This is a genomic window from Chryseobacterium sp. AG844 (assembly GCF_003182335.1).
Lineage (GTDB): Bacteria > Bacteroidota > Bacteroidia > Flavobacteriales > Weeksellaceae > Chryseobacterium > Chryseobacterium cupriresistens.
Genome location: NZ_QGTV01000001.1, coordinates 173,015 through 288,357 on the forward strand (window position 1 = coordinate 173,015; position 115,343 = coordinate 288,357).

86 protein-coding genes and 1 tRNA gene (2 of these 87 running past the window's edge) are annotated in these 115,343 nt (G+C 36.1%); 42 read left to right on the forward strand and 45 right to left on the reverse strand.

What is annotated here, in order from left to right; translation table 11 throughout:
• The 8 genes from aroC to DEU40_RS00780 all read left to right on the forward strand — a co-directional run.
• A protein-coding gene (gene aroC, locus DEU40_RS00745) for a chorismate synthase (RefSeq protein ID WP_110008079.1) crosses the window boundary here: on the forward strand, window positions 1–246 show its final stretch. It extends 825 nt beyond the left edge of the window; 246 of the gene's 1,071 nt are visible here — the last part of the coding sequence; its start codon lies off the left edge, out of view; the stop codon is at window positions 244–246.
• 17 nt (window positions 247–263) lie between these two features.
• The gene (locus tag DEU40_RS00750) at window positions 264–827 is read left to right on the forward strand and encodes a thioredoxin family protein (RefSeq protein WP_110008080.1); all 564 of its coding nucleotides are present in this window, start codon (window positions 264–266) and stop codon (window positions 825–827) included.
• Window positions 828–836: 9 nt separating this feature from the next.
• Window positions 837–1,376 carry a TlpA family protein disulfide reductase gene (locus tag DEU40_RS00755; RefSeq protein ID WP_110008081.1) on the forward strand — a complete coding sequence of 180 codons (540 nt, stop codon included), beginning with the start codon at window positions 837–839 and terminating at the stop codon, window positions 1,374–1,376.
• A gap of 82 nt (window positions 1,377–1,458) precedes the next feature.
• The gene (locus DEU40_RS00760; RefSeq protein WP_110008082.1) at window positions 1,459–1,800 is read left to right on the forward strand and encodes a YkvA family protein; all 342 of its coding nucleotides are present in this window, start codon (window positions 1,459–1,461) and stop codon (window positions 1,798–1,800) included.
• Between the two features lie 225 nt (window positions 1,801–2,025).
• Window positions 2,026–4,653: a hypothetical protein gene (locus DEU40_RS00765; protein ID WP_110008083.1), complete on the forward strand. Its 2,628-nt coding sequence runs from the start codon at window positions 2,026–2,028 to the stop codon at window positions 4,651–4,653.
• Between the two features lie 4 nt (window positions 4,654–4,657).
• Entirely contained in the window at window positions 4,658–5,533 is an 876-nt protein-coding gene (locus DEU40_RS00770; RefSeq protein WP_110008084.1) for a hypothetical protein, read from the forward strand.
• 219 nt (window positions 5,534–5,752) lie between these two features.
• Window positions 5,753–7,132 (forward strand): orotidine-5'-phosphate decarboxylase, encoded by a 1,380-nt coding sequence (gene pyrF / locus DEU40_RS00775; protein ID WP_110008085.1) that lies wholly within the window; start codon window positions 5,753–5,755, stop codon window positions 7,130–7,132.
• A 53-nt stretch (window positions 7,133–7,185) separates the two neighbouring features.
• Window positions 7,186–10,008: an aminopeptidase gene (locus DEU40_RS00780; protein WP_228406417.1), complete on the forward strand. Its 2,823-nt coding sequence runs from the start codon at window positions 7,186–7,188 to the stop codon at window positions 10,006–10,008.
• Window positions 10,009–10,071: 63 nt separating this feature from the next.
• Here the strand turns inward: DEU40_RS00780 and DEU40_RS00785 are convergent, their stop codons facing one another.
• Both DEU40_RS00785 and DEU40_RS00790 read right to left on the reverse strand, forming a co-directional pair.
• On the reverse strand, window positions 10,072–10,881 hold the full coding sequence (locus tag DEU40_RS00785; RefSeq protein WP_110008313.1) for a T9SS type A sorting domain-containing protein: 810 nt from the start codon (window positions 10,879–10,881) through the stop codon (window positions 10,072–10,074).
• A gap of 153 nt (window positions 10,882–11,034) precedes the next feature.
• Window positions 11,035–11,808 carry a T9SS type A sorting domain-containing protein gene (locus tag DEU40_RS00790; protein ID WP_110008087.1) on the reverse strand — a complete coding sequence of 258 codons (774 nt, stop codon included), beginning with the start codon at window positions 11,806–11,808 and terminating at the stop codon, window positions 11,035–11,037.
• 154 nt (window positions 11,809–11,962) lie between these two features.
• On the opposite strand from DEU40_RS00790, the gene DEU40_RS00795 reads away from it, so the two are divergent.
• A complete protein-coding gene (locus DEU40_RS00795) occupies window positions 11,963–15,190 on the forward strand; it encodes a hypothetical protein (protein WP_110008088.1) in 3,228 nt (1,075 codons plus the stop codon).
• A 146-nt stretch (window positions 15,191–15,336) separates the two neighbouring features.
• Window positions 15,337–16,332: a tRNA dihydrouridine synthase DusB gene (dusB, locus tag DEU40_RS00800; RefSeq protein ID WP_110008089.1), complete on the forward strand. Its 996-nt coding sequence runs from the start codon at window positions 15,337–15,339 to the stop codon at window positions 16,330–16,332.
• 52 nt (window positions 16,333–16,384) lie between these two features.
• Here the strand turns inward: dusB and deoC are convergent, their stop codons facing one another.
• The 5 genes from deoC to DEU40_RS00825 all read right to left on the reverse strand — a co-directional run bounded on the left by deoC (window position 16,385) and on the right by DEU40_RS00825 (window position 20,876).
• Window positions 16,385–17,128, reverse strand: coding sequence for a deoxyribose-phosphate aldolase (deoC, locus tag DEU40_RS00805; protein WP_110008090.1), 744 nt, complete (start codon window positions 17,126–17,128; stop codon window positions 16,385–16,387).
• 4 nt (window positions 17,129–17,132) lie between these two features.
• Complete coding sequence (locus DEU40_RS00810) at window positions 17,133–17,603, reverse strand: Lrp/AsnC ligand binding domain-containing protein (RefSeq protein ID WP_002976659.1); 471 nt, start codon at window positions 17,601–17,603, stop codon at window positions 17,133–17,135.
• A gap of 27 nt (window positions 17,604–17,630) precedes the next feature.
• Window positions 17,631–18,566 (reverse strand): endonuclease/exonuclease/phosphatase family protein, encoded by a 936-nt coding sequence (locus DEU40_RS00815; protein WP_110008091.1) that lies wholly within the window; start codon window positions 18,564–18,566, stop codon window positions 17,631–17,633.
• A 379-nt stretch (window positions 18,567–18,945) separates the two neighbouring features.
• Window positions 18,946–19,617, reverse strand: a complete 672-nt coding sequence (gene trmD / locus DEU40_RS00820; RefSeq protein WP_110008092.1) for a tRNA (guanosine(37)-N1)-methyltransferase TrmD — start codon at window positions 19,615–19,617, stop codon at window positions 18,946–18,948.
• Window positions 19,614–20,876, reverse strand: a complete 1,263-nt coding sequence (locus DEU40_RS00825; protein ID WP_110008093.1) for an NAD(P)/FAD-dependent oxidoreductase — start codon at window positions 20,874–20,876, stop codon at window positions 19,614–19,616. The genes trmD and DEU40_RS00825 overlap by 4 nt, the downstream gene beginning before the upstream one ends.
• Before the next feature lie 66 nt (window positions 20,877–20,942).
• Here DEU40_RS00825 and DEU40_RS00830 point away from each other — a divergent pair, with 66 nt between their 5' ends.
• Entirely contained in the window at window positions 20,943–21,806 is an 864-nt protein-coding gene (locus DEU40_RS00830; protein WP_110008094.1) for a glycoside hydrolase family 25 protein, read from the forward strand.
• 67 nt (window positions 21,807–21,873) lie between these two features.
• Here the strand turns inward: DEU40_RS00830 and DEU40_RS00835 are convergent, their stop codons facing one another.
• Window positions 21,874–22,731, reverse strand: a complete 858-nt coding sequence (locus tag DEU40_RS00835; RefSeq protein ID WP_110008095.1) for a carboxypeptidase-like regulatory domain-containing protein — start codon at window positions 22,729–22,731, stop codon at window positions 21,874–21,876.
• A gap of 121 nt (window positions 22,732–22,852) precedes the next feature.
• Entirely contained in the window at window positions 22,853–23,365 is a 513-nt protein-coding gene (locus tag DEU40_RS00840; protein ID WP_110008314.1) for a 5' nucleotidase, NT5C type, read from the reverse strand.
• A 216-nt stretch (window positions 23,366–23,581) separates the two neighbouring features.
• Between DEU40_RS00840 and DEU40_RS00845 the strand changes: the two genes are divergently transcribed.
• Window positions 23,582–25,474 carry an ABC-F family ATP-binding cassette domain-containing protein gene (locus DEU40_RS00845; protein ID WP_110008096.1) on the forward strand — a complete coding sequence of 631 codons (1,893 nt, stop codon included), beginning with the start codon at window positions 23,582–23,584 and terminating at the stop codon, window positions 25,472–25,474.
• Between the two features lie 166 nt (window positions 25,475–25,640).
• Here the strand turns inward: DEU40_RS00845 and DEU40_RS00850 are convergent, their stop codons facing one another.
• Window positions 25,641–26,696, reverse strand: coding sequence for a Gfo/Idh/MocA family oxidoreductase (locus DEU40_RS00850; RefSeq protein ID WP_110008315.1), 1,056 nt, complete (start codon window positions 26,694–26,696; stop codon window positions 25,641–25,643).
• A 181-nt stretch (window positions 26,697–26,877) separates the two neighbouring features.
• Between DEU40_RS00850 and DEU40_RS00855 the strand changes: the two genes are divergently transcribed.
• From DEU40_RS00855 to DEU40_RS00865, 3 genes are all read left to right on the forward strand, one after another.
• On the forward strand, window positions 26,878–29,163 hold the full coding sequence (locus DEU40_RS00855) for a TonB-dependent siderophore receptor (protein WP_110008097.1): 2,286 nt from the start codon (window positions 26,878–26,880) through the stop codon (window positions 29,161–29,163).
• 94 nt (window positions 29,164–29,257) lie between these two features.
• Window positions 29,258–29,773: a hypothetical protein gene (locus DEU40_RS00860; protein ID WP_110008098.1), complete on the forward strand. Its 516-nt coding sequence runs from the start codon at window positions 29,258–29,260 to the stop codon at window positions 29,771–29,773.
• A gap of 262 nt (window positions 29,774–30,035) precedes the next feature.
• A complete protein-coding gene (locus tag DEU40_RS00865; RefSeq protein ID WP_047435061.1) occupies window positions 30,036–30,626 on the forward strand; it encodes an outer membrane beta-barrel protein in 591 nt (196 codons plus the stop codon).
• Between the two features lie 97 nt (window positions 30,627–30,723).
• Here DEU40_RS00865 and DEU40_RS00870 read toward each other — a convergent pair whose 3' ends face one another.
• Window positions 30,724–31,359, reverse strand: coding sequence for a peroxiredoxin (locus DEU40_RS00870; RefSeq protein WP_110008099.1), 636 nt, complete (start codon window positions 31,357–31,359; stop codon window positions 30,724–30,726).
• Window positions 31,360–31,453: 94 nt separating this feature from the next.
• Here DEU40_RS00870 and DEU40_RS00875 point away from each other — a divergent pair, with 94 nt between their 5' ends.
• A complete protein-coding gene (locus tag DEU40_RS00875) occupies window positions 31,454–32,341 on the forward strand; it encodes a mechanosensitive ion channel family protein (RefSeq protein WP_110008100.1) in 888 nt (295 codons plus the stop codon).
• 215 nt (window positions 32,342–32,556) lie between these two features.
• Here the strand turns inward: DEU40_RS00875 and sucC are convergent, their stop codons facing one another.
• The 5 genes from sucC to DEU40_RS00895 form a co-directional block, all read right to left on the reverse strand.
• Complete coding sequence (gene sucC, locus DEU40_RS00880; protein ID WP_062676270.1) at window positions 32,557–33,747, reverse strand: ADP-forming succinate--CoA ligase subunit beta; 1,191 nt, start codon at window positions 33,745–33,747, stop codon at window positions 32,557–32,559.
• A gap of 208 nt (window positions 33,748–33,955) precedes the next feature.
• On the reverse strand, window positions 33,956–34,342 hold the full coding sequence (locus DEU40_RS00885) for a DUF423 domain-containing protein (protein WP_110008101.1): 387 nt from the start codon (window positions 34,340–34,342) through the stop codon (window positions 33,956–33,958).
• A gap of 1 nt (window position 34,343) precedes the next feature.
• Window positions 34,344–35,432 (reverse strand): hypothetical protein, encoded by a 1,089-nt coding sequence (locus DEU40_RS00890; RefSeq protein WP_110008102.1) that lies wholly within the window; start codon window positions 35,430–35,432, stop codon window positions 34,344–34,346.
• A complete protein-coding gene (locus DEU40_RS22260; RefSeq protein ID WP_181397917.1) occupies window positions 35,432–35,599 on the reverse strand; it encodes a hypothetical protein in 168 nt (55 codons plus the stop codon). The genes DEU40_RS00890 and DEU40_RS22260 overlap by 1 nt, the downstream gene beginning before the upstream one ends.
• Window positions 35,599–36,927, reverse strand: coding sequence for a hydroxymethylglutaryl-CoA reductase, degradative (locus tag DEU40_RS00895; protein ID WP_110008103.1), 1,329 nt, complete (start codon window positions 36,925–36,927; stop codon window positions 35,599–35,601). The genes DEU40_RS22260 and DEU40_RS00895 overlap by 1 nt, the downstream gene beginning before the upstream one ends.
• A gap of 156 nt (window positions 36,928–37,083) precedes the next feature.
• Between DEU40_RS00895 and DEU40_RS00900 the strand changes: the two genes are divergently transcribed.
• The gene (locus DEU40_RS00900; protein WP_110008104.1) at window positions 37,084–38,343 is read left to right on the forward strand and encodes a putative DNA modification/repair radical SAM protein; all 1,260 of its coding nucleotides are present in this window, start codon (window positions 37,084–37,086) and stop codon (window positions 38,341–38,343) included.
• A 151-nt stretch (window positions 38,344–38,494) separates the two neighbouring features.
• Window positions 38,495–39,253 (forward strand): TIGR03915 family putative DNA repair protein, encoded by a 759-nt coding sequence (locus tag DEU40_RS00905; RefSeq protein ID WP_110008105.1) that lies wholly within the window; start codon window positions 38,495–38,497, stop codon window positions 39,251–39,253.
• Between the two features lie 322 nt (window positions 39,254–39,575).
• Here the strand turns inward: DEU40_RS00905 and DEU40_RS00910 are convergent, their stop codons facing one another.
• Window positions 39,576–40,376, reverse strand: coding sequence for a DNA alkylation repair protein (locus tag DEU40_RS00910; RefSeq protein WP_110008106.1), 801 nt, complete (start codon window positions 40,374–40,376; stop codon window positions 39,576–39,578).
• Between the two features lie 94 nt (window positions 40,377–40,470).
• On the opposite strand from DEU40_RS00910, the gene DEU40_RS00915 reads away from it, so the two are divergent.
• The 4 genes from DEU40_RS00915 (at window position 40,471) to gap (ending at window position 43,869) form a co-directional block, all read left to right on the forward strand.
• Window positions 40,471–40,821 carry a winged helix-turn-helix transcriptional regulator gene (locus DEU40_RS00915; RefSeq protein ID WP_110008107.1) on the forward strand — a complete coding sequence of 117 codons (351 nt, stop codon included), beginning with the start codon at window positions 40,471–40,473 and terminating at the stop codon, window positions 40,819–40,821.
• A gap of 62 nt (window positions 40,822–40,883) precedes the next feature.
• Window positions 40,884–41,762 carry a DUF4846 domain-containing protein gene (locus DEU40_RS00920; protein ID WP_110008108.1) on the forward strand — a complete coding sequence of 293 codons (879 nt, stop codon included), beginning with the start codon at window positions 40,884–40,886 and terminating at the stop codon, window positions 41,760–41,762.
• An 83-nt stretch (window positions 41,763–41,845) separates the two neighbouring features.
• The gene (gene pfkA / locus DEU40_RS00925) at window positions 41,846–42,832 is read left to right on the forward strand and encodes a 6-phosphofructokinase (protein WP_110008109.1); all 987 of its coding nucleotides are present in this window, start codon (window positions 41,846–41,848) and stop codon (window positions 42,830–42,832) included.
• A 32-nt stretch (window positions 42,833–42,864) separates the two neighbouring features.
• Window positions 42,865–43,869, forward strand: a complete 1,005-nt coding sequence (gene gap, locus DEU40_RS00930; RefSeq protein WP_110008110.1) for a type I glyceraldehyde-3-phosphate dehydrogenase — start codon at window positions 42,865–42,867, stop codon at window positions 43,867–43,869.
• Window positions 43,870–43,990: 121 nt separating this feature from the next.
• Here the strand turns inward: gap and DEU40_RS00935 are convergent, their stop codons facing one another.
• Window positions 43,991–45,400: a hypothetical protein gene (locus DEU40_RS00935; RefSeq protein WP_110008111.1), complete on the reverse strand. Its 1,410-nt coding sequence runs from the start codon at window positions 45,398–45,400 to the stop codon at window positions 43,991–43,993.
• A gap of 248 nt (window positions 45,401–45,648) precedes the next feature.
• Here DEU40_RS00935 and DEU40_RS00940 point away from each other — a divergent pair, with 248 nt between their 5' ends.
• Both DEU40_RS00940 and recA read left to right on the forward strand, forming a co-directional pair.
• Window positions 45,649–46,833: an oxygenase MpaB family protein gene (locus DEU40_RS00940; RefSeq protein WP_110008112.1), complete on the forward strand. Its 1,185-nt coding sequence runs from the start codon at window positions 45,649–45,651 to the stop codon at window positions 46,831–46,833.
• A gap of 474 nt (window positions 46,834–47,307) precedes the next feature.
• Window positions 47,308–48,309 carry a recombinase RecA gene (recA, locus tag DEU40_RS00945; protein ID WP_062676286.1) on the forward strand — a complete coding sequence of 334 codons (1,002 nt, stop codon included), beginning with the start codon at window positions 47,308–47,310 and terminating at the stop codon, window positions 48,307–48,309.
• A 268-nt stretch (window positions 48,310–48,577) separates the two neighbouring features.
• Here recA and DEU40_RS00950 read toward each other — a convergent pair whose 3' ends face one another.
• The gene (locus tag DEU40_RS00950; protein ID WP_110008113.1) at window positions 48,578–50,011 is read right to left on the reverse strand and encodes a hypothetical protein; all 1,434 of its coding nucleotides are present in this window, start codon (window positions 50,009–50,011) and stop codon (window positions 48,578–48,580) included.
• 141 nt (window positions 50,012–50,152) lie between these two features.
• Window positions 50,153–53,047, reverse strand: coding sequence for an alpha/beta hydrolase family protein (locus DEU40_RS00955; RefSeq protein ID WP_110008114.1), 2,895 nt, complete (start codon window positions 53,045–53,047; stop codon window positions 50,153–50,155).
• 151 nt (window positions 53,048–53,198) lie between these two features.
• On the opposite strand from DEU40_RS00955, the gene htpG reads away from it, so the two are divergent.
• Together htpG and DEU40_RS00965 are read left to right on the forward strand one after the other, a co-directional pair.
• Window positions 53,199–55,091, forward strand: coding sequence for a molecular chaperone HtpG (gene htpG, locus DEU40_RS00960; protein ID WP_110008115.1), 1,893 nt, complete (start codon window positions 53,199–53,201; stop codon window positions 55,089–55,091).
• 300 nt (window positions 55,092–55,391) lie between these two features.
• Window positions 55,392–55,778, forward strand: a complete 387-nt coding sequence (locus tag DEU40_RS00965) for a helix-turn-helix transcriptional regulator (protein ID WP_110008116.1) — start codon at window positions 55,392–55,394, stop codon at window positions 55,776–55,778.
• An 89-nt stretch (window positions 55,779–55,867) separates the two neighbouring features.
• On the opposite strand, the gene DEU40_RS00970 is transcribed toward DEU40_RS00965, so the two are convergent.
• Window positions 55,868–56,164, reverse strand: coding sequence for an MGMT family protein (locus tag DEU40_RS00970; RefSeq protein ID WP_110008117.1), 297 nt, complete (start codon window positions 56,162–56,164; stop codon window positions 55,868–55,870).
• Between the two features lie 89 nt (window positions 56,165–56,253).
• Between DEU40_RS00970 and DEU40_RS22265 the strand changes: the two genes are divergently transcribed.
• The gene (locus DEU40_RS22265; protein ID WP_165791608.1) at window positions 56,254–56,400 is read left to right on the forward strand and encodes a hypothetical protein; all 147 of its coding nucleotides are present in this window, start codon (window positions 56,254–56,256) and stop codon (window positions 56,398–56,400) included.
• A gap of 474 nt (window positions 56,401–56,874) precedes the next feature.
• Here the strand turns inward: DEU40_RS22265 and DEU40_RS00980 are convergent, their stop codons facing one another.
• From DEU40_RS00980 to DEU40_RS01000, 5 genes are all read right to left on the reverse strand, one after another.
• Window positions 56,875–57,849: a deoxyhypusine synthase family protein gene (locus DEU40_RS00980; RefSeq protein ID WP_002976594.1), complete on the reverse strand. Its 975-nt coding sequence runs from the start codon at window positions 57,847–57,849 to the stop codon at window positions 56,875–56,877.
• Window positions 57,850–58,267: 418 nt separating this feature from the next.
• A complete protein-coding gene (locus tag DEU40_RS00985) occupies window positions 58,268–58,648 on the reverse strand; it encodes a GreA/GreB family elongation factor (RefSeq protein WP_110008119.1) in 381 nt (126 codons plus the stop codon).
• Between the two features lie 292 nt (window positions 58,649–58,940).
• The gene (locus tag DEU40_RS00990) at window positions 58,941–59,582 is read right to left on the reverse strand and encodes a porin family protein (RefSeq protein ID WP_137905680.1); all 642 of its coding nucleotides are present in this window, start codon (window positions 59,580–59,582) and stop codon (window positions 58,941–58,943) included.
• A 48-nt stretch (window positions 59,583–59,630) separates the two neighbouring features.
• The gene (arfB, locus tag DEU40_RS00995; protein WP_110008121.1) at window positions 59,631–60,023 is read right to left on the reverse strand and encodes an alternative ribosome rescue aminoacyl-tRNA hydrolase ArfB; all 393 of its coding nucleotides are present in this window, start codon (window positions 60,021–60,023) and stop codon (window positions 59,631–59,633) included.
• A gap of 29 nt (window positions 60,024–60,052) precedes the next feature.
• A complete protein-coding gene (locus DEU40_RS01000) occupies window positions 60,053–61,081 on the reverse strand; it encodes an AMP-binding protein (RefSeq protein ID WP_110008122.1) in 1,029 nt (342 codons plus the stop codon).
• A 100-nt stretch (window positions 61,082–61,181) separates the two neighbouring features.
• On the opposite strand from DEU40_RS01000, the gene DEU40_RS01005 reads away from it, so the two are divergent.
• Window positions 61,182–61,252: transfer RNA gene (locus DEU40_RS01005), tRNA-Gln, on the forward strand.
• A 216-nt stretch (window positions 61,253–61,468) separates the two neighbouring features.
• On the opposite strand, the gene DEU40_RS01010 is transcribed toward DEU40_RS01005, so the two are convergent.
• The 7 genes from DEU40_RS01010 to DEU40_RS01040 all read right to left on the reverse strand — a co-directional run bounded on the left by DEU40_RS01010 (window position 61,469) and on the right by DEU40_RS01040 (window position 73,512).
• On the reverse strand, window positions 61,469–61,783 hold the full coding sequence (locus DEU40_RS01010; protein ID WP_110008123.1) for a hypothetical protein: 315 nt from the start codon (window positions 61,781–61,783) through the stop codon (window positions 61,469–61,471).
• A gap of 10 nt (window positions 61,784–61,793) precedes the next feature.
• The gene (locus DEU40_RS01015; protein WP_110008316.1) at window positions 61,794–68,429 is read right to left on the reverse strand and encodes an RHS repeat-associated core domain-containing protein; all 6,636 of its coding nucleotides are present in this window, start codon (window positions 68,427–68,429) and stop codon (window positions 61,794–61,796) included.
• 213 nt (window positions 68,430–68,642) lie between these two features.
• A complete protein-coding gene (locus tag DEU40_RS01020) occupies window positions 68,643–69,128 on the reverse strand; it encodes a hypothetical protein (RefSeq protein ID WP_110008124.1) in 486 nt (161 codons plus the stop codon).
• Window positions 69,129–69,132: 4 nt separating this feature from the next.
• The gene (locus tag DEU40_RS22270) at window positions 69,133–70,119 is read right to left on the reverse strand and encodes a hypothetical protein (protein WP_181397918.1); all 987 of its coding nucleotides are present in this window, start codon (window positions 70,117–70,119) and stop codon (window positions 69,133–69,135) included.
• Between the two features lie 497 nt (window positions 70,120–70,616).
• Window positions 70,617–71,249, reverse strand: a complete 633-nt coding sequence (locus DEU40_RS01030; protein WP_110008125.1) for an HdeD family acid-resistance protein — start codon at window positions 71,247–71,249, stop codon at window positions 70,617–70,619.
• Window positions 71,250–71,517: 268 nt separating this feature from the next.
• A complete protein-coding gene (locus tag DEU40_RS01035; protein ID WP_110008126.1) occupies window positions 71,518–72,936 on the reverse strand; it encodes an amino acid permease in 1,419 nt (472 codons plus the stop codon).
• Between the two features lie 282 nt (window positions 72,937–73,218).
• A complete protein-coding gene (locus DEU40_RS01040) occupies window positions 73,219–73,512 on the reverse strand; it encodes a helix-turn-helix domain-containing protein (protein ID WP_110008127.1) in 294 nt (97 codons plus the stop codon).
• A 183-nt stretch (window positions 73,513–73,695) separates the two neighbouring features.
• Between DEU40_RS01040 and ccoN the strand changes: the two genes are divergently transcribed.
• From ccoN to DEU40_RS01065, 5 genes are all read left to right on the forward strand, one after another.
• Window positions 73,696–75,975, forward strand: a complete 2,280-nt coding sequence (gene ccoN, locus DEU40_RS01045; RefSeq protein ID WP_110008317.1) for a cytochrome-c oxidase, cbb3-type subunit I — start codon at window positions 73,696–73,698, stop codon at window positions 75,973–75,975.
• A 19-nt stretch (window positions 75,976–75,994) separates the two neighbouring features.
• On the forward strand, window positions 75,995–76,882 hold the full coding sequence (locus tag DEU40_RS01050; RefSeq protein WP_110008128.1) for a cbb3-type cytochrome c oxidase N-terminal domain-containing protein: 888 nt from the start codon (window positions 75,995–75,997) through the stop codon (window positions 76,880–76,882).
• Window positions 76,883–77,172: 290 nt separating this feature from the next.
• Window positions 77,173–82,200 (forward strand): translocation/assembly module TamB domain-containing protein, encoded by a 5,028-nt coding sequence (locus DEU40_RS01055; protein WP_110008129.1) that lies wholly within the window; start codon window positions 77,173–77,175, stop codon window positions 82,198–82,200.
• A complete protein-coding gene (locus DEU40_RS01060; protein ID WP_110008130.1) occupies window positions 82,200–84,527 on the forward strand; it encodes a BamA/TamA family outer membrane protein in 2,328 nt (775 codons plus the stop codon). Before DEU40_RS01055 ends, DEU40_RS01060 begins: the two co-directional genes overlap by 1 nt.
• Window position 84,528: 1 nt before the next feature.
• Window positions 84,529–85,470: a YihY/virulence factor BrkB family protein gene (locus DEU40_RS01065; protein WP_110008131.1), complete on the forward strand. Its 942-nt coding sequence runs from the start codon at window positions 84,529–84,531 to the stop codon at window positions 85,468–85,470.
• 125 nt (window positions 85,471–85,595) lie between these two features.
• On the opposite strand, the gene argS is transcribed toward DEU40_RS01065, so the two are convergent.
• The 5 genes from argS to DEU40_RS01090 form a co-directional block, all read right to left on the reverse strand.
• Entirely contained in the window at window positions 85,596–87,356 is a 1,761-nt protein-coding gene (gene argS, locus DEU40_RS01070) for an arginine--tRNA ligase (RefSeq protein ID WP_110008132.1), read from the reverse strand.
• A gap of 131 nt (window positions 87,357–87,487) precedes the next feature.
• A complete protein-coding gene (locus DEU40_RS01075; protein WP_110008133.1) occupies window positions 87,488–88,912 on the reverse strand; it encodes a SusD/RagB family nutrient-binding outer membrane lipoprotein in 1,425 nt (474 codons plus the stop codon).
• Between the two features lie 12 nt (window positions 88,913–88,924).
• Window positions 88,925–91,924 carry a SusC/RagA family TonB-linked outer membrane protein gene (locus DEU40_RS01080; protein ID WP_110008134.1) on the reverse strand — a complete coding sequence of 1,000 codons (3,000 nt, stop codon included), beginning with the start codon at window positions 91,922–91,924 and terminating at the stop codon, window positions 88,925–88,927.
• Window positions 91,925–92,213: 289 nt separating this feature from the next.
• Entirely contained in the window at window positions 92,214–93,644 is a 1,431-nt protein-coding gene (locus tag DEU40_RS01085; protein WP_110008135.1) for a SusD/RagB family nutrient-binding outer membrane lipoprotein, read from the reverse strand.
• Window positions 93,645–93,661: 17 nt separating this feature from the next.
• A complete protein-coding gene (locus DEU40_RS01090; RefSeq protein ID WP_110008136.1) occupies window positions 93,662–96,709 on the reverse strand; it encodes a SusC/RagA family TonB-linked outer membrane protein in 3,048 nt (1,015 codons plus the stop codon).
• Window positions 96,710–97,198: 489 nt separating this feature from the next.
• Between DEU40_RS01090 and DEU40_RS01095 the strand changes: the two genes are divergently transcribed.
• Entirely contained in the window at window positions 97,199–97,783 is a 585-nt protein-coding gene (locus tag DEU40_RS01095) for a ribonuclease HII (protein ID WP_110008137.1), read from the forward strand.
• A gap of 131 nt (window positions 97,784–97,914) precedes the next feature.
• On the opposite strand, the gene yidC is transcribed toward DEU40_RS01095, so the two are convergent.
• The 3 genes from yidC to DEU40_RS01110 form a co-directional block, all read right to left on the reverse strand.
• Window positions 97,915–99,714, reverse strand: coding sequence for a membrane protein insertase YidC (yidC, locus tag DEU40_RS01100; protein ID WP_110008138.1), 1,800 nt, complete (start codon window positions 99,712–99,714; stop codon window positions 97,915–97,917).
• 178 nt (window positions 99,715–99,892) lie between these two features.
• Window positions 99,893–101,500 (reverse strand): CTP synthase, encoded by a 1,608-nt coding sequence (locus tag DEU40_RS01105; protein WP_110008139.1) that lies wholly within the window; start codon window positions 101,498–101,500, stop codon window positions 99,893–99,895.
• A gap of 225 nt (window positions 101,501–101,725) precedes the next feature.
• Entirely contained in the window at window positions 101,726–102,295 is a 570-nt protein-coding gene (locus tag DEU40_RS01110; RefSeq protein WP_110008140.1) for a YceI family protein, read from the reverse strand.
• 140 nt (window positions 102,296–102,435) lie between these two features.
• Here DEU40_RS01110 and radA point away from each other — a divergent pair, with 140 nt between their 5' ends.
• Together radA and DEU40_RS01120 are read left to right on the forward strand one after the other, a co-directional pair.
• On the forward strand, window positions 102,436–103,785 hold the full coding sequence (gene radA, locus DEU40_RS01115; RefSeq protein ID WP_110008141.1) for a DNA repair protein RadA: 1,350 nt from the start codon (window positions 102,436–102,438) through the stop codon (window positions 103,783–103,785).
• Between the two features lie 211 nt (window positions 103,786–103,996).
• Entirely contained in the window at window positions 103,997–104,590 is a 594-nt protein-coding gene (locus DEU40_RS01120) for an ACP phosphodiesterase (protein ID WP_110008142.1), read from the forward strand.
• Between the two features lie 220 nt (window positions 104,591–104,810).
• Here the strand turns inward: DEU40_RS01120 and DEU40_RS01125 are convergent, their stop codons facing one another.
• Both DEU40_RS01125 and DEU40_RS01130 read right to left on the reverse strand, forming a co-directional pair.
• Window positions 104,811–105,326 (reverse strand): DUF6702 family protein, encoded by a 516-nt coding sequence (locus DEU40_RS01125; RefSeq protein WP_110008143.1) that lies wholly within the window; start codon window positions 105,324–105,326, stop codon window positions 104,811–104,813.
• Between the two features lie 77 nt (window positions 105,327–105,403).
• A complete protein-coding gene (locus DEU40_RS01130; protein WP_110008144.1) occupies window positions 105,404–108,622 on the reverse strand; it encodes a S8/S53 family peptidase in 3,219 nt (1,072 codons plus the stop codon).
• Between the two features lie 151 nt (window positions 108,623–108,773).
• Here DEU40_RS01130 and DEU40_RS01135 point away from each other — a divergent pair, with 151 nt between their 5' ends.
• The 4 genes from DEU40_RS01135 to DEU40_RS22750 all read left to right on the forward strand — a co-directional run bounded on the left by DEU40_RS01135 (window position 108,774) and on the right by DEU40_RS22750 (window position 112,613).
• Window positions 108,774–109,352 (forward strand): HupE/UreJ family protein, encoded by a 579-nt coding sequence (locus DEU40_RS01135; protein WP_110008145.1) that lies wholly within the window; start codon window positions 108,774–108,776, stop codon window positions 109,350–109,352.
• A 67-nt stretch (window positions 109,353–109,419) separates the two neighbouring features.
• Window positions 109,420–111,807, forward strand: a complete 2,388-nt coding sequence (locus DEU40_RS01140; RefSeq protein WP_110008146.1) for a M1 family metallopeptidase — start codon at window positions 109,420–109,422, stop codon at window positions 111,805–111,807.
• Window positions 111,808–112,091: 284 nt separating this feature from the next.
• Complete coding sequence (locus DEU40_RS22275; RefSeq protein ID WP_167348788.1) at window positions 112,092–112,229, forward strand: hypothetical protein; 138 nt, start codon at window positions 112,092–112,094, stop codon at window positions 112,227–112,229.
• 249 nt (window positions 112,230–112,478) lie between these two features.
• Complete coding sequence (locus DEU40_RS22750) at window positions 112,479–112,613, forward strand: hypothetical protein (protein ID WP_262484577.1); 135 nt, start codon at window positions 112,479–112,481, stop codon at window positions 112,611–112,613.
• Between the two features lie 55 nt (window positions 112,614–112,668).
• Here DEU40_RS22750 and DEU40_RS01145 read toward each other — a convergent pair whose 3' ends face one another.
• Complete coding sequence (locus DEU40_RS01145) at window positions 112,669–113,367, reverse strand: LytR/AlgR family response regulator transcription factor (protein ID WP_110008147.1); 699 nt, start codon at window positions 113,365–113,367, stop codon at window positions 112,669–112,671.
• Complete coding sequence (locus DEU40_RS01150) at window positions 113,360–114,328, reverse strand: sensor histidine kinase (protein ID WP_228406418.1); 969 nt, start codon at window positions 114,326–114,328, stop codon at window positions 113,360–113,362. The genes DEU40_RS01145 and DEU40_RS01150 overlap by 8 nt, the downstream gene beginning before the upstream one ends.
• Window positions 114,329–114,624: 296 nt before the next feature.
• Here DEU40_RS01150 and DEU40_RS01155 point away from each other — a divergent pair, with 296 nt between their 5' ends.
• Entirely contained in the window at window positions 114,625–115,317 is a 693-nt protein-coding gene (locus DEU40_RS01155) for a DUF2490 domain-containing protein (RefSeq protein WP_110008148.1), read from the forward strand.
• Window positions 115,318–115,341: 24 nt separating this feature from the next.
• A protein-coding gene (locus DEU40_RS01160; protein ID WP_110008149.1) for a CitMHS family transporter crosses the window boundary here: on the forward strand, window positions 115,342–115,343 show a 2-nt sliver of it. Its footprint extends 1,285 nt past the window's final position; only 2 of the gene's 1,287 nt are visible here; only part of the start codon is in view: it crosses the right edge, with 2 bases visible at window positions 115,342–115,343; the stop codon falls past the right edge of the window.

The window sequence follows — 115,343 nt, forward strand, 5'->3', positions numbered from 1 at the left end:
GGTATTCAGGGTGGAATTTCCAATGGAATGGACATCTATTTCCGCGTAGCTTTCAAACCTGTAGCTACTATTCTGAGACCTCAGGACAGTATTGATAAAGACGGAAATCCAGTCATTGTAGAAGGAAAAGGACGCCACGATCCTTGTGTCGTTCCAAGAGCCGTTCCTGTAGTGGAAAGTCTGGCTGCGTTTGTACTGGCAGATCTGTTTTTGATCAACAAAACAAGAAACATCAATAATTTTTAACATAAATATTTTTGGTAATGAAAAATTACTGGGATAAAGGAATTTCGTTTGAAGAATATCTTCAGATTGCAAAAGAAAGATTAGAAAATCCTGCCAACCAACAGGAAGCTGACTATAAACAATATTACGAGCTGGGTCTTCAGAGAATGGACCGAACGGTAAAAAAGTACGTTCCGGATGAGGATCAGCTGAAAGAACTTGCTGCCAAAAACTTTGACGGAAAAATTCTGATTATTTCCGAAGCATGGTGTGGAGACGCAAGTGCAACAGTACCTGCTCTTTTCAGATTTTTTGAAGGACATAATGAAGTAAGAGTTTTTCTGAGAGACAATGATAAAAGCTTAATCAACCAATTTTTAACGAACGGTACGGAATCCATTCCGAAAGTCCTTATCCTTGACAAAGACCTGAATGTAAAAAATTCATGGGGGCCACGTCCCAAATATGGATATGAGCTTCTGATGAAATATAAAGCTGATCCTGAAGCGTATCCAAAAGATACTTTCTACAATGATCTGCAGATATATTATGCCAAAAACAGAGGTAAAGATGCTGTTCAGGAAATTTTAGGCCTGCTATAAAAAAGTGATATGAAAAAAAATGTCATTTATCTTGTAATTATTGCCATCATAGGTGTGGTTGCCTTCGTACCCGGAATAAGAAACTCTCTGAAAGATGCATTCTTTCCTGTAGCCACTATTGAAAATGCTGTTCACATCAGTGAAGAGGATTATGATATAGAACTTAAAGGCATTAATGCACCAAGCACCAATCTTAAGAATTTTAAAGATAAAGGGGTTTTTCTGAACTTCTGGGGAACATGGTGCCCACCTTGCAGAAAAGAATGGCCTTCTATTCAGAAACTTTATGATACAAGAAAAGATCATGTTGATTTTGTTTTAATTGCCATGAATGATAAAGAAGAGGATGTAAGGAAGTTTTTGAAAGAAAACAACTATACTGTTCCGGTATATATTGCTCAAAGTCCTATTTCTGAGAAAATTCTTCCAAAGGTATTTCCTACCACTTTCCTACTGGATAAAAACGGAAGAATCCTTATTAAAGAGGATGCTACAAAAGACTGGAACACAGAGACTGTGCATCAGTTCATTGACAATATTATCAAATAATATTTTAACTAAATTTTATAATTTGTTGGTACAGGATTTGCGAATTTTATAGCGTTGAAAAATTTATTAATCCAAACACAAAATGAAATATTCAAAATTAAATCTTGCAAAAGAAGCCATCAATCATAAGGGCTTTATCAAAAAGATCCCTGATATTTTCAGAATGGTTAAAATGTGGAGAAAAGGTATTTATCCAATGAAATCCATAGACATTATTCTTCCTTTACTGGGGATTTTATATGTACTCTCTCCTATTGACCTCCTTCCTGAATTTGTTATACCAGTTCTTGGAGTTATGGATGACCTGGCAGTATTGTCACTTACCATTCCTAAGCTCATCAAAGAGGTTGACAAATTTTTATTGTGGGAAGCCCAGCAGAAATATAGCGGTACCCAAGTCATTGATGCTGAAATTGTAAAATAACAGTTTATTATATTTTTAACACCATCCCGGCCAATCCGGGATGTTTTTTTATATCACTATACGAAGATTTTTTTTACTTTTGTTTTTGAACAAACACAAGAACAAAATGAAAAAGAATGTAACCCTGTATGAGGATATAATCCTTCATCCTCTCCTACAATTTAATCTGAAAAGTAATCCTGTCTCTATGGCTTTCAGCTGAAAGCTATTTAAATTCTATAAGCCATGACAGGGAATATTGCCGGGGATCAGAATCCTCGGGTTGGAACAGTGTGTTCCTACGAAATAAAGCCTTCAGGACTTTCATTTGTACTGAATGGAGACTATGAATGGTATCTTTATAAGAAACAGAAAAACGGAAGCTGGAAAGACATCACCGGAAAGCCAAAGACCGGTGAAAAGGTAACATACAACTTTGGGGAAATAGCGCTGGGAGTAGAATTTCAAATAAAAGTCTATGAGATTAAAAAAGGGCTTTTACCTGGTTTTCCCGTTACCAAGGAACTTGCTGGCAGCCTTACAATAGTTCCTATCAGCAACAAGGTTCCAAAGATTGATAAAGTAGTACTCTTCAACAGAGGAGCAAAAGATTTCAATACAGCCAGCTACCGTGATACTCTTATTGCGCAGGCTCACTGCATCGCGATGTTTAATAAAGAAATTGAATTTCACCTTTGGGAAGATGACGCTTCTGGAAAAGGACACGATGCCAGTATTAACCAAAACAACCGTCACACACGCAGCTACAAGGCTCGCGTCAATGAAAAAGGAATTGCGGAAGTATCTATTCATTTAATATCTGATGAAAAAATCCTTCGTCAGATGGCCAATCAGTTTCTAATGCAAGGAGACAGAAATGAAGGCACTAATCATGAGTATTATGTTACGGCTACTTACTCCAGGAAAATTCAGGGAGCCAGCCAGGTGAATGTAGAGGTAGCCAACCCTGATTATAAAGGGCAGCCTCAAAATCAACCCAAACCCAAGCCGCAACCTGAGAAACACACACCAAAATTCCCGGCCGGACAAGGAGGTGGTCCCAAACAACCGGATCCTAAAGGCAATATTATAGAAGCTGTTTTCATAGATGACACAGGAAAAGAGCTTTCCAAAGTAGGTGTAGGAGATAAAGTAAGGGTAAGAATTCACACCAAGAATATGGTGGGAAAACACATCCAATATGTTATCTGGAAATATGATTCCACATCCACTCATGATGTTTATAGAAGTGCAATGATTAAAATACCCGCAGATATTTGTGACACTTCAGGATTTGTCATTACCAAAGATATTTTTGAAAAAGGAACAGGCTCTGCTACCGGCGGTCCGGATTACTATACCCAAAACTATTTTATAGAAATTATCTCCAAGGATCTTTCTGCAGAATCTCAGAAATTTGGGGTAAATTCGGAAGGACTGATGGAAATGGAGAAGGTGAAGAGTGTGGTGGGGGTGCAGAAGCAGCCAGAACCTAATAATTCAAAAGACAAAAAATGTCCGCGATGTAAAAAGCTTACAGAAGATGAATTGAAGAGAGTATTTCCAGCAGCCGATTCAAAGTTAATTACTGAAATTGTTAAATCGTTTAATGAATATTGCGTTAAATTTAATATAAATACCTGTACCCTAAAAGCACACTTTTTTGCTCAAGCTAAACAAGAAAGTTCTGATTCTTTATTACCCGCTATAAATGGTGAAAGTATGAACTATTCTGTAAATGGATTGTTAAACACAGGACTAAAAAACGTATCTTCCAAATACAAATTTGGAACTAAAACAGGACTAGAAATGGCTAAAGACCTGGGAAGAAAAGAAGGAGAAAGTACATTATCTTTAGACAGACAAATTAAAATTGCTAATTTTATTTATGGTTTGAACCCTAAAGCTAAAGATTTAGGAAATAAGGCTCCAGCAGACAATAAAAACTTAGAAGAAGCAAATAATGAGGGATGGAGATATAGAGGGAGAGGTATGTTGCAAATCACGGGAAAACATAATTATACTGAAATAGAAAATCATGTAAATTCTGTTCTTGGTAAAAATATTCTAGATATTAAAGCAGGTAGAAAATATGATTCTAAATTTACACCGACAGAAGCTTTACTATCTGGGCTTGGGGATTGGAGCTTTCATAAAATGTACATACCTGCTAAAATAGGAGTTACAAAAGAAGTTTGTTTAGAGGTTATAAAACTTATTAATAGTGCAACTAAATCTAAGACAAAAAGAATAGCTTATTTAATTGGAGGAAACTGGTACCCAGATGATGATACGACAAAAAAAGCTCACACAATTAAGAAGGAAGATTCAATGAAGGTCATATTTCGAGTAGATGACTGCTTATTAAATAAAGAAACAGAGCCTCTTAATACTACTGCAGCAAAAATTGTAATAAAATTTGGCGAAAATGCCGACAAGTCTGCAGTTAGCGAAAAGTCATTAAATATTCTAAGAGAAGTCGGAGAAAAAACTAAAAATTATCTCATAACCATTACTAGTACTGCAAGAGACCCATATAATCAAGCAAGAGTAATGTATGATAATATCGTAAAAAAAGGAATGAAAGAACAAAGAAATATTTATAAAGCTTCAGGACAAAAAGTACTAGACATATATGACAATGCTAAAGCCAAAGGAAAAAATAAGCAGGAAATAATCAAAGAAATGGAAGCAAAAATAAAAGAGCTTGGCCCCAAGACCGTATCAAAACACTGTGAAGATCCGAAAGTGACAAATGTATTAGATATAACTCAAGCTATGAGTCATCCAAAAGATTTTAAAAACGAGATTGCTTCCAGAGTTGATAAAGTATTAGATGAGAACGGTTGTTATCACATTGAAATAAAACAATAATTTTATGAAAAATATATTTTTAATATTTTTTTTAGCAATATTTACTTGCTTTTTTTCTATTTCATGCAAAAAATACGAAAATATTGCTATTACAACTAAAGCTAAAGACACTTTATTTTTAAAGGAGAATACTATTTTATTTATAACTCCAAGCGAGAAAAAAACTGAAGAATTAAAAAAACAACATGGAGAAGATTTTTATACAATTGCAGATGATGCTAATTACTATTACTCAAATGCAACAGAATATTTAGATTCTTTAAAAATAAAATATGCAAATTATAATAAAAATGAGGTAATAGCTTTCAAAGAAGGCTTAAAAACAAAAATAATTACTCCACAAAAAAGCAGCTGGTATTCAATACTCTATAAAGATAAAAAAGCAAAAGTCGTTGACCTGATTAATTTTAAAAAAGAGTATAATATATTTTATAAATCTTCAATCGAAGAAAATAAAAGTTTAAAAATGTGGTATGGAACATATTTAAACTCTGATTCTGAAAGTCTTGATTCATATGAAACTATTATTCACAAAATAGGCTGGTACAAATTATCTATAAAAACAGATGAAATTACTTTTGAAAGTGATCGAAGAATGGAATCAGAATTTCCCACTGAATCTCCGGGGGGCCTTTATATTAATTATGTTTGTAATTATAAAATCGAAGGCGATACTATAAAACTTTTTGAAAAAAAAGATTCTACCCACAAAAAACCTTTTGAAATTGAAAATACAACAGTTAAACCTGTTTTATTATTATTTAAAAAAAATAACAAATTTTATGGTATATCTGAAGATATTACAGAATCAGAAAATCTCAATAATGCTGTGAGAGGCAAGGGAAAATCACCATATCTTTTTAAAAAATTTGATAAATAAATTATTAAGTATTATCTGATAAAAAAGGCAATAATCTTCTCTATGAGAGTAATATGATTATTAACAGTTTAATTTAAAAATAAAAAATATATTAACTTAATGATCAAAACAATCTAACACCATCCCGGTCAATCCGGGATGGTTTTTTGTTTACAAATGAGTGATAAATTTTTAAGCCTTATTTCAATTCCTTAAATTTGCAATATCTAATAAAAAATAATGGAAAGTAAAAAAGAATTCTTCTTAGAGTGTTACAAACTAGGCATCATCAAATTCGGCAGGTTTACCCTGAAAAGCGGTATTGAAAGTCCTTTTTATGTAGACCTGAGACCTTTGGCTTCAGATCCTAAAATTTTAAAAAATCTTGCTAATTATTTATTGGAAATGCTTCCGTTAGATAATTTTGATTTAATCTGTGGAGTTCCTTATGCTGCTCTTCCTATGGCTACAGCAATGTCTCTGGAAAGCTATATTCCATTAATTATTAAAAGAAAAGAAGCAAAAAGCTACGGTACCAAGAAGCTGATTGAAGGAATTTACCAGAAAGGACAAAACTGTCTTTTGGTAGAAGATGTGATCACTTCAGGAAAATCTTTGCTGGAAACCATTCCTGAAATAGAACAGGAAGATCTTAAAGTTTCAGACATTGTGGTGGTACTTGACAGAGAGCAGGGAGGAAAACAATTATTGGAAAGCAAAGGATACAGAGTACACACCCTTTTCAATATTTCGGAAGTATGCAATATTCTTCAGGAAACTGGTGAATTGTCAGATGAAGAAGTAAAAAGAATTCAGGACTTCCTTCAGGGAAATCATATTCAGTTTGAAGAGAAAACAAGATCTTCTTATGAACAGAAACTTCAGGTAACACAGCATTCCGTTTCAAAAAAATTACTGGAAACAGCTTTGGCAAAAAAATCAAACCTTATTGCCTCTGCAGATGTTACTACAACTCAGGAGCTGTTGGAACTTGCTGAAAAAGTAGGTCCGCATATTATTGCTTTAAAAACGCATATCGATATTATTTCTGATTTTGAATACGAAAAAACAATTACTCCTTTAAAAGCTATTGCTGCAAAACACCAGTTCTTACTGATGGAAGACAGAAAATTTGCTGATATCGGAAATACACAGGAACTTCAGTTCACAAGCGGAGTTTTCAAAATTACAGATTGGGCAGATTTTGTAACTTCTCAGGTAATCGGAGGTTTTGAATCATTAGACTGTTTCAAAAATGTAGGAGTGGTAGCCATTGTTGGAATGTCTTCCAAAGGAGCTCTGACAACTGCAAGCTATCGTGAGGAAGCTTTAAAAGTGGCTTTATCTCATCCTAATGTAATTGGTGGTGTATCTCAGAATAAAATTCCTGAGGATCTGCTATTGTTCACTCCTGGGGTAAACCTTGCAGATTCAGGAGATGGCAAAGGACAGCAGTACAACACACCGGAACATGTTTTCAAAACACTGCACACAGATTTTATCATCGTAGGAAGAGGAATCTACCAATCCAATGATCCTGAAGCATCTGCCATCACTTATAAAACAGAAGGATGGAATGCTTATATTAATTCTTTGGAAAAAAAAGCAATTCAAGGTTAAAATGCTATAAAGTATATCCAAAATAAGTTATATTTGAGCTTTATCACGAATATTTGAAAAAGATCAGCATTTGCCTTATTTTGTTATGGGGAGTTGTACAGGTTTCTGCACAGACAGACAGTATATACATTGAAACAAAACTGTCTCCTGACAAAAAAAACCTTGAGGTCCGCCAGGAAATTGTTTATTACAATCACTCCGGAAAAGACCTTCAAACCGTAAAACTCCTGAATTGGGTTGCCGCGTACAATAAACGGGGAACTTCTTTAGTCTACAGAAAACTGGAAGACCGGAATAATGATTTGCATTTTGCAAAAAAAGACCAATTGGGAAAACTTCTGGAACTGAACATTAAAAATTCTGAAAATGAAGCCCTTCCTGTCAATACCCTCTCAGATGAAAATCTTTTTATTCCTCTGAAAAATGTATTAAAACCCGGCGAAAGCGTCACTCTACAGTTGCAATACAGGATGCAGCTTCCCGATAAAACTTTTACGGGATACGGAACATCCGCTCAGAATACGGTATTAAAATATTTCTTTATTGTTCCGGATCATTTTGATCCGGACAATATTTCCAGAAGAAATTATCACGATATTGAGGAACAGGTAAGCTTTAATACTTTCTGGACCGTCAATTTTGATATCCCTGTGAACAGTTTTGTTGAAGGTAACCTTCCTCAGGTTCAGATGAACTCATTTAAGGGCTATCTCGATTCTGATCCTGAGTTTTTAATTTCTCCGACAGCATTTCAATCCATAAAAACCAATGTTGACGGAGAGGAAATCGAAATCAAATTTGGATATAATCTGAAACCGGATGAAAAACAAAATCTGGAGTTTTATCTTCCTTTACAATTAAAATTCATTAAAGAACGCATCGGGTACCTTCCGAAAAGTATTTTTATCTCAGATAAATTCAGAGCCAAAGAAGACTTTTTCGGGAATAATGATATTACTTTCTGGAAATTCAGATTCCGCCTGTTTACCGAGACCGAAAAAACCGATATGGATTATTTCGGGATCATTGCCAAGAAAATTCTTGACGAAGGCGTTATTGCAGATAAAGAAAAAGACCACTGGTTTAAAAATGGTTTAAAGTCTTATCTTGAAATTCAGTATCTCAAAAAATTCTACGCTGATACGAAACTTTTAGGGACACTTCCGGAGACCAGAATCTTTGGACTTAAACCATTAAAGTTATTCCACGCCTCCAAAGTAAAACTTCTGGACCGCTACGGACTTTCCTATCAGTATATTATGCTGCAGAACCTTGATCAGAAAATTGATGAACATTTCCCTGTTCTGAGTAATTTCAATGATATGGCCATCAGCAGCTTTGAAACAGGAAGCCTTTTCAACTACTCGGCAGACAAAATGGGATATGAACAATTCGATGGTATTCTAAAAAATTATATTGCTCAGAATTCCGGAAAAAAAATTAATCCTGAAGAATTTCTGTCATCTCTTTCTGAAAACAATACATCGACAGCCTACCTTTCCAACTTTTTCAAACAAAAGAACAGGGTTGATTTTAAATTGAAAAACATTAGAAAAGATAATGACTCTCTGCAAATAAAAATTGTAAAAAATACAGATATTTCTATTCCTGTAAAGCTGGAAACAGAAACCAGAGAAGGAGAAAAGAAAGCGTATTGGATAGACACGGAGGAAAATGAACGTACCACCAGCCTGTCGCTTCCTGCATCAGAGAATATTTATAAAACCACCTTAAACAGTGGCTATATTTTCCCTGAATCCAATTACAGAGACAACTTCCTGTATGCGAAAGGTTTATTTTCCAATGCAAAAAAAATTAAACTTAAATTAATAAAAGATATTCCCAACCCGGAATACAATGAGATTTACATCAGCCCAAGGGTGCGTTTCAACAATACATATGATAAATTTCTTCTGGGAGCCAATTTTAAAAATCAATCTTTCTTTGACCAGAAATTCCTGTATTCGGTGACTCCAACCTATAGTACCGGAACAGGGAAACTTACCGGTTCGGGAGCTGTCTCCTATTCTATTCTGCCTGCAGAAAGCATTATCAGAAGTCTTACATTCGGGGTTTCCGGTTCTTATTTTCATTATGATTATGATCTTGCCTACAGAAAGACCTCTATATCTTCTTCTATTAACTTCAGAAAAAACCCAAGAAGTACAGTAGGCAGAAGTCTGGGAGTTTCCTATAATTATTTTGAAAGGGATCTGAGTCCTAAGATGATTGCCAATAATGATTACAGTAAATATAACCTCTGGAGTATCGGGTATGGCTATAGTGACAGCCAGATGATTCATGAAAAAAGCTTCAGCCTGAGCACCCAGGGAATGGAAGATTTCAATAAAATAACGGCTGAAGGCTTTTACAGATGGGAATTCGCTCCCAAACAAAAGCTGAGCTTACGTTTATTTGCCGGGTATTTCTTAAGAAACAACACCAGAAATAACCTCTTCGACTACGGGATTTCCAGGGTTTCCAACTATTCATTCTCTTATACGCTTTTGGGAGAAAGTGCCAGCAGCGGTCTTCTTTCCCAGCAGTTTATATTAGCTGATGGTGGTTTTAAATCCTTTCTTCCGGGAACAGTGAATCAATGGATTACGTCTGCCAATGTAGATTCAAGCGTATGGAAAATATTCCACGTATATGCAGATGCCGGAGTTTATAAAAACAAAGATCTTCCCGCCAAATTCATCTGGGACACCGGGGTTAAAGTAAGAATCATCCCCGATTTTCTGGAAGTTTATTTTCCGATACAATCGTCTTTAGGATTTGAACCTTCATTCAAAGATTATGGGAAGCGTATCAGATACACTTTAATTCTTAATCTCGGATCCATTATTAATGCAGCGAGAAGAGGTTGGTATTAAGTAAGATTCTGAAAAATAAAAAATAAGGACAACCTGCTATCGGTTGTCCTTTCTTATTTAAAACTAATCTTTTATTATTTTCTGTGAGATCGGAATATTGTTAATGGTTCCCGTCACAATATAAGTTCCTTTTGGAAGCTCTGCAATATCAAGAGTTGAGGCCAGCTTAGTAGGTGATTTTTTAACGACCTGTCTGAATGTATCGTAAACTTTCACATCTTTCACCTCAGTTCCGAACACTACTTTACTGTCTTTTATGAATGGATTCTGTACAAAACCTGATTTCACACTTCCTTCAAGAGAAAAGTCTGCCATATTATCATTACTTCCTACTAAATTTCTTCTGATAGCCGTGGTTGTAGTGGGAGATGGAGCCGGCCCGTCTCCTTTAAACTGATCAGCATTGGATCCGTACCCTACAAAATCCAGAACATTGGATGCAGAAGGTCCTGTGACCTGCACTATATTTCCCGCTAATGCAACTTTTCCTGATACGTTGGAAATTTTTAATCCGGAAGATTTATTGGGAGTTCCGTCAAAATTTACGATTGTTGTTGCAATAAAATCCGGTGTTGGCAGATTTTCAACACCACCTTCAATCGCTGATTCCTGAATCAAATAGGTTTCTTCAGGTCCTAATGTCAAATCCGGAAGTGTATGATATTCTGTAAAAGCACCTATCGCCGGAGCATATTGAATACTTGCTCCCGTCAAAGAAACCAAAGTAGTTCCGATATTTTTAAGGACGATATAATTATTCTTCAATATAGCCCCTGAATTGGCACTCCCGCCATAGATCTCATTGATCACAATCTGAGCATTTGAAAAAGAAGCTAATAATGTAAGTCCGGCAAGAGTAAAGATTTTTTTCATCGTATTAATTTTAGAAATGGATTGATCATAAAACATCAAAAACAATACCACCAAATTAAAAAATATATAGGATACAAAAACTTAAAAATCAGCAAACAATCACAAAAACAGCCACTTCGTTGAAGCGGCTGTTTATATTTTATTAATAAAAGATTAGTCTTTAAGTACTTTCTGAGAAACCGGTCGATTGTTTACTGTACCTGTAACGATATAGTTTCCTTTTGCCAATTCAGCAACACTTACAGATTCGTTTTGTTTTACTGAAGTTTCTTTTACAAGTTGTCCGAACATATTGAACACTTTTACGTCTTTTACATCAGATCCGAAAACGATTTCGTTATTTTTAACAAAAGAGTTCTTTACAAAGTTGGCTGATTTTACATTTTTAGTATCAAGAACAGCAAGAGTTCCTGTGCTTACAATGATATCATCAATAAAGAATCTGTTATTGGCAGCTGCAGATCCTTCAAATGTAAGAGTTACAGCTCCGGTAGCGCCTGTAATATTTACGGTATAGTTAGAAAAAGCTCCTTTTACAATAGTTACGCTTGCCTGATCAAGAGTAGCACCTGTTGCAGATATATTTAAAGTACTTTTTTCACTAGCCCCATCCCATGCACCTGCTCTGAATGTTAACGTAGCTGATCCTGTTAAATTAAAAGTTGGAGTAGTAATTGACCCTTTTAGACTACTTGTACCTGCCTTAAGACATCCGTTTCCTTTATAAATTTTAGTAAAAGTCCAGTTTCCGCCAGTTGTATAAGAGCTGGATCCATCAGCAAATCCACTTGATGCAATGCCTCCACTCCAAGCACCATCATTTCCTCCTGTTCCTGTTACATCATCAAATGTAGCACTGAAGGCTGTTTGTGCAAAAATTCCACTTGCTAACATTACTGTAGCAAATAACGAATAAAGTTTTTTCATGATTTAAATTTTTTGTTATTAATAATTTTTTTCCGTAACAAAACTACATTCTAATTTTTTTTCAGGGACAATAAAGAGGTTAAGTTTTTGTTAATAATAGTTGACCTCTTAATGTTAACATTTTTTAATTATTTTTACGAATTATTTTTAAAAGTTGCGGAATTTTGTCATTCTATTCGTTTTGTTCTTCGTAGGCATATTTTCAGGAAATGCTCAGGTATTTTCATGGAAAAATCCCAACGTGCCTGAAGACAGCATCAAAAGAGACAGTATTCTTGCGGCAAAGCTGGAGCAGGACATCTTTGCAAAGGACACGCTGGATTTCATAAGAACGCACAATAAGATCATTATTGATGAAGCCGTACTGGCAAAAAATGATAAAAAGCGATTTTTAGGAGAGCTTAATTCAAAAGGATCTATTATCCGTGGGATTACTTTTGGTAACAACCAGGGACAGTCTGTACAAAGTTCCATGGATCTTCAGATCTCAGGGCGGTTATCCAAAGATGTTACTATTTTAGCAAGTATTTCAGATCATAACCTGCCGATTCAGGCTGATGGTTATACCCAGACTTTGGAGGAGTTTGACAAAATCTATATGCAGCTTAATATCAAGGATAAATCTATCCTCAGAGCAGGGCATCTTGACCTTGTGGAAGCTAAAAATTATTTTGCCAAATACCAGAGGAGAAGTATGGGACTTCAATTCCAGACAGAATTCGGGAAGGAAAACAAGACATTCCTAGATATCTCTGCAGGGGTTGCACGAAGTGAATTCCACAGAATCCGTTTTCAGGGGGTTGAAGGTAACCAGGGACCTTACCGTCTGACAGGTAAGAACGGTGAACAGTTTATTACACTGATCTCCGGTTCTGAACAGGTTTTTATTGATGGAATTCTGATGAAGCGTGGTGAAAACCAGGATTATATCATCAATTACAACACCGGTGAAGTTACCTTTACCAGTTTCCGTCCTATTTTTCAGCAGAATTTCATCACGATTTCTTATAACTATGCCAACAGGAACTATTCAAGGTATTTGTTTACGGGAAAGCTTGAGCATCAGAGAGAAAAATTCAAGGTGGGATTCAACTGGTTCATGGAAAATGACAATAAGAACGCACCTCTTTCTTTAAACCTTTCTAAAGAAGATGAGCAGATTCTGGCTGATGCCGGAAATAATCCTGACCTGATGTATGCCCCTTCAGGAGTTGTAACCGAATATGATGTCAATAAAATTTTATACAAATTAAGTCCCACAGGTAATTTCTATGAATATTCTAAGGATTCGAGTTTAACACTTTATCAGGTTTCTTTTACTTATTTCGGAGCTAATCAGGGAGACTATAAAATAGCACAGACCACCAACAACGGGCGTGTTTTTGAATATGTAGGTCCTAATGGCGGAGATTACAGAGCGATAAGAAAACTTCCTTCTCCCCAGAAATCACAGGTGTACTCTCTGAACTCTGAATATTTGCTGAATGAGGGAAAAATAGGTGCAGATATCTCTTTGAGTAACTATGATGTCAATTTATTTTCATCAAAAGATTCTGATCAGAACATCGGCTATGCATGGCGTATTTTTGGAAATAAGAGCTTTACAAAAAACACATGGAAAGGAACTCCAAGCTTTGAATATCAATATATAGACAGACAGTTTCATATTCTTGACCGTATCAATGATGTAGAATTCTCCAGAGATTTCAACCTTACCCAGGAATTCAATAAAAAGACCCAAAACAGATTTATCTTCAGCTTTTTAAACAAATGGAATAATAAATCTACGCTGAATTACCGCATCAATTATCTGAATGAACAGGATTCTTACAAAGGGATTAAAAACGACCTTGACTTCGGCTGGCTAACGGGAAAATTCTTTACTAAAGGTAACCTGTCTTATCTGAGCACCAATGCTACTCTTCAGGATACAAAATTCATCCGTGGCGGAGTTTCAACAGAGTTTACCGGTAAAAAAGGAAGCTGGGCCATTGGTGGAAGCATGGAACACAACGAGAAGAAGTACAACGATACCCAGCTTATGGATGTCACTAGTTTCAGCTGGAAAGAAATCTTTTTACAAAAGAAAATCGGTGACAGCACAAGAACCAAATTATTGGCAAAAGTATATATGAGGGATAACGACTCTGTACGTGATAACAGGCTTCAGAATATGAACAATATTCTGGGGATCATGGCTGAAAGTCAGATTATCAAAACCGAAAGAACCAGTTTAAATGCTCTAATTCATTACCGAAAATTCTTCTACGCAGGGGCGGAAGGTGAAGTAACCCGTAATAATGATTTCGTTGTCGGAAACATCTTATACAACCAGCAGCTATTCAGAAACGGGATGCGTCTTCAGGCTTTCTATGAGCTGGGGAACGGGCAGGAAGCACAGAGGGAATTCCAGTACATCAAAGTTACAGACGGACAAGGAGTTTATAAATGGACGGATTATAACGGAGACGGCGTTCAGCAGCTGGACGAATTTGAAATTGCGGAATATTCCGATCTTGCCCAATACATCCGTGTCTATACCAATTCTGTACGCTATATTCCTTCCAATAAAAATAAATTACAGTTGGCCTTATTTGTCAATCCGGCCATTGTTTTCAACTCTGAGAATGGATTTTTAAAACGTTGGAATTTTAATATTTCATTAAATTCTCAAAACTCTTTCTACAAAAAGGAAAAAGTACTTGTGCTGAACCCTTTTGAAAAGAACAGTGATCAGATCCTTAAAAATCAGAATATTCTGGCTTCCGTACAGTTTAATCCAACCGATAAATCAGGCTGGAACGGAAATTACCGGTTCATTACCAATGACAATCTTATCAATGCCAATTTCAGTAATGAAGAACGTGAGCAGACTTCTCATTTCCTGAACATAGGATATTGGTTCAATAAAGAATTCAGGGTGGATTGGGAAAACTCGGTTCATGATATCCAAAACTCTTCACAGTTATTTAAAACAAGAGATTATCGTCTGAATAATTTTGAAACCAAGCCTAAAGCAACTTATAAATTCACCGATGCTATTCAGGCTGAATTATCTTCTGCTTTCCGTCAGAAACAAAGATTGGATGGCGAAGAACTTCTTAAGGCTTTTGATGTTACAGGAACCATACAGTGGGAGCGAAGAAAAACGTCTATCCGTGGAAACTTCTCATTTATCAATAACGATTTTACAGGAAACAATTTCAGTATTGTAGGAAATCAGATGCTGGATGGGCTTAAACCCGGAAAAAACCAGGTGTGGAGTGTATTTATCCAGCAGGCTATCAACTCATTCATCCAGCTGAATCTTAATTACGAAGGAAGAAATTCCGGCGACCGTACCATTCATATCGGAAGTATGCAGGTAAAAGCAAGCTTCTAACAATGGAAGACTGGAAGTGGGTAGACAATCAACTCTTTCACCATTTTAATGCCTTTTTCTACGCTTCAGAATCTAAACAAAGCAATCATTTATGCTGATAGATAATATCATATTTATGAATGTTCAGAATTTCGTAAATTTGCACCATGATAAAAATAGGCAACATAGAACTGCCGGAATTTCCGCTTTTGCTGGCTCCGATGGAAGACGTAAGTGATCCTCCGTTCAGACGTTTGTGTAAAATGCATGGTGCAGATTTAATGTATTCGGAATTTATTTCTTCCGAAGGGTTGATTCGTGACGCTATCAAGAGCCGTAAAAAGCTGGATATTTTCGATTATGAAAGACCCGTTGGGATACAGATTTTTGGTGGAGACGAAGAAGCTATGGCCATGTCTGCAAGAATTGTTGAAACGGTAAATCCGGATCTGGTAGACATTAATTTCGGATGTCCGGTAAAAAAAGTTGTCTGCAAGGGAGCAGGTGCTGGTGTTTTGAAAGATATCGACCTTATGGTACGTCTTACAAAAGCTGTTGTAAGCTCTACTCATCTTCCAGTTACTGTAAAAACCCGTTTAGGATGGGACAGTACCAGCATTAATATTGATGAAGTAGCAGAACGCCTTCAGGAAACAGGAATTAAAGCGCTTACGATACATGCAAGAACCCGCGCTCAAATGTACAAGGGTGAAGCAGACTGGGAACATATTTCAAGGATTAAACAAAATCCAAATATTGAGATCCCGATTTTTGGAAATGGTGATATCGATTCTGCGGAAAAAGCATTAGAATATAAGCAAAAGTATGCCTGTGACGGTATTATGATCGGTCGTGCTGCTATTGGATATCCATGGATTTTTAATGAGATCAAGCATTTCTTTAAAACAGGAGAGCATTTACCTGAGCCAACCATTTCAGACCGTTTACTGGCTGTTCGCCAGCACGCAGAATGGAGTGCAGAATGGAAAGGAGAAAGATTAGGATTGGTTGAAATGAGACAACATTACAGCAACTATTTCCGAGGAATTCCTCATTTCAAGGAGTTCAGAAAAAAATTCCTGGAAGTTTTCACTATGGAAGAAATGGACAGCCTGATCAAAGAAACCCAACAGTTCTACGAAGAATATCAGGCACAGCTATAAAATAAAAACCATCAGCAAAACTGATGGTTTTTTTTATATTAAGAATCTGATATTAATATCCTTCTGATGAAGATTCGTTTTTAATTAATCCCAGAGCTGAAGAAGTTCCAATTCTTTTAACTCCCATTCTGATCATTTTCTCAGCATCTTCGGGAGTTCTTACTCCTCCTGCTGCTTTTACGGGAAGTTTTCCGGCGTTGCTCAGCATAATTGTTATTCCTTCAAAGGTTGCTCCGTTAGGCTTTCCTTCGGCAGTCTGATAAAATCCTGTTGATGACTTGACAAAAATTTTCGGCAACTCATTTTCAGAAAAATTCTCCTCTGCCCAGGTAGAAATCTTTTTAGTAAGATCGGCAATTTGTTCATCAGTTAATGCAGCAATTTCAATAATCCATTTTGCAATTTTATGATGCTCAAGAGATAATGTTGTACATTTTACAAATTCTTCTCTTACCAGTTCTATATCTCCCTGTAGATAAGCTGTATAATTAATAACAAAATCCAGTTCATCTGCTCCGTCATCTATTGCTTTTGAAGCTTCTGCAAGCTTTTCATCAATAGAATACGTTCCTTCGTGGAAACCTATTACAGTTCCTACTACAACATTTGAATTTCTTTCCTGAATATATTTCTTCACCTCCGATACATAATCCGGACGAATCATCACGGCAAAAATACCATTATCTATTGCTTCCTGAGCAAGTTCTTTATCTTTTTGAAGTGTTTCTTCGTGGGAAATACCTGATTGTTCTGGGGTTTTCAGGTAAGTTGAATCCAAATATTGGGCTATGTTCATGTTGTTATACTTTCAATTGTCTGTAAATACCTTGTTCCAAAGATATAAAAGTTTCTGTTCTGGTTACCCCCTTCAGCTTTTGGAGCTTACTAAGGATCTGCATTAAGTGATCATTGTCTTTACAAAGAACTTTCAGAAAAATAGTATAATTTCCTGTCGTATAGTGGGCTTCCACTACTTCGTTGATATCATGCAAAGACTTTACCACCTCAGGATAATGGCTTGGCTGATCTAAAAATACACCAATGTAGGAAATTACTTTGTATCCAATTTTCTTAGGATTAAGAAATGATATTGAATTTTCAATAACTCCTGCATGTTCGAGTTTTTTGATTCTTTGATGCACTGCAGTGGTGGAAATTCCGACATTTTTTGAAATGTGGGCTAAAGAAGTTTTAGCATTATCCATCAACATGTAGATGATTTCTTTGTCAATAGAATCTAAATGGTAGCTTGTGTTGCTCGAATTTTTCATTTTCTACTTTTTTATTATTTATGTTTTTTAATGTAAATTTTTAAATTTTACAAAAACCGGAAAGTGATCGCTATATCCTCCTAAATACCGCGTACCAGCATAAGTTCGGAAAGGCCGTCCTTCAAAATTTCTGGTTCTGCTGCGGATTTTTTCAGAATTAAAAATATGGGCATCCTGAAAAGCCAGCGTCTTATTATCAAGTAAAGATCTTGACATAATGATCTGATCATACAGCAATCCAGATTTATAATGAAAAGTAGAATAATTTCTTGTAGAAAACAATTGTTGAAAAGGGTTCATTAAAACCTTCTCACGGTCATTGTCATAGAGAATCTGTACTAAATTTTCATCATCCGGGTTTTCGTTAAAATCACCACACAAGATAACATGCTCTTTGTCAGCATTTACAATTTTCATAATCCGTTCCCGGACTTCATTCAATATAAAGGTTCTTTTTGGTTTATTGATATCTTTTTCGCGTTTAGAGGGAAGATGCGCGATAAAGACATTAATAATTTCCCCTTTATATCTGACTTTTGAAAAAAGTACGTCTCTGGTTGTGTCGTAATTTTCTGTGTTTTTATTTACTATTTCAAAAAAGAAAGTAATGGTTTCTGAATCGATTACCTCTACTTTATTTTTATCATATAACATGGCTACGTCCACTTTTCTTTCATCCATGGAATTATAATGTACAATTCCATATTCTGAATTAAAGGGTTCCATCTCCACAAGATCTTCCAAGACTTTCCTTCCGGAAACTTCAGATAATCCTATTAAAAATGGTAATACATCATTTTCCTCCTTCATCAGCTGAAATACGTGTGAGATTTTGAAAAGCTTGTTTCTATATCTCTTTTCATCCCAATTCCTTAATCCTGACCGGGTAGGATCTAATTTATGGACAGGTTTCGGATCGGGCAAAAATAAATTTTCAACATTATAAAAAGAGAACAGCTCCATCTACACTAATTTCTATACTTTTAATTTAATATGTCCTTTTTACTTTAAGATGTAAATTTATTATTTTTTTTCAAATTTTCGTGATTTACCTCCAAAACAGTAAATCAATTTCCAATAAAAAACAATTCAAATATAGTAAAAAATACTAACGAAATAAACCATTATAAATTAATTTTTTAATCATTCGACAGTTTCGATATATTAATCAAAATTGAGACAATATAAAAAATACGGAATAATCGGAATAAATGTTCAATTTAAAATCGCTATCATTAATATTTTTCACACTTTTTTAAATAACAACAAATATTATTCCATTTACCTATAATAAATGGAATAAAAGTGAAAGCAAGAATTATATTCGTTTGGCAATTCTTGTTTACAGTAAATCGGGACGTTTTTCTTTTGTGATTCTTACTGCTTCATCGTGACGCCATTCTTCAATCTTTCCGAAGTTCCCGCTCAACAGGATTTTGGGAACATCCAGACCTTTATAACTTTCTGGCCTTGTATAGATGGGCGGTGAAAGAAGATCATCCTGGAAGCTATCTGTTAAAGCGCTTTGCTCATCATTCAAAACTCCGGGAAGCAATCTGATAATTGAGTCTGCCAAAACACAAGCTGCGAGTTCTCCTCCTGTAAGGACGTAGTCTCCAATTGAAATTTCTTTTGTAATATGAAGGTCTCTTACTCTTTGGTCTATTCCTTTGTAGTGCCCACAGAGAAAGATCAGATTTTCTTTGATAGACAATGAATTGGCAATTTTCTGATTCAAAGTAACTCCATCCGGTGTCAGATAGATCACCTCATCATAGTTTCTTTGAGATTTAAGTTCTGAAATGCATTTATCCAGCGGCTCAACCATCATTACCATCCCTGCTCCGCCTCCATAAGGCTCATCATCAATTTGTCTGTGCTTATTGACTGCCCAGTCTCTTAAATGGTGAAAATGTACTTCTACCAGTCCTTTATCCATTGCTCTTTTCAAAATAGAAGTTTTGAAAGGACTTTCCATCAATTCCGGAAGTACGCTTATTATGTCAATTCTCATTGTAATGTTCCGTTTTTCTTAGTAGGTATAATAATTAATCTTAAAGAAGAATCTTTGTTGATATAGCTCCACATCCAGTTGAAGAATATGGCCAGCTTATTACGAACGCTCAAAATTAGCATTAAATGGAGAAACATCCAGAAATACCACGCCAGAAATCCCTGGAATTTTATAAACGGCAGATCAACAACTGCCCTGTGCTTCCCAATGGTCGCTAATGAGCCTTTGTCATCATATTCGTATTCTTTCCATTCTTCCTGACTTTTCTTTAAAAGATTTTTACCTAAATTTTTGGCCTGATTAATGGCTACGTTGGCTACCTGAGGATGTCCCTGCGGATACTTCGGTGTTTCCATATAGGCGATATCCCCGATAGCATAAATATTATCGTAACCCTGTATTTTATTATATCGATCTACAATATATCTGTTTCTTACTAATTTTTCTTCCGGAAACCCTCCTACTACATTTCCTGTAACTCCGGCAGCCCAGATCACATTATTGGATGGTATTTCTTTTCCGCTTCTGAGATGTACTTTGTCCCCATCATAATCTGTTACCACTTCCCCGCTCAAAAAAGTAACACCGAGATCTTTCAGGTATTTCTCAGATTTTTCCTGAGCTTCACTGCTCATGACAGCAAGGGGTTTTTCTGTGGAACTTACCAGAATAATCTTCAGATGGTCGAAATTCATGTAAGGGTAATCTCTTGGAAGGATGTCCTTTTTCATTTCAGCAAAAGCTCCAGCCAGTTCTACTCCGGTAGGCCCGCTTCCAACGATCACAATATTCCAGTTTCCGTCATCGCTCCTGCTTTTTTCAATAATCAGCTTTTCAAAGGTCATCAGAACATGATTCCTGATACTGATGGCTTCCTGGGTATTTTTCATTCCGAAAGCTCTTCCTTCCAGTTCTTTGTTCCCGAAAAAATTAGTTTTACAGCCCGTTGCGATGATGAGTTTATCATAAGTAAATTCTGCCTCGTCGGTAATGACTTTATGGTTGGCAGGATCTATTTCTTTCACCTCAGTCATACGGAACTGTGTGTTTCTGGATTGCTGAAAAATCTTTCTGAAGGGAAAAGAAATGTTGGAAGGTTCTATCCTTCCTGAGGCTACCTGATAAAAAAGCGGCTGAAACATATGGTGGTTCATCCGGTCAAGAACAATAACCTTTTTGTTCTTGTTATTCAATGTTTTTGCAAGCTGCAGCCCCGCAAATCCCCCTCCAATAATGATGATTTTTTCGCGTGTTTCCATAATACACAAATTTACTGATTTTATTTTAGCATTTCGCAGTGAAAAAAGTTAGTTTTGCAAAACTTTATGACACCAAAAAAGTACACCAAAAAAACTGCCAAACAAGTCCATAAATCGAGACGGAAGAAGTATTTTTTCCGGCGATGGGTCATACTGGCAATTTTAATAACGGCATTAGTAGGAACAGGACTTTACTTAAAGCAGTCCGTCAGTTATTACTATGCCTTGTACTTTAATAAATTTAAGCATAAAAAGCTTCATAACAGTGAAAAGGAGGCAGCAAGAATTCAGAGAATATTAGCCAGCAACCTTGATAAAACCTATGGTTTTGATGTTTCCCATTATCAGAACCGGGAAGATATCAGATGGGATAGCCTCAGCATCGGAAATAAAACGATTCCGCTGGAATTTGTCGTGATGCGTGCAACGATGGGAAACCGTAGTGCCGACAAGCATTTTGACGAATTTTGGGAAAGTGCCCAAAAACATGAGCTTATCCGTGGCGCTTATCATTTTTACAGAGCCGATGAAGATCCCGTGATCCAGGCCAATAATTTTTTAGACAACGTGAAACTTGAAAGCGGAGATCTTCCTCCGATTCTTGATATTGAAAAAATTCCAAAGCGTAAAACCAACAAAAAACTGGTTGAAGACCTGAAAGTATGGTGTAAAATTGTAGAAGAAGCCTATGGGGAAAAACCTATCATCTACACGTACTACCATTACTATAAAGATTTTCTGAAAGGCGAGTTTGAAGGCTACCCTTTATGGCTTGCCAATTACAACGATGTTCCCTCACCTTCTCCCGATGACGAGTGGGATTTCTGGCAGTTCACAGAAAACGGTATTGTTCACGGTATCAATGCAAAAGTGGATCTTGATATCTACAATGGCAGTTCATGGTCGTTAAAAAGACTGACGCTGGATTAGAAATGGAAGTGTATAGACCTGTTGATTGTTCAGCATGTCAGACACATCATGCATCATGCATCATACATTAATCATTTTCATTCGTATTATTGCTTCCGTTTTTATCCATTTTCACATCAATATTAATGGCTGGTGCGGCAATGGTCATTTTCTGCCAGTCACCATAAAACTCCCTTATAAATCCAGTTCTGAACAATGCAGCGCTGATTTTAATCCTGCCGTCAAAATCTTTTAAAAACTGTATGCCGATAAAAAATTTTCCCTGCACCCAGATATTACGGTCGCTTACATCCAGTGTATACGTTCCGTCTTTGATCATATCTTCAGTGAGCTTTACGGTAATCTCTTCTTCTAGGATATTTTTATCCGGGAAGCCATTTTTTTCACTGTAAATGCTATATCTCATTAAAACCGGCTCAGTAGAAACATAGCTGGCTATATTCAGATTGATATTTTTAAGCTTTGATCTTTTCTTTGCGTTGAATTCTAAAGCTGTTTCTCCAAGAAAACTCTTTTTGTCAAATTCCGGGTTAACAGAATAAATAACACTTTTTGTTTTGGTATTGACCCCCCAGTTCTTATCTACCAGCTTTTTAGGCTTAATTGTAATCTCTTTAATATTTTTAGTTTTCTCTGTTAAAAATATTTTTTGCTGGTCATACTTTTTAAAATCCTGTATTGTTTCCTGATAAAGATCGTATCCCGGGACTTCTATTTTTATTTTCTGCTGGGGATCTGTATTGGAAAGATCAATTGAAAATCTTCCTTTTTCATCTGAAATCGTGCCTGTCGATTTTTTCTCAATCCCAATTTTCACATAAGGAATAGGCTGATGTTCGTTTTTAGAAACAATAGTTCCGGAAACAACCTGCGCATGGAAGGCTGAGGCTGCCACAAGGAAGAATAAAGTAGAATATATTTTCATGTTAAAAGTTTGATGCAAACATATCTAATTTCAATATGCCGGCCTCCCAACATTTTATTAAATTTATTCTCCCTTTAGTTAAAGTTGTTTTAAATATTTCCTAATTCTAAATATTTCCGACTCAAAGGATATTCATAACCTCTTCCCAGGAATGAACTCTTTCATAGGTATCATTTTCTATCAGTTCATTATGAGGCTGGGTAAATATCAGTCTTTGTCCTGAAAAATGGTCCAGATTTTTAGGATAATCATCAATCATAACATCTCCGGACACTACTCTTTTACTTCCGCAAAGAACAATCTGTTCCCATGTGATAAAAGGAAAATGTTCTGCCAGCCAGTCATATTTTTCCCGTAGACTGTTCGGAAATTCCATTCCGGCAGATACAATATAGAGTTCATATTTATTATTAAGGTATTCTATGGCCTCACGGCTCCCTTTCATTACCGGTAAGGTTCTGAAAAAGCCTACTTCATTCACATGCTTTTTTCCGTTGGGAAAAGATTCTATTTCAGGCTTACCAGCCAAATCACTGATTTCAATTTCTCTTCCTGTATCCCTTTTTTCAAATTGCGCCAGCTGATGATAGACATCCGCCATTACTCCATCCATGTCGACGATAACTTTTTTCATTGTTTCCATCAGATTTTTGTATTATGTATTACTATTTACAATGTACATTTCATTGTGGTTGATCAAATTTACTGATTAGTTTTTTCAGATAAGGGGCACAGTTTATTAAAAAATTATAAATATTCATTTTTATAAAAGAGGTTCCGGGAAGTTTTAGGCTACATTTTCGTATTTTTGCGGTTCAATTGAAATTTAAAATCAAACTATTAATTCCCAATGAATTACGTTTCTGCAGAAAATCTTACCAAATCTTACGGCATCAAAGTTTTGTTTAAAAATATTTCTTTTCACATCAATGAAGGAGATAAAATAGCTATTGTTGCCAAAAACGGAAGTGGAAAATCTACACTTCTTAAAATACTAATGGGTAAGGAAATTGCAGACAGCGGAACTGCGATCATCAATAAAGATATCCAGGTGGTATTATTTGATCAGGAGATTGATTATGATCCTAAGCTGAGCATTGAAGAATTTATGATGACCCTGGATTCCGAGCCTATCCTGGCGCTTAAAAACTATCATCGATCACTGCATTCTACAGATAATGATTTTATCGAGAAAGCACTAGCGGATATGGAAGTTCATAAAGCCTGGGATCTGGAAAATGAAATGAAGCAGATTCTTTCCCAGCTTAAAATTACAGATCTTGAGGCTAAAATGGGAACCCTTTCCGGAGGACAGATCAAACGTGTCGCTTTGGCGAAGCTTTTAACTGAAACAAGAGCTGAGCACAGACATACCCTTCTTATCATGGACGAGCCTACCAACCACCTTGATGTGGATATGGTAGAATGGCTTGAAAATTATCTGAACAAAGCAAAAATTACTTTACTTCTGGTAACCCACGACCGATATTTCCTTGACAGTGTTTGTGATATCATATGGGAAATGGAGGATCAGAATCTGTATGTTCACAATGGTTCGTATGCAACTTACCTTGAGAACAAGATGATTCGTGAGGAGAATCTTAATGCTACGATTGATAAAGCGAATAACCTTTACAGAAAGGAACTGGAATGGATGAGAAGACAGCCAAAAGCCAGAACCACAAAATCAAAAAGCAGAATTGATGCTTTCTACGAAACGGAAAAAGTGGCCAAAACCGACACCAGAAAAGACGGGCTGGAGCTTGATTTTGAAATGAAACGTCTGGGAAATAAAATTCTTGAACTCAAACATATTGATAAAAGCTTTGGGCCAAAAGTTCTGTTAAAAGATTTCAGCTACCAGTTTCAACGTGGAGAAAAGGTGGGAATCATCGGAAAGAACGGAGCGGGAAAATCTACCCTGCTTAACATTATTCAAGGTTTTGAAAAAGCCGATAAAGGAGAAATTGAAACCGGAGAAACTATTTCTTTCGGTTACTTCTCGCAAAAAGGTCTTACCTATAAAGAGGATGAACGTGTGATTGATTTCATCAAAGAAATTGCAGAATTTTATCCTTTAGCGAATGGTAAAAGTTTATCCGCCTCACAGTTCTTAAGATTATTTTTATTTGACGATCAGACACAATATTCTCCTATTTCCAAACTTTCCGGAGGTGAAAAGAGAAGACTTCACCTAATGTATATTTTGTATCAGAATCCTAACTTCCTGATTTTTGATGAACCTACGAATGACTTAGATCTTCCCACGCTAACGGTTCTTGAAAACTTTCTTCAGCAATTCCAGGGATCTTTGATTATCGTTTCCCACGACAGGTATTTCATGGACAGAATTGTAGATCATGTTCTGGCTTTTGAAGGAAACGGAAAAATCAGAGATTTTGTAGGGAATTTCTCAGAATACAGAGAAGCCAGAAGCCGTGAAGAAGCGTTAGAAAAAAATGCTGTGGTAAAACCTGAGCCTGTAAAAGAAATTGTTTCTTCAACAGAAAGTAGCCAGTCTTCCAATTCTAAAAGAAAACTCACTTTTAAAGAACAAAGGGAGCTGGAAACGATTGAAAAAGAAATGCCTGAACTGGAGGAACAGCGTGCTAAAATTCTGGATAAGCTCAACAACGAAGCTGATTATGAAAAGATAGCCACTCTTTCTTCCGAGCTGGAAACTGTTTCAGAAAAACTGGAGAACCACGAAATGAGATGGCTGGAGCTTCAGGAGCTACTTTAAGAATTATGAGTTAAAAATTATGAATTATGAATGAGTCGGAGCGTTTGAGTGTTTTAGGGTTTGAGTGTAAATGAGTTGAAAACTTCTAATCACAACTACAATCAACCTGAAACTTTAAACCTTGAACCTGAAATTTTGAATTCATTCATAATTCATAACTCATCATTTATAATTTGATTATTCTTTCTTCTTTTGCACTTTCAAGAGAAGCATCAATGATTTTCATATTCTGAATAATTTCTTTTCCCGGAGATGGTAAGGCATATCCAAAAACGATGTGTTCATAAATCTGCTGGTAATAATCCATATAATTTCCGGCTTTGCTCGAGGTAAGAATTCGTTCTGTTTCGGAATGATCATTCAGTAAGTTTAAAATGCCGTCCGGCCCTTTCAGAGGCTGCGTCCATTCTTTACCATATTCAGGAACGGCCCCTGCTACCAGTTCATTTTCCTGATTATCGGTTCTTTCCTGTAGGAAAGTTCCTCTGTCTCCATGAATTGTATAAGCATAATGTCCTTCTTTGCTGAAAACAGATGATTTCAGTCTTACTCTCAGATTATCTTTATAGAATAAAAGAATTTCAAAATAATCGTTAGCGAATTCGGCTCCTTTCATAGAAAATACGTCAGCAAAAAGTTTTTCGGGGTACCCAAAGTACTGTACTGCCTGATCGACAAGATGTGCTCCCAGATCATGAAGTGATCCTGATCCCTGCTGATCCGGACTTTCTTTATGCTGCTTTCCACTGGCCGTGGTACGGAATCTGTCAAAACGTATTTCAACTTCTTTAATATTCCCTGTTTTCTTATCATTCAGAATTTTTTGAACCTGCAGAAAGTCACGGTCGAATCTTCGGTTTTGGTATACACTCAGAAACAAACCTTTTTCTTCAGCCAGTTGCACCAGTTCTTCTGCTTCAGAAACATTTACTGTAAAAGGTTTTTCCACAATAATATTTTTTCCCGCTTCCAGTGCTTTTTTGGCGTACTCATAATGGGTCTGAACCGGAGTATTGATGATCACCAATTCTACATCTGCCTGCTGAAGCATTTCTTCCACGGAATGATAGATTGTTGCCTCAGGATATTTCACCTTCGATTCTTCCTTGCTTCTTTCCACCACAGCAGAGATAAAAAATCCCGGATGCTCCTTTAAAAAGGGAGCATGGAACACTTTCCCACTCATTCCAAAGGCACAAAGCCCTGCTTTTACCAATTGCATATATAATTTTTTAACAAATATATTCATAAAAAATTCTCTATCCCTTAGTGTAAAGGAGCTATAGAAATAATCCATCTCATCAACTGTAAAAATATGATTTAAATCATAAAATTATTTTTATCTATTCTAAACAAATACTTACATTTGCGCCTTATTTAAAACTGTTCTACATAAAAATAAAATGAAAAAACAATTACTTTCTTTAGGTCTTCTATTCATCGCTGTTTCAGCGAGTTCTCAGATGAAAAATGCTGAAGTAGATACTATCAGAATTCAAACTATTGAGGATATCAACCTTCACAAAACGGGAAATCCTAACCAGGCTAGACCATTATCGACAAAGTCGAATCTGACGATAATGGAAACTCCCCAGCCCATTGCTATTGTTACCCACGAAATCATTGAGCAGCAGCAGGCAAAGCAACTGAGTGATGTTCTTCAGAATGTAAACGGATTATACATCACTTCATCCAGGGGAAATTCTCAGGATAGTTTTGGTGGACGTGGTTTCATTTTAGGAAATGATAATATTTTTAAAAATGGTTCAAGAGTAAACAGCGGTGTTTTCCCTGAAGTAAGTGGTCTGGAAAGAGTAGAAGTTTTAAAGGGCGCCAATGCCATGCTTTTTGGAAATACAGCAGCTGGTGGTGTTATCAATATGATTACAAAAAAGCCTAAATTCAATTTTGGTGGAAGTATCGGGTTAAACGGCGGAAGCTGGAATTCTTATAAACCAACAGTTGATATTTATGGTCCTTTATCTAAAAATATTGCTTTCAGAGTAAACGGAGCCTATGAGCATGCTGAAAGTTTCAGAGATGTTGTAGAATCAGAGAAATATTATTTCAATCCATCCTTCCTTTTCAATTTAAGCCCAAAATCACAATTGATTGTGGAAGCGGATTACCTTAAAACTAATTTCACTCCTGATTTCGGGCTTGGTTCTATTACGGAAAAAGACCAAAGCTATAGATTGAATGATACTGTTTCCAGAAACACTTTCTTCGGAACTGACTGGCAATATCAAAATGTACAGCAAGCTTCTACGAATGTAACTTTTAATCATCAGTTCAACGAAAGATGGTCTTTAAATGCGATTGCTTCTTACCAGAACTATACGAAAGATTATTTTTCTTCTGAAAGAGTACAATGGATATATGATACTAAAGATGCCACTGTAGATCCTAACAGATTGTCATGGAAAAGACCTTTTGGCAGAACTTACAACGAACAAAATTATACTTCAGCACAGGTAAACATCAATGGTGAATTCAATACAGGAAAAATCAGCCACAAAGTTTTAATTGGGGCAGATGCTGATTACAGCCAGGCAGATGCTTATGCTTATACTGTTGCGGCTCCAAGAAATCTTCTGTATCTAGATGATCCATCAACATGGGGAAGTATTGATATGCCGAATTCTACTCTTAGTACGAGAAACAGAATCAATACAAGAAGAATCGGGATCTATGCACAGGATTTTATCAGCTTAACAAAACAATTAAAAGTAATTGCAGGTTTAAGATGGTCTTATATAGAAAACATGCCTACGCTGACGACCCGCTTTACATTAAATGATAAAATTGAAGTCGCTAATTCGTCAACGTCTGACAATGCATTTTCTCCGAAAGTAGGTTTGGTATATGCTCCAAATGAAAACCTTTCAGTATTCGCAACTTATACGAATTCTTTTGCAGCCAATGCAGGGTATACTTCAGATCAATTTGGCACGGTAAATACCAATCAGCCTGTTACAGATGTTCAAAATCAATTAAATACTTTATCCAGACAAAGTATAAAACCTTCAACAGTTGATCAATATGAAATCGGTATTAAAAAGAATTTCTGGAACAATGCTTTAGCTGTTAACTTAACGGCTTACCAGATTATGTACAATAATTATTACCAAACCTACTGGTTTGCTTCTGCTTCAAACGGGGCACCGGTAAATTCCACAGACACCAATCTTAAAGAATTTGCAGGAAATATGAGAAGCCGTGGTGTGGAACTGGACATTACAGGAAATCCTACAGAAAACTTATCTATAATCGGAGGTTTTTCTTATAACAATTCGGTTTATACTGACACTCCTGAAAAAGGATATATTGAAAACCAAAGACTGGTAAGAACACCGGCTACAACAGCAAATGCTTCTGTTTTCTATAAATTTACAAACTACGTAAAAGGATTGAAAATCGGAGCTGGAATTTATTACATCGGGGATAGAATTGCCGGATGGAATGATACAAAATCTACAAACACAAGCAGAAATAACGTGAGCAGAATGTTTGATCTGAAAGATTATACGACTGTTTCCGTGTCAGTAGGCTACGAGTGGAAAAAATTCTCTATTCAAGGGAAAGTGGGCAACCTGTTTGATGTTGTAAACTACAATGTTCACGAGAATTATTCAGTGAATCCGATTACGCCTAGAAATTACTATTTCACATTGACATACAGACTCTAGAATTCTTTATATAATAATTATTTCACTAAAAGTGGAAATTGCATTTTTGCAGTTTCCACTTTTGAAATTTTAAACAAAAACAAAAAAATAAGATATGGATAAGATTAAAGACACAAGAAGTTTCATGAGAATTATGCACCGTTACCTGGGATATTTCCTTGCCGGAATTATGGCGGTATATTCGTTAAGTGGAATTCTTCTGGTGTACAGAGACACAGATTTCCTGAAAAGTGAAAAGAAATACGAAAAGAATATCGCAGCCAATCTTTCAGAAAAAGAGCTGAAAAAAGAGCTTAAGATGAAAGGCCTGGAAGTGGAAAAAACAGAAGGAAGTGTTCTTTATTTTAAACAGGGAAATTATGACAGTGCAACCGGAAAAGCCAAATATACCAAAAAGGAACTTCCTTTCGTATTGGACAAAATGGTTTCGCTTCACAAATCACAATCGAAAGATGCTATATCTCCTTTAAGCGTATTCTTCGGAGTTTCTCTTTTCTTTTTCGTCATCTCAAGTTTCTGGATGTTTAATCCCAAGACCAAAGCATTCAAACGTGGAATCAAATTTACAATTGCAGGTCTGATCATTTCGGTGATCCTGTTATTTATTTAAATTCCGAATGGGCAAAGAAAAATAAGTGTTTTATATAATTAATGATATATTATCTACTTTTATCATTTTTTTCTTAAAACAACCATTTTATTTTCTTTATTATCATAACATATAGAGCCGATAGGTTAAAAAAATAAACTATATCTCATTGAAAATCTTAACGTTTGTTTAGAAAAATTACGTAAAATTAAGAGTCTGGCACATTTATTGTTTTTTCTATAATTCGTGAATAATAAACATTTAATTATTAAAATAATAAATTATGAAAAAACTTATTTTAACAGGAATATTAGCCGTAGCAGGCTTAACAGCAACTGCCAACGCTCAGATTCAAAAAGGTAATTGGATGGTAGGAGGTAATCTTGTAGGGGCAAATTTTGGTTTAAATGAAGGAGCAGGATACAACTTTGCAATTCAGCCTAAAGGAGCCTATTTCATCGAAGATAATATCGCAGTTGGGGGATACGTAGATTTAGGTTTCAAAGGAGCTAAAGATGCACCCACTACTTTTACATATAATGTAGGAGCATTAGGACGTTACTATCTTAACCCGGGAGAGCAGGGAGTAAACAACTTACTACACCACGGAAGATGGTTCTTCGAAGGTAATGTAGGTGTTGGAGGAATGTCTATCTCTAAAGGAGGTTCTTCTTCCAACGGTCTTAACTTCGGATTCGGACCTGGTTATTCTTACTTCATCACTCCAAACATCGGATTGGAAGGTTTAGTGAAATATGATGCAAACGCAGGATTCGGAAGCGGTGGATACACTAACAAAATTACTTTTGGTTTAGGATTCCAGATTTATCTTCCAACGTCTAAAGCGAAACAAATCATCAACGACGTTAAGTAATCACTGAAATACTTATAAAAAAATGAAAGCGCCCCGGAATTTATTTCCGGGGCGCTTTTCGTACAAATTAAAACTAAACTATAAAAAATCAAATAAATCATGTATTAGGTTGAGGGGTGTATCTCAGATAGGGCTTTATTTCCGTTACCCCTTTCGGGAATATTTTCCGGGCATCTTCTGTAGAAATGGTTGGAGGTACAATAACATCTTCTCCAACTTCCCAATTCACAGGCGTAGCCACACGGTAATTGTCTACCAGCTGTAAAGAATCCAGCACTCTAAGGATCTCGTTAAAATTCCTTCCTGTAGAGGCCGGATAGGTAATAATCAGTCTTACTTTTTTGGAAGGATCAATAATCAGAAGAGAACGTACTGTTGCGGTAGCCAAAGCATTGGGATGAATAAAATCATACAGTTCTGAAACCTTTTTGTCTTTATCGGCAATAATAGGAAACTTTACATTGGTATTCTGAGTTTCATTAATATCTTTTACCCAATTTTGATGATCTTCTACCCCATCTACACTCAGGGCAATTACTTTTGTATCTCTGGCATCAAACTCAGACTGAAGTTTTGCCGTATATCCCAACTCCGTTGTGCATACCGGTGTATAATCTGCAGGATGCGAAAACAGAATTCCCCAGGAATCTCCCAGATAATTATAAAAATTGATATCGCCTACTGATGATTCTGCCTGAAAGTTGGGCGCTGTATCTCCTAGTTTGATTGACATAATGTTCTTTCTTTATAGTCTACAAATTTAGTAGACTTTTTGGAACTGGCAAATTTTTTGATGAAAATTTATATCTTTAATTAAAATTTTATTCATGGAGAAAACCGGACTCAGGTATGTAGATCTTGTTTACAAGGTATTGGAAAATTGGTATATCACCTTCGCTGAACTTACACCCAAGCTGATTGTTGGAATTTTAGTATTTACCTTTTTCCTGGTTACCAGCAAATATTTAAGCCAGGCAGCGGTAAAATTATTCCATAAATTTTTTCCTAAAAGTCGCAAAGAGAGTTCATTAGTCACCTTAATCAGTGTATTCAGATTTTTGATCATGCTGATGGGAACCTTTATTGCTCTTGAAATAATGGGTTTCAGCGGCTTTCTTTGGAAGTTTATCGGAAGCTTAGGAGTTGCGGGGGTTATTGCCGGGGTTGCTCTGAAAGATCTGGTATCCAGTATTTTCTCAGGAATGCTTATTGGAATTGACAAAGCTTACAAGGTAGGAGATTATATTACGATCGGAACCCACTCAGGAACAGTACAGGAAATCGGGTTTCTCACTACAAAAATTCTTACTGATGACGGAAAGAAAGCTTATATCCCTAATCAGGTTGTTTTCAATGCTCCGTTTTACAATATTACGGCCTCACCACAACGAAGGATTATTTTAAATTTTGAAATTCCGGCTGATGAAGATATTACCAAAGCACAGAAAGGAATTCTTGATGTGGTTAAAAATCTTGATAATGTAGATAAGCTGGACACTCTAGAAGTGATTTTTACAGATTTGAAGCAAGGTGCATTTAATCTTCAGGTAAAATTCTGGATAAAAGTGGGGGCTAATCTTGCGCAGGTAAGAAGCCAGGCTTATTTAGGGATTAAAGAACGCTTTGATACGGATAAAATTCAGCTGGTAACGCCAACGAGCATCAGCATTACAAGTGGAGAGACTAACTTGCCGGAAAGTCATCAGGATAAGTAAAATTATTCACAAAATAAAAGACCATTTCGAGTATTGAAATGGTCTTTTTTATGATGATTGATAGGGGATATTTAAACCTAACAGGTTTTAGAAACCTGTTAGGTTTACAGTAGTACATTTCCGCTGAAGTTATTACAAAACTGTGCCCTTCACGTTCCAACAAAAAAACCGTTCCAAAATTGGAACGGTTTTCTATTTTATTTAAAAATTTCAGCTTATGCTAAAACTTCTTTTACTTTGTTTGCAGCTTCTTCTAAAGTAATTGCAGAGTGTACCGGAAGACCAGACTCGTCAATTAATTTTTTAGCTTCTACAGCGTTAGTTCCCTGTAATCTTACGATCAATGGAACAGGAAGGCTACCCATAGCTTTGTAAGCATCTACAACACCCTGAGCAACTCTGTCACATCTTACGATACCTCCGAAGATGTTGATCAAAATAGCTTTTACGTTTGGATCTCTTAAGATGATTCCGAAAGCAGTCTGTACTCTCTGAGCATCTGCAGTACCACCTACGTCAAGGAAGTTTGCAGGGTTACCGCCAGATAATTTGATGATATCCATAGTTGCCATTGCAAGACCAGCTCCGTTTACCATACAAGCAACGTTACCATCCAGTTTTACGAAGTTAAGACCAGCTTCACCAGCTTCTACATCCATTGGATCTTCTTCTCTTGTATCTCTCAGTTCAGCTAAGTCTTTGTGACGGAACAATGAGTTGTCATCCAAAGTTACTTTAGCATCTACAGCGATAATCTTGTTATCAGAAGTTTTTAATACAGGGTTGATTTCGAAAAGAGATGCATCAATGCCTGTGTAAGCATTATAAAGAGAACCGATGAATTTTACAAATTCTTTGAAAGCATTTCCTTCAAGACCTAGGTTGAAAGCAATTTTTCTAGCCTGGAATCCCTGAAGACCTAAAGCAGGATCAATGATTTCTTTGTGGATCAAATGAGGAGTTACTTCAGCAACGTGCTCAATATCCATACCACCTTCAGTAGAATATACGATTGTATTTTTACCTTCAGCTCTGTCTAATAGAATAGAAACATAAAATTCTTTAGTTTCTGACTCACCTGGATAATATACATCCTCTGCAACCAAAACAGAATTTACTTTTTTACCTTCAGCAGAAGTTTGTGGAGTAATCAACTGCATTCCGATGATATTCTGAGCGTTTTCTTTAAGCTTATCCATGTTTGGAGAGAACTTTACACCACCACCTTTACCACGACCACCTGCGTGGATCTGAGCTTTTACTACCCACCCTTGAGCGCCAGTTTCAGCAGTTAGTTTTTCAGCAGCAGCTACAGCTTCATCTACGTTGTTTGCAACGAAACCACGTTGGATAGCTACTCCATACTTTGATAAAATCTCTTTTGATTGATACTCGTGAAGATTCATATTATTTTTATTATTTTATTTTAATATTTAAAGGTTGACAAATTTACTAAAAAGACACGGAAGTTCAAGTTTATTGACTTAAAAATTAAAGTCTGGCTGACTTGATTTTTAACATATCTTCCTGTTTTCCCTTATTCTTTCGCTAATTTCTCAGATTGAACAGGTTGAATGTTCGTATGAGCAGCCTTCTTCTGTTAATTTTTATTTCCTAAATTCTGTTTTTAGCAAAATATAAGATCAGCATTCCCCAGCTCAAGATCATCATCAGACCTCCAAGCGGAGTGATAGGGCCTAAGAATTTAAGATTCATTCCCAGATAATCCTGCATGCTTAAGAAATAGATACTTACTGAGAATAAAAATGTTCCTGCAATCATTAAAATGGAAGTCCATTTTTCAGCGGAAGTTTCAAATTTTAAGATATATCCGATGATCAGCAGGAAAAAAGCTGCATACATCTGGTATCTTACTCCTGTTTCAAAACTTTCCAGTCTTTCCACAGCTAATATTTTCTTTAAAGCGTGTGCTCCGAAAGCACCCAGGATTACAGAAACCATTCCGTAAACTGCTCCAAAAATTAATGTGATTGTTTTCATTTTATAACTCTTCTAATTCTAGGGTTAAATATTTTTTTGTTTTATCATCCTGCCAGGTTCCTGAAATTGTATTTCCTTTCATATCTGCTTCTACAAAAGCTCTTGGAATCCATTTGCCGACAGCTTCATCATAATGATCATTCTCAGTAATGGAAATATGATTTCCTTTCATTTTACCGTCCCATGGAATCAGCTTTTTATTTTTATCATACCAATACAATGCAGTAAAGGAGCTTGTATCATTTTCACTTTCTCCTTTATATAAGCGGCTGATAAAAACAGTGACAGGATATTTGCCATCTATTTTTCCTTTGTACAACTTATTTCTAAAACTGGTGGCACCTATTTTTTCAGAACCGGAAATTAAATTTCTTGCATAAGGGCTCCAATATTTTTCCAGTTCTTTGTAGGAAAACTCTATTTCGTGACTGTCGAGGTCATCCAGAGCTCTCATAGCATGGTTGGAGCATCTTCTGGCAACAAAAGTCAGTTTATCTTTTCCGAAAAAATATCTGATGTCTTCTAAAGTATGTTCTGTAAAACAGTCCTCATACATAGCGATCTGATCTTCAGTTTCCTCAGATGGTTTTTTTTCTGCTTTCAGTTTGACCAGAAAGTCAGCAATTCTTTTTTTTACTCTTCTCTGAATGATACTTTCAACCATTTTCACGGAATTAGGTTGAAATAAATCTTCAGCATTGATAAAATTTCCTGTTCTCAGATCAAAATTTTTCCAGATTAAAAACCCTTCGGCATAAGCGCCCGAAGCTTCACCATCAATGGCAATACTCAGAATATTCTCAGGAGTTTCAATTTTATCCCAACTATAAAAATAAAGATAGTTGGAATAGGAATTGGTTGCTGTAGAAGCCAGTTTAAAAGGATTTCCGCCAGATCCGGGAACATATTCCAGCTGATCCACCTGCAGAAATGTATTGATTTTATTTTCTACCCGTGGATTTTCAGGATAGGAAACAACCGGAAAAACGGTATCTTCAGTTTTAGGCTGCAGATTAGTGATTATCACTTTTTGCTGCTGCGAAAAACTTAATCCGGAAATCAGTAAGAAAAATACAATACCCTTTTTCACTATTTTGATTTTAAGTACATTAAAATGAACTTGGCAACCAGTGTAGAAATCCCCAGTATGATAAACATATTGGCGAATTTTTTAGAACTTCTGAAACCTTCATTGTTTGTTTTCTTCAGAAAGAATCCAAAAAGAAGGAATACGATAGGCAAAATGATCTGTAGCATTAGTTTCCTCTCATTCTGTTAAATTCATTGATCACCTCATGGTGGCTCACCGTCTTATCTTTAAAATACGTTACAAAGTGCTGTTTTTCTTCTTCAGTAGCGCCCAATTGGTTCAGAATATTCAATAAGTGCATCTTCATATGTCCTTTCTGGATTCCTGTGGTCACCAGAGAGCGTAAAGCCCCAAAGTTTTGTGCAAGTCCTGAAACTGCCAGGATGCTCATCAGCTCTTGTGCGGAAGGTTTCCCAAGAAGTGCCAGTGAGAATTTTACCAAAGGGTGAAGATTGGTAAGTCCTCCCACAACTCCAACAGAAATAGGAAGATCAATCCAGAATCTGAAAATTCCGTTATCTGTTGTACAGTGTGTTAAAGATCTGTATTGGCCATCTCTCGCAGCATAAGCATGTGCGCAGGCTTCCGTAGCTCTGAAATCATTTCCGGTAGCGATTACAACGGCATCTACTCCATTCATTACTCCTTTATTATGAGTAGTCGCACGGTAAGGTTCTATTTCTGCAATGGTAACGGCCTGCTTGAATTTAGAAGCAAATTCTTCCGGAGAAATTCCACTGTCATCTTTTAAATCTTCCATTTTACACGAAACCTCAGCTCTCACAATACAGTCAGGGGTAAAGTTGGAAAGAATATTCATCACAATCTGCAGTGAATTCTTTTCTTCCTGAGTAAAATCTTCGCTGGTAGCAACTTCCTGTCTCAAAGTCTTTCCGAACTGCTCAAGACATGAGTTGATAAAGTTCGCTCCCATTGAATCCACAGTATCAAAACTTGCTTTCAACTGGTAGTAATTCGGCATTTCTGCTGTTTTATCCACCAGGCTGATGTTTAAAATACCTCCGCCGCGTTTTCTCATATTCGTGGTGATATCTTCTGTGGCTTCAAATAATTTTTTCTTTAAACTGAAATTAAAGAAATGTAATAATTTGTGAGGTTCTACATTAAAAATAAAGTGGGTATGCCCCAGTTTTTCAGTATTGATAATCGTTGTTTTAAAACCTCCCTTATCGATCCAGAATTTGGCAGCTTTGGAAGCAGCCGCTACTACTGAACTTTCTTCAACTGCCATTGGAAGTGCCAACAGTTTTCCATCGATTAAAAAGTTCGGAGCAATTCCGTACGGCATATAGAAATTGGAGATGGTATTTTCAGAAAATTCTTCGTGAAGTTTCTGAAGATCTGCATCATCATTCCAGTATTGTTTTAATATATTTTGATATTCCTGGTTTCCTTCAAGATATTCGTTTACGAGCCATTCGATTTTCCCCTGCTTTGGAAGCTTGGAAAAACCTTCGATTGGTTTATGATTCATGATATAAACTTTAATGAGCCGTAAATATAATGATTTTGAGACTCTTTTTTGTGGATAACTTACATGAAAAAAGGTTGACTTTTATCAATTTTGGAACTAATTTTGAACAATATTAAATTACAATTCAGATACAAAACATATCAAATCATTTTAAATATGAATTTTGACCGTCTTAAAGAAAAGCTTGAAATCCTTGCTGATGCAGCGAAATATGATGTTTCCTGTTCATCAAGCGGAGGTACAAGAAAAAATAAAAAAGGAGCATTGGGAGATAGTTCTGCAAGCGGGATCTGTCATACCTATACAGAAGACGGAAGATGTGTTTCTCTGCTTAAGGTTCTGTTGACAAATCACTGTATTTATGATTGTGCTTACTGCGTTTCCAGAAGTTCCAATGATATCAAAAGAGCTGCTTTTACAGTAGAAGAAGTGGTAGACCTTACCATCAATTTTTACCGCAGGAATTATATTGAAGGGTTATTTCTAAGCTCAGGAATTTTTAAAAACGCAGATACCACAATGGAAAGACTGGTAAGAGTGGCCAAAAAGCTGCGCCTGGAAGAAAATTTTAACGGATATATTCATTTGAAATCTATTCCGGGAGCAAGTGATGATCTGATGCAGGAAGCTGCGTTGTATGCAGACCGTTTATCCGTTAATATTGAAATTCCTACGGAGAGTGGATTAAAATTATTGGCGCCTGAAAAAAACAGACAGGATATGATCAGCCCGATGCGGTATATTCAAAAAGGCATCATTCAATATAAAGATGAAAAGAAAATCCTTAAGAAGGTTCCGAAGTTTGCTCCGGCCGGACAGTCTACACAAATGATTGTGGGAGCAACCAATGAAAATGACTTACAGATCATAAAAGTGGCAGATCATTTTTATAAAAATTTTAATCTGAAAAGGGTGTATTATTCCGGATATGTTCCGGTTCTGGAAGATCAAAGACTGCCCTCTTTAACCACAGAAGTCCCTATGCTTAGGGAAAACCGACTGTATCAGTCGGACTGGCTGATGAGATTTTATGGTTTTAAAGCAGAAGAAATTTTAGATCCCAATGTTCCTTTTCTTGATCTGGAAATGGATCCGAAATTAAGCTGGGCATTACGGAATCTGGATCAGTTCCCGGTGAATCTCCAGACTGCCGAATACCGGATGATTTTAAGAATTCCCGGAATCGGAGTGAAAACAGCGCAGAAAATTGTGAGTGCAAGACGTTTTCAGATTTTAACGATGGATCATTTGAAAAAACTCGGAGCGGCTGTCAACCGGGCAAAATATTTCATCGATTTTAATGCTGGGAATGCCTACCTGAAATACTTAACGGATAAAAACTTCAGAAAGCTACTCATAGGCGGAAGCTCATCCAAATTTCATAACCAGTTTTCGCAACAGCTGACTTTGTTTTGATTTTAAACACAAATGACACCATATTTTCACAAATGGACACTAATTTATAATACAACACGACTGTCATTCTGACGAAGGAAGAATCTCTAGATTCTTCACTTCATTTTATTTCGTTCAGAATGACAAGCACACACAAATTTTAATTCAACACATGACAACTCTACTCTACGATGGAAGTTTTGACGGTCTTTTCACAGCAGTATTTGAAGTTTTCGAATATCGTTATAAAGATGTAGAAATTATAAGCAGGGAAAGGTTTCATCAGGAAAATATTTTTGCTGAGATTCACGAAGTCATTACCCAAACAGATAAATCTGAAAGGGTTTTGAATAAATTAGAACAGAATATTGGGAAACAGGGCGTTTACAAACTTTTAAAAGTTTTTTTATCGGAAGATCCGGAGCTGGAAAGCCTTATTTTATCTGCGATAAGACAGTCGGTGAAGAATCCAGAAAATAATATTCTTGAAAACTTTGCCGATAATGATGTTTTAAAAATTTCAAAAATCTGTAAATCAGTAGACCGGGAAAGACACAGAATGACGGCTTTTGTCCGGTTTGAAAAAATGCATGATGGTGTTTTTTTCTCTAAAATAGATCCCGACTTCAATGTTCTTCCTTTAATCAGAAAACATTTTCACGACCGATACCAGGATCAGAAATGGATGATCTACGATCTCCGGAGAAACTACGGACTTCTGTATGATCTGAACGATTGTGAGTTTTTCTATCCTGATGAAAAAATTATTCTCCATAATTATCAGCAGAAATTTCATGATGAGGAAAACAATTATCAGATACTCTGGCAGCGATATTTCACAAAAACCAATATTGTAGAAAGGAAAAATATGAAACTCCATATTCAGCATGTTCCCAAAAGATACTGGAAATATCTGACTGAAAAATGGTAGCCGGAATTCCATATTGTGGATAACTTTTTATTTCGACGATAAAAACTATGGTTTCAAATTATTTTTTGATCCATATTTTATAACCTGCTCATTTTATGGGAGATAAAATCCACATTAATGGAAAACTCATATTGTGGATAACTTTTTTGAGTTAACATACCGTTAACATTGAAAATAGTTCAACATCAATTTTCTTGTAAAAATGGAGTAAATAAAGCCAGTTCCAGAAAGTAAAGGAATATAAAATATATTATAAACCCATGTAAATCTGTGACCTATAGATTCAAAAACTATATCAACATTCCCAGTTTGTGGATAACTCTCACTTTCTAATGGTCCGTAACGCTTTCTTTACAATATAATGCGTTTCTTTTGTCGGACTTTCCCGAAGCCATTCGTCACAGATTTCCACTACAAATTCGGGTTGAGATTTGCTGGCATCATTCAGCCAGTTGCCAACACTATCCTGTACATATCTTGAGGAATCTGATCGTAAAGGTTCCAGTATTTCCAGTCCAAGCCCTGGATTGTGTTTTAAAGCATCAATATGTTCACACCACACACCTCTTGGCCTTGTGGATTCGCTGGCAAAGCGTCTTACATTTTCATCGTCATGCATCGTCCATTCTGATAAAAGAGATAAGCTTTCCTCAAGGTTTCTGACGATATCCGGGCGCATCGTCATCCAGCAGATTTCCCTCACTCCAAAATGAGAGTCAGAAGCAAATGGCTGAATTTTGTTTAATTTTTCCTTAAGTTGTAAACCGTTATTTCTTCCAATCGTATAAGCTGCCCAGCAACGTACCAGATCTGCGGGATGAACTGACAATTTCAAAAGAAATTCGTTATCCTTATTTTTCACAGCCAGATTAAGTAAGCCAATTCCTATTGTTTCATTAATGGTATTGACAGTTTGTTTTTTCAGCTGGTTTACACTTTCTAAAACGGGTGTCAAATATTCCTTACGATCATTCTGTAAAAGCAGATTTTCCAACAGCAACCTTTGATCTACTGCCAGCCATTCCGTAAGATTGGCGGTTTCAATTTCTCCTCTGTTCAGCTGTTCCAAAATATCCGTTGGAATATCTTTGATGGAGCGGGCTCCTTTTCGTTTTTCTGTCATACTATTTAATGATTACCTTTACAAAAGTCTGAAAGTGGGCGGAGAAAAACAATACCGCACATTTTTCACCCATAGGGATAAAAAAGTCAATTTTATGGAAACAAAGGAAAGAGCTGAAGAAAATAAAATATGTCCGTTGGAAGTTGCTGTTAATACCATCAGTGGAAAATGGAAAATTCCTATTGTCTGGCAGATCAATGAAGGAAAAAAACGTCCCAGTGAATTTTTGCGAGGTATTGCTAAAGTGGACCGCAGGGTTCTCAATCAGCAGCTGAGTGAAATGGTGGAAGACGGTATTTTAACGAAACAGTCTTTCAATGAACTTCCTCCAAGAGTAGAATATACTTTGACAGAACTTGGGGAAAAACTGGTAGAAATCCTCTGGCAGCTGAATGAATGGGGAAAATTATTGATTCCTGAAAAAGAGGAGTCGTTGAACCGCTAAATTTTCAAATAAGATATTGGCAGATAGGTGAAAAAAAATGATATTTGTGTTCACTAAAACGCATGAAAAAAGTTATCACAGGAATCATTGTTATTCTCATTTACACAGGCTGTACAAAAGAAAAAATATCAGACCGTTTATTACCTGAACCAGATAAAAATGAGCATTTAATTGCTGAAAATGCTTTAAAAATCAATAAAGGTAAAAATACTATCAGGGAAAGATTTTCTCCCCCGGAAGGGTATGATTGGATAGAAGAAAAACCTGGTTCTTTCGGATATTTTATTGAAAACTTCAAACTCAAACCTTACGGCAGCCAGATTGTAAAATATGACGGAAAACCTATTTCTACCCAGCATCTTCATGAAGCGGTTTTTGATATTGATACCGGAAATAAGGATCTTCAGCAATGTGCTGATGCAGTCATCCGAATGAGAGCTGAATATCTTTATAAGGCAAAAAAATTTAACGAAATTAAATTTCATTTTACAAGCGGTGATCTTTTCAGCTGGAATGATTATAAAAACGGAACGAGAGCTTTTGTCAGCGGAAATTCTGTCAACTTCAAAAGAGCTGCGTCTTTTGATGATTCTTATCAGAGTTTCAGAAATTATCTGGATGTCATTTTTAATTATGCAGGAACGATTTCATTAAATAAAGAAACAAAACCTGTCAATAAAAATTCAGATCTGAAAACAGGAGATATCCTGATCACACCGGGAAGTCCCGGACACATTGTTTTTATTTCCGGTGTCTGCCGGAATAAGAAAGGAAAAAGATTATTCTTATTAAGTGAAGGATTCACCCCGGCGCAATCGGTTCATGTACTTTCAAATCCGTTTAATCCCTATTTTACGCCCTGGTATGACCTTGACATCCATGCTGAGGAGACCAAAACTGCACGATATTTTTTTAAACCTACAAACTTCAGAAGCTTTTAATAATTTATATTCAAAACTATTGGAAACTTACTACGATAATCTGAACTTGTTTTTGTAAATTTGTTTTCGAAATTTTTTACTTGATGAAAGAGAGTGCTGTAAAAAAAATTGCAGTTCTTACTTCAGGAGGTGACTCTCCGGGTATGAATGCGGCGTTAAGAGCGGTAGTAAGAACCGCCAATTACTATAATATCGAATGCTACGGAGTGAGGGAAGGTTACAACGGCCTTATCAATAATGATTTCCTGAAAATGGGAGCCCGTTCCGTAAAAAATATAATCAACCAGGGCGGAACCATTCTAAAATCTGCCAGATCTGCTGAGTTCAGAACTAAAGAAGGCCGTCAGAAAGCTTACAACAACTGTATAAAGCTGGGAATTGACGGATTGGTATGTATCGGAGGTGACGGAACATTTACCGGTGCCAAAATCTTTAATGAAGAGTTCGGAATCAGAGTAATCGGTATCCCGGGAACGATCGACAACGATATTTTCGGAACTGATAATACGATCGGATACGACACTGCATTGAATACGGCAATGGATGCCATTGACAAAATCCGTGACACAGCAACTTCCCACAACAGGGTTTTCTTTGTGGAAGTAATGGGTCGTGATGCTGGTTTTATTGCTTTAAACAGTGGATTGGCAACCGGAGCTCTGGATATTTTAATTCCTGAGAAAAAAGACAGTATTGATGAGCTTTTCACGAAATTCAGGGATGCGGAAAAAACCGGAAAAGCATCAAGTATTGTGGTGGTTGCAGAGGGTGAGAAACTAGCCAATGTGTACGAACTTGCAGAAAAAACCAAACAGACCTTCCCTGATTATGACATTCGTGTAGCGATTTTGGGACATATGCAGAGAGGTGGTTCTCCAAGCTGTGCAGACAGAGTGTTGGCAAGCCGACTGGGCTATGGAGCCGTAACCGGACTAATGGAAGGACAAACCAATGTAATGGCAGGAATGCGTTCCAACGATCTGACGTATACGCCAATAGAAGAAGCCATTAAAAAACATAACGAAATCAATAAAGATCTTTTACTGATTTCAGAAATTTTAGCAATCTAATTATTTTTATAATCTAATAAAAACAAACTATTATGTCAACAATTAAAGTAGGTATCAACGGTTTTGGTAGAATTGGACGTCTTGTTTTCAGAGCAATGACTGAAAGAGACAACATTGAAGTTGTAGGAATCAATGACCTAATCAATGCAGAATACATGGCTTACATGTTAAAATATGACTCTGTACACGGTATTTTCCCAGGTGAGGTTTCTGTAGAAGGAAATGATCTTGTAGTAAACGGGAAAAAAATCAGAGTAACTGCTGAAAAAGATCCAAGTAACCTAAAATGGAACGAAATCGGTGCAGATTACGTAGTAGAATCTACCGGTTTATTCCTTGATAAAGACAGCGCTGCAAAACACCTTGCTGCAGGTGCTAAGAAAGTAATCCTTTCTGCTCCTTCTAAAGATGACACCCCAATGTTCGTAATGGGGGTAAACCACAAAGAGCTTACTGATGATATCAAAATCTTATCAAATGCTTCTTGTACTACAAACTGTTTAGCTCCTTTAGCTAAAGTAATCCACGATAACTTCGGAATCGTAGAAGGTTTGATGACTACTGTACACGCTACAACAGCTACTCAGAAAACAGTTGACGGTCCTTCAATGAAAGACTGGAGAGGTGGTAGAGCTGCTCTGAATAACATCATCCCTTCTTCTACTGGTGCTGCTAAAGCAGTAGGAAAAGTAATCCCTTCACTAAACGGAAAATTAACAGGTATGTCTTTCAGAGTACCAACTGTTGACGTTTCTGTAGTAGATTTAACAGTGAGAATTGAAAAAGCGGCTTCTTATGAAGAAATCTGTTCAGTTATCAAAGCTGCTTCTGAAGGTGAATTGAAAGGTATCCTAGGATATACTGAAGATGCAGTAGTATCTCAGGACTTCGTAGGAGATAAGAGAACTTCTATCTTCGACAAAGATGCTGGTATCATGCTTTCTCCTAACTTTGTGAAACTTGTTTCCTGGTATGACAACGAAATGGGTTACTCTAACAAGTTAGTAGATATGCTTGTACACGCTGCTTCTTTATAATCAATAATGAGCGATAAGCAATAAGTAATATAAAACCTTCCCGATGGGAAGGTTTTTTTATAAATACTATATTTGTCATTTAGTACTTTTCCTTTCCAATTGTTTAAAAGTTTGTTGAGATTTATTTTTTTGTATTGTCATTGCCATTAGAAAATAAATTATAAGTTACAGCAAAGAAAATAGCTGGTTTATACATTTCAGAATAGGAAACATCTAAATAATTAGGATTAATAAAATTATCATTAGCATCTAAATTATTTCTATTAAGTTTTTTTACATTTACAAAAGAAAGGCCTCCTGTAAAAACAAGTCTGTTCTTTTCTAAAAATGCAACAGAAGGTCCAGCATAAAAATTGAGTTTAGCATCCGTATTAATACTAATTCCCGATGAAATACCAAACATTGCCGTTTTTCCAAAATCCCAAAATACATGAGCTAAAACTCCAACTGCATGTGTAATACTATTTTTTTCATTTTCGTAAACACCACTACTTTTACCATCACTACTATATTTTAAAAGATAATTATCATCTCCTATAAAACTTAACATATAACCAGTACTGAAATTAACTTTTACTCCACCAAATGTTGTAATTTTTATAGGCTCAAATTTCTCTAACTCTTTATTATCTTTTCCTAAAAGAACAGGAGTTATCACTATTTCATCATCTGTTAATTGAGTTGCCTTAGTAAAAGTAACAAAATCATCATTTTTTATAGTTTCATATGTTTTTCTCCCCACAAACGCTTTATTTATTATTTCATTTTTTTTCTTTTCTTCATTAACTATATCGATAATTTTTTTTGCAGAGTTCATTTCTTCTTCAAACATAACATTAGTAGAACTTACCTTTACATCATTAATTTTTGCTTTAGAACCATTAACACTAATTGTACCTAACAAAGAAATATTATCGGTTCTTGAATTAACATCTTTATAAAGTTTTTTCAATTCCACATATGATTTCTGTAATTCCAATATGTCTTTTTCTATAGGAGTATCTATTTCATATGTGTTTTCATATATTTTTTTTGCAAGAGCTTTAACTGAATCAACATTCTTTATAAAGTTATTATCTCCAAGTAATTCAACCAAAATATTATTTAGATTTGCTTTTCTCTCTATATTGGATGCTTTTTCTATTAAAACCTGATATTCAGCAATAAAATCTTCCTTAGGATTAAAAGAACTTGAAGCAGGATTTCTTCCTTTATTCTTATTTTCTTCACTTTTCTCTTCATTTCCTATAAAACTATCACTTATCGACTTTGGAATTTCAAATTGAAAATTTTCACCTTTAGCTTCTATATTACTACCTATTACTTTTAAAGGATTAACATTACTAATAACAAATTTTATAGTACTTCCTTTTTTTAATTTAAATCCAGCAGGATAAGTATCCTTATTAAACGGTTTAATAAATATTTCTAGAGAATTTCCATTTTTTTCGGTAGAAGAAACCGAACAATTTTGTCCAAAAGCCATCCCCACCCAACCGAGCAGAAACAGTAATACGATTTTTGTTTTCATGATTTTTATTTTTCTGGTTAAGTTTTTTTGAATTTTAGAATTAGTTTATCATTGTAGAAAAACGAAATATTTTTATAATTGAGTTTTCATGGTTATTAGTTTTGTTTTACACAAAGTTTCAAATTATATAAGCACAAGTAAATTACCCGTTTGTGGTATTTTTCATGAAAGTTTTCCTGGATAGCTGACAAATCTCACCAAAATATTTCAGCATAAAACTTGTACTTTTATAGGGAAAGGAATGAAACATGATACAACCGCGTTTTAAAGATGCCCCCCATTTCAGGAACTTTTGGGAAAATGGCAATGGAAAGCAGCTTATAGAATTTTCCGGGGCAGAAGTGAGTTTTGAGCATTTTGAAAAATTTGCTCCCTATTTTCATCATACGGATCAGATCGGTGACGAGGTGGTAAAAGATGTTTATTTCACTAAAAAATTTCATGAAGCTTCCAGAGAAATTGAACATTACATCAGAAATGGAGTTTCGGAAGCTGATGATGTCCCTGAAAGTGTAAAAAAAATGTTCAGCCAAACTCAAAAAATTCCTCAATGGCTGGATTATAACCTGCTCAAAAGCGGTGCTGAACTCTGCATGAGAAGCAATCTTGATTCATTAATTTCATTGAGGGATTATTGTCTGATTGGTGGTTATGATTATGCCTACCTCAACAAACCTTTAATTGTTACTGAAGCTTTGAAAAAAGGGGCGGTGAAGCGTCTTTCTGAAACCTTGGATTTTTGGGTGAATGCTACCCGGTACAACGCACTGGAAATCCATGCAAAAGGATATGAATTTGCCATAAAAACCCGTTTGATACATTCCTATGCAAGGCTTTCCATTAAAAAACATTATAAAGACTGGGATACCGAAAACTGGGGAGAGCCCATCAATTCCTGGGATATGATGGCAACGTATATTGGTTTCAGTCTGGTGTTTCTCCATAGCCTTACAAAGCTGGGAAATCGTTTTTCTGTTGAAGAAGAACAGGGAATTTTCCATCTTTGGAAATACGTGGGTTACCTTTTGGGAATTCCGGAGCAGCTTCTTCCTGATGATAAGAAACAGGCAACGGAATATTTTTATTTATGGACTTCCGTTCAGCCCCCTTCGGATAAAGATTCTGTTCTTCTGGCTCATTCTCTTTTGGATGAATCATTGGAAAATCCTATTTTAAAATTTGAGTTCCAGAGAAAAAATTTAAGATATCTGCACATCTGCTGTACCTGGTTTCTTTTAGATGACGAAGTGTGTAAAAGATTACAAATTCCGGAAGTTCCTTACAGAAACCTGTTTCCAAAATCGAAAATACTTTTCAACACAATTTATGACAGCCTTGTAAGCCGTAATGCCAGAATACAAAGAGGAAACAAAGATCAGATGAAAGTGCTGGAAGATTATCTTGCCATCACTAAAAATTCAAATTTCCATTAAAATTAATTGTTGGAACTCGCAAAAGCGCAAAAATTTCAAGACATTGCAAAAGTTTTTTAGGACGCAAGAAAAATCGAAGATTTTCAGCACGGAATATATAATTTCAAGGAAAATTCTTGCAATCAACCAGATGATACAGGTTTTCATTAATATCTGCGTTATCTGCAAAATCAGCGTGGGGTAAAAAATACATATACTACTCAATTTTATCGGAGATAAAATCCTTGCGCCTTAAAGCATAATCTATATTAAAAGAATGGCGCCTTTGCAATTTCCAGCAAAAAAAACTCATCTTAATAAAGTAATAAGCATAAAAAAAATACTTTAGATACAGCATTCCGCATCTGCTTCGTTATGAATGAGATCAGTAATAAAATTTTATCATTTTTTAACTCTTAAAACAGCTTTCAGAAACAAATAATATTAGCTTTTGATCTATAAATTATGTATTTTTGAGAAATTATTTTAATAGAGATGAGTAACATTGATGATAAGAAAAAAGCACTCGCTTTAGTGCTTGACAAGCTAGATAAAACATATGGAAAGGGAACGGTAATGACTTTAGGTGATGAATCTATAGACAATACGATAGAGGTCATTCCTTCCGGTTCTTTAGGTTTGGATATTGCCCTAGGGATAGGCGGATATCCAAAAGGAAGAATCATTGAAATATATGGTCCTGAATCTTCAGGTAAAACAACGTTGACCCTTCACGCCATTGCTGAAGCTCAAAAAGCAGGCGGTATTGCAGCATTCATTGATGCAGAGCACGCTTTCGACAGAACGTATGCTGCAAAATTAGGAATTGATCTTGAAAACCTGATCATTTCTCAGCCTGACAACGGTGAGCAGGCTTTAGAGATTGCAGATAATTTGATCCGTTCAGGAGCAATTGATATCGTTGTTATTGACTCTGTAGCCGCTCTTACACCAAAAGCAGAAATCGAAGGTGAAATGGGAGATTCCAAAATGGGTCTTCATGCAAGATTAATGTCTCAGGCATTAAGAAAGCTTACCGCTACGATTTCAAGAACAAAATGTACCGTGATTTTCATCAACCAGTTGAGAGAAAAGATCGGTGTTATGTTCGGGAACCCTGAAACCACTACCGGAGGTAATGCACTGAAGTTTTACGCTTCTGTAAGAATTGATATCAGAAAAGCAAGTGCTCCTATCAAACAAGGTGATGAAGCAATCGGTAGCCGTGTGAAAGTGAAGATTGTGAAAAACAAAGTAGCACCTCCATTCAAGCAGGCAGAATTCGACATCATGTATGGTGAAGGTGTTTCTAAAGTAGGAGAAATTCTTGATACCGCTGTAGATATGGGAATTGTGAAGAAAAGCGGATCATGGTTCAGCTACGAAGAGACCAAATTGGGTCAGGGACGTGATGCTGTAAAAGATGTTTTAAGAGACAATCCGGATCTTGCTGAAGAATTGGAAGCTAAGATCAAGGAAGAAATGAAAAACAAATAATTTTTCATAAAAATATAGAAAAGGCAGTCTTCGGATTGCCTTTTTCTGTTTTTAAAATAAAGATTTTTCTAACGCAAAGGTTTCATCTGTATGCTGTAATATTTTTAAGGAGCAAAGAGCTGAATCAATTTCATTGATTCTTACTAAGCAAATGCATCATTTACCACAAAGCTCCATCAACGATGCGTTTAAATAAATGAAGGGTCAGAAAATAAAAAAGAGGTCATTCCGTAGAACAACCTCTTTGAGATTTTATATTTTTTTAAAATTATTCAGCAATTTTACCCTGCAGCTGAAGTGCTCCGGTCACTTTCATTCCTTTTGTAAGCGTTTCCATTCTCATGTTCTCTTTGTTCACAAAAGCATCAATGGTGAAGAAATCTTCATTCTCTTCATTCGTGATCAATTTCAACTTCAAAATATATCCTTTAACACTTCTATCTTCAAGCAATTCTGTTTCTTTAAAGTCTACTACCTGACCAATAAAATCGAAACATGCATAATTAGGCAGGTCCTGACTTGGTGCATAGGTAGTAAAATCCTCACTCATTTTGGTTCCATCCGGTAAATCAGTATTGGTTTGAACATCAAGAATGAAAACAATTCCGCTGACATTCACCTTCAGATGAGGCTGAGTCATGTAGGTATTTCTGTTTTCAGCATAATCTGTTGCAAAAAACCAAACACCAAAAGTATCTCTGGCAGGTCCTGCTACAATTGCCTGTAAATTCAATGCATTTTCCCATTCTCTGATTGATCTGGTTTCAAAATCCAGGGTATAATCCGTTTTTACTTCCGGAATTATAGTACTCAATTCATCTGTAACAATGGTTTTGAATCTTACATCTTCAAATTCGGTTTTATTTCTGGCCTCTCCTGTCGGATCAGAAACGGTGGACTGCATTAAAACTGTGCTAAGATACTGCCCGTAATCTTTAGTCTGAAAGTTCTGGTGTCCAAAAACGCCACTCCATGTATTCACAAGGTTATGAACATTGGATTTTCTGATAATTATCCCAGCTTCATTAGTGGTTTCAGGAGTCGTGATTCCTACTGTATTCTGGAAATAATTTTGTCCCTCAATCAACTGATGATTCATAATCGCATTATTTTCTTCATGAGAAAACTCTGCAAAACCTTTATACGTAATATTCTGGTTTTCGAAAATATAAGGCAATCCTGTTTTCTTCTTTTCATCACCGGCAAAGTGGTAAGCAAGTGAAATTCCCTTAAATTCCCCTTCCTGAATAGCCGGAGTGTGATTACCGTTATGATCAAACTGAGAATGATATAGTATCATATAAGATTTAATCTTACCTTCCTGAAGCTCACTTTCAAACTTTTCTTCCATCTGTGCAATCGCCTGTTGTGGAGAAAGTGCATAAGCATCTTCAGTAACCATATACGCAAAACCCTCTACCTCACCATTTTCTTTTTCAAAAGCAGAAAGCGGTGTATACTCACCTCTTAGCTGAAGGGCTATAGAATACACGATATAATCATTATAAATCCTGATTTTTTCATATTCTTCATTTACTTTCGGCTCTTCTGCCAGCTGCGAAGGAACTTCCGGTATTGTTTCCACAACTTCTTCCACCACTTGCTCTACTACTTTTTCTTCCGGCATTTTCATTTCCTGAACCGGAGTACTTACATTTTCCTGACTGTTATTTTTTTTCTTAAAAAAATCAAAGATTCCCATACTGTTATTTATAATTGGCGGTAAATATAATAAAAGTGCTCAACAGGCTCATCATAAAAAAAATGCCATTGTGTCAGTGTGCTCTTTATTGTTTTTATAATAAAAAATTCCGGCGGAGCCTTTGGCTCCGCCGGAATTCTGTTAATTAGGTTTATCATCTGTCAGTTCAAATCCCCAATCCTTTCCTTTTTGGGTTGCCGGGATTCCTTTTGTCATCCAGACCGGAGCTTTAGCACCTTTAAGATAATAATCAAAAAACTGCTGTTCGCGGATTTGAATATCTTTTCTGTTCTGACGTTTCAGAAGGTTATGATCATCTCCATTATAATTCAGAAGCCATACCGGTTTTCCGAGACGGCGTAGTGCGGTAAACATTTCAATCCCCTGATACCATGGCACAGCTCCATCTTTATCATTACTCATAATAACTACCGGAGTTTGTACTTTATCAATGCTAAAAAGCGGTGAATTTTTAATATAAAGATCCGGTGCTTCCCACAAGTTTTTCCCCAATCTGCTTTGTGATTTCTCATACTGAAACTGTCTGTTCATTCCTGAAGTCCATCGGATTCCTCCATAGGCAGACGTCATGTTGACAACGGGTGCTCCACTCCATGCAGCTGCATACATATTGGTATGAGCAATAAGATAAGCAACCTGATAACCTCCCCAGCTTTGTCCCTGAATTCCTATTTTTGCACCGTCTACCCATGCATTTTGCTTTAACTTTTCAACTCCGGAATTAATATATTCCATGGCAGATTCTCCCGGGAAACCATCTGTATAAGAAATATCAGGAGTGAAAACAAGATATCCGTTGCTCACAAAATAAGAAATATTTAATCTTGAAGGTGTTGGAGCTGGTGCAACATACCGGTTTAAATTATCCGAAAGTTTTTCGTAGAAATAAACAATCATCGGATATTTTTTATTCGGATCAAAGTTTTCCGGTTTGTATAGCACTCCTGTAGAAGTATTTCCTTTTGGTGTTGTCCAGTTTACCAATTCGTTTGTTCCCCAGTTATATTGATTTTGCTGCAGATTGGTATTGCTCAGTTTTTGTTGTTCTGAAAAATCTGATGTTGCAAAAATATTGGGAGAAGCCGTGTATGATTCTTTTATCAGAATATACTGTTCAGCATTTTTTGCTTTTTGAAGGGTTCTGTATCCCCATACATTTTCCATCTGAATTTTTACCGGATCAGCGTTTGACTGAACAGATGTCTTAAAAATTCCGTTGGCCTTGGATGTATTGTCAAATGCGGATAAATAAATGACTGATTTTCTGTTTAAGCTTTTAATATCCTTATCCAGATCATAGGTATCAAATGTTATTTTATGCTTACGCCCATATCCATTGGTCATATTTCTTGGCTTTTTTGAACTGTTCAGAAAAAATTCCCAAAGATCGTAACGGTCTCTGATAATTACAGATTCATCATTATCTGTCCAGGATGCAATACCATAAGAATTTGGAAAATCCGGCATATCAAATTCCTCATCTACAAAAGAAACAGGTAAGCCTGTACTGAGCGGAAGGGTTTGTTTTGTCTTCACATTATAGCTCAGCCATTTCCCTTTTTCTCTGTCAAAGATCACAACAAATTTTCCCAGCGGAGATACAGCCGCTGCTCCATTCAGGTTTTTAATAATTTCGGTTCTCTCTCCCGTTTTATTGTCAATCAGAAAATAGGTTTTCTTTGTTGCACCTTCCCATTGTGAAGAAATCCTGTTATTGATACTGGTAATTCCCAGCGCAAATTCTGCATTTCCTTCGTTCACCAGTCGTAAAGTATCCAAATCTTCTCCGTCAATATTGGTAAAGAAATCCGGTTTTCCCGTTTGCATTACTGCAGCGTAGGATTTTTTCAGATCATTCTTCAATTCTTTTAGCTGTACCGTTTGCAGATAATCGTCCTTATAATTCCAGATATCCACAACGGCATGATCATTTGCAATCATTGCCGTATCTTTTGCAACAGGCTTTGGAGCAACACCGAAATACAACTGTTTCCCATTTTTACTGAACAGCGGCAACCGGTTTTCGGAAATTACCCAGTTTCTCTTCATCTGTGCATTCTCATTGGTAACAATTGCTTTTTTGTTTCCTTTAAAGTTAAAGTAATATAGCTGATACAATTTCACCAGATCATTCTGTGCAGAAGAAGTTCCTACATAAGCCAGCTGATTTCCTTCTTCGTCAAAAGACAATTGTGAAAAGTCTCCCTCCATTTCAGAAATTTTATTGATGGTTCCTTTTTGCAGATCAACTACCTGCACGGTTTGAAACGCATATTTCTTAGGTTTAGACTTGTCTGTATCTTTTTTATCCGAAGATTTTTCATCTGTTGAATCCTTTCCTTCTTTTTTATCTTTCTTTTCGTCCGGCTTCTTAGTCACAAAAACAAGCTGCTTCCCATTTTTGCTGAACTCATAGCGTATGACATTATCATATGTTGTACTTTTTCCATCCAAAAGGTTTTTCACCACAAGCTGTAATGGTTTTACATTTTTTTCTTCCTCTTTATTTTCTTCCCCGTCTTCTTTGTCGGAAGCATCATCAGAAGATTTATCTTTTATATTTTCCAGAAGATAAGCAACGTAAGAACCTGCTTTTTCAGGAATTTTAAATGATTTTACATTCGGAATTTTCTCTGTTTTATCATTAAAAAAATCAACAATGGCAAGGCTGTCTTTTGTTAATTTATTTTTCTTCAGTTTTTTATCTTTTACCGCTTTTATATCTTTATACTGCGGTCGGATCTGAAAAACAGCAAACCTGGAATCATTGGTAAAATCCACTTTTGCCGTTCTTGCAAACTTCTTTGTTGTCTTATTTTTAACGGAATATAAAGAAAGGTCAGAATTTCCTTCCTGAGCATCTAACGAATAGGCAATCCACTTTCCATCATTTGAGATTTTTCTTGATCCGATATTTTGCCAGCTGTCGTAAACAGAATGGTCTAAAGGCTTCTTCTGCCCATATACCCAGAAGGTCATGATGAGCAGCATAAAAACTGTACATTTCAACTTCATTTTTAAAATATTTTAAGATTTAAAAGTAAGGCATTTCTTTGACAAATCCATATAACAATACCTTTTCAATTTGAAAAAATGACATTCTGTCACTTTCTCCTGCATGGTATTTTTTTTGAGAAAGAATTTTAAATTAAAAATCTAAAATATGATGACTAAAGGAAATATTAATGTATCTGTGGAAAACATTTTCCCGCTTATTAAAAAATTTCTTTACAGTGACCACGAAATATTCCTAAGAGAATTGATCTCCAATGCAACGGATGCTACTTTAAAATTAAAACACCTGACAAGCATTGGTGAGGCAAAAGTGGAATATGGAAATCCCAAGCTTGAAGTTAAAATTGATAAAGACCAGAAAACGTTACGCATCATCGACCAGGGAATTGGTATGACCGGCGAAGAAGTTGAAAAATATATCAACCAAGTTGCTTTTTCAGGCGCTGAAGAGTTTTTGGAAAAATATAAGGATTCTGCAAAAGATTCCGGCATTATCGGACATTTCGGTCTTGGATTCTACTCTGCTTTCATGGTGGCTGAAAAGGTGGAAATCCTTACAAAATCTTATAAAGATGAGCCGGCAGTACGTTGGGTCTGTGACGGAAGCCCGGAATTCACGCTTGAAGAAACTACTGATAAAACAGACAGAGGAACGGAAATAATCCTTCATATTGCTGAAGATTCCGTAGAGTTTCTGGAAGAAGCAAAAATCCGTGAGCTGCTATTAAAGTATAACAAATTTATGCCTGTTCCGATTAAATTCGGGACAAAAACACATACACTTCCTTTACCGGAAGATGCTCCTGAAGATGCTGTGGCTGAAACAGAAGAGGTAGACAATATCATCAACAATCCGGTTCCGGCATGGACCATCGCTCCAAGTGAACTGACCAATGAGGATTATATGAAGTTCTATCATGAACTGTACCCAATGCAGTTTGAAGAACCGTTATTCAACATCCACCTGAATGTTGATTATCCTTTCAACCTTACCGGAATTTTATTCTTCCCGAAACTGAGCAATAATCTGAATATTGATAAGGATAAAATTCAATTATATCAAAACCAGGTATTTGTAACAGATGAAGTAAAAGGAATCGTTCCGGACTTCCTGATGTTATTAAGAGGTGTAATTGATTCTCCGGATATCCCATTGAACGTTTCCCGTTCTTATCTTCAGGCAGACGGTGCTGTAAAGAAAATTTCATCGTATATCACGAAAAAAGTTGCCGACAAAATGGCTTCTCTGATTAACGAAAACCGTGAAGATTATGAAAAAAAATGGAATGATATCAAGGTTGTAATCGAATACGGAATCATTACTGAAGAAAAATTTGCTGAAAAAGCAGACAAATTCACTTTATATCCTACAACAGACGGTAAATATTTCCTGTGGGATGAACTGGTAGAGAAAATCAAGCCAATACAAACTGATAAAGACAACAAACTGGTTGTTCTGTATGCTACCAATGCTGATGAGCAGCACAGCTATATCCAGTCTGCAAAAGATAAAGGATATGAAGTTCTGTTATTGGATTCTCCTATCATTTCACACGTGATCCAGAAACTGGAAACTTCAAAAGAAAATATTTCGTTTGCAAGAGTAGATGCTGATCATGTTAATAACCTTATCAAAAAAGACGAGCCGGTAATTTCAAAATTGAATGAAACGGAAAAAGAATCATTGAAAAAGAATGTAGAAGAAGCTATTCAGGATTCTAAATTTACGGTACAGCTTGAAGATCTTGACAGCAATGATGCTCCGTTCACTATTACCCAGCCTGAATTCATGAGAAGAATGAAGGAAATGCAGGCTACAGGCGGAGGCGGTATGTTCGGAATGGGAGGTTTCCCGGAGATGTATAATCTTGTGGTGAACTCCAACAGTGAGCTTTCCAGCCAGATCTTAAAGACTGAGAATGCTGAAGAAAAAGAAAGCTTAATCAAATATGCTCTTGATCTTGCCAAGCTTTCACAAAACTTACTGAAAGGAAAAGACCTGACAGATTTTATACAGAGAAGCTATAAGCAGCTTGAAAAATAATTTACAAGAGACTGTTTCATTTTGAAGCAGTCTTTTTTGTTTAAAAAGTATAAATTGTAAATAGATAATCCAAACCTTACAGTTTTTAGAAACCTGTAAGGTTTAAATCTTTAATCACATATTCTTTGATCAAATCAGAATTGATTCTGAAAGCAAAGTTTCAACAATTAAACCAGATAACCCTTCTGTTTTTAAATTTAGTTTCATTTTATCTTTAATTTTATTCTTTAGCACCTATTTTTTTCTACTTTTTATTGTATAGCTTCTGCTTTTTTGCCATTTTTGTATAAAATGTAGGTCATGCAAAAAGAAAAATTACGTCTCATCAGAAAGCAAAAAGGTTATACTCAACAACAGGTAGCTGATTTTATCGCAACAGATGTATCTAATTACAGCAGAAAAGAAAGCGGTGATGTGAGGATCGTAAAAGATGAGTGGGATAAACTTGCCCGTTTTCTGGATGTACCCATTGAGGACATTTATGAAGAAGAGGAAGCTACAGTAGTTGTTAATAATGATCATCCTGTATTTAATGATAGATCTGCAGGAGTTATCAGTAACCAAAATAATTATGATAATATCCCTGGCGACATCATTAAAAACCTTCAAAACTATATTGCTCTATTAAAAGAGGAGAACGAAAAGCTGAAAGAAGAACTAAAAGATCTCCCAAGAGGAAGAAAATAATACGGTTTCAAACTGTAGAAAATATTGATGTCACTTCATATTAATGTATGGAGTGACATTTTTTTATAATGAGATTAAATTTCATCAAATTACAATTCCTCCAATGGATCCCAGAACAGTTTTTTGAAATTCTTTATTCTGAGGTTTTCAACAATGATTCCTTCTGCTTCCAGCTTTGGCTGAAATTCGGGGACAGATAATACTCCTGAGCTTGAAATCACGCGGTGCGCAGGAACATCTTTCGGACATCCTCCCATCGCTTTTCCTACATGTCTGGAATGATTAGGATAACCAACAGCTTTTGCTATGGCGCCGTAAGTAGATACTCTTCCTTTGGGAATAAGTCTTGCCACTTCGTATACCTGTTGTTTGAAAATTTCGTCCATATCAAAATGATTATTTTAAGTCGGTTCTCTTTTTTGCATCATTTTTGAACTCTTTTCATCTCAATGATGTTTCATTAAAAGATAAAGATATGAAAAAATCATTTTTCAGGCTGTTGAATGCCGTTAATAAAAAAGTTCTTCCGAAATTGAGTAAGAAAGATCCTAATCATCTCACTAAGATAGAAAAGGGAATTCTGGCCTACAGATACTTTGTGCTGGTGAATTCTTTGGATTGATTTTTTATTTTCCTGCAGATCGCGCAGATTTTCACAAATGTTTATGTGTATTTTTGGGAAAATGCAAAGGCGCAAGATATTTTAATACTATGTGTGGTAAGGCGCAAGGATTTTATCTCCGATAAAATTTCATACGACATAGCTTATTTTTTCTCTCGCTGATGATGCAGATTACGCAGATTGTAAAAATCTGTGCAATTCGTGTAATCTATGGGAATACTGTATACTATTTTTTAACCATTAAGAAAAATGAAGATGGGAAGAATAATTAAATTTCATCTTTGATGAAAGTAAAGCATGCGGATAAATAAAATAGCTTTAGCTATTTCTCTTAATGCCCTTTAAAACTTAAATAACCTTAATGGTTCAAATTATTTTTAGTTTTCAAAACAATTCTATTTTTACATCCTAAAACAAAAAGCGCTCCAAATGAATTGAAGCGCTGATATTATAATCTCCAGTGAGATATTTTTCTTAAGCGTTTTCCAAGATATAAGAGAACATCAATGGTGCACAGATCGTCGCATCACTTTCAACGATAAATTTCGGTGTAGTGATATCCAGTTTACCCCAGGTAATTTTCTCATTTGGAACTGCTCCTGAATATGAACCGTAAGAGGTAGTAGAGTCAGAAATCTGGCAGAAATAAGACCAGAAAGGAATGTCATGCATTTCCATATCCTGATATAACATTGGTACTACACAAATAGGGAAATCTCCTGCGATACCTCCACCAATCTGGAAGAATCCAACTCCTTTTCCTCCTGAGTTTTTAGTATACCAGTCAGCAAGGTAAGTCATATATTCGATCCCTGATTTCATTGTCGTAGGCTTAAGTTCTCCTTTGATGCAGTAAGAAGCGAAGATGTTACCCATTGTAGAATCTTCCCATCCCGGAACTACGATTGGTAGGTTAGCTTCTGCAGCAGCAATCATCCAGGAATTTTCTCTAGGAATTTCATAATACTGCTCCAATACTCCTGAAAGGATCATTTTGTACATAAATTCGTGAGGGAAGTATCTTTCTCCTTTAGCTTCTGCATCTTTCCAGATCTCCACGATATGTTTTTGTAATCTTCTGAAAGCTTCTTCTTCAGGGATACAAGTATCTGTAACTCTGTTCAGACCTCTTTCCAAAAGATCCCACTCATCCTGAGCTGTTAAATCTCTATAATGAGGAACTCTTTCATAGTGAGAGTGTGCTACAAGGTTCATTAAATCTTCTTCAAGGTTAGCACCTGTACAAGAGATAAAATCTACTTTTCCCTGACGGATCATTTCAGCAAGAATCTTCCCTAATTCAGCAGTAGACATTGCTCCAGCCAAAGTAATCATCATTTTTCCGCCATCTTTAAGATGTGCAACATATCCTTTAGAAGCATCCACCAATGCAGCTGCGTTGAAGTGCAGGTAATACTTTTCTATGAATTCAGTTATCGGTTTGCTCATTTTTTTAATTTTTGCAAAGATAAAACTTAAAAACGGAATGCAGCCAAAGCACCTGAAGAAAGTGTGATAGAAGAGTATTTTTTATCATTTGTTAAATTCCAAAGCTGCTTTGTTGGATATGCAAGGATGTCCATTCATACTATTTTTAAGACGCAAGAATATTTCAACTTCGCTTAAAATTAGATTTTCAGTAAGGATGGAACTTCATTTTTATTAAAATATTCCCACGGATTTCACAGATTTTTACGATCTGCGTCATCAGCAAAATCCCCGAGAGATAAAATCCTTACGCCTTACAACATAGTATTCAAAAAAAATAGTGCCTTTGCGTTTTCCAACATTAGCTCTTATAAAAAAAGCGCAGCTCAAGTAAGCCACGCTTTCATTGTAATTCAACTTAATATTATTCATCAAAGATTTATCCTTCCCAGGTTTCCACTTTCAGAATTTCGATTTTTCTTTCTCCGTCTCTGAAAGGCCAGCTGATAACGTCTCCTACCTTATACCCTACTACTGCAAGAGCAATATCAGACAGAATGGAGTGTTTGTTTTTTTTAAGTTTTTCTTTCGTAGAAGGTACGAAAATGTATTCGTGTTCAAAACCAAGGGTATGGTCTTTTAATGTTACTTTTCTATCAACTGTGACAATATCAGCAGGAAGATCTCTTCTCAGGACCTGTTTTGCTTTTCTGAGCTCTTCGGTCAATCTTTTTTCTTCTTCGATGCTTACTTTTTTTCTTCTCAGTGTATCTTTTATGGCATCATAAATTCCGGTGGTTACAATAATATGATCAGACATTTTTTATTTTTTTAAATTAAAATGCAGTTATTCCCTGATGATCCAATGTAGAATCCAGGCATACAACAGCCTTCTTCTATAGAAAACTGCAAAAAACAATATATAAAATCCGAAATGAGTCCCTGCCTTGGATCCTGACAGGGCTTAGATAATGAAGTCCTTGGAACTTTTCAGAAAAGAATCTGTATGAAGATAAAGTAAAGACAGCAGCAATCCTGACCGGCGGTGTTCTGCAGATAAAAAAATTGTTGCTGTCATTATCAATTATTATTACTTCTAACAAATATACGGCTTAAAAACGGAATGTAGCGGCTGCACTTAAAGAAACTCTGTGCAAACCTTCTTTTTGATCATCATCAAATTTATAAGTCACCCCGTTATACTTCATTTTATTCAGGGTTCCGCCACTTAATCCTATTTTTGGCCCTATCATAAAATTCTTGCTTACCTGATATTGATATCCAAGATCAACTTCTGCCCCGAAAGTACTTCCTGTACCTTTTACAGATCCTGTTTTTGTAGTATAAGATAGTACTCCCAACGCCACATCTGCAAATACCTTATGTCTTGTATCCAGATGATTATTTGAAATAAGTCCGGAGAAACCGAAAAATGTAATATGATCCTTTGTCGTTACAGGAACAGATACTGGCATTCCATCTACATAACCAAGCAGAAATCCGTCGCTAGATGCACTGTAGTTGGAATATTTCACTCCGAATCCGAGACCGTTTTTCACTTCATAATGGGCTGCAATATCAAAGTTCAGTCCATTTTTCAGGTCTTTTACATATTCTTTTTCTTCTTTGCTAAGTCCGGGAATTGTCTTTGCAGTTCTCCATGCATATCCTATGGAAGGTCTGACAGAAAATTTCTGAGCGAAAGACATGATGGAGATTGAGAACACTCCAGCTACGATTAGTTTTTTTATCATGGTTTTAAAATTTCCGGCAAAAATAAAATTTTCTACCGGAGAAACCAATTAAAACCTGAAACGTCTGCTTTCTTTTTTATCTGAAAGCTTTTTCTTATTATCCAGTCTTTTTTGTTTCTGACCTTTTGAAGGCTTGGTTGCTGTTCTTTTTTTCGGAACAATAAGTGCTTTGTTTACCATTTCAATAATTTTTTCAATGGCTTTATTTTTATTCATCAGTTGTGTTCTGCTTTCAGAAACTGAGAGGAATAAAAAACCGTCCGCATTGATCCTGTTTTTCAGTTTAAGCTGAATCAATACTTTTTCGGCTTCATTAAAAAAATCTGATGCATCTACTTTCCAAAGTACGGTAACGGCAGTCTCCACTTTATTGACGTTTTGTCCTCCTGCACCGCTGCTGCGGGAAGTTTTGAAACTGAGTTCTTTTGAAAAGTCTTTCATTTTTTAAGATTTTGAGATACCGGAATCAACTAGAGATCTCCAGTTAAATTTTTATACAATTCCAATCTGTTTACCTTCCCGTTGGGAGTTCTCGGAATTTCTCTGATGAAAATAATGTCTTTCGGCCTGTGGAATTTTTTTTCAAATGGTATTTCTGAAACTTTCCTTTTTACCTCATCAGATTCATTTCCTTCTATAATCAATATCAATTTCTGGCCCAAACTTTCATCCGGCAACCCTGCAAATATGACCTCATTTGGGAGTTCTTTTTTTACCAGGGCTTCCAGGGCTTCCGGGAAAATTTTTGCACCTCCGGAGTTAATTACATTATCAATCCTCCCAAGGAATTTAAACTGTTTATCATTCTTAATACTAACTAAATCATTAGTTTGCAATTCCTCAGCATTTACATTGGGAGCAAAAATTTTCAGACATCTTCTGTCATCTAAAGAGATCGTTACATTTTCAAAAACGGTGAAATAGTCTTCCTGATCCGGCATCAATTGTTTTAAGCCAATGTGGGAAAGGGTTTCAGACATTCCATAGGTTTCAAAAATACGGTTTGAAGGACTGAGCTTCATCTGCAGGATTTTATTTTTCAGACTTTCTGAGACGGCGGCACCACCAATGATCAGGTTTTTTATCAGGTGAAGTTTTTCCAGTGAGTTTTCTACCTGAAGAGGCGTCATGGCACAAAAGTCTATTTCTTTATCCAGATTTTCAACAGGGTTTAAAGAAGGGTTGGTAATTATTAATTTTAATTTCCTTTCTATAGAACGTACAATCATCATTTTCCCTGAGATATATTCTACAGGCAGACAGAGTAATGCGGTATTCCCTTCTTTTAATCCCAAAAAGTTACAGGTCATCACCGCAGAGTTGACCATTTTCTTTTTCTCAATTTCAAAAATTTTTGGTACTCCGGTAGAACCAGAAGTCTGGACATTTACTCCTGTTTTTTCTGAAAACCATTCTTCGAGAAAAATTTTCACTTTCTTTTCAAATTCCGTAAGGGATGATAATTTATTAATATTGAGATTATTGAAGTCTATCAGCATGTTTTCCGTGAATAAATTCTACAGTAAATTTAAAAAAAATTTCAAAAAGTTCTTGTATGTAAAGAAAAAAGCTGTAAATTTGCACCACTAAAACAAACACAGACTCATGGTGTAGCGGTAACACTACTGATTTTGGTTCAGTCATCTGGGGTTCGAATCCCTGTGAGTCTACAAACCATCCTTTTTTAAGGGTGGTTTTTGTTTTTTATTCTAATTAGTAAATTTTATAATAATAAGAATTATTATGGATCAAGCACAAAAGTTGGGAAAACCAAAAGTTTAAGTGAGATTACGAAAAAATAAGAGTGGAATTTTTTCCACTCTTATCTAATTTGATGATAATTATTAGAGTAAGTATTAAACTTACTTATAAGGCTTTCCTTTACATTACCAATTATGTCTTATAATAGTATCATTTTTATGAATACTAAAGATAAGTTCACCCTTTTTCTTGACAATAGTATCACCAACCTCAATTTCATCAGCAAACATATTCCACCATCTATTATGCGTTTTACAAATTTCCTTTTTTTTGGTAACTGGGTTATATCCCTCCGCTTTAAACCATACTGAATTGCTTGGTGGAACTTCTATAACTAAATTGCATTCTTCATCTGCAAGAATCTGAGCATACTTTTGATCATCACCTTTCGAACAGGAAAACAATAATATTAAAAGTAGTAGTACTATTTCTTTTTTCATAAATATTCTTTTAATTAAGTTGAGGGCTATAGTAAATATTTTTCTGGGCCCACTTACTTATATTAACTGTACCTGAAACTGTTTTACCAGCGCCATATCCAACTCCTAGATTAAAATAAGTATTCTGAACACCATACTTATTGTTAATAACACCATTATTAGAGCTTCTATTCATTTCTCCACCTAGCAAGAATGATCCAGCCCATCCTGAAGACTCTCCTTCCATACCTCCAAAAACATCGGTATACCGTTTTCCTTCAAAAGTCCCATAAGTACTATGGAATCCTAACTGTGCACCTCCATCTATGCTTGGGACAGCCCAATCTAATCCAAGCTTTCCACCTCCAGAGGCAAAAAGTTGTGGTTTTCCATCTCCTAAATTGAATGCTAATGTAGCACTAATATTAGCGTTGAAAATAACACCATGAACTTCTCCACCAACAGTAATACTAATGGCTTGTGACTTCCAATACTCATATTCAGCAGCATATCTCCTCGAACTTGCTTGGGTAAAATTCCAATCTTCTTGTGCATTTTTTATACCAAGTCCCATCATATAACTGTTGTAGGAACCATCTCCAAAACCTCCCTCTTTTCCTCTTTTACCGGTTATTACAACTTCGCCAACATCAAATGGGCCATATGTCGGTTCTCCTATACTGTATAGATATTGTCCATATGTAGTAGGTACTGTATTCTTCTTATTAGAATAAGTATTTATAAAATTACTTGCAATATAATTTATTTCTGAGAATCCTCCTTTGAAAATCCCCCCTGTTATTGCGCTTTTAAAAATGTTTTGTCCAGTTGCAATTCCATTCAATGCCCCTCCAATAAACCCGACTACAGAGTTTTCAATAAATTTGGTTCCAGCAATTGAACCGATACTTTTCATCCCTGAAGCATAACTACCTCCAGCTAGTCCACCTCCAATTACAGAAGTCCAGGTTTGTGCACTTTTCCAGTCCCATTTAACAGGATTCCAGTTTCCATGATTTGCCTGGACTCCACTTAAATAACTTCCTACTAATGTTCCAATAAGCCAGGCTATGAACTCACCACTCGGGTCATTATACATCAGTGGATTATTCATTACATATCCGTACTTATTATAGTTTTGAGTATTGGTAGGAGCCTGTATATTCTCATCTGCATTTAAGAATCTTCTGAGCAATGGATCATATAGCCTTCCATTCATGTGAATAATGCCAACTTCTCCAAAATGTTCATGACTGGTATATCCCCTATCAATAATTAATAATGAGTTATCAATAATATTCTTATCCGTGATAATAGCACCATTTCCGATTTGAAGATGTGTAAAATTCCCCCAGGCATCGAAATGTCTTTGTTCAAGCTTATTTCCAGCTTCATCACTTATAGCAAGAATACTTCCTAAGTAATCTTTATGTAAAAATTTATACGAACTGTTGTTTTCATCAAAATTCTTCATATACACAATACTTGATTCATAAGGAGTTCCACCAATGTACATAATATGCTTTTCCTTACCTGTGGTATTGTCTACCAACACTTCAAATCTGCCATCTTCATTATAAAACTTTGTAAATTTACCATTTCCATCGTTGTTGAAATTCCCGCCATAAGTAACTCTTTGTCTCATACTTCCCAAACCATATTGAAACGCTACATCTCCTTTCATTCCATCAATGAACACAGGGTCATTATTTTCGTTATATACAATGCTTTGTATTAAGTCATTATTATAATTCTGTATTCCGGCTGCATTTAAAATCATTCCCGTCGGCTGATAAATCTTAGAAGGGTTTTCATATTTCATACTTCCTACCTGGTCATTCACCATGATTCTTCCTTTTACATCATAGGTATTTTGTGAGCTTTGTCCTATTTTGGGATTGGTCCAGCTTATCAACCTATTATTATTGTCATAATTAAATGACTCGTTAATACTAAAATCTCCTCCCGTTGATCTAGTTCTGAGCTCACCTTTTACTCCATCGAATGAATAATGAATCTGCAGGATGTCTGCCTTTGCTTGAGAAGAATGATTCATGTTGGTAAGAAAGCCACTATCATCGTACATATTATTTACCGTAACAGCTCCCAGCTTTGCTTTTGTTACCTGACCTCTAATATTCGTTTCCTGAAGCTCCCACAGTATTTTTCCGGAACTTTTATCCTTCATTTGATAGAGCTCTCCATTCCATGGACTATATACGTTTTCTATCTGTACCTTACTAAATATACCAGAAGAATATATTTGTTTTTCATAAGATATTACTCTTGCCTTATCATCATAAGTAGTTCCTTTCTGAATAAAATATTTACCATTGCTATTTTCAGAAGACGACAAAACTCTTCCTTGCGGATCATACACTATATTTGAACCATACGCTTTGCCATTTGAAGTACCGGATTTTGAAATAAGTCTTCCTTTATCATCATACGAAAAAGCAATGTTTTTATTAGTTGTCTCACCATTATCACCTGTGGAAATTTCTTTTTGTGAAATAAGCTGGCCTAAATTGTTATAAGTGTATTCCTTAATTCCTTTTGGGCTAATAATCTTTTTAGGCAGTCCGAAACCATCATATTCATATTTATACAATCCATTGGAAGGATCATTGAATTCCGATTTTCTCCCCCAAGCATCATATTTTGTAGTAACAATATTTTCAGCATATTGTGCCTTAGTCTGTTTTCCGGCCGCATTATAAGAAAACTGTATAGTTCCCCCTGCGTCAGTGGAAGAAATGATATTTCCCAAAGCATCAACTGTTTGGGAAGTTGTTCTTCCATAGCCATTAATTTCTTTATTTGTAGTGGTTAAACCAGAAACAGTGGTTATCACTTGTTTTCCTATAAAGGATTCCACTTTTTTGTCCTGAAGACTCAGTTTTCCCAATGTTGTTGTGGTTGTTTTAACTGGGAAAAAAGTATCATCATAATCTACAAAATTCCATCTCAAATCATATGGAGGTTCAGAGTCAGCAGATGCGGATTCATAAGGCTCAGATTCTCTTATTTTTCTACCTAAACCGTCGTATACAGTTACTCTCGACACAAATTTGCTCTGTCCGAAAGCTTTGGTAGAGGTCTTGTATTCCTGTCCATATTTATTAGTGAATTTTTTAGATACATTACCGTTAGGATCATATTGTGTCAACGTAGTATTGTATTCTGCATCTTTATTATACTGATAGGTTGTAGTACCTGCTAAATTATTTTTTGACGTTAATAACTTTCCCCATTTGTCGTAAACATTATTTATAGTATTTCCTGAAGGATCTGTCTGTTTAGTAATCTGTCCCCAATCATTATATTCTATTTTTGTAACAAGTCCTAAGTTATCAGTTTTCTTTACCACAAATAAGCCCTTGGAATCATATTCTGCCTTTGTAGTTTGAACTTGTGTGTCAAGACTATTACTAATTTCTTTTTGAATAATATTTCCGAAGATATCGTAATTATAGGATTCCTGAAGATACCCTGTATTATCACTGTTCCAGCTTTTAAGGGTTTTCAAAAGATTGTTTTCATAGGTATATTCCTCTTTGGAAGATTTAGTGTCATTATAAGCTTGTACTATACTTGTTTTAGATTGAGCACGCCCTATAAAATAGTCTGCTCCAATACCTGCCGGATTATGAATATATTTATATGTTATCGTCTGAATGCCAAAACCATTATTGGTATTGGTTATACCTTGTAATGGAAGGTAATAATTATCATATACAACTTCTCTGGTGGTTACTGTATTTGTTAAAAAGTCTTTCGATATTGTCTTTTTTGGAACAATAGAAGTTACAACTTTAGATTTATCAGCATCAGAAATTGTGGTTGTAACCTGTCCATTCACAAGTTTATCAGACTGATATGTTGTATATTTAAAGCTTAGCAACTCGGTATTATTCTCAGATATATCAGTCGGAAAAATTTTGGATAAATCATTCGTTCTAATGGACCATTCTTTAATAGGGACACCCTCGTTCAATGGATCCGTCTCTGTTCCTAACCATATTTTCGTGGTCTCCCTACCAGCAATCCATGAAGAACTTGCCATTTGTCGAAAACCAATTGGCTTCTTATTATGCAGATTTATAATGAGTCCACGATAATAGAAAAGTTTAGTACCATTTTGATTACTAATTCCACTTACTATCTGTGAATTGACTTCACCTAATTCCATTAATGGATACTTTTCATTTTTTATTGCCTTATAATTTCCTTCACCATAATAGCTAATGAGTGTTGCTACACCTCCCTGCTCAATTCTATTGATTGATGACCTTGGAAGGTTTGAATAATGAGAAAAATCAGTAACTCTACCCAATTTCTGATTTGAAGTGGGTGTATAAACATATAATGCATTTTGTCTTAAACCTATTATATCTCTAAAAATAACAGGCGCATCAAAATTATTAGTAACTGTCTTAGAGCCAAATTGGACTTTTCCATTCAGATACCCCTGATTTTCACTCACTTTTATTGTTAATACAGTACTAGCAGAAGTAGATGAGGCAATATTATAATTGGTGCTGAAATTAATAATATCAGACTTTCCATCTGCATTAATGTCTAAAACTTTGGCTACAGAATAATTACCATTTTTATCCGCAGTATAACTTTCAGTTGAAGCAAAATCATTAAAATATGGGATTTTCAAGAAATTCTTTCCAGTATTAAGATTGATAATATAGTGATTATTAACGTTCGTACGAACAAATAAATCAGATATTCCATCTCCATTGAAATCAGCTATCTGTACCTGTGAAGAAAGACCAGAATACTCTCCAGAAAACGCTTCAGATAAGCTATAATTTCCCTGACTATTTTTTTTCAGGTTGAATGCGCGAAATGTATTTATAGGTACAGACTCTCCATCTATAATAGTACTTGAGCTAATAAAATTTCTACCAATATCATCAATACCATCACCATTAAAATCACCCAAAAGAATATCTTCACTTTTAGCAAACTCAAACTCAAAAAACGGAAAGGTATTATCTTGTTGCTTAACTACAATATATTTATAGTCCTCATATGTCACTATTTCACAATCTTCTTCTGTAGGCAGATCATTTGGTATATGTGGGCATATTCTATTTCTAGTAAAAATCTTTTTTTCTAGTAAAACTTCAGGTATACCATCCCCTTCAATATCATATGCAATAAGTTTTACAATATCACTTGTTTTTTGACTATCGAAGTAAGGGTCAGGAGGGAAAGTACTTTCATTCTCATCCCATTGATTACCCGGAATAACTTTTGTTGTTACTAATTTTAAAGCGTTTGGATAAGCATTAGCGCCTGTAGGTTTTGTTAAATCAACAAGATAGTATTTAAGAGTTAAATCTCTTGTTGCAGCATCTATCGAACAAGAAACAATTCCTTGTCTACTAATAGCAAAATTATCATTATCCTTAATATTGATTGGAATTGCATTTTTATAAACATTCTCTGTACCTAAATAATATTCTTGAGAATAATTTCCATGCTGATGCAAATAATAACCTTCCGGGCCAAAACTAGAATTATTATTTCTATATAAAATTAAATCAGCAGAATGGGTTCCACGAAAATCACCACTCATAGTAACCTCATAGAAGTTTGTCCAACCTGAACTATTAAGATAGCTGCTATCCGGATAATTTTCAGTCTTAACAAATTCAATTGGATTTGCGGCTTCATTTTCCGAATTATATTCTTGTATTTTATCTACAAATTGATATTTTGTATCGTCTGATTTGTAGATAATATCATACTTCCTGTACTGAGAAGTAGCATTGCTTACAACAATATTATTTAATAATTTATCTTGAATAAAAGATATATCGTTCACATAAGATTGTTCTATAATGCTTCTGGTTGCTTTTACATTATAATTGAAACCAACTTCATTAAAATGTGCCTTTCCTAAGCTTTCATTTCCTCCCCATTTGATAGAAGAAATTACTGCAACATTGGTTCCTGTATCCTGTGTATAGGTATATGTGATATAATTTCCTTTCGCATCTTTCCACTTGACGATATTATATTCCAAAGGGGTTCTTGCAGTACTGTTGCCTGAGTTTGTTGATCCGTACCAAGCTTGTGATCCATCCGTAAAAGTGACTTCCCAATATTCAGGTCCTTTCCATATTTGCCCGGTAATAGCACCGATAGATTTAATTTTTATGTTGGAAAATTTTTCTGTCACATATTCAGCTCCATCTTTTCCGTATTCGCCAGTCTTGAGAACTAATCTTTGCCCGTTAAAACTGTAAAAATCAGAATAATCTAGTTGGACACCTTGCATTATCCCATCCTTTTCTATATTTTTCCCCGTTCTTGATATAGAAGTAATTCCAGAAATGTTCCAGCCGTAACCGGCAATACCATTAGGTGCACCACTGTTATAGACAAGAGCCACCTGTGGCTCTACACTTTTTATCCCGGGAGGTAAAGCGATTGGCACAGTAAACTGAAACTGCCCTGCTCCATTTACATCAGCAATACCTTTTGTATCCTGAAACTTTTTTCCTTCTGGAACTGTAGTTCCAGAAGGATTATTTTCTCCTGCATCGGAATCGGAAGGGCCTCCTCCTATATTTTCCGTAGCAGGACCAATTTTTGCCACAAAGGAATTTGAAACTCCTGCTTTAGCATGGAATCCCTGGGCCATTACCACCATCTGTGGATCCTGAACCGTCCGGGATACCGTTTCTGTCTGATACAGTATGGTCTGTGAATAAACCAATACTGAACACAAAGACAGTATCAATGATGAAAAAAATTTCATTTTAGTGTTTATAATAATGTTTTAATAAATTAGATATAATATCCTGAGCACAGAATAATAATTCCGTACTCTTATCTTTGAGAATTTTCTGTAAGTCTATCTTTTGGTAACGTTTCTACCAAAGACTCTTCCATCTTTTAAAGTGAAGCGCAGAATATAAACGCCCCAATCATATCCGGTCATATTGATTTTAACCTGACGATTTAGTTCTGGAATATTCTGTTGCTGAAATTTCCAATGGACAGTACTGTGCTGGTAGAGAGAAACGGATTCTATAAGTCCATCTACTTCTTCAGTCCAGTCAATGGTTAAATAATCATTTACCGGAACCGGATAAAGTCTTATTTGTTTCCAGAATGTTTTTTCATCTATAGCAGGTATTTGCTGAACTACGGCTGCTGTTCTTGCTTGTTCCTGTAGGTTAGTTTCATTCAAAGCTTTTTCTTGAACCTTTTTTCCTGCTATATCAGTTCCTCTGTATCTCTGGTTTCCTGCTTCATCATATTTAAAGTAAACTTCAGTTTGTGAAAAACCTAAAAAGCCTATTAACAGAGAAAATAGCGAAAGTAATTTTCTTTTCATTTTTTTACTTTTTTGCGTTTAAAAGTATTTGAACCTGTTTTTTCAGTTCTTGAATTTCTTCTGATTGAGATTTCAAAATTTTATTTTCTTGCTGAAGTGCTTTTAGTTGTTTGTTTTGTTCGATAGAGTAAAGGGTAAGCTCTTCTATTTTCTGTAAGAGTTTTATTTGAAATTCACCAACATTTACACCTTCTTTTTCCATTACTTTAGCAGAAGCTATTTCAGGAAGGTGTTTTTTCTCTTTGATATGCTTTTCAATATCTTCTAATTTTGGAAGATCATACTTTTCATCAAAAACAAAATCAGCCGTTGGAGTTAAAGTCACTTTTACTTCTTTTGCCTCAAATTTACCCTGTAATAATGCATTTCCTGAAGCCGAAACCTTTAGTATTTCAGGCATCGTTACAGGCGAGTCTATTGCTACTTTCTGAGGAGATGAGGCAAGCAGTCTGAAACCTCCATCATCAAGCGTAATTGCTGTTTTTACAAAGCTGGTATCTCCACTGCTAGAAAGCCACCCTACATTTGTACCACTGGCTTTGACCCCATAACTCATATAAGAAGAACCAGTGCTTCGAAGCGATCCCCAGTTACAGATTGAGCCAGTAGCATACGGTATAGAAAATGCATTCACTCCCGTTACAGAGTCACCTGCTCCTGCCATAATAGTTCCCGCAACATGTAGTTTACTTAAAGGGCCCACTGTTCCTATTCCAACATTTCCGTTCTCATTAATAAGAAGTTTGGCATCATTATGATCTCCTTTAGAAACCACCCAGTGGGTTCCATACAAATCTCCAAAAAACCACCCATTTCCTCCATTTTGGTATTGGGTTTGAATTCCTCGGATAAACCCTCCATCATTAACACTCCTTTTTAAATACAGAAGAGGAGAATAGTTTTGTATAGTAACTTCAGAAAATGTTTGTGCCTGCTGTGAAAAAGCAAAGGATGAAACCAATAAGGCCATCGAAAATAATTTTGTTTTCATAATATCTTTTTTTAAGTTAAATTTTTTATATTGAGCTGATAGATTATATCTTTTTTTAGATTTTTATTATTGATTTTAGATTGATGATAAAAGAGTTCTTTAAATTCATGATAGTAACCTCCGAAATTCTAAAACATATTTTTATATTTCATAAATTTCATGAAATTGTTTTCTTTAAAATATTTTTATTGGCAATATCCTCTTTAGACAGTACGTTCTAAGGCAACGAAAAAGGTACTTTTGGAATTAATTTTTCTATTCATAATTTGAGTTTTCAGATGCAAATTTAACATTTACTAACATACATTAAAACTATATTAATAATGTTTAACATGAATTTTATCATTTATATATACAAAGATATTGGTACCAAACGACAGAACTTGTCGTAATAAAATTCAGACGGATATAATTATAATTATTTAATCACTCCTTTAAAATAGTAAACAAAAAAGACCTTTTTCAAGGCCTTCTATATTTAAAAATACTGCTATTCTTTATTTTTTAAGATCATCAATTTCTTCCTGTATAGATTTGATCCTGTCTCTTAATTCCTGGCTTATCTTTCCAGGAATTTTTTTAACTTTTCTCAGATCCAGAGCCAGCATAATGGAAGCGATTCCCATAAAGATAAAAGAAACTCCGGTAAGGGTTACTAAAGAAATTCCTGTAAATACAGGATTGAATATCAGCAGCAGGGAAAAGATAATTCCTCCCACACTGGCAAGGGCTACATTCCCCCAACTCATTATTTTCATACTTTTCAGGTCAAATGCAAAACCCAATAACTGAAAAGAACGGAACAGTAAGGTGAAACCTACCACAAACGGCAGCACAGCCATTGAAATCTGAGGATTTGCGATAAGATAAATTCCTATTGCGGTGGTTAATAATCCACTCACTAGAAACCAACCCCAACCCTGTAGGGATTTGCTATTCTGTAAGGAAAAAAATATTTCTGTGATTCCTGAAAATAAGAATGAAACACTGAAAAAGATGGAGAGTGTAACATACGTTGCCAGCGGCACACTGAATACATAAAAACCACAGATAAGGAAAAGAATTCCGAAGATTAACGGGATGTACCAGTGCTTTACGGTATTGGTAAAAGTTTGAAATAAATTGGCCATAAGAGTGTTTTTTGGTCGTGCCTACTTTTTTGTAACGGTTTTCGGCTTCTCCGCAAATATCACAAACAGATTATAATTTTCACCTGAATTTGAAATATAACGTCTTACTAATATATGAAAAATAAGCGAAAATACGAAGTACTCACTCAATGAATGTTGCATTTCTCCTTCACTTAGAAAGTATCGCTAAAAATTTTCAGAAACAAAAAAGGTGAAAATCTTGTAATTTTCACCTTTCCAAAAACATATTTTTAAATGTCTTTACTATTTAATTCGGTTTATATAATTTATACATTACGAACAAAAAGCCAATCCATATCGGGATCAGAATTACCTGAATTTCCATACCTGTAATACTCATTAACCCTAAAATCAGAATTAAAAATGCAATACAGATATAGTTGGATACCGGATAAAATATAGATGGGAATTTTGAATGTATTCCTTCTGCATTTATTGATTTTTTGAACTTTAAATGGGTGTAGCATATCATCAGCCAGTTGATGATCAGTGTAGATACAACTAAAGCCATCAAATATTCAAAGGCTTTCTCCGGTACCAGTTTATTGATTATAATACAGATTCCTGCGAAGCATGAAGATATAATGATCGCATTGGTGGGAACTGAGTTTTTGTTCAGTTTTTTCAGGAATTTCGGAGCATTTCCCTGCTGAGCCAATCCGAAAAGCATTCTGCTGTTGCTGTACACGCTGCTGTTGTACACTGACAACGCTGCTGTCAGAACGATCAGGTTAAGAACATTCGCTATTAATGTATTGAACTGAATCACTTTCCCAAAAAGGCTGAATTCGAGACCATTCAGATTTTGAAATACCATTACAAACGGGCTGGATCCTTCTGTAATATCTCTCCAGGGACTTAAAGAAAATAAAATAACCAACGCTCCTACATAGAAAATAAGGATTCTGTAGATCACCTGATTGGTTGCCTGTGGAATCGTTTTCTCCGGATTTTTGGCCTCTGCCGCGGTAATTCCGATAAGCTCAAGTCCTCCGAATGAGAACATGATCATTGCCATGGCTGCAAATAGTCCTGAATATCCGTTTTCTGTTTTGTTAAATAATCCTTTTGGAAAAAAACCTCCGTCATTCCACAGATTGGTAATTGTCGCTTTTTCTCCTCCTGTCCCGCTTATCAAAAGATAGACTCCGAAAATAATCATCGCAATAATAGCCACTACCTTGATAATGGAAAACCAGAATTCTGTTTCTCCGTAAACTTTTACGGATGCCAGATTAAGCGCATTAATGACCACAAAGAAGAATAAACTTGAAACCCAGAGTGGTATTTCCGGCCACCAAAAATGAATATAATGTCCGATTGCCGTAAGTTCTGCCATACTCACCAGAATATAGAGAATCCAGTAGTTCCATCCGGAAGCAAATCCCGGAAAATTCCCCCAATATTTGTAGGCAAAGTAGCTAAAACTTCCCGAAACGGGTTCCTGAACGACCATTTCACCCAGCTGACGCATAATAAAAAAGGCAATAATACCTGCTAAAGCATAGCCTAAAATTACGGACGGTCCAGCCAGTACTGCTGCCGGTCCGATCCCCAGAAATAACCCTGTTCCTATGGCTCCTCCAAGGGCAATTAATTGTATGTGTCGATTTGTTAATCCTCTAACTAAAGTCTCGTTTTGTCCTGTTTTATTTTCGTTGCTCATTAAATGAATTATTCGGTCGCTAAATATATAAAAACTTTTCAGAGAAATTCACATTCTCAGGGGTAAATTGAGAATCCGGCCTCATCCGTATATTTTCTTTTTACATCATTCTAGATAAAGTTCGGAATACAGTTACAAAAATAGTTTTAACGATTGTAGTTAAGATTCAATTTTAGCCCGTCAACATTAATATTTAACATCTCATTCAGATCAAAAAAAAATGATCTCTTTCTATTTTTTGAAAAGAGATCATTCTTAAGAAATTATCTAAGCAATTAAGGTTTATAAAAATTCTTTCGGAACGGAAATATTATTCTTTTTCATATATTCCAACAAACTTTGGTATTTATCTTCATATTCATCATTTCCGCACTTATGCGAAATACTGCAGATGTCAGATGGCTTGATGTCTAAAATATCAGATATTTTAGTCAGTATTTCCAGGTTGATCTTCACCTTGGAATTCTCAATATCGGAATATGCCTTTTGGGAAATGCCCATTTCAAAGGCCATGTATTCCTGCGTAAGATCTTTGCTCCTACGTATTTTCCTGATATTTTGTCCACATACTTTCATCGTTTTTGTTTTAGTAGTTTTCGGTATATTTTAGAAGATTATCTATTAGCCTCTAACAAAGTTAATAAATACCTTTGGCAAAACATTACACACGTTACATGATATTTATTTTCAACATAGAAAAGGTTTAAAAATACGCTTTTTTCAGAGAAAATATCACTTCGGTAAACACTATTGGAATTTATGGAGACGCAAAAATTTAATTATGACAATAATATTGTCAGAGCATTCCTCTATGCGACTATCGCATTCGGACTTGTAGGATTTCTGCTGGGGCTTACAGCTGCATTGATGCTTTTTTATCCTGAATTGCCTGAATTTTTATTCGGTACGGATGATACAACTATTAAAAGCTTGGCTTCAGGTAATATTCAGGGGCTGATCAATACACAGGGAGCCATGGGCTTCGGAAGGATTAGAATGCTTCATACCAGTGCTGTAATTTTTGCTTTTGTATGTAATTCCTTTTTCTGCGGTGCTTATTACAGTATGCAGAGGCTTCTTAAAACCAGAATGTACAGTGACACCCTTTCATGGATTCACTTCTGGTCATGGCAGCTGATGATCGTCAGTGTGGTTATTACGTTCCTTATGGGAATCAATACTTCTAAAGAATATGCCGAACATGAATGGCCCATCGATATCTTAATTGCATTCTCATGGATCATTTTCGGAATCAATATGTTCGGAACTATTGCCAAAAGAAGAGTAAGACATTTGTACGTAGCCATCTGGTTCTATATGGCAACCTGGCTTGCTGTAGCAATGCTTCACATCTTCAATAACCTGGAAGTTCCATTATCTTTCACAAGCTGGAAATCTTATTCTGTATATGCAGGTGTAAAAGATGCATTAGTACAATGGTGGTATGGGCACAATGCGGTTGCATTCGTATTAACCACCCCTGTATTAGGTCTTATGTATTACTTTATGCCAAAAGCAGCTCAGCGACCGGTATTCTCATACAAACTATCCATTATTCACTTCTGGTCGCTGATCTTCGTATATCTTTGGGCCGGGCCTCACCACCTGCAATATACAGCTTTACCGGCATGGGCTCAGGCGGTAGGAACAGGGTTCTCTATTATGCTTATTGCTCCGTCATGGGGAGGAATGCTGAATGGCCTTCTTACCTTAAGAGGAGCCTGGGATAAGGTAAGAGAAAATCCGATTCTTAAATTCTTTGTAGTAGCGGTTACATGCTATGGTATGGCTACTTTCGAAGGACCTTTACTCGCTACAAAATCATTAAATAAAATTGGTCACTATACAGACTGGGTTATCGGACACGTACACATTGGTGCACTCGGATGGAATGGTTTTATGGCATTCGGAATTGTTTATTACCTGGTTCCAATTATGTGGAGAACATCTCTTTGGTCTAAAAAACTGGCCAACTGGCACTTCTGGCTGGGAACTTTAGGAATCATCTTCTATGCAGTTCCAATGTATATATCTGGATTTACGCAAGGATTGATGTGGAAACAGTTCAACCCGGACGGAACCTTATTATGGAAAAACTGGCTGGATACTGTAACAGCTGTCATTCCTTACTATAAAATGAGATTCTTAGGAGGACTATTTTATCTTTCAGGAGCTATCCTGATGGTTGTAAATGTTATTAAAACAATCAAAGCTGGTTCATTCCAGAAAGAAGTTCCTGCAGAAGCTCCTGCCTTAGCCAATATCGGAAGTTCAAGAAAAGAAGGTGAAGGCTTACACCTTTGGCTGGAAAGAACGCCTACTCTTCTTTCTGTATTAGCTTTCATTACAGTAGCAATTGGTGGATTGGTGGAGATTGTTCCTACACTGTCACTGAAGCAAAGTGTTCCGACAATTACTGCCGTAAAACCATACACGCCACTGGAACTGGAAGGTAGAGACTTATATATCCGTGAAGGATGTAACTCATGCCACTCACAAATGATCAGACCTTTCCGTGATGAAGTCGTAAGATTTGAAGGGAAAAACGGACAGTACTCCAAAGCAGGAGAATTCGTATACGACAGACCATTCCTATGGGGATCTAAAAGAACAGGACCGGATCTTCACAGAGAAGGAGGAAGAAACCCGGATTCATGGCACTTCAAACACATGTATAACCCAAGAATTACTTCTGCCGGTTCCATTATGCCACGTTTCCCATGGTTAATCAGTAATAAACTGGACAGAACACAAATGGTGGATAAAATGAAACTGATGAAAAATGTCTTCGATGTTCCTTATACAAAAGCTCAGATAGATTCTGCCAGCCAATGGGCGGACAACCAGTCCAAAGCAATTGTACAGAGAATTTATTCTGAAGCAACGGATGTAAAAGATCAGATGACTAAAGAAAAAACAGCAAAAGGATCTGCCTATGTTCCACTTGAACAAAGAGAAATTGTAGCCATGATTGCTTACCTGCAGAGATTAGGTACAGACATCAAAACAACACAGGTACAAACCGCAAGCGTAGAGTAACATTTAAAATTAAACTGCAATGAAAACGAGAACCCCCATTTCAATATATATCGCAACAACGATAGGTTTAACGATCATGGCCTTTGAAATGTTTGCCGGAGATTCAGGATATTTTTCTTCTCCTTTTTTCTGGGCACTGATACTAATTGCCATTATCCTGCTGCTGATCATGAATTCTATTGGTGACCTGGTAGAAAATGAAAGTTTCAACAGATTATCCGAGGAAGAAAAAAAACAATATCTGGAAGAAAAAAAGATTCCTTATTACCAGAAATTATGGAACTCTGCGTTCAAAAAACAAAGCGCTACAGAAGAAAAAGATATTCTTATCGACCATGGTTTTGATGGAATTACAGAGCTGGACAACTCGCTTCCGAAATGGTGGATTGGCTTATTCTGGTTCGGATGTATTTTCTGTGCCGTATATCTGGTAGCCTTCTCTTTTACAGATTATGCCCATCCGGATGCAGAATACACGAAGGAAACAAAAACCATGCTGGCTTCCATAGAAGAGTATGAGAAAACGGCGCCTCAGATCAATCTGGAATCTGCAAAATACAGTGCTGATAATATTGCTGAAGGACAGGAACTTTTTAAAACGAATTGTGTGACCTGCCACGGAGATGGAGGAAAAGGAGGTATAGGTCCGAACCTTACCGATACCCACTGGATCAATATTAAAGAAAAAAGCTTATTTAAAAATGTATTCTGGATGCTTGAAAACGGCTCTCCAAACAATCCTACCATGAGACCTTTCATTAAAGAAGGAACCATTACCGGTAGAGATGCAGAGAAAATTGCCGCTTATATTTATCACATCAATCAGGAAACCGCTCCTATCACAACGGCACAAGGTGGTGCAGCTCCTCAGGGAGAAGAAGTGAAATGGGAGAACGGAAACAACTAAAATTATTATTATCTATCAATAAACCATGCCACGCCCCCTTCACAGCTACTAACATTTGAATTTCATTTTTGCTAACTAACCTTTTCAACATTAAAAAATGATAAAAGGGGGCGTTTTTTAAACATAATAATCCCTGCCTTGACTCGTCTTACTCAACTATTCACTTGACAACTACAAACTAAAAATTCCATAATAAGACAGCCAAGGCAGGATTTTTGCATTCGCAAAGGGTACCACAACAAAGACCAAATAAAATAGTATTGTTATCTTTGTTAGAAACCTCATCGCATTTGAAACTGAAAATCAACACCACAAAACTCTTAAGGCGTATTGTAATAACCTTTATTTCAATATTGGTTCTTCTTACCCTGTTGATACTAAGCTTAAGGCTTCCAGCCGTTCAAAATTTCATCAAAGACAAACTCATTGTTTACCTTGAGAAAAAAATCAAAACTCCCGTAAGCCTGGAAAGAGTCTATATAGGATTCCCGAACAGCCTTGTCATGGAGAACCTTTATCTCAAAGGACAGGACGTAGATACTCTTCTGGCAGTGAAGAAACTGGATGTAGGTTTACATATGCTGAAGCTTCTTAATTCTACGGCAGATATTACTTCTGTTGAAATGGAAGGAGCACGTGCCAATGTAGTGAGGAAACCGGACGGCAAATTCAATTTTGATTATATCATTGATGCTTTTGCTTCCAGTGATAAAGAAGAAAGCCCATCCAAACCTTTTATTATTTCCCTTGATAAAATCAATTTAAAAGATGTTGGGGTAACATTTAACGACCAGCAATCGAAGAATGATATTCAGCTCTATTTTAAGTCATTCGATACCAGAGTCAAAACTTTTGATCTCAGCAAAAATAAGTATGCTGTTAATGATATCAATCTCGACGGATTAAAATTAAAGTTAAAGCAGGGACTTGTAGAAGAAGTTGCCAACAAGGTGGAGAAAAAAGTAGATTCTCTTAATGAAAAAAAGCCTATGAATATTGGTTTAAGAGGAATCAAGCTTACTCATTTCGACATTGATTACGGCGATGAAAACACCAAAACATTTGCAAAAGTTATATTCAAAGAACTTAGCACTAAGGTCAACAAACTGGATCTTGAAAACAACGCTTTCAACGTAGCGAATGTTTTTCTTTCGGGAGCAGACATTAATGCCAATCTTTATCTTCCCGCTCAGAATGCCAATCCTAAAACAACCAAAGAACCTGAAGTTTCCAAAGCCTCTGATCAGGATAAAGCCATGAAACTCCTCTTAGGAAAACTTGTTTTGAACGATGTAAAGGTCAATTATAACAATACCGCTATCGCTCCTACTAAACAGGGAATGGACTTCAACCACCTTAATTTTTCAAAGATGAACGTTGAGGTGAGAAGCTTCAAAATGGAGAACAACACCTTTGCAGGAACAGTAAACTCAGCAGAAATCAAAGAAGGCAGAGGGCTGGATATTCAAAAGTTCAATACCGATTTTGTGTATGCTGAAAAGGAGGCTTATCTTAAAGATCTTTATCTGCAGACTCCAAAAACAATACTGCATGATGAGGTTGTTTTAAACTATAATTCTATCGACCAGCTTAGCTCAAACTTAGGCGCTGTAAAGATTTCAGCCAATATCAAAGATTCAAAAATAGGGTTTTCCGATATTCTGAATCTGGTTCCGACATTGAGAAATACGGTTCCGTTCAATAAATATCCGAATGCTATCCTGAATGTAAATGCGAATGTAAAAGGAAGCGTGAATGATCTTTTAATTCAGGATCTCAAAGTTTCAGGGCTGGATCAGCTAAGGGTAATGGCTTCCGGAAGGATCAAAAATGCGATGAATCCGGATCAGTTATATTATGATCTGAGAATCGGGGAATTTTCATCCAATGCTAAAACGATATTCAATCTTGTCCCTAAAAATACAATTCCTTCGAATATTTCGCTTCCTTCCCATTTCAGCATCAAAGGAAATGCAAAAGGAACAACGAAAGTGGTGAATACAGATCTTAACCTCTACTCTACTTTGGGGAACGCTGCCATCATCGCGCAGGTAGACATGCGCAGAAAGAATCATGAATTGTATGATGTGAAAGCAAATCTGCAGGGAATACAGGTTGGAAAAATCATTCAGAATAAAGATATTGGTCCTGTTACGGCACAAATTGCCGCCAAAGGAGAAAGTTTTGATTTCAAAAATGCCAGTGCCGACTTAAAAGGCCATGTTGCTTCCGCTGTCTACAAAGGATATCGTTACCAAAACATGAACCTTACCGGAAAGATCAAAAAAGGAGCTTATCATGTGATTTTGGATTCAAAAGACCCGAATGCCAGTTTGCAGCTGACCGCTTCAGGAGTTTATGATGAAAAAAATCCTACGGTAAAAGTAAACGGGGAAGTTATTAAGCTTGATGTCAACAAACTTGGCTTCTATGAAAAACCGATGATCATTGCCGGAAAAATTGATGGAGATTTCACTAATTTAGATCCGAATAATTTGAATGGATATCTCAACCTTAAGGATTTCGCATTCTCGGATACGAAAGAGGTCTATCCTGTACAGGAAGTCAATCTGAAAGCTTCCTCTACACAGGATTCCACACAAATTGTTTTCAATTCTCAGATTGCAGATGTGGAACTGAAAGGTAAATATAAGCTTACCCAGATTTTTGGAGCTTTAACGCAAACTGTCAATCAGTATTACCAGTTCCAGAAACCGGATAAAAGTCAAAAAATTGATCCGGGGCAGCATTTTAACTTTACTGCAAAGATTAAAAATGACGATCTGATCAGAAAATTTGTTCCGGATCTGAAAGATTTTGAAACCATTAATCTTGTCGGGAATTATGATGCAGATTCTCAGAAAATTGAAATTGACGGACAAATTCCACGATTATTATATAGTGAAAATACCATTGAAAAAGGGGCTTTAAAGGTAACGAATGAAAATCAGGCATTACAATACAGCCTGAATGTTGCTGCCTTGAAAAGCTCAAGTTTTTCTTTAAATAAAATCAATATTGACGGAGATGTTGCGGACAATACCATCCGGTACAACGTTACTACAAAAGACGAGAAAGATGCCACTCAGTTCCTGATTGCAGGAAATGCAAAATCGTTGAATGACATTACCGAAATATCTCTTAACCCGAACGGACTTAAGCTCAATTATACGGATTGGAATGTTGCTGAAAACAATAAAATTCAGATCAGCAACAAAGGAATTCTGGCGGATAACTTCATCTTGTCTAATGGCAGCAGTGAAATCGCTGTTCAATCTGAAAGCAGCAGCCCAGGCAGCCCTTTGAACATTTCACTGAAAGATTTCAAGATTGAAACCATTACGGAACTTATCAAAAAAGATACAGTCCTGGCAAGAGGAACGATCAATGGTACGGCGCAGCTTCGGGATGTTACTAAAAATATGACCTTCACTTCGGACCTGAATATTTCCGATCTGATTGTCTATGGAAGTCCTGTCGGAGACCTTGCTGTAAAAGTAAACAATGCTTCACCGAAGGTTTTAAATGCAGATATTGCCCTTTCCGGAAATAACAATGACGTAAAAATCTTTGGGGATTATAATACCTCTTCCAGTACTTTCGACCTGAATATGGCGATCAACCAGCTTCAGATGAAGAGTATTCAGGGATTCTCCATGAATGCCATTACCAATACGGAAGGTTATCTTTCAGGAAACTTAAAGATTACCGGAACCAGTGACAAACCTAATATTTTAGGAAAAGTAAAATTCAATGATGCCGGATTGGAAATTGCCAAAACGGGCAGTGATTTCAGACATCTGAGTGATGAAATAGACTTTACCCGTCAGGGAATAGAGTTTGATCAATTTAAAATCAAAGATAAAGACGGAAATGCCCTTGTAGTGGATGGGCAGGTTCTTACGCAAACCTATAGGGATTTTGCTTTTAACCTTAATGTAAATGCAAAAGATTTTAAAGTAGTTAATTCGGAGAAATCCAATGATGCGATCATGTATGGTATTCTAGCCATTGATGCCGGCCTTCATATCCGCGGAAACCTTGATCTTCCAAAGGTAGACGGAAGGTTGAGCGTGGCAGACAACACCGATTTCACTTTTGTTCTGCCTCAATCCAGTCCTTCTCTGCAGGAGAGAGATGGTATTGTAGAATTTGTGGATCAGGATCAGGTGGTTTTAAACAAGACGATCAAAGCTGATTCTCTTAATGCACAGAGCCGTATCAAAGGAATGGATGTAAGTGTTAATATTGAAGTCAGCAAAGAGGCAAAACTATCATTGATCATTGATAAAGCCAATGGTGATTTTGTACAGCTTCAGGGTGAAGCAGAATTAACCGGAGGAATAGATCCGTCAGGAAAAACCACATTGGTAGGTGTATATGAAGTGGAAAAAGGAAGCTATGATCTTTCGGTAAGTTTCCTGAAGCGTAAATTTGACATCCAGAAAGGCAGTACCATTACATGGACAGGTGAACCTACGATGGCTCAAATGGATATTACCGCCGTTTATAAAACAGAAGCTCCGCCTATTGACCTTGTGGAACAGCAGATCAGTGGAGAGAGTGCCTCAACGATGAATCAGTTTAAGCAGAGGGTTCCTTTTAATGCCTTGTTAAAAATGAAAGGGGAATTATTGAAACCTCAGCTTACTTTCGATATTACTACTGATGAAAAAAATAATTCTGTATCTACGAATGTAAAAGATGTTGTAGATCAGAAGCTGGCCCAGATCAGAACCCAGGAGTCTGAGCTGAACAAACAGGTGTTTGCCTTATTGCTTCTGAACCGTTTTATCGGAGAAAATCCATTTGAAAGCGGTGCCGGAATGTCTGCAGAGACCATGGCAAGGCAGAGTGTAAGTAAGATCCTGTCCCAGCAGCTGAATAATCTTGCAGCAGGGCTGATTAAAGGAGTAGATCTTAATTTTGGTCTTGATTCTTCAGAAGATTATTCCACCGGAGAAAAAAACACCAGAACCGACCTGAATGTAGATATCAGCAAAAAATTACTGAACGATCGTCTGAAAGTGACGGTAGGAAGTAATTTCGGACTGGAAGGCCAGGCTCGTCAGAATGAAAACATGACGAATATTGCAGGGAATGTTTCTGTAGATTACAGCCTTTCCAAAGACGGAAGGTATATGCTTCGTGCTTACCGTAAAGATGAATATCAGGTAGCACTTCAGGGACAGATCATAGAGACCGGAGTCGGATTTATTATTACATTGGATTATGACAAGTTCCGGGAGATTTTCCAGAAATCCAAAGAGAAGAAGCCGAAAAAAAATCAAAATAACCAAGTGGTAGAATTTAAATAATGAATAGTAAGTTCCATATATATTGTAAGTATCTGTTGGTTTCCGGAATGGCATCCACGGTAATCTCGTGCAGCAACACCAGATTTTTGAAAGAAGGCCAGATGCTCTATACGGGAGCCAAAGTAAAGATTGAAAATGATACAATTTCCAAAAAAGAAAAAAAAGGTCTTGAGTCTGCACTGGAAGCAAATCTCACCCCAAAGCCTAATTCTACATTCCTGGGATTGCGCCCAAAGCTGTATTTCTATAACATAGCCAAAGAGCCTAAAAAAGACAAAGGTTTTAATTACTGGCTTAAATATAAAGTGGGTGAAAAACCAGTATTATTGGGAGATGTAGATCGTGAGTTCAATAAAGATATCATTGAAAATTATTCTGAAAACAAAGGATATTTCAATGCCAGAGCAACGTATGACACCGTTTCAAAGAACAAAAAGGCTCAGGTTATTTATACAGTAAGGCCTGGCTCAAGATATCTGATAGACGGTGTAAAATTCCAGAAAGATTCAACACTGGTTAATCAGGAAATTCAAAACCTTACGGATAAAACTCTTCTTAAAAACGGAAAACCGTTTGATCTGGATGTCATCAAAGCAGAAAGAGAAAGAATTGACAACAGGTTAAAGGAACGAGGTTTCTATTATTTCCATCCTGATAATATTATCGTGCAGGCCGACAGTACGGTGAGTAAGAATCATAAAGTTGAGCTTAATGTAAAACTGAAGGACAACACGCCTGATTTGGCAACGCAGCAGTTCAGTATTGATAATGTTATTGTATTTCCCAATTACAATATTCAGGATGTGAAAGATGGTAAATACAGCATCCCGATGGATAAAGATTCTCTTTCCAAATACCGTTTTGACGATATTTATGTCATTGATCCGCAGCATAAATTCAAACCGAAGATTTTTGACAGAGCCTTATATTTTAAAAAAGGAGATCTTTACAACCGTTCCAACCACAATCTTACCCTGAACCGATTGATCAGTCTGGGAGTATTCAAATTTGTAAAAAACGAGTTTATTGTATCTGATTCTTTAAGCCATAAATTTGATGCGTATTATTTGTTGACTCCAAGACAGGTACAATCACTCCGTCTGGAAGCTTTGGGAAGAACCAATTCCGCCAACTATGCGGGTAGTGAGCTGAACCTGAACTGGACCCACAGAAATTTCTTCAGAGGTGCAGAACAGTTTAAAGCAGCCATCTACGGAGCTTTTGATTTCCAGATGGGAGGTGCCCAGAATGCCAATAATATTTTCCGTGCAGGAACAAACGTACAGCTTTCAATCCCAAGAATTGTAGCACCATTCCGTTTTCATTCTTCCAGTGAATTTGTTCCCAGAACGAATATCACATTGGGATATGAATTCCAGAACAGAACACAATATTATACCTTAAATAATTTCACCGGATCATTCGGATATGTATGGAAAGAAAATGCAAGAAAAGAACATGATCTGAAGGTGATTGATATTACGCTAGTATCTCCAGCAAAGGTTACAGAAGAATATGAAATTAAATCTGCAACAAATCCTGCTATGAAAAGAATTGTTGATAAACAGCTTATTTTCGGTCCTACCTATTCTTACACCTATACCAATACCATGCTTCCAAAGACCAACACCGTCTATTATAAAGGTACGCTTGATCTTGCTGGAAATATCACTGGTCTGGCCACAGGAGCTGATGTAAAAAAAGATAAGGAAAAGAAAATATTTGGTATTCCTTTCAGCCAATATGTAAAGATTGAAAATGATTTCAGGTTCTATCATAAGTTTACTGAAAAATCTTCTCTGGCAACAAGATTTATCGGAGGGATTGCCTATCCGTATGGAAACTCGGAGTTTATTCCTTTTTCCAAGCAGTTTTTTTCAGGAGGAAGTAACAGTATCAGAGCATTCCGTGCAAGAACATTAGGGCCGGGAAGTTTTGATCCGAGAACGATAGAACCGGGGGCTTATTTTGACCAGTCCGGGGATATCAAACTGGAATTAAATGCAGAGTACCGTGCCAATCTTTATAAGTTCTTAAATGCTGCCGTTTTTGTAGATGCCGGAAACATCTGGCTGCTTCACGATGATGAAAACAGACCCGGGGCTAAGTTTTCAAAAGATTTTTTAAATGAAATTGCGGTGGGAGCCGGAGTAGGTCTGAGACTGGATTTTTCAATCCTGATTCTAAGACTGGATCTTGCCATGCCACTGAGAGTTCCTTACTATCAGAAAGGAGACAGATGGGCCTTCGATAAAATTAACTTCGGAGACTCAAGCTGGAGGAAAGATAATCTTGTTTTAAATATTGCCATTGGATATCCATTTTAATATGATTAAAACTGCCAAATTTTTCTGGGAAGTTCTGAAAGACACCTTTACAGGATGGAACAATTCTTCCGCATCAAAAGATTCGGCAAGCCTTGCTTATTATGCCATTTTTTCTATTCCGGGTTTATTGATCATTATTATCTGGGTACTTGGAAATTTCTTTGGAGAGGAAGCGATCCGCGGGCAGATCAGCACACAGATCAGCGGTATTATGGGTCCGGATGTGGCAAAAAGTATTGAAGGAATGCTGGCGGGCGCTTTGATCGACAAAAAGAATATTTTTATGAAGGCAGTAGGGGTCGGATCACTGATTTTCGGTTCCACTACTCTTTTCTTCCAGCTGCAACATTCATTAAATACCCTTTGGGAAGTAGAAGCTGCTCCCAAAAAAGCATTAGTGAAATTTTTACTGGACAGGGCGAATTCTTTAGGAATGATTCTTATTCTGGGATTTCTTTTGATGATCACCATGATTTTATCTTCTCTGATCAGCCTGTTTAATACAATTATCACCCAGTATTTCGGTTTTGAGACCTATATGCTGGTAGAATTTGTCAATTTCGCCGTAGGTTTTGGCCTTGTGATGCTGTTATTTGCCTTAATGTTTAAAGTACTGCCTGATGTTTTGATCAGCTGGAAACCGGTATGGAAAGGAGCATTTCTGACAACGGTTTTATTTACCCTCGGAAAATTTTTATTAAGTCTTTATTTTAACCAGGTAAAACCTACTTCAGCCTTTGGCGCTGCCGGAACAGTTATTCTGATTATGATGTGGATCAATTATTCCTGTATGCTGATATTCTTTGGTGCAGAATTTACTAAAGTGTATACCTACAAAAAGGGCTATAAAGTAGTTCTTTCCAAACATGCACGATGGACTCCTGCTAAGTTGTACGCGGATAGTCTGAAACAGATGCAGGGTGAAAGTAATGATAAAACGTAGATTTGGGTTACAGGGTTCGGGTTGCGAGATTTTGAGATCCGGGATATTTCTGATGCGAGATTATTGATATATAAAAAATAGAAAGAAAGCCTCCTGAAAAATTTCAGGAGGCTTTCTTTCTATTTTTACATTCTGTTTACGGTTCCGATTCCCAAGAGTTCCAACGATTTTTTAATCGTCTTTGCTGTGAGATCTGATATATTTAAACGGAATTGTTTTAAATTCTCATCTTCCAGTTTCAGAATAATATTACTTTGATAGAACGAATTATAAGATTTAGCCAGATCATAAACATAATTGGCAATCAGGGCCGGGCTCAATGCATCTGCTGCTCTTTCAACAATTGTTTTGTAACTGGTCAAAAGCATAATCAGTTCTTTTTCATACTGGTTTAAAGTTACATCCGATATTTCTTTATACTGGTAATCTGCTTTTGCCAGCAAAGACTGCGTACGAGCGTAGGTATATTGAATAAACGGTCCTGTATTTCCATTAAATTCAATACTTTCTGCCGGATTGAACAACATCTTTTTCTTAGGATCCACTTTCAGCATGAAATATTTGAGTGCTCCCATTCCAATGATTTCATAAGAAGCTACTTTTGCTTCTTCTGAAAGACCTTCAAGTTTTCCCTGTTCTATAGCTTTTAATTTTGCCGTTTCATGCATTTCTGCCATCAGGTCGTCTGCATCTACAACGGTTCCTTCACGGGATTTCATTTTGCCTTCAGGAAGTTCAACCATACCATAAGAAAGGTGGAATAACTGATTTGCCCACTCATACCCCAGTCTTTTAAGAATCTTAAATAAAACCTGGAAGTGATAATCCTGTTCGTTTCCTACAGTATAGATCAGTTTCTGAATATCATTTTGCTTAAAACGCTCAACTGCCGTTCCAAGATCCTGAGTCATATAGACTGAAGTACCGTCTGAACGAAGTAACAGCTTCTGATCAAGACCTTCATCGGTAAGGTCACACCAAACAGAACCATCTTCTTTCTGATACAGAACTCCTTTATCCAGTCCTTCCTGAATAAGATCTTTTCCTAAAATATAGGTATTGCTTTCATATTGAACCTGATCAAAATCAACACCTAATCTTTTATAGGTTTCATTGAATCCTTTGTAAACCCATGAGTTCATTTCTGCCCAAAGCGCTCTTACAGTTTCATCTCCATTTTCCCAATCCAACAACATCTTCTGAGCTTCCTTCATTACCGGAGCATCTTTTTTAGCCTGCTCTTCTCCTACCCCTTGTGCTACAAGCTCCGCAATTTCTTTTTTATAATTTTTGTCAAATTCTACATAATAGTTTCCAACAAATTTGTCTCCTTTGGTATCGGTTGTTTCAGGAGTTGCTCCGTTCCCGAATTTCTCCCATGCCAGCATAGATTTACAGATATGAATACCTCTGTCATTGATAATCTGGGTTTTAATTACATCATATCCGGCCTCTTTTAAAATCTGAGCGACTGAGAATCCTAATAAATTATTTCTGATATGCCCTAAATGCAATGGTTTGTTGGTATTTGGTGAAGAATATTCTACCATTACCGTGGCATTTTTCTTTGCTATAGTAGAGAAATTTTTGCTTACAGATCTGAAGTTGTCCACAAACAGCTGGTTTTTCACTTTAACATTCAGGAAACCTTTTACTACATTAAAGCTTTCGAAAAGTTCCGTCTGTTCTGTTAACGCTTCACCTAATTCAACCCCGATACTCTCAGGATTTTTTTTCAATTGTTTGACCAACGGGAAAGTGACAATAGTAAAATCACCCTCAAATTCCGTTTTATTCTCCTGAACTTCCAATTTGATGTCTTTTAACTGATATACATTTAAAATAACCTCTGAAAGTTTTTCTTCTATAATATCTTTAATATTCATGTGTTCATACTTATTTTTTCAAAGGCCACATGTAATAGCCCGCATTTCATTTCAAAATTTTGAAGTACAAATATACGGAAATTAAAAAACCGCCCGAAGGCGGTATAATATGAATGTTAATAAAATATGTGTTAATTTTTATCCCAGAAAAGCTTTGTTGTGGCCTTATCTCCGCCAATTTTAGTACCAGCAGCTTTCACATTATCTCCGTTTAACACATACTCCTGATCAGAATAAGGCATTCTATAAGGTACAGAAGATAAATTTGACTTCGGAGGATTCACAAGAATCGGATAGTCTAAACGTCTGGTAAAATTCCAACTTGCAAATCCTTTGTTAAACATAGCAATCCAAGCTTGTACACCTATAGACTGTTTCCAGTTTGCCGGATTATAAGGATGTGCAAGCACATATGCATCTGCAATAGCAGCGCTTACACCATTCTCCCTCATAGATTCTTTCACTGCAATTGCATAAAGCTCTGCTGCTGTACCTCCTGCTGAATAACCTCTTGCAGCAGCCTCTGCTTTTAAGAAGGCTACTTCCGCATAACTAAAAAGGTTGGATGCTGCAGTAGCACTTCTGAAATAAGAGCTTAATTGAGAGAAGTTAGTGTATGGATCATTCAGCTCTCCAAAGACTCCTCCTTTATATACTCCTCCTACTTTGGTAAACCACACATCCATTCTTGGATCGGAAAGAGAACTCATAGTATTGATTGTTAATTCACTAGGCAAAAAATCATTTCTATTTGATGCTACTAAATTATCAAATACCGGATTTGAGAAAGTTCCGCCGTCATATTTAAATTTGTAAGCGTCGTCGTCAGAAGAAATAACCCCACTGGCTATTGCTGATTCAACGGTAGTTTTTGACAATGCAGGATCAACATCTGCTAAATTTATCCCTAATCTTAATTTGATAGAATTTGCAAATTTCTTCCATTTGGTCATATTACCTCCATAAACCAGATCACCATAACCGGTAGCGGCAGGTTTTATAGTAGCCGTAACAGCATCAATTCTTTTGATCAAGTCAAGATAAATAGTCTTGGCATCATCATATTTAGGGGTTAATATTTCATCAGGTTTGAAAGCCTCAGAATAAGGAACATCTCCATAAGTATCCACGATATTTTCCCAAATAAATATTTCTTCAATTTCTAAAGTAGCCAATTTATTGATTCTAACATTTTCATCTGGTTCTACTTCTTTTACCAGGTTAACCTTTGCTTGTTTCAGATTATTAATACTGTAAACATACATTCTGTTAAAATGATTACGAGGCTGATTTCGGGTCACCAAATTATATTGAGTTTCGTCCGGATACTGTGTTTCTGCCCACTGTTGTGTAAAGAATCTGTAATTATTAAAATTCACACTGGGATTATCCATATAATAAGATGACTGATATAAGGCCGTAGCTAATAAATTATCAGACGGAAGAATTGATGGATGCTTAGGGTCATCGTTAAGAGAAGTCAAATCACTTTGGCATGAACTTAAAGCCAACCCAATGCATGCAGACACCAAACTTATTTTTATAATATTTTTCATTTTTAAAGTAATTTAGAATTTAAATGTAACATTGATACCCAAATCTCTTGTCGTAGGCATGGAACCAATTGACCATCCATAAGAGCTAAGCCCGCCGCCTACCATGGCTTCAGGATCAGCATATGGTAAATTTTTATGAATTATCCACAGATTTCTACCTACAATTGAAATCTTGGCATCATAAATCTTGGTACCTGCCAGTAAAGACTTTGGAAGCATATAACCAATACTTGCTTCTCTAAGCTTAATAAAAGATCCATCATAAACAAATTCGCTTGCAGGCTGTGTTTTATATCCTGTAGAACCGCTGTTATCAAATGGTGATAATGCGATATTATTTGGAGTACCGTCAGGAAGAACACCAGGTAAAACAATAGGTTTATCCCTGAAATCTCCTTCAGCTGTTTCTTTGTACAGACCGGATGACAATCCATAATACATATCTGTTGAGAATATATCCCCTCCTTTACGCATATCAATTAAAAAGCTTAAAGAGAAACCTTTATAGCTAAAGCTATTTCTAATACCTCCAATCCAGTCCGGGGTAGTATTACCTATCACCTGATTTGGGTTTTGTAAATATTTTCCTGTCTTAGGATCGATAACTTTTTGTCCATTTAAATAGGTATAATCAGCACCAATCAATGTTCCCCAAGCTTCACCAACTCTGGCATTTAAAGACACCCCACCCTGAAAACTATTTAATAGATAGTTATTAATTCCCGGATATAATTCTACTACTTTATTCTGATTTTTTGACCAGTTTGCATCAATATTCCAAGTAAAATCTTTTGTCTTTATTGGCACTAGTCCTAGCTGTACTTCAACCCCGCTATTATCAATTCTACCAGCGTTGAATATTTTACCTGTATATCCTATAGCTGCAGAAGTAGGAAGTGGAGAAAGTATCTGAGGAGTAGTTCTTGTTTTATAATATGCAAAATCAACCGTTATTCTGTCTTTTAAGAAATGTGCTTCAGTTCCAACTTCAAATTCATTGGCCTTTTGCGGTTGCAGGCCTGGGTAAGGTTGATTTAAAATAGAGTTATAAATTCCTTGATTAGATAAAATTCCAGCAGGTCTATAATTATTAAATAATTGATAAGAAGCAGCAGATCCTCCAACCTGAGCATAATTTGCTCTTATTTTCCAGAAATTCATCCACCTTTTGGTATCTAGAATTTCGGACATAATTAATGATCCTGTAATCGAAGGGTAGTTGAAAACATTATTACCTTTTAAAAGTGTTGATGTTTCTTCTATCCTGAATGTTGCATCTAAATAGAATTTTTTATAAAAATCAAAGGAAGCTGTTGCGTACCATGAGTTAGTTTGTATTGTATACTCAGTTTCATCCGCAGCTAGTGGTGCCTTTTTAGAGTTGGATAGGGCATAAATCCCAGGTACAATTAGTCCTCCTTCTGTTGATGCATAGACTGAATTATAATAATTTCGACGTATATTTCCTCCTACAACTCCGGAAAGATTAATATTATCCGTGATATCAAATTTGTAATTCACCATTAAGTCATAGTTGGTCTCCGTCTGTAGTATGTCACGTCTTCCATATCCAGAACCAATGGTGTTATTTGATTGTCCAAAAGCCTGAGGCAAAGAACCAACCGCCAATCTAGTTTCCGCTATAAGATTTGATCTGTCATATGAAACTTTTCCGGTAACAGAAATATTATCAAACAGATCATATGTTACCAGCCCATAAGTGAAATTTCTGTATCTTTTGTCTGAAGAATAATTCTGATAGGCCTGGAAATATGGATTGTTCCAATATGCGGGTGCCCCGTTTGCTGCTGACTTTCTGTTCCATGTAACATTACCATAATTATTGGATGCATTGGCTACATTCGGATCTACGTTTGCAAAATATAAGTTTTGCAGAGCATCAATATCTACGTTAGTTTGCCACCATTGTCTGAAACCGGTAGCTATATTGTTTGAATACCCCGTAATACTCCTACCTTTAGTATCCTGTAAAGTTATTGTTGAATAGAAAGACGAATGCAATTTAGGCGTTAGATCATAATTAATCTTTAAAGAGAAATTATTTTTATTAAGATGGGAGTTAGGTATTAACCCATCGGACATCATATTTTCATAGGTAAAACTAATGTTTTTTCCTTTTTGCCCTTTTTCTAACGTTACGCTGTTAATATATGAGGCTGGATTTTCGAAAAATTTAATCGGTCCATTCTTAGCGGCCACCCAAGGAGTTGCTTTTTGATAATTGGGGGATAAAGGATTAAATGAATCCCACTGATATACCAGCAAATTAGGATCAAATTTAGGTCCCCATGAAGCATCTGCTCCAAAATTCGCATTATTCAAACCATCAGAAGCCTGTGTACCGAATTTTTGAGAATAACCGGCACCATATCTTGTCTGATATTCAGGAAAAGTAGACTTATCAATAAATCCTACCTGTACTGCTGAGGAAAACGTCACACCCCAAGAACCATCATCTTTTCCTTTTCCATTTTTAGTTGTAATAACAATTACTCCATTTAACCCTCTTTCACCGTAAAGGGCTGAGGCTGCTGCTCCTTTTAATACGTTAATGGATTCAATATCTTCCTGGTTGATGTCAGAAAGAGCATTACCGTAATCAATTGAGTTTTCCCGAGTACTGGTGTTATTAACAGGTGATCCATCAATAACAATTAACGGATTTCCGCCCGCAAGCGACTTCACCCCTCTTATAACCAAATTGGAAGATCCTCCAAAGTTGTTATTTGTAGTAACATTAAGACCGGCCACCTTACCTGATAATTGCGCTGCAATATTTCCTGTATTTGTTGTTCCGTCTGACAAAGCGCTTGCTTTAATTTCCTGCGACGCATACCCCAAAGATTTTTTTTCTCTTTTAATACCCAGTGCAGTTACCACCACCCCTTCAATTTCTTTTGCTTTAATTGTATCTTTCTTCTCCTGAGCACTTACAATAGCCATAGAGGAAGTCAGTACTAAAACAAGAAGACTTGCTGTTAGTTTCTTCATATCAATTATTTTTATATCCGTACAAATTTGCCGAATATATTCAATAATTCAAATAAAAATGTTAAAAAAAATAAAAATTTATCATAAATAAGCAATAAAAAACAATAATTAACAAATATTTTAAATCAAAAAATTCACATACATAAATAAAATACTATTATTTTAAAAAATAAGAAAAAATAATTCAATTTACTTAATCGCTTAACATAATTTAATTATTAAATAAATGATATTATTAAATAAAAAAAACCGCCCGAAGGCGGTATAATATGAATGTTGTTAATACGTTTTAATTTTTATCCCAGAAAAGTTTTGTTGTTGCTTTATCTCCACCAATTGCATTCGCAGCTGCTGAAACGTTAGCATTATTGACTACATATTCCTGATCAGAATATGGCATTCTGTAAGGCATTCCTCCAATATAAGATGATGGCGGAGCAGTAAGTACAGGACTATCTAATCTTCTCACAAAATTCCAAGCAGCAAAAGGGTTATTCCACATAGCTACCCATCCTTCATATCCGATAGATTGTTTCCAGTTTGCAGCATTATATGGATTAGCTAATATATAAGCTGCAGCATCTGTTGCAGATATACCATTTTCTGTCATAGACGCAGTAACGGCAGCAGCATATAGACCAGCTGCAGTTCCTCCCGCGTTATATCCTCTTGCTGCAGCTTCGGCTTTTAGGAATAAAACTTCTGTATAACTTAACAAGTTTGCAGGAGCATTACCTGTTAAAAAAGTAGGATTTACATGAGAAAAATTAGCAAATGTGTTTAAAGTTCCATATACACCTCCTTTATAAGTACCTCCTATTTGAGTAAAATATGCTGCTCTTCTTGGGTCTGATTTCGTATTCATTGGATTTACAATAACATTAGAAGGCAAATAATCATTCCTACCTGATGCAACCAAATCATCAAATAATGGATTTGTAAAAGTATTTCCATCAAACTTCAATGAATAAGAGCTATCATTTGAATCAATTACTCCACCAGTGATAGCGCTTTCTGCTACTGATTTTGATGTAGCAGGATCAACATCTGCAAGATTAATTGCCAATCTTAATTTAATTGAATTGGCTAGTTTAACCCATTTATTCATATCTCCTTTGTAAACAAGATCTTCAGGGTAACCAGCTTTAGTCTTATTAATTTTTGCTATTGCTGCATCTAATCTTGTTATTAAATCAAGATAGATTGATTTAGCATCATCATATTTTGGAGACTTAATAGTTTCTGCTTGCAAAGCCTCTTTATAAGGTACATTACCATATGTATCTACAATATTTTCCCAAACAAAAATAGAAGCAATTTCTAAAGTAGCCCATTTGTTATTAACTACATCAGGATCAGCATTAATCTCTGTTGGCAGATCTTTTTTAGCTTGCTCAAGAGGAGCTAATGTATAAACATACATTCTTCGGAAATGGTTTCTTGGCTGAGCTCTAGTAGTCAAATTATAATTGGTTTCCTGTACATAGGTTGTCTCTGTCCATTGTTGCGTAAAAAAACGATAATTATTAAAGTTTACACTACCCGTATACATATAATAGAATCCTTGAAACATACTTGTTGCCAATAAATTCCCTGTTGGTACAGTTGAAGGGTGCTTGGGATCCTCATTCAGAGAGGTAAGATCGCTTTGACATGAGTTAAACAATAATAACGAAGCAACAACACCTCCAGCGTATAATATATTTTTAAACTTTTTCATTTTAATAAATTTTATTTTTAGAATTTAAAGGTAAAATTAACACCCAATTCTCTTGTTGTAGGAAGAGCTCCCACAGATGATCCATATGAATACAATCCACCCATTTGAGATGATTCAGGATCAGCATATGGAAGATTCTTATGAATAATCCAAAGGTTTCTACCCACAATAGAAATTTTAGCCTCATTCATAAAGGTATTTGCTAATATACTCTTAGGAAGAGAATAAGTAATACTAGCTTCTCTCAGCTTTACAAAAGATCCATCATACACAAATCTTTTGTCAGGAGCAATAGCATAACCATCATTTGGATTGTTACCATATTCTAAAGGATTAACTACGTCTGTGTTAACTGGTGTAGTATTTACCTGGCCATTAGGATTAACTCCAGCTAATACAGGTATATTTGTTCTGTAACCATCAACTGCAGTTTCAGGGAATAATCCACTCGCTAATCCATAATACATATCTGATGAAAATACATCCCCTCCGTGACGAACATCTATTAAGAAACTTAATGAGAAATTTTTATATCTAAATGAATTTCTTAATCCACCGGTCCATTTAGCTTGAACATTTCCGATTACCTTATTACTTTCTGTTTGGTACAATCCTGTATCAGGATCAACCACTTTCTCGCCATTCAAATAAACATAATCACTACCATAGATATCTCCCCATTGGTTTCCAACTGAAGCAACTATGGAAGCACCTCCTACCAAGCCTACGAGTTGATATACCTGCAGACCTGCATCAAGCTCTACAACCTTACTTCTGTTTCTAGCCCAATTGACATCTATATCCCATGCAAAATCTTGACTTTTTATTGGACTTACTCCTAAATGTAATTCGATACCTTTATTGTTAATTTGTCCAGCATTGATTGCTGCCCCAAGTTTTCCTGAACCAGCTGAAATATCAGGAGTGATAAGTTGGTCAAATGTCTTTGTATCATAGTAGGCCCCGTCAAGAACAATTCTGTCTCTTAAAAAGTGAACCTCAGTACCAAACTCAAATTCTCTGGATCGTTGAGGTTTTAAGTTTTCATTTTTTAGAATTGTTTGTGGTCTGTAGATATTGATATTTCCATTTCCTGTATTAAAATAACCTGCTGTATAATACGAATATTTTAATTGATAGGGATCAGCTGTTCCTCCTACTTCGGCATAATTTCCTCTTACTTTCCAAAAATTCATTACTGATTTTTCAGATTTTAGAAGTTCAGATAAAATTACAGATCCGGAAACAGATCCATAAGTATATTTGTTATTACCATCAGGTAAAGTTGAACTTGCATCTCTTCTAATTGTACCATCCAAATAGAATACTTTATTAAAATCAAATGAAGCTGTTGCATATAAACTGTTTGTTTGTACTGTTGCTTCAAATTCCACCGGATTTAATAAAGGAGCCTTGGAATTATCTAATGAATAATATCCTCTTTTAATTAAACCACCTTCCGTTGATGCTTCGATTGAGCTCTCATGATTTCTTCTTACATTTCCTCCAACTATACCACTGATGTTTAACCAGGAAGTAATATCATATTTATAATTTGCGAATAAATCAAAGTTTGTTTCACTTCTACTTAAATCATATCTATGGTATCCAGAACCTATAGCTTTTCCTGAAACACCAAAATTTTGAGGATACGAGCCTTCAGCCAGTCTTCTTTCAAAAACTAAATTAGTATTGTCATAACTAAGCTTACCTGTAATATTAATATGATCATTTACATCATAAGTTAACTGAGCATACGAAAATGTTCTTGTTCTGTCATCAGTAGAATAATTTTGATATCTCTGAAAATATGGATTGTTCCAAAAGGCAGGTTTTCCATTTGATCCACTTTTTCTATTCCATGTAACATTTCCGTAATTATTAGCAACTGTAGGATTTCCAACATTATTGAAGTAAGCATTCTTCAAAGCTTCCAAATCAACATTTGTCTGCCACCATTGTCTGAAACCTGTAACAATATTGTCATTATAACCAGTTTCTGTTCTACCTGTCGTTCCCTGTATTGTTAGTGTTGTATAGACTGTCGCGTGTAATTTAGAATTTAAATCGTAATTTACTTTTGCCGAAATTGTATTTTTTCTTAAATCTGAATTTGGTAAAAGACCACTAGACATGTTATTATCGTATGTCAGATTAAAATTGAATCCTTTGCTTCCTTTTGATAAGGAAATGGAATTAATAAATGACATCGGTGTTTCAAAAAATTTAAGCGGTCCATTTTTTGCTGCTACCCAAGGGGTTGCTTTTTTATAATTTGGAGATGTCGGATCAAACGAATCCCATTGATAAACTAATAAATTTGGATCAAACTCTGGCCCCCACGATGCATCTTCTCCGAAGTTAGCATAGTCTTTACCATCTGCTGCGCTTCCATAATAAAATGATGGATCATAACCTCCTCCGTATCTAGTCTGGTATTTTGCGAATGTAGATTTATCTATAAAACCTGCCTGAACTGAGGATGATAAAGTAACCCCCCAGGAGTTATCGTCTTTTCCTTTACCATTCTTTGTTGTAATAACAATTACCCCATTAAGTCCTCTTTCTCCGTATAAAGCAGAAGCTGCAGCTCCTTTTAAAACGTTTACAGACTCTATATCTTCTTGATTAATGTCTGATAAGGCATTACCTAAATCGAATCCTCCATTCTGATTACCAAAGGAAGTAGATGAGTTATTTACTGGAGACCCATCAATTACAATTAAAGGATTACTCCCACCTAAAGATTTTACCCCTCGAATAACCAAGTTTGAGGATCCTCCAAAATTAGAAGTGGTTGTTACATTTAAACCAGCAACTTTACCAGATAACTGAGAGGCTATATTCCCCGTATTTGTAGTTCCATCAAAAAGTTTATCCGCCTTAACTTCCTGGGATGCATAACCTAAAGATTTTTTTTCTCTCTTGATCCCAAGTGCAGTAACGACTATACCTTCAATTTCTTTAGTCTGTGAAGTTGTATCATTTTTCTTCTGCTGAGCATTTACAATTGCAACGGAAGAAGATAATACAACAACAAGAAGACTCATTGTTATTTTCTTCATATCAAATTAATTTTGTACGCTACAAATTTGTAAAACTTTCTTAATAACACAAAGAAAAAAACAAAAAAAATAACAATATTTCAACATTACATAAAAAAAACTAATGAAAATATACTATTTTTTGTTAAAAAACACATATTTAACAAAAATAAACCATTAAGACATTATATTTTTTTAAGAAATATTAACAATAAGAAATATTTATATTATCTATAGAAAAAATGCACAAAAAGTACATCAAACCAACTGATTAACAATAAAATAAGTCACTTATAAAAGATAAAAAACTCTATAAAAATCAAAATACAATGCAATGCATATGATATTTTCACCCTGAAAAAGGAATCAATTACCCACAAATAGTGAAAACAATATATTTAAATTACCAGAATCCGAATAGAAATAAATAATAACTGAAATAATGACAATAATAAATCCTATAAAATACTTTCCTGTAAAATTTTATATTTTTGCAGTATATAACAATTCATGGAGCTAATAAAAAACTGGTCAAACCTTTACATCGAAGCAGGATGTGATGAAGTAGGAAGAGGGTGCTTAAGTGGGCCGGTGGTAGCGGCAGCGGTAATTTTGGATGATGATTTTGAACAAAATCTGGTTAATGATTCAAAAAAGCTAACGTTTAAAACACGTATGGAACTGGATAGCTACATTAAAGATAATGTGAAAAACTACGCCATCGCAGAACTACCTCCATCCTTTATTGATGAGCATAATATTCTCAATGCAAGTATCCATGCAATGCATCGTGCGCTGGACAGACTAACGATAACTCCTGAACTTATTCTGGTGGACGGGAATAAATTTCATCCTTATAACTACATCCCTCATCAATGTATTATCAAGGGAGATTCTAAAGTATTATCGATTGCTGCAGCGTCTATTCTTGCCAAAAATTATAGGGATAAGTTAATGATTCAACTTCATGAAGAACATCCTGAATATGGGTGGGATACCAATTTTGGCTATGCTACTAAAAAACATCAGGATGCGCTTATTAAACATGGACCGACCCGATATCACAGACAGTCTTTCAGACTGAAATATGATTAAAAGTAACTGATTTTCAATTATTAAATTTTCATCCACTGATTGAAAATTTAAAATCATTCTAAATAAATTACAGATAAAAAAAGAGAAGCAATTGTTCAATTGCTTCTCTTTTTTAACGTATTATTAAGAATTTATTTCTTTTTATTCCTTTGTTGTTCCTGAGCTTTTTGCTGCTCCTGAGCCTTCTCCATCATTTCTCTCATTCTCTTCTGGAATTTACCTTCCGCTTTCGGTTTTTCCTTATTAGACTGAATCTGGGCATGGATTTTCTTTTCATCCAGGATCAAATACTTAATAACAAGGATAATCAGAATATTAATCGCATTCGATACAAAATAATACCATGAAAGACCTGAAGCCGAAGTATTAAGGAAGAACAGGAATGTAATCGGGAAGATATACATTAATACCTTCATGTTTGGCATTCCTTCCTGCTGAGGCTGCTGCATATTTCCTGAAGTCATAACAGTATAGATTAAAATAACAACTGTACAGGCTAAAGCGAAAATACTTAGGTGGTCTCCAAGGAAAGGAACTTTAAACGGAAGCTTGATCAAATCATCATACGCTGTCAAATCTTTTGCAAACCAGAACCCTTGACCTCTAAGATCAATAAAGTTTGGGAAGAAACGGAACAAAGCATAGAAGATAGGAATCTGAACTAATGCCGGTAAACATCCCGCCATCTGATTCACTCCGGCTTTTCTGTAAACCTCCATCGTTGCCTGCTGCTTCTTCATCGGATCTGCATCCTTGAACTTCGCATTCACCTCGTCAATTTCCGGACGAATCACCTTCATCATAGCACTTAACTTGTGCTGCTTATACATAATTGGCGACAGGATCAGCTTTACGATGATCGTCATTACAAAAATCACCCAACCTGCTGATAATCCCCACGCAGCAATAATACTGTATAACCACATGAAAAAATAACGGTTCATTGCCCCGATGAATGACCAGCCTAACGGAAGGATTTCATCAAAATTCTTATCATAAGATTTAAGCAATGGCAAATCCAATGGCATAAAATACCATGTGAAATCCTGGTTCAGCTCACTTCCGGTCATCTGAACAAAACCTTCGTAGTTGAATTTCTTCAGATACTCTCCTTCTTCAACATTTTCCTGATTACCTTTACTTTGTGTAAATCCGTTTTTAGCTTCAATCACTGAAGAGAAAAACTGCTGCTTTACACCAATCCAGTTAAGAGTCTCTTTTTCTTCCTCCATGGTAGTTCTTCCATCATAATCATAGTCTTTATAATTATTGAAGGCATAAGAAAATTCTGAGTGAGACTGTTCCTGAGCTCTACCTTTTTCAAGGTTTCTTACGTTATAATCCCAGATAAAATCTGCTTTGTTATCAGAAGTAATTTTAGAAAGTCCCTGAGTTCTTACTTTAAAATCAAGGGTATATTTTGGTAATAGTGTGTAAATGAATTGAATGACGGCACCATTGTAATCTGCAGTTAAGGTTACAGCATTTCCATTAACAGTTGGTGAGAAAACTAAATCTTTAGTATTAACGATTTTCCCTGTTTTATCTTTAAACTGAAAACCGTAGTTTGAATTATTCTTTGTGATAAGATAAAGAGGCTGATCTGCATTATCTGTTTTGTGGTTGTAGGCTTTATATTTTAAAAGTTCTACTTTGGAAACCTGTCCTCCTAAGCTTGAAAATTCAAGTTTCAGTTCATTATTCCCAAGACTTGCTGTCTGAATGGCATTAGGAGTTACATTTGGATTGATATTGCTTGCCTGAGTTTGCTTTACGGCATTTTTTGCCTGTTCCGTTTTCTGCTCCTGAGCTTTCAACTCCGCTTCTTTCGTTTGTTTGTTCTGGAAATAGAACATAAAACCGAAGAGAACAAGGCATAAAACCGCGAAACTAATCATTTGCTTCTTATCGATTCCGTTGTTTTGTTGCATTTTATTTTATATTAAAATTTTAAATTTAAAATGTACGTACGGGTGTACATAATTTGAGCTGACAAAAATACTGTTTTTTTATCAAAACTCTATGCTTTACGTTGTTACTATATAATAAACTCAGGCTGATTATTCTCAGCCTGAGTTTATATGTAGACGTTTATGATAAAATTTTACCTTATTTCTTTTCGCAAGCTTTGATGAAAGCTCTGAATAAAGGATGCGGTGTTGCTACCGTACTCTTATATTCCGGGTGATACTGAACCCCTACATAGAACGGGTGATCAGGAAGTTCAAGCGCTTCTACCAAACCTGTTTCAGGGTTAGTACCTGTAGCAAGGAAACCATTCTTTTCAAATTCCTGAAGATAATCACTGTTGAATTCATAACGGTGACGGTGTCTTTCAGAGATATTTTTGTTTCCGTAGATATCGTATAATTTAGAACCGTTTTTCAATGAGCACTTCCATGCTCCAAGACGCATTGTTCCTCCTTTATCTACTACATTTTTCTGTTCTTCCATCAAAGAAATTACAGGATCAGGAGTAGCGGTATCAAATTCCATGGAGTTTGCTTTGGTATGTCCTAAAACATTTCTTGCAAATTCAATCGTCATAATCTGCATTCCTAAACAGATTCCCAACATTGGAATTTTATTTTCTCTTGCATATTTTGCGGTAAGAACTTTTCCTTCAATTCCTCTGTCTCCGAAACCTGGAGCTACAAGGATACCATTCACACCTTTCAGCGTATCTTTGATATTTTCTTCAGTAATATCACCACTGTATACCCATCTAACTTTGACTTCAGTTTCAAGGTCAGCTCCGGCATGTTTGAAAGCCTCAGCAATTGAAATGTACGAATCCTGAAGGGAAACATATTTTCCAACCAAAGCAATTTCAACGGTTTTCTTAGGATTCTGGAATTTTTTAAGGAAACTCTTCCAGTCTTTAAGATCAGCATCTTTATCACTTTTCAGATCCAGTTCTTTCAAAACTACATCATCAAAGTTCTGCTTCTGAAGGTACATCGGAACTTCATAAATGGTTTCAAGATCTTTACATTCAATAACATTATCTAAAGGAACGTTACAGAACTGAGCCAATTTTGCTCTCTGATCTTTAGGAATTTTATGTTCTGTTCTGCACACCAAAACATCAGCCATAATTCCGCTTTCCATCAGCTGACGAACGGAATGCTGGGATGGTTTTGTTTTTAATTCTCCACTTGAAGCCAGATAAGGCAGTAAAGTAAGGTGAATCACCATAGAATTACTCTCTCCCAATTCCCACTTCAACTGGCGAACAGTTTCAATGTATGGTAAAGATTCGATATCCCCTACAGTTCCTCCGATCTCAGTAATAATGATATCGTAGTTCTGTTTTGAAAGGATTTTAATTCTACGTTTGATTTCGTTAGTAATATGAGGAATTACCTGAACTGTTTTTCCAAGGAAGTCTCCTTTTCTTTCTTTTTCAATTACAGTCTGGTAGATTTTTCCTGTAGTAACGTTGTTGTTTTGGGATGTAGGAGCATCAAGGTAACGCTCGTAGTGGCCTAAATCCAGATCCGTCTCTGCACCATCTTCAGTCACATAACACTCTCCGTGCTCATAAGGATTCAAAGTTCCTGGGTCGATATTGATATAAGGATCTAATTTTTGGATCGTTACATTAAAGCCGCGTGATTTTAGTAGAAGTCCCAGAGAAGCAGAAACGATTCCCTTTCCCAAAGATGAAGTTACACCTCCTGTCACAAAGATGTACTTTGTATTCTTTTTACTCATTAGATTAGGTTTGTGCAAAGTTAGGGGAAAAAGAAATACAAAGCAATCTTTTACATTTTGAAAATGATAAAACACCCCTCAAACAACTATAAAACCAGATAAAAATTTTTATTAATATTGATCTAAACAAATGAAACAAAGCTACAACCCAAAGGATTGTCGCCTATCAGCAAAAAAGGTTTTCCATTTGAGCGGAAAACCTTTTTATATTTTATATTCTGAATATTATTGCTTAGTCAGTTCAAAGTAAGCTGTTACTTCAACATCTTTCGCGATTCCGGCTCCTGACGGGTCATATTTGATTCCATAATCCAGACGATTCACGGTAAATTTGGTCTGAATTCCCATAATCTCTTTTCCGTCCTTATTTTTTGTAATTCCTCCAAACGTAACCGGAGCAGTAATTTCTTTTTCCACGCCCTTCATCGTCAGTTTCCCTTTTACGATGTAATTATTGTTCTTATCTTTTGTAACGGAAGAACTCTTAAATTCAATCGTAGGATATTTGGCAACATCGAAAAACTCTTCGCTGATAAGATGTCTGTCTCTCATGTCCACTCCTGTATTAATGGAAGGGACACTGATAGAAAAACTCAAATCGGCATTATCCAGATTAGCACCACCAGTGGCTGCTTTTCCGTCAAATTTATCAAACCTTCCCTGCACAAAACTGATTCCCATATGCTTGATATTAAAATTGATTGATGAATGCATCTGGTCTACCTGCCAGCTTCCCTGTGCAAAAGCAACAATACTTACAAGCGTAAATACGAAAGATAAAAATACTTTTTTCATTGTAATGATATTTTACATTAATATATTTTAATTGAATAAAGCTAAGATATGAAAGATATTCCTATCGCAGACGTATTAGTTTTTTTATATTAACCCCATTTACATTCTGAAAAAAAAATGCTTTTTTATAACTTCGCAGTATGGCAAAACTGAAAACAGCATATTTCTGTCAAAACTGCGGAACCCAGTATCCTCAATGGCTGGGGCAATGTAAAAACTGTGGAGAGTGGAATACATTAGTGGAAGAGGTTGTAGAAAAACCTTCTCACAAAACGCCTCCCTTTTCGAAAACCAAACAACATGTTATCAATATTGTTGAAGTGGAAACGAGCGAAGAGCCGAGAATAAAAACACCTTCCGAAGAGCTGAACCGTGTTTTAGGAGGCGGCATCGTTTTAGGTTCTGTAACTTTGATTGGTGGTGAACCGGGAATCGGGAAATCTACCCTTCTGCTTCAGCTTGCTTTAAAAATGAAGAAAAAAATCTTCTATGTTTCCGGGGAAGAAAGTGCTTCTCAGATCAAAATGAGAGCAGACAGGCTTACGGATATTCAGAATCCGAACTGTTTTCTTTTTACGGAAACTTCACTGGAAAAAATCCTTCATGAGGCTAAAAAGCTGGAGCCGGATTTCATGATTATTGATTCTATCCAGACCCTGCAGTCTCAATTGATAGAAAGTTCTCCGGGAACCGTATCCCAAATCCGGGAATGCTCCAATGAGATTATCAAATATGCCAAAGAAAACAATACTCCGGTATTTCTTGTAGGTCACATCACCAAAGACGGACAGATTGCCGGACCAAAGGTTCTTGAGCACATGGTGGATGTCGTTCTGAATTTTGATGGAGACCGGAACCACCTGTTCAGATTACTAAGAGCCAATAAAAACCGTTTCGGATCCACTTCAGAAATCGGAATTTATGAAATGATCTCACAGGGATTGAAAGAGATTAAAAACCCTTCGGAAATTCTGATTACCAAGAAGTTTGAGGAACTTTCAGGGAACTCCGTTGCAGTAACTCTGGAAGGAAACCGACCGATGCTTCTTGAAATACAGGCATTGGTAAGTACCGCCGTTTATGGTACTCCTCAAAGAAGCAGCACCGGTTTTGATTCCAAAAGACTGAATATGCTTTTGGCCGTACTGGAAAAAAGAGCAGGTTTTCAGTTGGGAGCAAAAGACGTCTTCCTTAATATTACCGGAGGAATAAAGACAGACGATCCGGCACTGGATCTGGCGGTGATCGCTTCTGTTCTTTCGTCTAATGAAGACATTGCGATTTCCGAACATTACTGTTTTGCCGGAGAAATTGGTCTGAGTGGAGAAATCCGTCCGGTAGCCCAGATTGAGCAGAGAATTACTGAAGCAGAAAAACTGGGTTATGAAAAAATATTTGTTTCCAACCTTAATAAAATCCCGAAAAGAAAATTTGGAATCAAGATTGAAGAAGTGAGTAAAATTGAGGATTTTCACGAGAGACTGTTCTAGAGTGAATGGTCAATTTTGCTTCGCAAGTCAATGGTCAATTGGAGTGTGGATAAAAATTCACAAGCGAAGAGGATTCATTATAGGTAAAATGTGAATGGTCAATTTTGCTTCGCAAGTCAATCGTCAATTGGAGTGTGGATAAAAAATTCACAAGCGAAGCGAATTCACTTTTCACCTTTCACTATCCACATTTAATTCATACCTTTAAATTATGAATTATCTGGCTCATTCTTTTCTTTCTTTTACCGACGGTCAGATCGTGGGGCAATTTCTCGAAGATTTCATCCGCAACAGAGATCGTTTTTCTTTCCCGAAGGAAATTCAGGACGGAATTACCCTGCACAGAGCGATTGATACATTTACAGATTCTCATCCTGCTATTCACGAAGCCAAAAAAGTATTTGCTCCTTTGGTAAGACTATACGCCGGTGCATTTGTGGATGTGTCAATGGACCATTTTGTAGCCAGAGATCTTTCCCTGAATTCCCTGGCAGAATGGAAAGCACATTCTCTTCATGTTTACAGTGTTTTGAATGCCCATGAACAGTGGCTCCCTGAAAATTTTAAAAAGATGCTGGTTAAAATGGAACAGGATGACTGGCTTTATAATTACCGTGAAGACTGGGGAATTAAATTCAGTATTCAGAATGTACTGAATAAAGCCAAATATCTGGATAAAAATATTCCTGTTTTTGAAGCTTTTTTAAAAAATAAAGATCATCTTCAGCAGTGTTATGACGATTTTTTTCCTGATCTTCTTGCTCATGCAAAAGGGATCAGCACATTACTCCAGCTGGAAAATTAATAAACTTTAAATTTGTCTTATTGTTTAAAACGCAAAGATTAAATTAAGTTTTGTTATTATTAAGTGAGCTAAGAAGGCGACAAAGCCGCTGAAAAAGCTGCATGGATTTGGTACCGCTTAGAAAGAATCAACAAAGTTGATTCCTCCTTTGCTTCCTCAAAAATATAATATTATACGCTGAAATCTTTGCGTGAAATTACAATATACTAAATATATATTCTTAGAACTGTTTATAGAGATAACGGTTGGGATAGGTAAGTTTTTCACTGTTTCTTTGCCCGTTTACAATGATATGAACAATATTGATCTGATCATCAAAAAGGTTATACAAAAAACTGACTGCTGTTTCTACTTTTTTCGGAGTGGCCACCGGTTCTGATTCAAGAAAGATATCTACAGATTCCTGATCTTCTTCATAACCAATATAATTTACTTTTAAAAATTTGTTATCAGCCTTTAACCTGAAATATTCTGAACAATATTTTTGCAGGGCATCATTCAGTTTCGCCTTATATTTTTCGTCATTAAAATGGAAAGCACTTCCATATTTTTTCCCCAGCCCATTTTCCATGTCATCAAGAAAGAATCTTCCGGTTACTTCAAAGGTTCTGGATTTTGAATTATAATTAATTTCAACAGATCCTACATGGTATGGATGAACCGCATCACTGCTCACAAAGCTCTGAAAAACAATTGTCATCAAAAAAAGAAATCCCCAAAAAAACTTACCCGGCATGAATTTTATTTTACAGCAAATATAAAAAAAGCAGCAGTTATACAACCGCTGCTTTTGATTATAATGGATTGATGAATTTATTGCTTCATTACTTTTTTCGTAATTTTTGTGTTATCATCCAATGCAATGGTAAACAGATACGTTCCTCTTACCAGTTCTGAAACATCAATTTTACCGGAATTTTTATCCACATTGACCGTTTTAACCAATTTTCCTGAAGCATCATAAATAGTTACTGTCCCTTTAGAATATCTGCCTAACGATACATTTACAAAATCTTTTGCAGGATTCGGGGTGATGTTCACTTCTGAATTTATTTTAATATCTGCTGTTCCCAATGTTGTTCCTGTTTTTACAAAATATCCGCCAAAACCTGTCGTCTGGAAGCTCACTTCCCAATATTGGTAAGTATCATTCCAGATAATATCTGCAATATTCGGGGTAATAATTGTGGCAGTTCCTCCAAAAGAAGCTACGGTACCTGTAGTACTTGTTCCTGTATATTTTTCAATAAGAAGATTTGCTTTATTTGCAACATCAGTAGGTGAAGTAGGTAATTTCACTGCATTGCTCAGATTATAGGCATCGAAATCACTCTGTTTGAAATATAAGGTTACTTTACCGGTTGCTGTGGTAGTGTTTGCATCCGAATTGATTTCATATCTTCTTGCCACATAGTTGGGCTGTGCATTATCAACCCACACTTTGGCTGTTACATTTCCTGTTACGGTACTGGCTGTTTCTTTTTCTATTCTTGAGATAAGCTGGCAGGAATTTGTAAAATAATTGTAACCATTTGTCACCGTACTGGCTTTCGTCTGGTTGGAAGTTGCCAAATTCTTTACTTCAGCAACATTTTCGTAGACCACGGCTCTCATTTTAAGATCAAATGTTCTTGAAGTCCAGGTAGTACCGTCTGTAGAAGTCTTAGATCTGTTATTCACTACTGCATTTTCAGCTTTCATGGCAATCCTTCCTCCTAACCCGTTTACGACAATATAAAATTCTTTTCCGGTTACCATTTGAATATTCAGATCTGAAAGGTTCACATAATTCCAGGTAAATCTTTGAACGTTATTAAGCCATGAAGTAATGGTTTTAGTCGCTATAATATCTCCGGGGTTTCCATTAGCATCCACTTTTCTGATTTGAATATCAACCGGAATATCCGAAGGAAGAGAAGTACCTGTTAAGAATGAAAAACCGCCCAGTTTTCCTGTCAATGTCGGCGTATATCTTACTGCCAGGGCAATATTATCAAAGTAATAATTAGATTCTGTATTGGCGATAATATAAGGTTCATCGTATCCTACAGTTTCAAAATTAGATTTTACACATCCTAATTCATCCGTTACAGCTTTGTAAATATCTAATTTCCCATATCCCCATCTCATATTGGGAACAGTTCCTGTTGCCCCATCCATTCTTGCATTGGAAGTAAGACGTGCTTTCACCTGGGCTGCCGTTAATGAAGGATTAGCCTGAAGCAGTAAGCCGACAGCTCCTGCTACCCCCGGTGAAGACATACTTGTTCCCTGGTTTTTTACATAATAATTGGTTCCGGCAATAATATCTGTTGAGCCAGGAGCAGAATCAGCTGATCGGGAAGAAATCACGTTCTGTCCTGAGCCTGCAATATCCGGTTTCTGGACACCATCTACTCTTGGTCCCTGGGCACTGAATGAAGAGATGGATTCTTGCGGAGTAAGTGTAAAGTAGCCGCTTGCTCCACTGTACCAACTGGCTCTTCCCATATAAGAAGCTACCGTGATGGCGTTGGAAGCATTTCCCGGTGATCCTACAATATATTCATTATCCCCGTTTTGTAAGGTGGTTTGCACTCCCTGACTATACAGCCAGCCGTGGGCTGTGATCTGCTGGGTTCCGTTGTTGGTAATTTCCAATGAATAATTCCCCTGGACATTGGTGGTTCCGGAGGTTCTGGTCACTACCAACTGTACATATCTTTTATTGTTGTCGTTACTCCAATAGTTGTACATGGTTGCGGTAAGACCTCCTCCCAATATAGTGTGAGCGGTGTTTGTACTGACATTCTGTGTATACTGCTGTCCGTCCGGAGTGGTTAATTTTGCAGTAACGGGAGTATTGTCATTGGCATACATAATGAATGAGAATACTGAAGCTGCGGAAGTGTTGCTTGCTACGGTAAAGTTATAGGTCTGTGCCGCACCGGCTGCAATATCTACTTTTCTGTGAAGATTAGCTCCGTAATCATTTCCTGCTGAAATCACAACAACTCTTCCCGCTCCTGAAGTGGTAAAACTATTCACTGCTACTTCATGGCTGGAGGTTCCGTCGTGGGCACTGCTCTGACCACCGATACTCATATTAACGACAATGGGCTTATTAAGAGCCGTTGCTACATTCTTGAAATACGTTAAAGCATTAATGGTATTGGTTGTGGGGAAAGACCCGTTGCCACCTTTTACAAAAACAATATCTGCATCAGATGAGAATCCCTTATGTCTTTTATCGGCAAAGGCTGCACCATTCCCGGCTGCTGTACCTGAAACGTGGGTTCCGTGACCATTAATATCATTTTCACGAACAAAACCTGTGGGTGTTCCGTCCAGTTCATCTTCAATCTGTGCTCGGGTATATTCTACACCAGTAGAAAACCCTACCGGGGCGGTTTCTCCCGCCTGTGCAGTTAATGTCTGATCCCAAATGGAAACAATTCTGCTTTTGGTCTGATCATTGGCTTTTCTGAAATCCGGGTGTTTCCAGTCTATTCCGGTGTCATAAATTCCTACCAGAACACCTGTACCGTTATAAGCGGTGTTATTGAAAACTCCATCCTGCAAAAGACTTGCTCCGGACTGAGCTCTGCTCACATCATTATGAAGTTCATCAAATTCCGGCGCCATTACAGAGGTTACATAAGGAAGCTGCATCAGTCTTTCAATATCTTCAATGGTAACCAAAGCTGTGGAGAAAGCCGGCAGCTGGCTCTGAATAATAAAACCGTCTGCTTTCAGTTTTTCCGGTTCTTTGGTATAAATAATACATGAATACATGGTTTGTGCTCCCTTTGAAGTCACTACCAGATGCTTATCAAGTTTCATATCAGGACGTTCCAAATCTTTAACAGATCTTCCATTGGCAATATTTTCCTTATTTTTCAATAAAATATCAAACCGGGAGTCAAGTTTTTGTACCTGTCCGTAAAATACATAGGAGTATAATCCTAAAAACGCTGCTGCAGCATTTCTGAGAAGCTTCGCTCCTCCGGGTGAAATGTTTACATTTGTAGAAAATAATTTTTTAATATCCATAATTCATTTTTAAGCAATACAATTATACAATTTTTATTCAATATATCAATAAGCCAAGATATTAATAACAATCAAGCTTAAAAATTAAACCAAATAATAAAATCAATCATATTTTAACAATATATTCAAAATATAAAATTTTTTAACCAAAATGCAGGATTTTCTTTTTTATTTACACCTTGGATGGGAACACATTATTTCACTGGATGCCCTTGATCATCAGCTTTTTGTTCTGGCTTTAATTGCTGTTTATTCTTACAGTGACTGGAAAAAAATTCTGATTCTTGTTACGGCATTCACCATTGGACATTCCATTACATTAGCACTAAGTATTTTGGATATTTTCAGAGTTCCTTCCGACTGGGTGGAATTTTTAATTCCTTTAACCATTGTTCTGACCTCTCTGGATAATATTATCATGAAAAACCAGAAACAAACTCTGATGCGGGCCAATTATTATCTTGCATTGATCTTCGGCCTTGTTCATGGGATGGGATTTGCCAACACCGCAAGAGTAATGATTGCCAAAAGCCAGAGTATAGCCTTACCTCTGCTTGGCTTCAATATCGGGCTGGAACTTGGCCAGATTGTAATTGTTTTTGCTATTTTGATCGTCCTTTTCATTCTGCTCAATCTTTTTAAAGTGAATAAAAAAGACTGGATTTTATTTGTCTCTTCAGGCGTATTTGCTTTATCCCTAAAAATGACTTTGGAAAGAATTCCTTTTTAAAATTTAAATATTCATATTAATTCAACAGGTAATTACTATCTTTGATCATCAAAAAATCATTTCGGTTATGAAACTAAAAGTTGTTATACTTTCACTTTCTGTATTTGCATATACAGGTTTCACCGCACAAAATATTCAGAATAACCCTGGCAGCAATCATGGCAACAAGTTTGAGCAGCTGGGCACTATTCTGCCAACACCCAACATTTATAGAACGGCATCAGGAGCTCCCGGTCACGGATACTGGCAGAACAGGGCCGACTACAACATCACCGCTTATCTGGATGAGGATAAAAGAAACCTGAAAGGTTCAGAAACGGTAACTTATTACAACAATTCGCCTGATGATCTGGATTATATCTGGCTTCAGCTTGATGAAAATGAACATTCCAGCATTAGAAATGCAGGATATGATACGTCATCTGTTCTTCACCCTTCAACAACAGACCAGCAGCTTAAAATAACAGAACTTCCTGTTAAGGATAACGGGTATGGTGTAAGTCTTGAGAAAGTGACTGATGTTTCAGGTAGTCCTTTGAAATATACAGTCAACAAGACTATGATGCGTATTGATCTTCCCAAGGTTTTGAAAAAGGGTGAGAAATTCGTTTTCAAAGTAGACTGGAACTACAATATTCCCAATAGAATCAAAATGGGCGGCCGCGGCGGTTATGAAAATTTCCCTGAAGACGGCAACGATCTGTATACCATGGCACAATGGTATCCGAGAATGTGTGTGTATAGTGATTTCCAGGGCTGGCAGAACCACCAGTTTACCGGAAGAGGTGAATTTGCGCTGGTTTTCGGAGACTTTAAAGTTTCAATGAATGTTCCTTCCGATCATATTGTTGGCGGAACCGGAGAGTGTAAAAATTATGACCAGGTATTAACGTCTGATCAGCTGTCAAGATACAGAAAAGCTGAAAATGCTTCTGAACCTATTGAAATTGTAACTTTGGATGAAGCCAAGAAAGCGGAAAAAAATCATTCAAAACAAAGAAAAACATGGGTTTTTGAAGCGAAGGATGTTCGTGACTTTGCCTGGACTTCTTCCCGAAAATTTGTATGGGACGGAATGCGTGTAACCATTCCTGAAAACAATAATAAAGTAATGGCAATGAGCTTTTATCCAAAGGAATCTTATGGTCTTTACAGAAAGTTTTCCACAAAAGCGGTTGCTCATACCATTAAAACCTATTCGGAATTTACAATTCCTTATCCATACCCTGTAGCCCAATCTGTAGAAGCGGCCAACGGAATGGAATATCCGATGATCTGTTTCAACTTCGGAAGAACCGAAAAGGACGGAACCTATTCTGAAGGGACCAAAAACGGAATGATCGGAGTTATCATCCACGAAGTTGGGCACAACTTCTTCCCTATGATCATCAATTCTGATGAAAGACAATGGGCATGGATGGACGAAGGTCTGAATACTTTTACAGAATACCTTACAGAAGAAAAGTGGGATAATAAATTCCCATCCAAAAGAGGACCGGCATGGACCATCGTAGATTATATGAAACTGCCGAAAGATCAGCTGGAGCCTATCATGAGCAATTCTGAAAATATTGTTCAGTATGGGCCGAACGCGTACTCAAAACCTGCAACCGGATTGAATATTCTTCGTGAAACAATTATGGGAAGAGAGCTTTTCGACAAAGCTTTTAAAACGTATGCCAAAAGATGGGCTTTCAAACACCCTGAACCTGCAGATTTATTCCGTACCATGGAAGATGCCAGCGGTGAAGACCTTGACTGGTTCTGGAGAGGCTGGTTCTACGGTACAGATCCTGTAGACATCGCTATTGATAAAGTAACGGTAGCCGTTCCTGATCTTGAGACGAATCCTAAAGCTGCTGCTGAAATAAAATATCAGGTAGAAAAACCATTGGTCAACAATTTTGAAGATCTTTCAAAAATCAGAAACAGAGAAGATAAGAATATTAAATTCTATGCAGACGGCGATAAGGATGTTCAGGATTTCTATTACAAATATGACAGAGGGCAGGAAAAGGTAGATAATAATAAGCAATATAGCATCAAAACCGAAGCTGGTCTTCCTTTAGATGCTAAGGATAAAGAGAAATTCAAAAATATTACAGGATATCAGATCGATTTTGTCAACAAGGGCGGATTGGTAATGCCTATCATTCTTGAGTTCACGTTTGAAGACGGTTCAAAAGTATATGATAAATCTGCCGCACAGATCTGGAGGCTGAATGAACAAAAAGTTTCCAAGACCTATTATTTTGATAAGAAAGTGAAATCTATTCAGCTTGATCCCATGAGAGAAACTGCTGATATTGATACCACCAATAATTTCTGGAGCAGCACCGGAACAGGTACTGAAACTTCAAAATTCCAGCTTTTCAAACAAAAACAGGAAGGCGGGAATGTAAGAGGAGGCTCAACCGGAAAGGTTAATCCAATGCAGGCTGCAGGAAAAAGTTAAAACCAAAAGGTTGTAACTTTTAAGTAATACAGCACTACTCCATATTAAAAAGACAAAGAATACTTCTTATAACCTTTTTAATATGGAGTATTTTTTTGTTTAAACCTGTTCATCCCAAGTTCATTCATCCATTGAACTACCTTAAAATACCAACACCTTTCTTTCGTCTATAAAAAATATAACAACCTGACTTAAAAAGTTTTATATTTGAATAAACATCAACATCAATGTCAAAAACCTGATTGACAATAAATGTTCAGGATTAAAAAAACAAAATATTACTTATGAAAAATGCCAAATTACTAAGCAGAGATGCTCAGAAAACCATCAATGGGGGGCTTGCTGCCAGACTCGTATGCTGCGAACGCGACGACAACGGAAAATGTACTTTATGGATCGGACCGGGACAAAATTGTCCTTAATCTGTAAACTGATAACAATTAAAATAAAGCCGGAGTTTTCCGGCTTTCCTTTTTATATTCTCAAGCTCCGGATTTCGGATAAAAACCATTAATAACTGATAATCAAAATTTTATTATAAAAATTATGAACAAAAATATATCACATTATAAGGAAAAACAGTATCTTTGATTCACTTCTTTTACACCAAATGTCAAAATCCTGATTGACTTTAAATGTTCAGGGATATACAAAACAAAATATTATTAACTATGAAAAATGCCAAAGTATTAAGCAGAGATGCTCAGAAATCTATCAATGGCGGAGCAGCAGGACGTTTTTGCTGCGAGTACAATTACAAAGGACAATGTATCCTGTGGATCGGACCGGGGCAGTATTGCCCGTAAACCCGTTACCTGATAACAATTGAAGATAAAGCCGGAAATTTCCGGCTTTACTTTTTTAACTTAAATGTTCTTTTACATTCTTTTTATAGGTTCTCCCCAATGGAAGTTCATCACCGTTTTTCAAAAAAACATGGCTGGAATTATACGAATTAATATGTTCTGATAATACAATATAAGATTTATGGATCCGGATAAATCCCAAATGCTGAAATTTCTCTTCAAAATTGGACATTCTCTCCAGAATCATATATTTTTTCAAAGGCGTCATCAAAACAATATATTCACCGAATCCCTGTATCCACAGAATATCTTTAAGGAAAACCTTGTTCATCACATAATTGGATTTGAACACAATAAAATCTTCCTGCTGCCGGCTGCCGGCCGAACTTTTAAACTGAACAAAATCCCTTGCTTTATGGACTGCTTTTTTAAAGGTATCAAAATCCACAGGCTTGATAAGATAATGAACGACATCCAGCTCAAAGGCTTTCACTGCATATTTTGTTTCCAGGGTAAGAAAAATACACAACGGCGGATCAGGAAGCTGCTGCAAAAGCTCTACTCCATTGATGCCGGGCATATTGATATCAAAAACAACCAGATCTACTTTATGGGTCTTCAGAAATGCAAGCGCTTCCTCCGGTTTCTGAAATGAAGCCAGCAGATCAACTCCTTCAAGCTGATCACAATATTGTTTTACAAGCTGTAATGCAGGGTATTCATCATCTACATTAACGATAGTCAGGTTAGCCATTGATAATAATTGTTAAAGCAATTTTATACTGATCATTTTCTTTCGGGCCGGAATAAAATTCATACTGATCAGGATAAAATTTTTCCAATATATGAATTATGGCTTCATTTCCCAACCCGTGATAATCAGATTCAGCGACAAGAGTTCCATCTTTCCCGACAGAATTTATAATTTCAAAATACAGTTCGGAGCGCTCAATATGACAGAATAATTTTATAAAAGCGTGAGCATCTTCTCCTATTGCCGAATGTTTTAAAGCATTTTCAAATAATGTAAGGAGTATAGCGGACGGTATTTCAGCAATTTCAAATTCTTCCTGATCTTCAATATCCATGACAATATCCAGCTGATTATTATATTTAAGCTGATACAAAGCGGCAAGTGCCTTCAGGGAAGAAAATTCCTGAGAAACGGTTACTTTTTCTTTCCCGCTGTCATAAATAATATATTTCAAAAGCTTGCTCAACTGCAAAATAGAATCCGATGTCTTCTCCGAATGGGTCACACTGTTGGCATAGATATTATTAAGGGTATTCAGCAAAAAATGAGGGTTCAGTTTAGACTTCAGCAAATCAAGATAAAGCTGATCTTTTTCTTCTCCAAGGCTGATCACATCCTGTTCTATTAAAAATTTGTCTTTGGTAATTCCCAAAAAAGAGCCTACCAGAATGATGATTCCCTGTGAGATATACACGTTATACAAGAATCCGACGTGGTAGCCTTTACCACTGAAATCCATCTGAAAAACGGCAGGTTCCCAAAGAATTCTGAAAAGACTGGACCCCAGAAAAAGGATCAGAGCATAGAGGATAAACTCCGGGTATTTATTGGACAAATAGAACCGGGGAACCAGATAATAGTACACCAGATAGTAAATTCCCACATTGAAAATGGTGTTCAAAATAATGCTTATTACCAACTGAGTTGAGTTCAGGAAGTAGTTTTCGGTGAAATAAGTCATCAAAATGAAGATAAAAAGGAAAAAAACATGCTGAAACCTCAACAAAAAATTCCAACGGTACTTCATAAGACTTTCCAGAATTTTACCACTAAATAAAATTCTGATAATCAATAATATAAAAATAAAATTAATGATTAAAAACATAGTCCATACCTTATTTTGAAACGCCTCAAATATAAATATCTTTTTGTCTCAAAATGCAGTTCGTTGAGAAAAACTGTCATTGATTGAAAAATTCCAGAGCCGCTCTTTCTAATAAATATATTTGAAAAAGTACAATATTAACCCAATATTATATGAAAATCAATATAAAATTAACCCTTATTTTATCATTATGTTTATTCAACGGACTTTATAGCCAGAGTAAAGATAATTACAATATGTGGTTTCAGTACCTGATGTCAGCAAAACTTACCGATAAAAGTACTTTAACGGCACTTACCCAGTACCGTTCCTTCGATCTGGCTTATGACACAAGACTTTTTCTGGTAAATGCCTATGTAGATTATGAAGTAGCTGAAAATATTAGACCTGCCGCAGGAGCTATGTTTCTGATCCTCGAATCTTATAATGCCGACGATTCTAAAAAGATAAGATATGAAAAAAGACCATTCCAGCAGGTAACTGCTGATTATTATATCGGAAGGACATCAGTTTCCAACCGTCTTAGGGTGGAAGAGCGTTTTCTCAGCAACCCCAATGAATTTGAGGTAAGACTCCGGTATCTGATCTCTGTACGTATTCCCTTCAACAAAAAAGGAGAAAAAGAAAAACTCTACGGTATTCTTAAAAATGAAATAAGAATGAATATGGATAAAGCAGAACCTTTCGACAGCAATCGTATTACGGCAGGCCTGGGAATAAAAGTGGGAAAAAATTCTGCTCTGGAACTAGCCTTTATCAATCAGATGGAAACCGGAAAAACAAGCAATTACGGATTTATAGGCTTCAGAAACAGTTTTGACTGGAGAAAAAAGAAACAACAATAACCTCATTAATATTTATAGATAACTAT

Coding starts and splice junctions, on each gene's coding strand:
- DEU40_RS00750 (WP_110008080.1), top strand. CDS start 264: ATGAAAAATTACTGGGATAAAGGAATTTCGTTTGAAGAATATCTTCAG.
- DEU40_RS00755 (WP_110008081.1), top strand. CDS start 837: ATGAAAAAAAATGTCATTTATCTTGTAATTATTGCCATCATAGGTGTG.
- DEU40_RS00760 (WP_110008082.1), top strand. CDS start 1,459: ATGAAATATTCAAAATTAAATCTTGCAAAAGAAGCCATCAATCATAAG.
- DEU40_RS00765 (WP_110008083.1), top strand. CDS start 2,026: ATGACAGGGAATATTGCCGGGGATCAGAATCCTCGGGTTGGAACAGTG.
- DEU40_RS00770 (WP_110008084.1), top strand. CDS start 4,658: ATGAAAAATATATTTTTAATATTTTTTTTAGCAATATTTACTTGCTTT.
- pyrF (WP_110008085.1), top strand. CDS start 5,753: ATGGAAAGTAAAAAAGAATTCTTCTTAGAGTGTTACAAACTAGGCATC.
- DEU40_RS00785 (WP_110008313.1), bottom strand. CDS start 10,881: ATGAAAAAAATCTTTACTCTTGCCGGACTTACATTATTAGCTTCTTTT.
- DEU40_RS00790 (WP_110008087.1), bottom strand. CDS start 11,808: ATGAAAAAACTTTATTCGTTATTTGCTACAGTAATGTTAGCAAGTGGA.
- dusB (WP_110008089.1), top strand. CDS start 15,337: ATGATAAAAATAGGCAACATAGAACTGCCGGAATTTCCGCTTTTGCTG.
- deoC (WP_110008090.1), bottom strand. CDS start 17,128: ATGAACATAGCCCAATATTTGGATTCAACTTACCTGAAAACCCCAGAA.
- DEU40_RS00810 (WP_002976659.1), bottom strand. CDS start 17,603: ATGAAAAATTCGAGCAACACAAGCTACCATTTAGATTCTATTGACAAA.
- DEU40_RS00815 (WP_110008091.1), bottom strand. CDS start 18,566: ATGGAGCTGTTCTCTTTTTATAATGTTGAAAATTTATTTTTGCCCGAT.
- trmD (WP_110008092.1), bottom strand. CDS start 19,617: ATGAGAATTGACATAATAAGCGTACTTCCGGAATTGATGGAAAGTCCT.
- DEU40_RS00825 (WP_110008093.1), bottom strand. CDS start 20,876: ATGGAAACACGCGAAAAAATCATCATTATTGGAGGGGGATTTGCGGGG.
- DEU40_RS00830 (WP_110008094.1), top strand. CDS start 20,943: ATGACACCAAAAAAGTACACCAAAAAAACTGCCAAACAAGTCCATAAA.
- DEU40_RS00835 (WP_110008095.1), bottom strand. CDS start 22,731: ATGAAAATATATTCTACTTTATTCTTCCTTGTGGCAGCCTCAGCCTTC.
- DEU40_RS00840 (WP_110008314.1), bottom strand. CDS start 23,365: ATGAAAAAAGTTATCGTCGACATGGATGGAGTAATGGCGGATGTCTAT.
- DEU40_RS00845 (WP_110008096.1), top strand. CDS start 23,582: ATGAATTACGTTTCTGCAGAAAATCTTACCAAATCTTACGGCATCAAA.
- DEU40_RS00850 (WP_110008315.1), bottom strand. CDS start 26,696: ATGCAATTGGTAAAAGCAGGGCTTTGTGCCTTTGGAATGAGTGGGAAA.
- DEU40_RS00855 (WP_110008097.1), top strand. CDS start 26,878: ATGAAAAAACAATTACTTTCTTTAGGTCTTCTATTCATCGCTGTTTCA.
- DEU40_RS00860 (WP_110008098.1), top strand. CDS start 29,258: ATGGATAAGATTAAAGACACAAGAAGTTTCATGAGAATTATGCACCGT.
- DEU40_RS00865 (WP_047435061.1), top strand. CDS start 30,036: ATGAAAAAACTTATTTTAACAGGAATATTAGCCGTAGCAGGCTTAACA.
- DEU40_RS00870 (WP_110008099.1), bottom strand. CDS start 31,359: ATGTCAATCAAACTAGGAGATACAGCGCCCAACTTTCAGGCAGAATCA.
- DEU40_RS00875 (WP_110008100.1), top strand. CDS start 31,454: ATGGAGAAAACCGGACTCAGGTATGTAGATCTTGTTTACAAGGTATTG.
- sucC (WP_062676270.1), bottom strand. CDS start 33,747: ATGAATCTTCACGAGTATCAATCAAAAGAGATTTTATCAAAGTATGGA.
- DEU40_RS00885 (WP_110008101.1), bottom strand. CDS start 34,342: ATGAAAACAATCACATTAATTTTTGGAGCAGTTTACGGAATGGTTTCT.
- DEU40_RS22260 (WP_181397917.1), bottom strand. CDS start 35,599: ATGCTACAGATCATTTTGCCTATCGTATTCCTTCTTTTTGGATTCTTT.
- DEU40_RS00895 (WP_110008103.1), bottom strand. CDS start 36,927: ATGAATCATAAACCAATCGAAGGTTTTTCCAAGCTTCCAAAGCAGGGG.
- DEU40_RS00900 (WP_110008104.1), top strand. CDS start 37,084: ATGAATTTTGACCGTCTTAAAGAAAAGCTTGAAATCCTTGCTGATGCA.
- DEU40_RS00905 (WP_110008105.1), top strand. CDS start 38,495: ATGACAACTCTACTCTACGATGGAAGTTTTGACGGTCTTTTCACAGCA.
- DEU40_RS00910 (WP_110008106.1), bottom strand. CDS start 40,376: ATGACAGAAAAACGAAAAGGAGCCCGCTCCATCAAAGATATTCCAACG.
- DEU40_RS00915 (WP_110008107.1), top strand. CDS start 40,471: ATGGAAACAAAGGAAAGAGCTGAAGAAAATAAAATATGTCCGTTGGAA.
- DEU40_RS00920 (WP_110008108.1), top strand. CDS start 40,884: ATGAAAAAAGTTATCACAGGAATCATTGTTATTCTCATTTACACAGGC.
- pfkA (WP_110008109.1), top strand. CDS start 41,846: ATGAAAGAGAGTGCTGTAAAAAAAATTGCAGTTCTTACTTCAGGAGGT.
- gap (WP_110008110.1), top strand. CDS start 42,865: ATGTCAACAATTAAAGTAGGTATCAACGGTTTTGGTAGAATTGGACGT.
- DEU40_RS00935 (WP_110008111.1), bottom strand. CDS start 45,400: ATGAAAACAAAAATCGTATTACTGTTTCTGCTCGGTTGGGTGGGGATG.
- DEU40_RS00940 (WP_110008112.1), top strand. CDS start 45,649: ATGATACAACCGCGTTTTAAAGATGCCCCCCATTTCAGGAACTTTTGG.
- recA (WP_062676286.1), top strand. CDS start 47,308: ATGAGTAACATTGATGATAAGAAAAAAGCACTCGCTTTAGTGCTTGAC.
- DEU40_RS00950 (WP_110008113.1), bottom strand. CDS start 50,011: ATGGGAATCTTTGATTTTTTTAAGAAAAAAAATAACAGTCAGGAAAAT.
- DEU40_RS00955 (WP_110008114.1), bottom strand. CDS start 53,047: ATGAAGTTGAAATGTACAGTTTTTATGCTGCTCATCATGACCTTCTGG.
- htpG (WP_110008115.1), top strand. CDS start 53,199: ATGACTAAAGGAAATATTAATGTATCTGTGGAAAACATTTTCCCGCTT.
- DEU40_RS00965 (WP_110008116.1), top strand. CDS start 55,392: ATGCAAAAAGAAAAATTACGTCTCATCAGAAAGCAAAAAGGTTATACT.
- DEU40_RS00970 (WP_110008117.1), bottom strand. CDS start 56,164: ATGGACGAAATTTTCAAACAACAGGTATACGAAGTGGCAAGACTTATT.
- DEU40_RS22265 (WP_165791608.1), top strand. CDS start 56,254: ATGAAAAAATCATTTTTCAGGCTGTTGAATGCCGTTAATAAAAAAGTT.
- DEU40_RS00980 (WP_002976594.1), bottom strand. CDS start 57,849: ATGAGCAAACCGATAACTGAATTCATAGAAAAGTATTACCTGCACTTC.
- DEU40_RS00985 (WP_110008119.1), bottom strand. CDS start 58,648: ATGTCTGATCATATTATTGTAACCACCGGAATTTATGATGCCATAAAA.
- DEU40_RS00990 (WP_137905680.1), bottom strand. CDS start 59,582: ATGATAAAAAAACTAATCGTAGCTGGAGTGTTCTCAATCTCCATCATG.
- arfB (WP_110008121.1), bottom strand. CDS start 60,023: ATGAAAGACTTTTCAAAAGAACTCAGTTTCAAAACTTCCCGCAGCAGC.
- DEU40_RS01000 (WP_110008122.1), bottom strand. CDS start 61,081: ATGCTGATAGACTTCAATAATCTCAATATTAATAAATTATCATCCCTT.
- DEU40_RS01010 (WP_110008123.1), bottom strand. CDS start 61,783: ATGAAAAAAGAAATAGTACTACTACTTTTAATATTATTGTTTTCCTGT.
- DEU40_RS01015 (WP_110008316.1), bottom strand. CDS start 68,429: ATGGCCCAGGGATTCCATGCTAAAGCAGGAGTTTCAAATTCCTTTGTG.
- DEU40_RS01020 (WP_110008124.1), bottom strand. CDS start 69,128: ATGAAAAGAAAATTACTTTCGCTATTTTCTCTGTTAATAGGCTTTTTA.
- DEU40_RS22270 (WP_181397918.1), bottom strand. CDS start 70,119: ATGAAAACAAAATTATTTTCGATGGCCTTATTGGTTTCATCCTTTGCT.
- DEU40_RS01030 (WP_110008125.1), bottom strand. CDS start 71,249: ATGGCCAATTTATTTCAAACTTTTACCAATACCGTAAAGCACTGGTAC.
- DEU40_RS01035 (WP_110008126.1), bottom strand. CDS start 72,936: ATGAGCAACGAAAATAAAACAGGACAAAACGAGACTTTAGTTAGAGGA.
- DEU40_RS01040 (WP_110008127.1), bottom strand. CDS start 73,512: ATGAAAGTATGTGGACAAAATATCAGGAAAATACGTAGGAGCAAAGAT.
- ccoN (WP_110008317.1), top strand. CDS start 73,696: ATGGAGACGCAAAAATTTAATTATGACAATAATATTGTCAGAGCATTC.
- DEU40_RS01050 (WP_110008128.1), top strand. CDS start 75,995: ATGAAAACGAGAACCCCCATTTCAATATATATCGCAACAACGATAGGT.
- DEU40_RS01060 (WP_110008130.1), top strand. CDS start 82,200: ATGAATAGTAAGTTCCATATATATTGTAAGTATCTGTTGGTTTCCGGA.
- DEU40_RS01065 (WP_110008131.1), top strand. CDS start 84,529: ATGATTAAAACTGCCAAATTTTTCTGGGAAGTTCTGAAAGACACCTTT.
- argS (WP_110008132.1), bottom strand. CDS start 87,356: ATGAATATTAAAGATATTATAGAAGAAAAACTTTCAGAGGTTATTTTA.
- DEU40_RS01075 (WP_110008133.1), bottom strand. CDS start 88,912: ATGAAAAATATTATAAAAATAAGTTTGGTGTCTGCATGCATTGGGTTG.
- DEU40_RS01080 (WP_110008134.1), bottom strand. CDS start 91,924: ATGAAGAAACTAACAGCAAGTCTTCTTGTTTTAGTACTGACTTCCTCT.
- DEU40_RS01085 (WP_110008135.1), bottom strand. CDS start 93,644: ATGAAAAAGTTTAAAAATATATTATACGCTGGAGGTGTTGTTGCTTCG.
- DEU40_RS01090 (WP_110008136.1), bottom strand. CDS start 96,709: ATGAAGAAAATAACAATGAGTCTTCTTGTTGTTGTATTATCTTCTTCC.
- DEU40_RS01095 (WP_110008137.1), top strand. CDS start 97,199: ATGGAGCTAATAAAAAACTGGTCAAACCTTTACATCGAAGCAGGATGT.
- yidC (WP_110008138.1), bottom strand. CDS start 99,714: ATGCAACAAAACAACGGAATCGATAAGAAGCAAATGATTAGTTTCGCG.
- DEU40_RS01105 (WP_110008139.1), bottom strand. CDS start 101,500: ATGAGTAAAAAGAATACAAAGTACATCTTTGTGACAGGAGGTGTAACT.
- DEU40_RS01110 (WP_110008140.1), bottom strand. CDS start 102,295: ATGAAAAAAGTATTTTTATCTTTCGTATTTACGCTTGTAAGTATTGTT.
- radA (WP_110008141.1), top strand. CDS start 102,436: ATGGCAAAACTGAAAACAGCATATTTCTGTCAAAACTGCGGAACCCAG.
- DEU40_RS01120 (WP_110008142.1), top strand. CDS start 103,997: ATGAATTATCTGGCTCATTCTTTTCTTTCTTTTACCGACGGTCAGATC.
- DEU40_RS01125 (WP_110008143.1), bottom strand. CDS start 105,326: ATGCCGGGTAAGTTTTTTTGGGGATTTCTTTTTTTGATGACAATTGTT.
- DEU40_RS01130 (WP_110008144.1), bottom strand. CDS start 108,622: ATGGATATTAAAAAATTATTTTCTACAAATGTAAACATTTCACCCGGA.
- DEU40_RS01135 (WP_110008145.1), top strand. CDS start 108,774: ATGCAGGATTTTCTTTTTTATTTACACCTTGGATGGGAACACATTATT.
- DEU40_RS01140 (WP_110008146.1), top strand. CDS start 109,420: ATGAAACTAAAAGTTGTTATACTTTCACTTTCTGTATTTGCATATACA.
- DEU40_RS22275 (WP_167348788.1), top strand. CDS start 112,092: ATGAAAAATGCCAAATTACTAAGCAGAGATGCTCAGAAAACCATCAAT.
- DEU40_RS22750 (WP_262484577.1), top strand. CDS start 112,479: ATGAAAAATGCCAAAGTATTAAGCAGAGATGCTCAGAAATCTATCAAT.
- DEU40_RS01145 (WP_110008147.1), bottom strand. CDS start 113,367: ATGGCTAACCTGACTATCGTTAATGTAGATGATGAATACCCTGCATTA.
- DEU40_RS01150 (WP_228406418.1), bottom strand. CDS start 114,328: ATGACTTATTTCACCGAAAACTACTTCCTGAACTCAACTCAGTTGGTA.
- DEU40_RS01155 (WP_110008148.1), top strand. CDS start 114,625: ATGAAAATCAATATAAAATTAACCCTTATTTTATCATTATGTTTATTC.